Genomic DNA, 103,804 nt, shown 5'->3' with positions numbered 1-103,804 from the left:
CTGAAACTCAGTATGTTGTTTAAGAACTGAACAACATGGGGCTACCATGTCTTCTCATCGAATTAAGCAACAAAGCCCTGGGGCACTAAGTCTGAAGCCATGTTGGCGGGGGCATTTGGTGCGGCAGTTAACAATCGGTATGGTGAGTTCTTAGAACAGTACGCCGATGATTTTAAACAGGAAGCATACGGCGAAGGGCAGAGAATGGGATTGACACCGATTCAAAGCCAAGTGTTCGCTCAAGCTTTCAATGAAGGTTTGGCGGGACGCGTATTCAACTCTGAAGACTCATCGAGTTGGTCGCCTGAAATGCTTGGCATAAGGGAGCAAATGCTAAATGAGTATCGTCAAAAGGATGAGAGTGGTGCTTACATCCCTGACAGTGTGTCCGAAGAAGATAAAGCATTTGTGGATAAGCAGATAGCGGTGATCTCAAATGCATCCCTTGCGGGAGATTATGCTCAGAACAACTTGATCGATATTAGGGCCTATAACCAGGCATCAGGAAGGAACTAGAAATAGAAGGTAGCCAGCGTGGTAGGCTGGCTACTTTTTTGGTTTTTTGGGGAGAATAGATGAGCGACCATCTGCAAATTCGTTTACCCAGTACCAATATTTTTTTTCGCTCAGGCTTAGTTCTCGACCGGTATCTTTCAGTTGCCTTTGAAACAAACGGATTAGACCGCTTAAGCCCAAGAAAGCTAAACCGACACATAACATTGTCCAACTCGCTTGCCAATATGCGATTGCTACAAACACTAAGGTGACAGTTATAAGGCCGATAGGACTAGCAGTTGCTTTGAACCCCAAGTAACTGAAAAAAACGATGGTGCAAATCAGAAATGGCAAAGCCGCTAACTTGGCAGATGCTGTTAATATTTCTGAGGGAAAAAAATGAGCCACAGCCAAAGTCGCCAGAAAAAGCCCCAGTGAAATAACCCAGCAGCGTGCTGGTAAAGATTTAAGTAAGTTTGTCATCTTCTTAGTACTCTCAAAGTGCACGGGCGGTGCACAATCAAATCATGTATCAGCATGTTAGTTCTCAAAAAGTGCTCTAGTGGTTTGCTCGGCCATAATCTCGCACACAGGACATTTAAGCTGAATGCGCTGTTGAGATACCGTCAAATACAGACTGCCGCATCGACACCGGTGTAAGGATGCAAGCTGTGATCTTAAATCACGAGCTAGAACCCAACCTTCATTGATGGTCAGTTTTTTCCAGGGGATCTCAGCTGGAAGATCTGCCTCTTCTCTTGCAACCAAGTACGCATCGTAAGCCTTCATCAAAGCATCGATATTTAATTGCTTGTAGACATTATCACCACCAATATTGACATAAAGCGCCATCAGCAGGGAGCCTTCAACTAGGGCTCTTCTGCTTTTAACGATGGCATCAGATTCTGGCAATTGACCAGGACAAGGTGACTTGCCAGTCACTTCTTTGTGCAGCCTTCTGATAATGTGGATTGGCAAACCTGTATCGAGCGCGATAATGGTCGTTCGAAATCCGTATTTAATAAGCAGCGAGGCTCGGGTAAACAGCTCACTTTTGGACAGGTTATCAATCATGCATCCCCCTTGTTGTTTAGGGTTGATAATAGGTAAGCGATTCTTGGGATACCTGTACCTTTACTCTTCACCATCTCAATCAGTTGGCTTTGGTTACCCCTTGGTTGAAACAGCATGAATGATGAGGTCGCCACTCGTTGCAGGTCATCAACACCAGCATTAATCAGAGCATCAACCACGTCGCGTGTAAGTCCAAAGCGCAAGACGGCCTCTTGCGGATCAATTCGCGCTAATTCTCGTGCTGCGTGTAGGTACGCCAAATTTAATTGATAGAAGTCTTGTTGATTGGTTGTCATTGACGGACCTCCAGTTCATGTAAAATATTGCGATAGATAGAAAGCACTCTTTGCCCATACCAGCGTGCACGCTCTTCGTTCCAACTGTGATAGCGGCCTATGCCAAGCTCTAAATCATTTGGTGAAGACTTGATTGCTTCGGCCAAAATACTTGAGCCGACCGTAAGGTTGGTGATGGGGTCTAGCAGTTCCGCTGCTGAGCTCACCCGATGCCCATGCCAATGCAAATTGATTTGCATAAGGCCAATATCGAGCTGATATTTTTCAGTCTCTTGCAGTGCCTGGTTTAACAGTTGCTCTGCTTCTGTCTTAGATTTGGCGTAGGTTGCGTTTGAACCATTGCGAATTGCGTATGGCCATGGACTGGTCATGTTGAGACCACGATGTGAGGCCGACTCAGCCAAGGCAACGGCGTAGAGCATGACTGGATCAATACCAACGCTTTGTGCTGCTTTTTCCCACTGATAGCCCGGAAACGCATAGACTGAAGTGCTTGCGGACATGGCTATCACTAGGGCAATGGTTTTTGCTTTAATCGTTTTCATTTTTGTCCTCTAATTGATTTCCGAGAAGCGCCTGAATGGCTTTCGGGCTTATTCTTTTCAAAGGCACTGCGCTAAAGTCAGCGATGCCTCTTGTATAAACTTGTGCTGCTTTTGACCAGTCGCCCACGGTAACCGGCGCTTGCATATCAAATCCTTTTTGCTGGTTCTGATGGTCTGCAATACCCTGTAATAGCCTTGGGTATTCACCCACTTCGCCCCGCAGCAAGTAAGCCTGGTAGCGTGTTAAAAACTCTTTTTGCTTAAAGGGGTATTCCCTGTCATCAACCTTGCAGAGTTCAACCCATCCACCCATATCTGAAATCACGCGGTGGATAAGCGCATCGTCAAACATCACTGATGTCCAAGCGCCAACCTGACGAACAGCCTTGTCAACTTTGTTCCAAGCAACCATGGCTCTTGAACCCGAGTTGCCGTCGATATGCTTGATGACGTCAGCGGGCTTTGGAAAAAATTGCCCTGTATCCGGTGATTGAATATGCCGAGTTAGACCGATTCGCACATCTTCAATGCTATAAGCACGAAGGGCTTCAAATGCGATGGATAGCAATTGTGGTGATACGCTTTTGCCATACATGGCCCAAGCGGCTCCCCAAACTTCAGCAAACTCGCGTTTATCAACCTCCTGCACTTGAACGAACCTCCCGAATACCTGGTCCGGCCCAGCTTTCAGCAATGCGGCGATTGCTTTCTTCAATATTCAATTGGTGATTGCTGCCCTTTAGGCTCGTCGATGATTGCTGTACTTCATCAATGCGAACGTACTCGTCTTCCCATTGCCGGTTTAAAAGCCAGTTATGTGGCATAGGGGTCTTAGTCCGATCTTGATACTGCAATCGGTTATCTCGTTGCTCTTTCCAGCGTGTTAGCACTTCCAAGGCGAGTTCATGGTCTTCATTGAGGCCCATGCGTAGCCATTCTTCTTTGGCTTTCGCTTTTTTTTCTTTGCGTATTTGTACATCCCAGAAGTCTTCAAACTGTATGTGGTTAACAGTTTTAACTGTTGGTTTATTGCTTCTCTCAGAGTCATCCGACCGTTGAGAGTCCCTTACCGGGTTGCCATCAGGCATAAACAATGATGAAAATTCTTCTGGAAGCCGAGCTTGAAAAGCGGCAAGAGATTTCAAAAGTGATGCCATACCAATGAAGTCGGCAGGTACATCTTTAAGCAACCGAAAGGCTGCTTTACCTTGGTTTGGGTTTTCGATTGGGTTGTGCTTCAGAAAGCTCCGAATCAAAGTCCAACCGGATTCCTCGCAACGAATGAGGAACTGATCTTGTTCTAACTCATTTAGAGCCTTGGCAACCTGTTGCTCATCCCAGTTCAAGTCAGAAGCAACGTAACCAATCGGCAATCGAAAGCAGCCAAGCAAATTACAATGTGGGCATGTAAGCAAATACAGTCCTAGCAACTTCGCTGAGTCACTCCAGGACAAAACATTTTGCTTTAGCCAAAAGCGGGTATAGACCTTGCCATAATCACGCATGGAGGTACTCGCTTCTGTGTTTACGTAATATGCTGACCATTACTTGCCCTTAATCCTACTGGTTACTGGCTTTCAGCTCGCTTGGGCATTCGGGGTAGATGTCCGGTCTTAACTGAGATCGGGTTACCTGTCCTTGCGTAGCTTGTTCGATGGGTAAAACGAATTCAGCGGGAACACGCCCTGATTTATTCAACCAAAACCAGACGTTTTGCTGCTTTGAGTTGATGGCTCGTGCTAATGCTGATTGCCCGCCGACCAAGTCAATGGCACGGCGGAGATGTTTTTGTGTCGTGTTGAACACTTCCATACCGTCTCCTGTTACAATAATAACTGTTACAAGATTGAATGTTACAGTTTAAACTGTAGTTAAGTCAACAGTTAAAATTGTTGAAAGGCTACAGTTTTATTTGTAGAATACGGGCTTATGAAAACTTTATCCGAACGACTAAACCATGCCTTGCAGCTTACTGGGGTGACTCAGTCTGAGTTGGCTCGTCGCATTGGTATCAAACAGCAGTCGATCAGCCAGATTTGCTCTGGTAAATCGGCTAGGTCTCGTTACACCATGCAGATCGCGGAGGCGCTTCGCGTGAATGCTCATTGGCTCGCCACAGGTGATGGCGAGATTGGCTTGGGGGTCGGTAATGTAGAAGTCGGGCCTGATATTAAGGGAAGAATTCCTCTTATTAACTGGGTTCAGGCCGGTGATTGGACTGAAATAGCGGAAGGATTTGCTCATGAAGATGCTGAGGAGTGGCGTGAAGTCACTGGGAAAGCACATGAGGGTTGTTTCGCACTTCGCGTAAAAGGCGACAGTATGGAAAATCCAAGCGGAAAAAAATCCATACCTGAGGGAGCAGTGATCGTTGTTGATCCTGAGTTACCTTACTCTTCAGGTTCATTGGTTGTTGCGCGTTTGGATGATTCGAAAGAAGCAACCTTTAAGCAGTTGGTCATTGACGGTGAACAGAAGTTCCTAAAACCTTTGAACCCCCAATACCCTGCAATACCGATCAACGGCAACTGCACCATCATCGGTGTAGTACGACAAGCTATCATCGATTTCTGGTAGCGAAGGAATTTGTGGTTTAGCCACAGTTGTTCATGAGCTGAAGAAGCAACGATTGCAAACAGCTACAACTGAGCATTGGCGCACGCTGAGAGTAAATGGTAACCGATTAGATAACCATTGATTGTTTATAAAGTCAAGATCAGCGAAAATAGCGGCCAATTACGATTAACACGACGGATTTGACAAGCGAAGAACTGAAAAGAGAGTACTTCCAAAAGTGTGTACAAATCCGTGTACAAACTAAAAGAATTTATACATGGCAAACCAAGATTTTCTCAATGAAATCAATAAGCGAAGGACCTTTGCTATCATCTCTCACCCGGATGCGGGTAAAACCACCATTACTGAAAAAGTACTGTTATTCGGAAACGCGATCCAAAAAGCAGGTACGGTTAAAGGTCGTGGTAACGCACAGCACGCAAAATCAGACTGGATGGAAATGGAAAAGGAACGTGGTATCTCGGTTACTACTTCTGTAATGCAGTTCCCTTACAACGATTGTCTGGTAAACCTACTTGATACGCCTGGACACGAAGACTTCTCGGAAGATACTTACCGTACTCTAACGGCAGTTGACTCATGTCTGATGGTTATCGATGCAGCGAAAGGTGTTGAGGACCGTACTCGTAAACTAATGGAAGTTACACGTCTACGTGACACGCCAATCGTAACCTTCATGAACAAACTTGACCGTGACGTTCGTGATCCAATGGAAGTATTGGATGAAGTAGAAAACGAATTGGGCATGATGTGTGCGCCAATCACATGGCCAATCGGCTGTGGTAAAGAGTTTAAAGGTGTTTACCACATTCACCGTGATGAAACGATTTTATACGAATCAGGTCACGGTCATGAGATTCAAGAAGTTCGAATCATCAAAGGTCTCGATAACCCAGAGCTTGATGAAAAAGTTGGTGCAGGCCTTGCGGAAAGTGTTCGAGAAGAGCTTGAGCTTGTCATGGGTGCTTGCCCTGAGTTTGATTTGGAAATGTTCTTAACAGGTGACCTGACGCCAGTTTACTTCGGTACTGCATTAGGTAACTTTGGTGTGGATCATATGCTAGACGGTCTAACTGAATGGGCTCCAGCGCCGAAAACTCGTCAAGCGGTTGAACGTGAAGTTGAAGCGACTGAAGAGAAGTTCTCTGGTTTCGTATTTAAGATCCAAGCGAATATGGACCCAAAACACCGCGACCGTATCGCATTCATGCGTATTGTATCGGGCACTTACACGCAAGGTATGAAGATGAACCATGTTCGTCTTGGCAAGCAAGTGAGTATCTCTGATGCAGTAACCTTTATGGCTGGTGACCGTGCACGTGCAGAACACGCTTACGCCGGTGACATCATTGGTCTACACAACCACGGCACTATTCAGATTGGTGATACCTTTACGCAAGGTGAATCACTGAAGTTCTCTGGTATTCCGAACTTCGCTCCGGAACTATTCCGTCGTATTCGCCTGAAAGATCCATTAAAGCAGAAGCAGCTTCTCAAAGGTTTGGTTCAGCTATCAGAAGAAGGTGCGGTACAGGTATTCCGTCCTCTACAGAACAACGATCTGATCGTTGGTGCCGTTGGTGTACTTCAGTTCGATGTTGTTGTGGCTCGTTTGAAATCTGAGTATAACGTTGAAGCGATTTATGAAGGCATTAACGTTGCAACTGCTCGTTGGGTTGAGTGTGGTGATGCGAAGAAACTGGATGAGTTCCAACGCAAGAATCAAGCGAACTTAGCATTGGATGGTGGTGATAACCTAACGTATATCGCCCCAACAATGGTTAACTTAAACTTGGCGAAAGAGCGTTTCCCTGACGTTGATTTCCGTGCGACGCGTGAGCACTAATTTGCGCGGTTAGGGTAAGCCTTAACGCAAACTAGATTTTAAAACGCCCTTGGCTATAAACTTAGCCAAGGGCGTTTTTATATAAGGATAAGATATGAATTGGTTTAAACGTGGGCTAAAGCGTTACGACAACTGGTGTAAAGAGATGGGGTTAACTCCCGATCAGAAACGCAGTTGTGTCCCATATCGAAAAGACCCAGCCCATCAAACTGAAGAGAAGAGTGAAGCCCAACCATCCTCTGATTTTCTGCCCGCAGATACAGATAAAAAGCGTCAAGATGAAGCTCTTTGATACGCACTGCCACTTTGATTTTGATGTGTTTCAAGATGACTTTGCACATCAACTTGAGCTTGCTCAAACGCAAGGCGTCGCAAGAATTTTGATTCCTTCCGTCGGTCCGCAAAACTGGGCTCGTATTCAAACTTTGGCAGAGCAACATGCCAATTTGTATTATGCGCTCGGCTTTCATCCGTATTTTCTTGAAGATAACGTTGAGCAGCACCTTACAGAGCTAGAAGGCTATCTAAATCAAAAAGGGCAGCAGTGCGTGGCAATAGGAGAGTGTGGTTTAGATTTTGCCATTGATGTTGATCCACAGTTGCAAGAAAAGATACTTGAAGTTCAATTTGAGCTGGCTAGACGCTTCGAACTCCCAGTTATTTTACATAGCCGAAAAGCGCACAATCGCCTCATTCAAATGGTGAAAGCGGCGAATCTCCCTAGAGGTGGTGTGCTACACGCTTTTTCTGGGAGTTATCAGCAAGCCATGGAGTGGGTCAAATTAGGTTTTTTTATCGGTGTAGGAGGAACGATTACCTACCCAAGAGCCAAGAAAACACGCGACGCAATTCAAAAATTACCACTCGAAAACCTAGTAATCGAAACAGACGCACCAGATATGCCTATACTTGGATATCAAGGGGAGTCAAATCACCCAGCCAAACTCATTCACGTCTTTAATGAGCTCGTAGAGTTGCATAACGGCCGAAAGCAATCGATTGCCTCTCAACTGTGGAAAAATAGCAATTTTGCTTTCTCGATATGTGAATAAAATCTAAAGATGTGGTTTGAAATCGAAAACGTTTTCCTGCTTATTGTGAATTAACTCACAAAGCTGGTTGAATCAATCATGAATCTTATAGGAAAGTGTGAGGCTGGCATTACTTTAATTGATTCTGCATGAGTATAATTGCCCCCGCTTTATAGCTCCATTTTGTAACACGCCAATAAATAACTTATAAGGAAGTCATAAACTATGAGCCTGTTTATGAGCCTAATCGGTATGGTAGTGCTTCTTGCGATTGCAGTGGCATTTTCTAACAACCGAAAAGCTATCAACTTTAGAACTGTGGGTGGCGCATTCGCTATCCAATTCGCATTAGGTGCATTTGTTCTGTATGTACCTTGGGGCCGTGATCTACTAAACGGTTTCTCTTCAGGTGTTTCTAACGTTATCAACTACGGTAACGATGGTTCATCATTCCTGTTCGGTGGTCTTGTTTCTGACAAGATGTTCGAAGTATTCGGCGGCGGCGGTTTCATCTTCGCATTCCGTGTTCTTCCTACACTGATCTTCTTCTCTGCACTGATTTCAGTTCTTTACTACATTGGCGTTATGCAATGGGTTATCAAGATTCTTGGTGGCGCACTACAAAAAGCGCTAGGCACTTCTCGTGCGGAATCAATGTCAGCGGCAGCTAACATTTTCGTAGGTCAAACTGAGGCACCTCTAGTTGTTCGCCCATTCGTTCCAAAAATGACTCAATCAGAGCTATTCGCGGTAATGTGTGGTGGTCTAGCTTCTGTTGCTGGTGGTGTACTAGCTGGTTACGCATCTATGGGTGTTCCACTAGAGTACCTAGTTGCGGCATCATTCATGGCAGCACCAGGTGGTCTACTGTTCGCTAAAATCCTTCACCCAGAGACTGACCAGCCTCACGAAAGTATCGAAGAAGCGATGGACGGCGGTGACGACAAACCAGTTAACGTAATCGACGCAGCTGCGGGCGGTGCGGCTTCTGGTCTACAACTTGCGCTTAACGTAGGTGCAATGCTAATCGCATTCGTTGGTCTAATCGCGCTAATCAACGGTATGCTAGGTGGCATCGGTGGTTGGTTCGGCATGCCAGAACTAACACTAGAGCTAATCCTAGGTTACGCGTTTTCTCCACTAGCATTCCTAATCGGTGTTCCATGGGCAGAAGCTGTAACAGCTGGTTCATTCATCGGTCAGAAAATCGTAGTGAACGAATTCGTTGCTTACTTGAACTTCACACCATATCTAGGTGAAAACGCTCAAGTAATCGCGGCAACTGGTGAAGTAATGTCTGAGAAGACAACAGCTATCATCTCATTCGCACTATGTGGTTTCGCGAACCTTTCTTCTATCGCGATTCTACTTGGTGGTCTAGGTAGCCTTGCACCAAACCGTCGTAGTGACATCGCTCGCATGGGTGTTAAAGCAGTTCTTGCAGGTACGTTGTCTAACCTTATGGCAGCGACAATTGCAGGCTTCTGCTTAAGCCTTGCAGCACTATAATTAGAATCGGTTCTTAATATATAGACGCCGTTTTACATCATGCCCTGTAGCAAGAGATTGCTGCGGGGCATTTTTCGTTTTTCGGGCTCCAAAATTTCATCGGGTGTTTGCCTTAGTCGAGGTATTACGCAGTCAATGGAATAGGGGCTAGGAAATTTTGAGATACAAACCGTTTGCGCTCTATTTGGTGCTACAGTTTTGCGGTGAAACTCTATAATGTATTAATCACAGGATAGTGGTTAAGCTTGATTCTTAATCACGTAATGAATATTACATAATCGATGGGCAAATGAATTGCCCTGCAATATCAGATCTAATAGGCGTTTTGCTTTGTGATGTGATATTAAAGACACCGCAATCATAGATTGTTGTGCCATAGGCCAAACTGGTACTGTGCGGTGACAAGGATAGCAATTGGCATATGATAAATTTTCGCTGTATATGCCGAGTCTTCAGGGAACCAAGTCCGTTCATTAATAGACTGTTTAGCCATTTACTCACATTGTCTCGACTTGTTGATTATAGTTAAAGACGTGATGTAAGGCTGAGTAGTGAATTTTTTGAATATTGATCGGAGATAGAAATGAGCGATTTAAAAGCAGCAGCGCTACGTGCACTTAAACTTATGGACCTAACTACGTTGAATGACGATGACACTGATGCAAAAGTGATCTCACTATGTCATGACGCGAAAACAGCAGTAGGCAACACAGCTGCAATTTGTATTTACCCTCGCTTTATTCCTATTGCTAAGAAGACACTTCGTGAGCAAGGTACGCCAGAGGTTCGTATTGCAACAGTAACGAACTTCCCACATGGTAACGACGACATTGAAATCGCAGTTGCTGAAACAAAAGCGGCGGTTGCTTACGGTGCAGACGAAGTTGACGTAGTTTTTCCTTACCGAGCGCTAATGGCGGGTGATGAGAAAGTAGGCTTCGAACTAGTTAAGCAATGTAAAGAAGCTTGTGGTGACATTCTTCTTAAAGTGATCATCGAAACAGGTGAACTAAAAGAAGAAGCACTAATCAAGAAAGCATCTCAAATCTGTATTGAAGCAGGTGCTGACTTCATTAAAACTTCAACTGGTAAAGTGCCAGTAAACGCAACACCAGAATACGCTCGCATGATGCTTGAAGTTATTCGCGACATGGGTGTTGCAGAAACTGTTGGTTTCAAACCAGCAGGTGGTGTGCGCACTGCTGAAGACGCAGCAGCATACCTAGCAATGGCTGACGAAATCCTAGGTGACAACTGGGTTGATGCTCGTCACTACCGTTTTGGTGCGTCTAGCCTGCTAACCAACCTACTAAATACATTAGAAGTATCGGACGACGTCGCTGATCCAACAGCGTACTAATTCCAATAATACGTCTGAACGGTAGCACCTAAACGGGTGCTACCAAACCTCTTCTATCCTACTACAACCATGGCTCAAAAGAGCTTGGGAGGCACTAATGTATTTACCACAAGAAATCATTCGTAAAAAACGTGACGGCGAAGTCCTAACCGCCGACGAAATCAACTTCTTTATTCAAGGCGTAGCGAACAACACGGTATCTGAAGGTCAGATTGCGGCGTTTGCTATGACGATTTTCTTTAATGAAATGACCATGGATGAGCGCATCGCCTTAACGTGTGCGATGCGTGATTCGGGCATGGTTATCGACTGGAGCCACATGAACTTCGGTGGTCCAATTGTCGACAAACACTCAACCGGTGGTGTGGGTGACGTAACTTCTTTAATGCTTGGCCCAATGGTGGCAGCGTGTGGCGGTTTCGTACCTATGATCTCTGGCCGCGGTCTTGGTCATACAGGCGGTACGCTGGATAAACTTGAATCTATCCCTGGTTACAACATTACGCCGAGCAACGATGTTTTTGGTCAAGTAACCAAAGACGCTGGTGTGGCGATCATCGGTCAAACTGGTGACCTTGCTCCTGCGGATAAGCGTGTTTACGCGACTCGTGATATTACCGCAACGGTAGACAATATCTCCCTGATTACGGCGTCGATCCTTTCTAAGAAACTGGCGGCGGGTCTGGAATCGCTAGTGATGGACGTAAAAGTGGGTTCAGGTGCATTTATGCCAACTTACGAAGCGTCTGAAGAGCTAGCAAAATCAATCGTTGCGGTAGCAAACGGTGCTGGCACTAAGACTACGGCAATTCTTACGGACATGAACCAAGTATTGGCGTCTTCAGCGGGTAACGCAGTAGAAGTTCGTGAAGCGGTTCGTTTCTTAAAGGGTGAATACCGTAATCCTCGTCTACTTGAAGTGACCATGGCTTCATGTGCTGAAATGTTAGTACTTGGCAAGCTTGCTGAGAACACAGAAGACGCACGCGCAAAACTGATGGAAGTGCTGGATAACGGCAAAGCGGCTGAGTGCTTCGGCAAGATGGTTGCCGGTTTAGGCGGCCCTGCGGACTTCGTAGAAAACTACGACAACTACTTAGAAAAAGCAGCAATCATTAAGCCAGTTTACGCAACAGAAACGGGCATTGTCTCTGCAATGGATACACGTGCTATCGGCATGGCTGTGGTTGCTATGGGTGGTGGTCGTCGTGTTGCTACTGATGAAATCGACTACGCAGTTGGTTTCGACGAGTTCATCCGCCTAGGTGAGGTCGCAGACAGTGATAAACCTCTTGCGGTCATCCACGCTCGCACTGAAGAGCAATGGGAAGAAGCGGCAAAAGCACTGCGCAGTGCAATCAAAGTAGGTGGTGAATACACACCAACTCCAGAGGTTTACCGCCAAATTCGTGCAGAAGATATCTAATAGAACAAGTAATTACACAAGGCCTACTCAACCATAATAAAAAGCCGAGTGGGCCTAAGGAACGAGCAATGAAAAGAGCATTTATTTTAGTACTAGACTCATTCGGTATCGGTGCAACTGCCGATGCTAAAGAATTTGGTGATGTAGGTTCAGACACACTAGGTCACATCGCTGACCAATGTGACAAAGGCTTAGCAGATAACGACAATCGCCAAGGTGCACTTCGCCTTCCAAATCTATCGAAACTTGGTTTGGCAATGGCGCATAAAGAATCGACAGGTCGCTTCGCACCTGGACTAGACGCAGACGCTGAAATCATTGGTGCATACGGTCATGCAGCAGAGCTTTCTTCAGGTAAAGACACGCCGTCTGGTCACTGGGAAATCGCAGGTGTGCCTGTTCTGTTTGACTGGGGTTACTTCACTGACAAAGCAAACAGCTTCCCGAAAGAATTGACTGACCGCATTCTTGAGCGTGCAGGTCTTGACGGTTTCCTAGGTAACTGTCACGCGTCTGGTACTCAAGTTCTTGACGATCTTGGTGAAGAGCACATGAAGACTGGCAAACCAATCTTCTACACGTCTGCTGACTCTGTATTCCAAATCGCATGTCACGAAGAGACTTTCGGTCTAGACCGTCTACTAGAGCTTTGCCAAATCGCACGTGAAGAGCTAGAAGATTACAACATTGGTCGTGTTATCGCGCGCCCATTCGTTGGTGCTGGTAAAGGTCAATTTGAGCGTACAGGTAACCGTCGTGATCTTTCTGTAGAGCCACCATCAGCAACGGTTCTTCAGAAGCTCGTTGATGAGAAGCAAGGCAACGTGGTTTCTATTGGTAAGATTGCTGATATCTACGCAAACTGCGGCATCACTAAGAAAGTGAAAGCGACAGGTATCCCTGCATTGTTCGAAGCAACGCTAGAGCAAATCAAAGAAGCGGGCGACAACACGATCGTATTCACTAACTTTGTAGACTTCGACTCAGCTTACGGTCACCGTCGTGACGTAGCGGGTTACGCAGCGGCACTTGAGTACTTCGATGATCGTATCAACGAAGTGCTAGAGATTATGGAAGAAGACGATGTGCTTATCCTAACGGCAGACCACGGCTGTGACCCAACATGGCCAGGCACTGACCATACTCGTGAGCACATCCCAGTATTGGTTTATGGTCAAAAAGTACCAGCTGGTTCTCTTGGCCGCCGCGAAACATTCGCAGATATCGGTCAAACATTGGCAAGTTACTTCGGTACTTCTCCAATGGATTACGGTAAGAACTTCCTATAATTAGTTAGGTTTTTGAAAACTAGGAGCTTGATTGCTCCTAGTTTTATGTTTGCAGTATGTAAATGCTGCTTGTCGGAAATGAGAATACTCTGGCTTATATCGCCTTAAGCGCGGAGCGCTAGAGAAAGGTTAAGGAAAAGAAAATGGCAACTCCACATATCAATGCTGAAATGGGTGCATTTGCAGACGTCGTACTGATGCCTGGTGATCCACTACGTGCAAAATACATCGCAGAGACTTTCCTTGAAGATGTCGTTCAAGTGTGTGACGTTCGTAATATGTTTGGTTACACAGGTACATACAAAGGCCGTAAGATCTCGGTAATGGGCCACGGTATGGGTATCCCATCATGCTCGATTTACGCGACTGAACTAATCAAAGACTTCGGCGTGAAGAAAATCATCCGTGTTGGCAGCTGTGGCGCAGTGAATGAAGACATCAAAGTGCGTGATGTTGTGATCGGCATGGGTGCATGTACTGACTCTAAAGTGAACCGTATCCGCTTTAAAGGTCATGACTTCGCGGCAATCGCAGACTACAACATGGTTCGTGCGGCAGAAGACGCTGCAAAAGCTCGCGGTATTGACGTTAAAGTTGGTAACCTATTCTCAGCAGAGCTTTTCTACACGCCAGATCCAGAAATGTTCGATGTAATGGACAAGTACGGCATTGTTGGTGTTGAAATGGAAGCGGCTGGTATTTACGGTGTTGCGGCAGAATACGGTGCAAAAGCTCTGACAATCTGTACGGTTTCTGATCATATCAAGACTGGCGAACAGACTACATCTGACGAGCGTCAAACGACATTCAACGACATGATGCTAATCGCACTAGATTCAGTATTGCTTGGTGACGAAGAGTAAGCGACGAAGAGTCATTCTATTTTTCGCTCTCAAGAGCTAAAAAAACAGCCCGCACATTACGGGCTGTTTTTATATGAGTTGTTAGCGCTACCTAGTTACTTGGTTAGCAGCAGGTTTGGCGCTTTTTTACGACGTATCGGTTGTCGACGTAAAATCAAGATGAACAACATACCACAGACAAAGCTCATTAAGACCATCATGTACATATAACGATCGCTCTTGCGATAGTGGTGGTCAGAAATAGCCGTCACCCGGCCCGTCTCAAAGGTCACGCGAACAAAACCGATAAGCGCACCATCTGCAAAAACTGGTTCAACCAACTGCTGGCGACCAATGGAAGCTGTTGCCAAAGGCGTATCCAGGCCAAGAACTTCGCGTACCGATAATGCCTCTTCACTAGACGCTAAACGTACACCCTGTGCATCGTAGATTGTTGCATCAAACACTAAACGGTCTTGTGCTAGCTGGTTTGTTAGCTGAAGTAATCGTTCTTGATCTTTAGTTAAAATCATCTCACTGGCAGAAAGAGACGCCTGTGAAATCAAAACTTTGGTGAGTGTTTCAAGCTGTTGTGCTTGAATTTTCTCATTACCCTTACTGATCACAACACTGTTTTTTATTGTGATAAACAACATCACACACAGTAGGATTAGTGCCAGAATTCTTAGGGCATTCCTTACTGAGAACAAAGATTCACTCATGCTCTTTACTCATCCATTTAAAATAAAACAAAGACTTGCCTTTTTAGTTTGTTGAGGTAACGTTTTAGCAAAGTCATAAGGGATTATATACATGGACGCGTCAAAAAGCTTGCCTATCAGAAAACATACGACACTTTTAAAACGATTACCCGAGACTCGATTTGCCTCCCAATTAGATAAAGCAAAAGCAAACTGGATCGTATTTGCTGAGTACCTTTCGCCAAGTCACTTCGAAGACATTGATTTCTTCACCGGCTTTTACAACCCGATACTAGAAACGTGGAAAGTTGGCCAATATGAAGTAGCCCTGATGGCCGGAGAGTTGACTCCTCAACATGAAACGATCTTACAAAGTCTCAACCTAGATTACGCCTCGCTTAATGAAGTGCCCGATCTATCAACCCAAGGGTTGATTGTATTTGATATGGATTCAACGGCGATCCAGATAGAGTGTATTGATGAAATCGCGAAACTGGCAGGAGTAGGGGATGAGGTCGCTGAAGTCACTGAACGTGCCATGCAAGGTGAGCTGGATTTTGAGCAAAGTTTACGTCAGCGAGTTGGTAAGCTCAAAGGTGCCGATGAATCAATTCTTGAACAAGTTCGTTCCCAGTTACCATTCATGCCGGACTTTGAAGCGCTAATTGCGACGTTGAAAGCCTTGGGCTGGAAAACAGCGATTGCTTCCGGTGGTTTTACTTACTTCTCTGATTACATCAAAGATAAAGTCGACTTAGATTTTGCTCGCTCCAATCAATTAGAAATTATTGACGGCAAACTCACGGGTAACGTACTTGGTGATGTGGTAACGGCGCAGATGAAGTCTGACATTCTAGTGGAACTGGCGGATGAATATGAAATTGAGCAGCACAACACGGTTGCTGTCGGTGATGGCGCTAATGATCTTGTGATGATGTCGGTGGCAGGATTAGGGATTGCGTATCACGCAAAACCAAAAGTGGAAGCTCAAGCGCAATCTGCGATTCGCTTTGCTGGGTTGGGCGGTGTGCTCTGTATTTTATCTGGCGCATTGGTGAAGCAGCAAAAGGTTAGCTGGAAAGCTAAACCTTAACCATCTATTCAAAAACACCGCCAGAAAGGCGGTGTTTTTTTTCAATTTGGTATGACTTTGAATTTACTCGGTTAACTCCAATCTAATTACAACCTCTTCAGTAATGTCTTCAAATTCACTGTAACCAACGAGCGCCGTCAACTCTTTTTCTAACTTGCTCGCTTGATGTACACCAAATTGGGTTAAGTCACTTAAATCTTGTTGCAGTAATGATGTCATCGGATCGAAAATTGGTGCAGTAGAAAGGCGAAGCACGTAAAAGTCACCCATCATTCGCGCTTTCTTTATAAATTGAATCCGCTCTTTTACGCTGTTGAACTCTTGATGAAGCTTTGACTCAATGCCTGTAATTTTATTGCCTACTTTTGCGGCGCTTATGTAGATATCCTGATGTCTGGCTTGAGCACCTTCTACACGTTTTATTGGCTCTGCGATTAATGTGCTTGTCCGGCCTTTAAAGATAGGTTCAAGTGACAACAGTTGGTCATGCCCAAGACGGGCAAAAAGCTCAATGTGTTTAGGTAGCGGCAAGTTCACCCCGATAACGGGGGTTTTGATTGAAGATGACGTACTCTTACTGATAAAAATGGGCGTGCTCAGCGTACGCGAGAGCAACATGCAGTGTAGCCTTTCAAGTAGAGCATTACTTGGTAGCGTCTCTTTTTGCGGGATTAGCTTGTCTTGATTGTGCTCGATAATGCTGTTGAAAAAAGCGATTACCTTCATGGTTTGGCTGCTTTCATCAATAACTAGCTGCACGCTACAACCGTCTGGGCTTACACGAATTACTCGGTATGGCACCGACATTAACGGCAATTTTTTATCGTAGAGTTGTAATTCTCGAAAGTTGATTCTTACCTCTTGCCCAGAACGTAACATCGTGGGCTCACTTAGCCTAATTCCGAGTCCTCGTTTGGAAAGGTCAACAGTACTGCCGCCTGTTTTAGTCTGTCCTGAGTACAACTCTAAAGGTGTTTTAAAACGATAACGAGGCTCTTTTCGACGAGACTTTGCATCAAAATAAATGCCCTTTGGATTGCCGATAACTCTTCTCGGATGGCGAAACGCGTTTAATGTATTAGCGGGTAAGCGCGGCTTTTCAGTTAGCAGGTAATCCTGCCCTGACTTTTCGTCAGCAATTTCTTGCAAAATACCAATATGAGTCAGTGATTGAGACGTTTCTGCCAACTCTGGAGAGAATGCTGCTAGGTCTTCCTGTTCTTGCTCTGATAGTTCAAAGATTGAAATTCTAAAGGCGCGCCAACTCTCTCGTTTGCCACCTAAATGCCAAAATAGCTGGCGCTGTTCGCGAGTTGCTTCTGGACGAAACATCGAATAGAAATAGGTTCGATTCTCGTGCTCGTGAGTAAATGAATAAAGGACATTGGTTGTTCCTTTAACACCAGGCTTAATGAGTGACGCGATGCGTTGCTCGTTGAATAAGGAACCAAACATTTGCTGGTTTCTCTCATCGTGCCAGTATTGCCAAAGCTTTTGATTGTTTGGCGTTAACATTGCTAATTTTAGGTCACTACCATCAAAGAATAGAGGCAAGCTGCTGGTGTGCTTTAGTGCGATGTGCTCATAACCGCGAGTTCGAGCTCGAATAATCTTGTCTTGATTGTCGTGACGAGCCCTTTTAGCAGCACTGTTGAGCGCTTCATCTATCACTCTGGTGACGACATTGGTGTCAGTTAAGCGTATGGTTCTGAGGTATCGAACTGAGTCATTTTCGTAACAGTCATCAACCGCGAGTATGCGGTATGCAAGCGGTTTCTCTATACCTGCAACGTTAGATTTGCTGGCAAATTCAGTAAACGTGACCTGAATAATTTCCCCAAGGTTATATTTAAATGCGCTCGGGACTTTGAACTTTGCGCCAGAGCTAGATAAATCAATGCTTAATCCATGAAGAAGCTGTCCTTTAGAACGGCAAATTTCAACTTGAGATTGGACTTTCAAGCGTTTTTCTTGGCGCTTTAAATCGTAGCCTAGGTGAACGGGTTCTGCTAAGAACGGGCTTTTAGGATCCGTTAACGATTGCGTTTTTTGCTGAGTAAGGCGCTTGCTCATTACGCGAAAGTTATTTCGCGTGTTGACCAATGCTTCCCACATTCCTTCCGTGTAGCAGCCAAACTTTTTGATGTTTTTATGGTAAGCGTTGAAAGCAACATCATCCAACCAATGTGGAATACCATCCAAAATATACTCGCGACATTCGCCTTGAACGCGACCTCGCAAATCAATGCTTTTTTTGCATGGAGCCATTAAGCGGTTAAGTTCCATTTTAACCAAAATTTTGGCCGAAGGCGGCTCTTCCTCGGTCAGTTGGCCAAGGACAAAGTCAAAGTCATTCGTACCGTAAACGGGAATGAGTCGTTCTGCGAGCGAGAGAATTTCAGATTGCTGCATTATTTCTGTTAGAGTATGTAGTTACTTTAAATTGTATCGGCTAAGCGAAGTAATACTTAAGTATATCAATAGTTCATTTCAGTTCAGGTCTGACTTGGCTGTGCTTAGTCACATTTGTAGAAAAAATTGAGGCATCATGGCGAAAGCAAAACGAGCGTATGTTTGTAATGATTGTGGCGCGGACTTTCCCCGTTGGCAGGGGCAGTGTAACGCATGTGGTGCATGGAATACGATAACAGAAGTACGTATCGCAGCATCGCCAACCGTTGCTCGCAATGAACGCTTAAGCGGCTACGCTGGTTCCGCAACAGAAGCTACGGTTCAAACGCTATCCGAAATTGATCTGCAAGAAGTACCTCGCTTCACCAGTGGGTTTAAAGAGCTTGACCGCGTGTTGGGTGGTGGTGTTGTGCCAGGTGCCGCAATTTTGATTGGTGGTAACCCTGGTGCAGGTAAATCAACCCTTCTGTTGCAAACCATGTGTAGTTTATCTGCGCAAATGCCAACGCTTTACGTAACCGGTGAAGAGTCATTACAGCAGGTGGCAATGCGTGCTTCCCGATTGGGCTTGCCGAAAGATCATTTAAAAATGCTATCGGAAACGAACGTCGACAAAATTTGCCAAATCGCCGAAAAAGAGCAGCCTCGTATAATGGTAATAGACTCGATTCAGGTGATGCACGTTTCTGATGTTCAATCGTCGCCTGGCAGTGTTGCTCAGGTACGTGAATCTGCGACGGCTCTGACACGATACGCAAAACAGAATAATGTTGCGGTATTTATTGTTGGTCACGTAACAAAAGATGGTACCCTTGCGGGCCCCAAAGTTCTTGAACACATTATCGACTGTTCGGTACTACTCGATGGTGGAACGGATAGCCGATTCCGCACTTTGCGTAGTCATAAAAACCGTTTTGGCGCTGTGAATGAGCTTGGTGTCTTTGCAATGACAGGCCAAGGATTGAAAGAAGTGAGTAACCCATCAGCGATCTTCCTTTCTCGTGGTGAAGAAGAAACATCAGGCTCTTCCGTCATGGTGGTTTGGGAAGGTACGCGTCCTCTGCTAGTAGAGATTCAAGCGCTGGTGGATTACTCGCAGTTAGCCAACCCTCGTCGTGTTGCGGTCGGCTTGGAGCAGAACCGCCTATCACTTTTGCTCGCTGTGTTGCATAAGCATGGTGGCTTACAAATGGCAGACCAAGATGTCTTTGTTAATGTGGTTGGCGGTGTTAAGGTGACGGAGACGAGCGCTGATCTTGCTTTAGTTATGGCGCTTTTATCGAGTTTTCGTGACCGTCCACTCCCTAAAGATGTGGTGATTTTTGGTGAGGTAGGGCTTGCGGGCGAAATCCGTCCAGTGCCAAGTGGGCAAGAGCGTTTGAATGAAGCGTTCAAACATGGTTTCAAGAAAGCCATTGTGCCAGCAGCCAACATGCCGAAAGGTGGCATTCCTGGCATGCAAATTCACGGCGTTAAGAAATTGTCGGAAGCTATAGAGGCTTTTGACGAGCTGTAATGCTCATAAGAATGGTAATTGTGCAATCACAAACTGTTCAATCCGTCCTCAATAAAATGCGAATAAAGTACATAAATTGCTGTGTTTGACTATGCTTTGGGGACGGAAATTTCACGTTAAAATTTTTTTTCTTCCATCCGCACGCAAGGGTATCAGTATTGACAGAATGTGATATACTCTGCGCGCACTTTATACCTTATTAACAGAGTAAGACAATGACTGATTTATCAAAATACAGAAACATTGGTATTTTTGCTCACGTAGACGCGGGTAAAACTACCTCTACAGAGCGTATCCTAAAGCTAACTGGTAAGATCCATAAGATCGGTGACACTCACGACGGTTCAACTACTACTGACTTCATGGAGCAGGAAGCTGAGCGTGGTATCACAATCCAGTCTGCAGCAACAACTTGTTTCTGGAACGATCACCGTCTAAACATCATCGATACTCCTGGACACGTTGACTTCACTATCGAAGTTTACCGTTCTCTAAAAGTACTTGACGGTGGTATCGGTGTATTCTGTGGTTCTGGTGGTGTTGAGCCTCAGTCAGAAACTAACTGGCGTTACGCTGACGAATCACACGTATCACGTCTGATCTTCGTTAACAAACTAGACCGTATGGGCGCAGATTTCTACAAAGTTGTAGATCAAGTACAGAACGTACTAGGTGCTACACCTCTAGTTATGACTCTACCTATCGGTATCGAAGAAGATTTCGTAGGTGTTGTAGACGTACTAAGCCAACAAGCTTACGTATGGGATGAGTCTGGCCAACCAGAGAACTACGAAGTTCAAGATATTCCAGCAGACATGGTAGAAAAAGCTGCTGAATACCGTGAAATGCTAATCGAAACTGCTCTAGAGCAAGACGAAGATCTAATGATGGCTTACCTAGAAGAAGGCGAAGAGCCATCTCTAGAAGACATCAAACGTTGTATCCGTAAAGGTACTCGTGATCTAGCATTCTTCCCAACTTACTGTGGTTCAGCGTACAAGAACAAAGGTATCCAACTTATTCTTGACGCGGTAATTGATTACCTACCATCTCCAACAGAAGTTGATCCACAGCCTCTAACTGATTCAGAGACTGGTGAGCCAACTGGTGAAGTTGCGACTGTATCTGCAGACGAGCCACTACGTGCTCTTGCATTTAAGATCATGGATGACCGCTTCGGTGCTCTAACCTTTATCCGCATCTACTCTGGTAAGATGAAGAAAGGTGACACAATCCTTAACTCTGCAACTGGTAAAACAGAGCGTATCGGCCGTATGGTTGAGATGCACGCGGACGAGCGTAACGAGATCGATTCAGCACAAGCTGGTGACATCATCGCTGTAGTTGGTATGAAGAACGTTCAAACTGGTCACACTCTATGTGATCCTAAGCACGAATGTACTCTTGAGCCAATGATCTTCCCAGATCCAGTAATCTCTATCGCAGTTAAGCCTAAAGATAAAGGCGGTTCTGAGAAGATGGGTATCGCGATCGGTAAAATGGTTGCAGAAGATCCATCATTCCAAGTTGAGACTGATGAAGATTCAGGCGAAACTATCCTGAAAGGTATGGGTGAACTTCACCTAGACATCAAGGTAGATATCCTTAAGCGTACTTACGGCGTTGAGCTAGAAGTTGGTGCTCCACAGGTTGCTTACCGTGAAACTATCACTCAAGCAATCGAAGATAGCTACACGCACAAGAAACAGTCTGGTGGTTCTGGTCAGTTCGGTAAGATCGATTACCGTATCAAACCAGGTGAGCCAAACTCTGGCTTCACGTTCAAATCAACAGTTGTTGGTGGTAACGTACCTAAAGAATTCTGGCCTGCAGTTGAGAAAGGCTTTGCGTCAATGATGGAGCACGGTGTTCTAGCTGGCTTCCCTACTCTAGACGTTGAAGTTGAACTATTCGACGGTGGTTTCCACGCAGTTGACTCTTCAGCTATCGCTTACGAAATCGCAGCGAAAGGTGCATTCCGTCAGTCTATGCCTAAAGCTGGCGCGCAACTTCTTGAGCCAATCATGAAAGTTGACGTGTTCACTCCAGAAGATCACGTTGGTGACGTAATCGGTGACCTTAACCGTCGTCGTGGTATGATCAAAGACCAACAAGCAGCTTCTACTGGCGTACGTATCAAGGGTGATGTACCTCTATCAGAAATGTTTGGTTACATCGGTACTCTACGTACTATGACTTCTGGTCGTGGTCAGTTCTCTATGGAGTTCTCACACTACGCACCATGTCCAACAAACGTTGCAGAGCAAGTAATTGCTGACGTTAAAGAGCGTAACGCTAAGAAGTAATTCTTAAGTTAACTCTATAACTTGAAAGCCCCGCTTAGTGCGGGGCTTTTTGTATTTAGCAGTCTTATAAGCAGAGCGTGTTTGTTTTATTCCTATTTAGCGTTTGTTTTGACGATTGTTATGATGCCGTTCTAGTACTATTGCCTTTTAGGTCAATGGTCTTAAAGTCTGGTACCACTGACTTTTCAAATATTTCTATTTCTTCCTTCAACCATTGCGCAAACAATTGAGCTTTAGGTCTTTTTAAGTAGCCTTTTGGCGCACACAAGTAATACGCAAAGTTGGGCTTGATAGCGATATCTCCAATTCGGACCAATTTGCCAGAACGAAAATATTGATGGGCTAAACTGTGTTTTACTAATGCCACGCCTTGAAGTGATAGTGCAGCCTCAAGCACGAGATGTGATCCACTGTATTTTAAGGTAGGCTTTGCTGCGCAGTGACCCAAGGTTGCTAACCACATATTCCAATCAAGATCAGGCCAAACATCTTCAATCAGCTCAGCTTTGCTTAAATCCTCGATGTTATAGATCCCGTGCTCTTTCTGGTACACCGGATGACAAGCAGGATAAAAAGCTTCGTCCATCAGCCATTGTGATTCTAAATTGGGATATTTTCCTAAACCGTAACGAACACATAAATCTATCTGACTATCTTGAAAAGACACCAAATCATTGGTTGGTTCTAATAGCAAGGCGATATCAGGGTGACGCTGGCGAAAAGCCGTAATTTTCGGGACTAACCAATGATGAGCGAAAGAGGGGAGTGTTGATATCGAAAGGTGGTTCGGGTTTGGATCTTGATTGACTAATCTAACCCCTTGCTGCAAATGAGCAAACCCTCTTTCTGCCTGACTAAACAGTAGCTCTCCCTCTGGTGTGAGCACGATTTTTCTGTGCTGACGAACAAATAGGTCCGTGCCTAAGAACTCTTCTAAATGACGAATTTGCTGACTAATGGCCGCTGGCGTAACAAACAGTTCTTTTGCTGCCGTTTTAAAGCTTCCTTCCTTTGCTGCAACGAAAAAGTAATACAAGCCCTGTAAGGGAGGCATTCGATCTTTCACATTAGTTTTCCTTAACTCTATGGCAGATTCTATCGTTTGAGGATATCAGCGTAGTCGCTGATTATTAAGTGGTCAACATTGTATAGGAATCTTTGAAATGGAAAACATGACACACACTTGTGAGCGTACTATACCTACTGCCCATCAGAGCGGGTTACAGTTAATTTATTCTAAACTGGCGGCTTGGAGAAGGAACTATAAGACACGTCGTCACTTGAGAGAGTTACCAAAGCACCTTTGGGACGATATTGGATTAGGTGAAAGGGAGATTAGTTGTGAAGTGAGTAAGCCATTCTGGAGAGAGTAGTCTATGAGTTTGATTCAAGCTCAAAGTTAAGTTGCACTCCCCAATGGTGTTGAGGAGTGCAAGCAAAATTACAAGTCTTCTTCCCACACGACCAATTCATCTTTTGGCCAATTGTGGCCTATCTCATGATACTTTTGTTCGAGCACATGACGTTTAATTTTAAGCGTTGGCGTCAGTACGCCATTTTCTATACTCCAAGGTTCTTTAATCATTAACACACCTTTGATTTGCTCATGAGAGGCGAGTTCTTGATTCATCCTGGCAATAACTTTACGTGTGGTACGTGCGTATCGCTCTCGATCAAAGTTAGGGAAGTCATGTGGCACAACCAAAAGAATCGGAGCGGGTAGCCCTAAACCGATGAGACACATCATCTCTACGCGACTGTACTCGAAAAGCTTTTTCTCGATAGGAACCGGAGAGACAAATTTACCTTTGGCGGTTTTGAAGTTATCTTTTTTACGGCCTTGAATCGTTAGATAACCATCTGAGTCGATAGCGCCGATATCGCCTGTGTGTAGCCAGCCCTCTGAATCAAAAGACTCTTGGGTGGCAATATCATTTTTGTAGTAGCCAGAAAATAGCCCTTTGCCACGCACCATGATTTCATCATCGGCTGCGATTTTTAACTCAATGCCTGGCCCTGCATTACCGACACTACCAATTTTGTCAGCTCTAAATGGGTAGTTGAGCGTGCTGTAGGCAAATGATTCCGTCATCCCCCAAGCCTCTGTGATATCAAGGCCCACTGAGTGGTACCATTCCAACAACGCTGGCGAGACAGGTGCAGAGCCACAGCCTAATACTCGAGCCTGATCTAAACCTAGACCATCTGCTAGCTTTTTCTTGATCAAAGAATTGACGAATGGGATTTTCAACAGAATATTGAGCTTCTTTTGTGGAAGTTTGTCTTGAATACGTTGCTGGAATAGCGTCCATAATCGTGGGACGGAGATAAACAGAGTTGGTCGGTGCATCTTCACATCTTCGATAAAAGTGTCCAGTGACTCTGGAAATGCTGTTGGCACGCCACCCATAATCGATGAACCGAAGATATAAACACGCTCTGTAATATGAGCGAGCGGTAAATAAGAGAACAATCGGTCGTTTTCTTGGATACCAATATGATTGATCAGTTGCTGAACAGACCAACTGAATGCGCCGTAAGTTAGCATCGCGCCTTTCGGTAACCCTGATGTGCCTGAGGTATACACCAACGACATTAGCTTGTCATCGTAATGCTGCGGACGCTCTTCACTTGGCACTGCATCAGCAATGAGCGCTTGGTATTCGTGCTTACACTTAGGTGCCGTGTCATAAGGTAGAGCGATGCTAATGAGTTCAGGCATAGCATCAATGACTTGCTGAGTTGCTTTGGGATCATCGAGTTTTCCGCCAATGATCGCTTTACTTTCACTATGAGTCACACAGTATTCGATGGTGTCTGCACCGGCGGTAGGAAAGATTGGCACACTGACATAGTCACCAAGCATCATAGCAAGATCGCAAATAAACCATTCTGCACAGTTTTTAGATACTAATGCGACTTTGTCGCCAGGCTTTACACCAAGTGAGCGTAGTGCGCTGACAAGTTTTAAGGCTTGATCTGCAACATCAGAGAATGTGTACTCAACAAATTGTCGGTTAATAATTTGTTTTAGGTAGACCTCATTTGGACGCTCTTGAGCCCATTTGAGGATCATTTCATTTGGTGGTGGGAGAGCGCAACCAGCAGCGCTATTTAGATTCGGCTGATTCATTTTAAGTGACTCCATGTCTTCTCATTGTATTTATAATTGTTAACGCATTGTTAACTTTAGCATGTTAAATCGCGACACGGGAATGCATTTTGATGAAATATGTGGGGAAGATAGCGTTAGTTATGGTTGAAGTCGGAGCGACTCGATCTAAAAAAGCAATGTGATTGATGCTACGCAAAAGAGAACAGGCTTTTCAGCTGTTATGTCATATCGACTTCATACTAAGAGCACAGGTAAGCAATTTATTTTATTAATAATATTGCGAAAACATAGAATCTATCCTAATTATTTATTAACTAGTGGCTTAGTGTTGAAGATAAATATAAATGTCTCCTAATTTCTTCAAAGCGCCAAACTTAAAGGTATGTCGTGGTTTTGAAGTAGCTATACTAATCTTACTTTGGAAAGTTAGGAGCTTCACCTCAAGCTATTGCCTGAGATTACTTGGGTACGATCATCAGCAAAAGGAAAGATGTGATGTTACGGAAGACTTTACTGGGTACCTATCTTTGTAGTTTATTCATTGCGGGGAATGCATATGGTGCTGAAGGAGATGATATTCCTCAGCGCGCCCAAACGGTTGGTGATGTTATTGAGCGCCCAGGCGTTCTCACACCTAAAGGTAAATGGTCATTTGATTCGTCTTTAAGCTATACACAAAACTCTTCAAACAAAGTATCTGTTGTTGGGTATACAGTCTTACCAACTCTGATTGTTGGGCGAATTGAAGTGAGTGATTCGGATAGGACTACAGTAACCGTTGGATTAACTGCTCGGTACGGTTTAACAAACGCCACAGAGTTAGAAGTTAGAGTGCCGTATGTGTATCGTAATGACCAAGTTTCTACGCGCCCCATTCAAGATGGTTCAAACAGTGAAGTAGTAAACACAACGGTGGATGGCGGAGGGCTTGGTGATGTAGAGTTCGCATTGAGGCACCAGTTTAACTTTGAGTCTGCGCCATACTGGGTAGGTGGCCTTAGAGTAAAGTCGGATACAGGACGATCGCCTTATGATGTTTCTATTGAAGATGGAAGCAACTCATTTAGTGATGTCCCTACAGGTTCGGGTTTTTGGAGTTTTGAGCCTAATTTATCTCTTATTCACCCTGTTGATCCTGCGGTCTTGTTCGCTAGTCTAAGTTATATTTATAACTTAGAGGATACTGTTACAGTTGGCGACACAAAAGCTGATGTTGAACTTGGAGACACTATTTCTCTTTCAGGGGGAATGGGGTTTGCGGTGAATCCTGATCTTTCATTCTCTTTAGGACTTAGCCATAAAACTATTTTAAAAAGCAAAGTAAATGGCAGATCGGCAGATGATGCTAAGTTGCTTCAATTAGATGCATTAACTTTTGGTATAAACTATGCCTTTAGTGAACGCTCATCTATCAATGTTAGTGCTCAAGCTGGTCTTACAGAAGATACTCCCGACTTTCAATTAACAGTACGAGTACCTTTTAATTTGTAAAATGGATATTAGGCCCTTGAGTCTTGGGCCTAATTTATCGTTAGCGCCTAGTGTTCGCATTATAAATTGATTGGATTATATTGGATAAAGTAGGTATATATTCTTAAAATGATGGTGGCCGATTGATATATCGAACTTTCTTTTGGTATGTAATCATAGATATCAGTCGTTTCTAATATCAAAGAAGCTTAACGTGACAATTTTTCAGATAAAAATGGAAATGCTCATTGAAGGTGGTTCAATAAGGCGTCTTCTAATTGTTGGTTTGCTTTGATTTCCCGTATTACCCCATTTACTTGAGCATCAATGTCTACGAGCGTGCTAAGTCCAATAATACTGTTATCTTTCGTGTTTTGAATAATATTGATAATACTTGAATTTATAAAGTCTGAACTTATTATATTAGGATTTTGAGACGAAGGCATTTTGGGTGAATCTATAGAATTATCTCCAATAATATTGCCTTCACCAAATTGTATGATGTTAACAATACCCTGGTTGAAAACATCTCCACTTTGATTTTCACTATTTGCGCTAATGTTTTTTAAATTACCATTTTCAATTACTAAGTTGGCAATATTTGTGTTCAAAATATCATCGCCATTTATAGTCGTAGTAATGCTTAATCCAATATTAATAATATACTCGTCCGTAATTTGGAAACCACCTCGATATTCTTCTAAAGATAAATTTGAAAGAGGAGTAAGTTCTTGCAGGCCAACATCTTTAGCATTCACATTAAAATGAGGTATTAGCATACAAAGCACTAACAAAAATTTATTGTAGTTCATAATGTAGGCCTTTCAGGTTGTTAAGTTCTTAAAGTTATTTAAAACAATGTTATATTAATTTTCACCGGAAACTGGGAGAGTAATGCTAAATACCCCTAAGGAATCTCTAGACACTCCTGTTTTTAATGGTGATCTTTGATATACGGTGAAATTATCATTGGTTATAAAGCTAGACCGTCCCATTTCCGCTTCGTTACGGACCAGTAACACAATTCCTTGGTAATATTTTTCAAACTCATCCAGTTTCATTATCATGGTTCCTCTAGAAGGGTCTCCTAGAATAACTGAGTGATTGTTTATACCTCTGATGACAACAAAATGCATATACCCGTCGAAATTAACGAGAGTAATCCCAGGGACGCCGACTTCTTTAATTTTCTCCAGTCCTACTTGAAAGCCGTCAGAACGTAACCCTATGGAATCCAAGTAAAACTTCATATCCAACAAAGAAAAACCTTTCTCTTTGATTTTTTCTTTATCACCTTTTTCAAACATGCTTTTGAAGATATCTTGTTCAGATGACTCTGTTGCATAATGAAAAGTGAGAAGAGAAGCCAGGGCGGCAGAGCCACAGCTGAAGTCATACTGTTGGCGAAAAACATCACCGAACACTATTTCTTTGTAGCTTTTAACAGGAACAGAGTAATGTGCTCGGTAAGGTAGCAGTTCTAATGAAATGGCTGATGCTGAATAAACGAGCATCAGCCAAATTAAGTTATTTAATACTTTCATATTGTTTACTTGAGTGTCAGGTTAACGACGGTAGAGTTCTGGATTAAAACGTTGTTTCCGCTGTTCTGAATTACGTTGGATATACCCGAACTGTCTGCGAACGCTCCACTTGATAGTATATTGTTACCACTCACGGTGTTTGACGCGACATTATCTGACGAAATACCATTGATATCTGATTCTGCATAAACCAAGTCGAGTTCAACATTTTGTCCACCTCTTGATTCATTCATGATATCCAAGCTAACTTCTCCGCCAGATAATGCAATGTCATCAGCGAGTGCAGTGCAGGCAACTATCATACTCAAAGTACAGATTGCCAAACGCATCGCTTTCTCCTACTAGTCGGTTACTCACCCCCAGTAAACACACTTGCATTAGTTGTAACAGATTGTTGTACAAGTGAATTTGAACCAGCATTCTGACCAACGGTAGTAATACCAGCTGCACCACCAAGACCACCAAGGGTGTTCATGTTTTCAACTCGAACTCGAGTATCATCCGCGTTAGTTGCATAAATAACTGATGCACCTGTAACACCACCCATTAGGCTCGAGCTCGCAACAACCATATCTGTATCCATATGGACTTGATTGAAGCTATCAACATTTGTTGAGCTCGAGTCACTTTGATAGTTACTATTGTCGTTAAAGCTGTTCGAGTTTGTTGTGCTTGAATCAGCGTAGCTACGGTTATCACTCTGGTTACGGTTGTCGCTTTGATTACGATTATCGCTGTTATCGTTAAAGCTACTGTTGATACTAGAGTCACTGTTGTCGTTGTTGCTACGTCTTACAGTAGTACTAGAGTCGCTGTTGTCGTTGTGGCTTCTATTTGTGTTAGTACTTGAATCACTACTATCACTATTTAGGCTCACATCAAGATCAGCACTGGTACTGTTGTCGTTAGCGTTAGACGTACTATTGTCGTTGTGGCTTTGAGCTGTGTTAGTGCTCGAGTTTGAGTTGTCGCTGTTGTTATTAAAGCTGTCATCAACACCAAGAGTTGCACTGTTGTCAGTGTCGCTGTTGTCGTTGAAGCTATGACCAATACCTAGTGACGCACTATTATCGCTGTTGTCGTTGAAGCTATCACCAACACCGAGAGATGCGCTATTGTCACTGTTATCATTGAAGCTGCCAGATAAACCGATATCGGTATTAGCGCTGTCAGTCCATTGCATGTTGTCGTCTCCATCATCGATCTCATTCGCGATTAGAGAGCCACTAAATAAAATTGCTGACATTGCTAAAGCAAGCCCTGTTTTGTTTAGAGTCATAACGATTACTCCATTTCCTGTTATTCCTGATTAAAAATGACTGCACTTAACTTCTTGCTGCTTCCTTCAAATGTTGTGGGAAGCGATGAAATTATAAGAAAGGATCAGTGAAAGCTGTTCTCATTATTGAGAATGATTCAGGCTGGAAGGGAGTATTTAGGTGCGTCTCTTTAAGGTGTTAAAGAAAAAAATAACATAATCATAATGTTATTTTTTGTATTTACTTTAAGTACTCATCAAGTATGAAATGAAGCCAATATAAAGAAGTAATTCGTTCTATTGCACTGAGCGGAGCAGTCATCCATTTTTTATAAATGGTATTTTATCCAATTATTATCTTTATTATTTAATATTATAAATCATATCCTTATGCTAACACAGGTTGAAAAGTATGGATAAAAATATAACATGTTCATACTTTTTAAGTCTTTTTCGGTGCTGAAAAGCAATGCGATATCATTCTGAAGTGCTATATTTTCTACTTAAAATGAAGATAAATTCTCTTTGCTATCCCCAATTAATTTTCTAACGGGGGTTGGTGAAACAGGTAAGTTAATGTGGTGGGACTATGGAAAAGAAGCACTTGATACTGCTAGCTGAGAGTAATTTACAAAGTAACTTAATAAAAAAACAGCTGTCTTCCATTCATGATGTCGATGTAAAGATAATGCAACCAGATGAAGTGGTGTTCAGAAGTCACTCACTCAGTATCGATTTGATGTTTATTGATTACGATTTTATGCGTCAGCTTGAAGTACAAGGAAAGTTACCAGATTTTGATCTATTTGGGTGGTCCTTTATGCTTCACAACGTCCCTTGTGAAAAAGTACAAACGGACTTACTGCATTGGAAGTTGTTAAAAGGAATTTTGCTCCGAAGTGCATCAGTGACACATATATGTGATGGCGCGGAATACGTACTGAAAGGTGGGTTGTGGCTACCAAGAATGTACCTAGAGAAGTTAGTCCTCAATTATCGGCATGCAAATTTGTCCGAAGAACAGCAGCATGATGAGTTAACATGCAGAGAAAAACAGATTCTAGAGCTACTTGTGTACGGCATTTCAAATCAACAAATTGCTTCAAGACTTTTTTTATCTGAAAGTACAGTGAAAAGCCATATATACAAGTTGTACAAAAAACTCGATGTCCATTCTCGTCATGATGCGGTTAAGTTGGTAAGAATGAACAATGGCTTAACCGAGAGAAGTTAAGTCACAATTTGTGATGCTCTTTTTATCGGGGTCTGTTCCGTTTTCACTATCTAATCTAAGCAAGGGCACTCGTATTTGAGTGCCCGTGGTTTATCTAGATTCAATAGTTGGCGTATCAGCAGGCTACATCATGCCCGTGACAAGGCCTGCTGCCACAAAAAACACGATCATCCATAGTACCGAAAGGTTGAGCTTTTTGTGTAGATAGAAACCCGCAATCACTAACGCCATGTCGATGGGAGCAACAACTGCGCTGCTAAATACTGGCTGGTAAAGTGCCGCGAGTAGTAACCCTACTACCGAGGCATTTACACCGTTGATGGCGCCGGAGACCAGCGGTTTGCCTGCCAGTGCTTGCCAGTTTTTAAGAACGCCAAGCAGTAAAAGAAACCCTGGGAGGAATACGCCAAGCGTTGCGATCAGAGCGCCTAAAATTGGCGTATCCGAAAGCTCATAACCGATAAAAGTCGCAAAGGTGAACATTGGCCCTGGTACAGCTTGTGCAGCGGCGTAGCCTGTTAAAAATGCATCTTGGCTGAGCTGGTCGCCAACAATGTTTTGCAGAAGCGGCAGAACCACATGACCGCCACCAAACACTAAACTACCAGCTTGGAAAAAATCACTAAACAGCCCAAGCAAAGGTAACGTATGAGCCACTAACGGTAAGCCGAGTAAAAGCATCGCAAATAGAGCCAATGGCGCGATAGACGGTTTAAACGGCTCGGCTGATGACGCGGAGTCTTTCTTCAGATATCGCGTACCGACAAAACCTGCTGCGATCAACACGAACATTTGCGTCATGATGCTTGGTGCCACCAGCAACGCAATCGCAGTCGCGACGCACAAACCCGCGGTCAGTTTACTTTGGCAGAAGTTTTTGTACATGCCCCAAGTCGCATCCGCCACGACGACGACTGCGAGCAGTTTTAGGCCGTGAACGATGTTTTGGAACACTGCGGTGTCGGTGATTTGGCTGCTCACCATCGCCAGCGCCAACATGATGATCACCGAAGGAAGAGTGAATCCGACAAATGCTGCGCATGCGCCACCTAAACCGCCGCGTTTATAACCTAAAGCAAAGCCAACTTGGCTTGAGCCCGGTCCCGGCAAAAACTGACTGAGTGCGACAATTTGCGCGTACTCGCTGTCATCAAGCCATTTCAGTTTCTCAACAAAGGTTTGGCGAAAATAACCAATATGAGCCGCCGGGCCGCCGAAGCTGAACCAACCCAGCCAGAAAAAAGTTTTGAATATGGTGAACATGTCGAGCCTGTTTATCTAAAAAGCATTGTTGCTAATTTATCGAATGCTCTAAAATGACTCAAATTGATGATTTTAATTTCATCTATGAATAAAATGGGATGAGGATGTTGGAGTGAAAGAGGACATTCAGTGGCGCAACATTGACTTGAACTTATTGGTTACGTTTTCCTACTTGTATCGCTATCGAAGCGTTAGCGTCGCGGCAGAGAAAAGTTACGTTAGCCAGTCGGCGATGAGTCATAGTTTGTCTCGTTTAAGGTTGTTGTTTGACGACCCGCTTTTTGAGCGAAAAGGGCACAATATGGAGCCCACCGAGCACGCTCACCACATCGCGCCAACTGTGCATCACTTGTTGGATTCTATCGCCAAAGACTTGCTCACTAAGTCTGCCTTCCAACCTGAAAATTACGCGGGTGTATGTCGCATCGGGTTAACGGATTATGCCGAGTTTATCTTTGCTCCTCGGCTTTATGACGAAATACGCCAGCGCGCCCCAGAGGCGCAGATCAGTTTTATTAACGTCAATCGTAGCAACTACGTGGCATTAACTGAGCACGAAAAGCTCGATGTCATTATTGGCAGCATGCCGGTGTTGGATGACAACTTTGAGAGCTTGTACTTGTACACCGAAAAACACGTGTGCATGTGTGATAAACAGGTGTTGAAAGGGGAAACACAGCTGTCTCTGGAAGCGTTCGCGAACATAGAGCAAGCTCTGGTAAGTCCCGATGGGAGCTTAAAGACACAAGTAGACCAAAAGCTTGCAGAACATGGCTTGAGCCGCAAAGTCACCGTGGCGTCGCGCAACTTTCTCACTATTCGGCATCTGTTGAAAAAGCGCGATCTCATTGCCATCGTGCCAGAAAAAATGGCGTTGGCGGAGGGCTTTTCGGACGATCTCACTACTGTTAAGCCGCCGATCGCCGTTGCGGATTTTGATATTGCCATGCTGTGGCATTCCAGCCGAAACAATGAAGACAAAGGCATTTGGCTACGCGAGTTGGTTTTTTCGACCATCATCTCTAAATGATAAACATTTGGGGCACTCATGGTGCTTAGAGTTATTTGTTGTTGGACTTCTTACTACCCGCTGAGTTATCGGCGTTACACCGAAACAGTACTGATTGTGCAAAATGAATGTCTTGGGTTAGGGGGGGATGTTCAAGATTTAATTCATAAAAGAGATTAATGGAAAAGGTATCATTGAGTTGTACCACGTAGTTTAAGCTCTGTTTGAACGTATACATGAAGAGGGAGTAAGCGTCCATCTCGGTATTTTTCCACCAGTAAGTTCACTCCCTGAGTTCCCATCAACTCAGAGTGAATACGAATTGTAGACAACGGCGGAAAGGTAAAGCGAGCAGTAGGAATATCATTCATACTAATCAACGTAATATCCTCTGGTATCTTTAAGCCAAATTCATGGATTGCACGTACTATGCCAATCGCGATGGAGTCTGAATCAATGAATACTGCTTTCGGGAAGTCACCTTTGGCTAGCATCTCTTTCGCTAAGTTATAACCGGACAAACTAGAGCAGGCACAATAGTGTATATCTTGTTCTGCGACCACGCCTTTTAGACAGCCATAGTCCAAAAACACATTTTTACGAGTGTCAGCTGCGTCGTGCTTGTCTTGACCGCTAATATAACCGATGCGGCGGTGGCCTCGTTGTACAAAGAAATCAACCACTTGCCTACTGATTCGAATAAGGTCGACATCAACGCAATCATAAGGGCAGGTTGGATCTGAAAAGTTTATGTAGCAGATGCTATCGGCTAGACGTTTAGGTAATTTATCTACTACCTTTTGGTCGACATTTCCGACTAAAAGGACACCTGTTATCTTTTTCGTTTCAACATCAATTTCACTGTTATAGCAATTGGTTAGCGTAATACCTAATTTGTCGCATTGCGTTTCAATCCCATGACGAATTGATAAGTAGTAAGGGTCATTCACCTCTGTTTCTTGTTTGTAGTTATATAAGGCTAAAAAGTGATGTTTTTGCTTAACTTCTTTGATGCCTTTCTTCGAGCTACTGGTGCGGTACTCCAGTTTTTCTGCAATTTCCAAAATGCGGTATTTGGTTTCTTCTTTAACGCTCAACGTTGGGTCGTTGTTCAAAACCCGCGATACGGTTGCAAGTGAGACGCCTGCTTCAATGGCGATATCTTTTAGCTTTGCCATGTAAATTTCCCGTTGTCACTGCCCAAGTGTGAGCTCAATAATCTGACTATTTTAAACAGCTACTTAGATATGCACAAACCTTTAGTAAGACAGTCCTAAACACTTTAAATCATCATATCAAGCCAACTTGTTTTCATGAAATAGACTCTATTGAGTAATAAATAAAGCCGTAAACGTAAGGATTATATTGCTGTAAAAATACTGAAAAACGCGACAGGTTTGGAAACTTGCTACTTGTGGTAACTCTAGTACTTAATAGGAGTCGAGCTGTTTAGAGTTTAATCAAGCAAACGTTTTATTGTTCATGTTTATGTTTTGTGTCTCATTTTATAAACAAATCAATAGGAAAGTATTCAACTCTATTTATAATCTCCGCGCTTTTAAAAGCTGTCTAACAGTATGAAAAATTGGGAAATTATAATGAAAAAAGTATTGCCATTATTGGCTTTAGGTGCAGTGGTTGCTTCAGCATCAGTTCAAGCAAAAGGTAACTGGTATGTTGGTGCTGATTTGGTAAATTCAGATCTTAAAGTTAAAAGCTTGTCAAAAGATTTTTCTGCGACAGGTCTTAGCCTTGCTGTAGGTAAAGAGCTGCAATATTCAGAAAACTTCAAACTAGCTTTTGAAGGTGAGTACATATACTTTGGCGACTTTGAAGAAACATTTTCTTACATGGGGTGGCCGGTTAAATTTAGTGTTGATGCTTCTGCGTTCAATTTCAATGCGAAGCCTAAATACCAATTTGCAGGTACAGGCTTCTATGTTGGTGCGATTGCTGGCCTTGGTGTAATGAGTGTTTCTTATGAAGTGAAATCATCTAGCACTGTTACCGATGATGGTCGTGATGTAGGCTTTAACTACGGTGTTGAGGCTGGTTATGAGTTCGCTTCAGGTTTGGTTGTATCTGGTGGCTACCGTGCTTCTTCGGTAAGTATTGATGCCGAAAACGGTGGCAGCGAAGATTTTGATTTTGACAGCCTGTACGTTGGTGTTGATTACAAGTTTTAAGCTCGCGTAAGCAAAACATAGATACTAAAAAGGAGCCGTTAGGCTCCTTTTTTTATTAGATTATCAATCAACTCGTAATGATGCTCTTGCACGCCTGCAAGGTTGCCATATTTGGGTTGATGGCGGTCATTTTCTTTCGCGTGTTGCCAGCCAATGGTGTGACGCACAAAATGCTCTGCAAACGCGTGGGAAACTTCCAAGCAACCTGCCAGCACGGTATCAACATAACTTTGCATGATTGGGCTCTTTGCGCATGGTGGTAGTGGCTCGTCTTTTACGTAAACCCAAATGTCATGTTCTTGGTTAAAACTCGCATCTGTTTCGATTTGATCTGGCTGAAGTTGAATACGATGATAACCTCGCTCACGGCGGTCGAATTCTGCGAGCGCTTCTTCATTTACTTCGAGTAAAACGCCATTAACCTGTCCATCGCCTTGGTTCACCACTAGTGGAGAGAGGCTGTAGCTGTCGTCAATCTTCCCCCAGTAGCGAACCAACCCATGTGCTATGACGGGAATGGCTTCTCCCGTTTGTCCGGTTAACTTACGCGACGCAGAATTAATCAAACTGCCATAGCCAAATATGTACATTGTCGTTGCATCCCTTAACTGATAGTTGTGCCTCTCATGTTTATACCTAACCCGCATCTGAAGCACAACTTTACCTCTTAAGTATAATCTTAATTATAAACATGTATTTTCTATACATGTTTATGGTAGCATCAATATGTAGTTGAGTTAACCAGCATCGAGAGACGCTTGAGGGCAAGATAATGCTGAATATCACCGATAAAAAAGTAGAAGAAAAAATCCCCGCATGGCTGCGATTAGGCTTTCGGCCGTTTTTTCTGTTTGGGTCGATTTACGCCATTGATGCGATTGCGTTATGGGTGTGGATGTTCCAAAGTGGGCCGCCAAGCGCATTGGCCGTGCCTGCATTGTGGTGGCACGTACATGAAATGTTGTTCGGTTTTTCAATGGCCATTGTAGTTGGCTTTGTACTGACCGCGGTACAAAACTGGACTGGCATTAATGGTACCAAGCATTACATGCTTCTGGCTTTATTTGGCTTGTGGTTAGTGCCCCGCATATTGCTTTGGACACCAGCACCGTTATGGTTAACCAGCAGTATCGAAGCGGTATTTTTACTGTTTGTCGCCTATGAGGTGGGCATTCGTGTGTATCGAGCCAAAGGTTGGCGTAATTTGTTTTTCGTTCCACTGTTTCTTTTGGCCATCTTTGCGAACTTTGCAAGCTACGCAACGATAAAAGGTATGCCGCCCTTTAGCTCTTCAGCGGTGTGGCAAGCAATGCTGTGGTGGTTTACCTTGCTGTTGTCAGTGATGGGCGGACGTGTGATTCCATTTTTTACTGCGCGTCGATTTAATTTCGAAAAAGCGCAACCATTGGCTTGGTTAGAGTGGCTCGCGAATTTGCCGTTGGTAATGCTATTTGTGCTGAGCTTTTTCCCTGTGACGTTTGCAGAACTAGGTAGTCCTTTGATGTTGTTTGCAGGTGTTGCTCAGTTGGTGCGTTTTGTTCGCTGGAAACCTCGGTTAACCCTGAGCGAGCCTTTAGTGTGGTCGCTGCATGCTGCGTATTTGTGTTTACCACTAAGCTTAATTTTGCGAGGCGTCTGGGGAGATGCATTTGCCAGCCATAACCTCATTCACCTGTTTGCGATAGGTGCGTTAGGCGGTTTGATTTTAGCGATGATTGCACGGGTGACGATGGGACATACTGGTCGCATGATCTACAAAGGACCAAACATGAGCCTTGCGTTTGCAGCGATTACCGCGGCAGCTTTGGTTCGCAGTTTCGCCGTGATCTTTGACCCAGCGAACATGATGCTGTGGATTGATATCAGCGGCGGATTATGGATTGTTGCGTTTGGGCTATTTGTGTGGCGCTTTGGTGTGATGCTTGTGACCCCTCGTGTGGATGGTCACCCCGGATAAGATTCTAATGTGAGTAGAGAAAAGAGGAGCCGCGTGCTCCTCTTTTGGTTTTTGTTCTTTATAGGTTTAGTGTTTACTCGTCTTCGTCGTCCGCTTTATTCGTGAGCCCCAAGCGTTTAAATAGCCACCACTCTAGACCAAAAATGACAATTAAGGCGATACAGAACCAGGTGAATGCCATGGTGGATTCCACACCTGGCATTCCACCAACATTGATACCGAGTAAACCTGTTAAGAAGCTGGTTGGTAGAAAAATCGTTGCTACCAAAGTAAACAGGTAACTGTTTTTATTGGTTTTCTCATCACGATGATGTTTGATCTCTTCTTGGAAAAGCGCCACTTCTCCAAGATAAAACTCAAGTGTTTCATTTATGCGCGTAATATTATTGTGTGCGAAGCGATATTGATGAGGTCTCAAAGCAATCAATTCTGATTCTGACTCCACAAGATCACGGATAGCGTACTGCTGAGGGCGAATAAAACGCTTGATAGAAATCAGTGCTTTTTGAGTCGCCATATGTTTGTACGTCGATTCATCATTCACGTCGAACTGGTTTAGTGTTTCTTCAATTGTATCAAGGTAAATGTCTATTTTACTGTTTAATCCTTCAATGATCTGATGAAGTAAACTAGCAAGACTTTTTGGGCCTTTGTGTTCCGCTAATGCTTGGCGTATCTCCATGATCGCGCGTGATGGAATTTTACGAGTTGAAATGAGTGCGCCTTGAAAGTAGAGAATTCGAATACTAAGCATATCTTCTGGTGATGCATTGCCGTTCATATTGACGCCTCGTAAAATCAACATGAAGTTCTCGTCATCTAAAGGATGGAAAGATGGTCGGCTTTCGTCGGCTAATAGATGATCAACCGTAGCTCGAGGTACTTGGTTTTGCTCCAGCCAACCACGAATATCAGGATGCAGCCGTTCGCAATGGTACCAATGCTTAGCTTGAATTTGCTCTGCCGTGGTGGATTGTTGAGTTGCTTCTGGGGTTGAGAAGTCCCAATGTTCAATCATAAAACCCATTTTCTTTTCCTTGTTTGAGCCGATACCAAAATAACCTCAAGATACTTCTTTCGCGAGAATTGCATTGCCATACAGAGGCAATGCTCTGAGTACGGTACTCTGAAGTCATTGATGCATTATTTTTCAAATGAGTATGATTGTATTTAACGCCAAATGTCTATGAATAGTTGTTCTTATTTGCAATCGAGTGGAGCGCACCAAGGTGTTGTGCTTAAACAACAAAACAAAAAGCCTGCAACTAAGCAGGCTTTATTGTGGGGGGAGGGAGGGGAGCTGTTAGCCAACTTGAGAAAGATTAACCACTTTCTGTTGTAGCTTTTTCTTTAAATAGTCCGTTAAGGCCTGTTTTTCTTCCTCGTTCATGTAAAGACCAAGCTTAGTACGGCGCCATAAAATGTCTTCATCGGTCATTGCCATTTCATGGTTCATTAAGTAATCGATCTCACGTTGGTAAACACCACCGGCTTGTGTCGAGAACGTTTGTCCTAAGTCAGCTTCACTTGTTGTACCTTCCATTAAGTTCCACGTTTGGGTACCAAACTGAGTGACATAACGAAGAATCAATGCTTCTGGCGCCCAAGTGTATTTAGCATGAATTTGTTTCGCTAATTGTTCACGACTACAGCTGAAGTTACCACCAGGAAGGGTTTGGTTGGCCGTCCAGTCTTTACCCATTTCAGGTAGGAACGGAGCAAGTTTCTTCATTGCTGCTTCACCTAACTTACGGTAGGTCGTTAACTTACCACCAAAAACAGAAAGCAGAGGTGCATGGTCGTATTCCGCATCGAGCTCTAGCGTGTAGTCTCGTGTGATTGCTTGCGGAGAGTCAGATTCATCGTCACATAAAGGACGAACACCGCTGTATGTCCAAACTACATCTTCGCGAGTCAACTGGTGGACAAAGTGTTGGTTTACGATATCAATGAGGTAATCGACTTCGTCATCTGAGATCGACACTTCACGTGGGTCACCTTTGTATTCCACATCTGTTGTACCAATGATTGAGAACTTATCTAAGTAAGGAATCATAAATACGATGCGATTGTCTTTGTTTTGAAGAATGTAGGCTTGCGGTTCGTTGTGGATACGAGGAACAACGATGTGCGAGCCTTTGATTAAGCGAATGTTACGAGGAGAGGCTTGCTCTAATCCATCATCAAAGAACTGTTTTACCCAAGGCCCCGCAGCATTGACTAACGCTTTCGCTTTACGTTCGAAACGTTGGTCTGTCATCACATCGTGAATAGTAACATGCCAGATACCACCTTCACGGTGTGCTTTTTCCACGCGGCAGTAGTTACGCACTTCAGCATGGTTTTCGCGAGCCGCAAGAACGTTCAGTAATACTAAACGTGCATCATCAACCCAACAGTCAGAGTATTCGAAACCCGTTTTCATTTCTGGTTTTAGCAAGCCAGATTTCGCAAGGTTGACGGTTTTACTGCCTTGCAGCGTCGTACGTTTACCCAAGTTATCGTAAAGGAAAAGGCCACAACGAATCATCCAAGCTGGGCGTAGGAATGGGCGATGCGGTAAACGGAAACGCATTGGTAGTGCGACGTGTGGTGCTTTACGAAGAATAACCTCACGCTCTGCGAGCGCTTCCGAAACTAAACGAAACTCGTAGTGTTCAAGGTAGCGTAAACCGCCGTGTATCAGTTTAGAACTTGCTGAAGAAGTCGCAGATGCGAAGTCATTTGCTTCGTATAAGCCAACACTCAAACCTCGGCCAGCTGCGTCTGCTGCAATACCAGCTCCGTTAATGCCGCCACCGATTACGATCAAGTCTAAGGTAGTGGATGAGCTAGTAGTGGAAGCATTATTTTGTATACTCATAAATTTGACCTCTTGGTGAGCGAACGAGCATTTTAGAACATAATGTAATCCTAGCTCAGGTTTCGTTTGTGATCATCTATTATTTTCGTTTGTGAGCGTTTTGTGTGATTTAGACACAAAAAAAACCTCTGTCTAATTAAGACAGAGGTCATTTGAGGGGGAGTTATACGATTGACGTTACTCGTTTTCGGAGTTTGATTCGTTAGCTTCAACCACTTCAAGTGGGATAGAAGCTTCCTTCAAAATTGACAAGATTTCTTCTGGTGGCTGCTTATTGGTAAAGATCATGTTGAGCTGTGCAATATTGCCTAGTTTCACCATAGCATTGCGCCCGAACTTGGTGTGGTCTACGGCAAGAAATACACTACGGCTATTGTCAATGATCGCTTGTTTGACCCGGACTTCGTGGTAATCAAAGTCTAATAGCGAGCCATCGAAGTCGATACCGCTAATGCCGAGAATACCAAAGTCGAGACGGAACTGTTTAACGAAATCGAGGGTAGCCTCGCCAACAATACCGCCGTCTCTGCTGCGGACTTCTCCACCCGCTAAGATGACTTTGATTTCAGGGTTAGGGAAAAGAATGGTCGCAACATTGATGTTGTTGGTGACAACACGCAACTGTTTATGGTTTTTATTGAGCGCTCGCGCAACTGCTTCTGGTGTGGTGCCGATATCGATGAATAGTGTGGCACCATCTGGAATGTGTTTGACTACCTCGTCTGCAATGACATCTTTTTCATTGAAGTTGAGCGCTTTACGCGTGTTGTAAGATGTGTTTTCAGAACTGAGAGGAATAGTGGCTCCACCGTGATAACGACGAATTTTGTTGTCATCGGAGAGTTCATTGAGATCGCGTCGGATGGTTTGTGGGCTGACATTGAATCTTTCTACTAACTCATCCGTGCTGACATAGCCTTGTTTTTTCACCAGCTCAACAATCTGCTGGTGTCGAGGTATTTGCTTCACTTACCACTCCCTTGTGCATTGGTAACGGCCAATGCTTCAAATTCGAAGCTCTATTGTGCTCGAATTTGCTCGTTGTGAGAAGTAAGCGAGTTCAGGAATCGGGGATAAAGCGCAAAAAGAGCGCACAAATGGCGCTCTTTTTTTCTTATGGAGATGAGATTAATCTTCTTCGTCGTGAAGTTCAGACCAGGTTTGTGCACATTTCACTGCACGTTTCCAGCCCTTGTAACGACGATTGCGTTTTTCTTCATCATCGTGTGGCTCAAAGGTGCGATCAAGTACCGCTTTATTCTGCAACTCATCAATGCTATCCCAGTAACCAACTGCAAGGCCGGCAAGGTAGGCTGCACCAAGAGCGGTAACCTCAGTTACTTGAGGGCGGTGTACTTCTGTGTTCAATACATCGGATTGGAATTGCATTAGGAAGTTGTTCGCTACTGCACCACCATCGACGCGAAGGTTCGCAAGCTTAATGCCTGAGTCAGCTTGCATCGCATCCAGTACGTCACGAGTTTGATAAGCGATGCCTTCCAATGTTGCACGGATGATATGGTTTGAATTCACACCGCGAGTAAGGCCGACAATCGTGCCACGTGCGTAGGCATCCCAGTATGGAGCGCCTAAACCAGTAAATGCAGGCACGACATAAACGCCGTTTGATGTATCCACTTTTGTCGCGAAGTATTCAGAGTCTTCTGCACCGTTTAGGATTTTTAATTCATCACGTAGCCATTGGATAGAAGCTCCACCCATGAATACGGCACCTTCAAGTGCATAAGCTGGTTCGCCTGCAGGACCACAAGCCAAAGTTGTTAGAAGACCATGTGTCGAAGTGACTTTTTCTTGGCCCGTATTCATTAGCAAGAAACAACCCGTACCGTAAGTGTTTTTCGCTTGACCCGCTTCAACACACATTTGGCCGTAAAGCGCCGCTTGTTGGTCACCTGCGATTCCAGAAATAGGAATACGAGTACCGCCTTTACCACCGATGTTGGTTTTACCGTAAATTTCCGATGAGCGCTTCACTTCTGGCATCATAGATGCTGGGATGCCAAGCTCATCTAACATTTTTTGATCCCAACATAGATCGTTGATGTTAAACAGCATGGTACGCGATGCGTTAGTGTAGTCGGTTACGTGAACGCGACCTTGAGTCATCTTCCAAACTAACCAAGTATCGACAGTACCAAACAACAGCTTACCTGCTTCTGCGTCTTCTCGTGCGCCTTCAACATTGTCCAGAATCCATTTAACTTTGGTACCGGAGAAGTAAGGGTCAAGCACCAAACCAGTGTTGTCACGTACATAGTTTTCGAGACCGCGTGCTTTTAAATCTTCACAGATATCAGCAGTACGGCGACATTGCCATACAATCGCATTGTAAACGGGTTTACCTGTTTCTTTGTTCCAGACGATAGTCGTTTCACGCTGGTTAGTAATACCGATAGCCGCTAATTGGTCGCTACGGATGCCAGACTTAGCTAGAGCTTCTACTAAGGTAGAGCTTTGTGTTGCCCAGATCTCCATTGGATCATGTTCAACCCAACCAGCTTCTGGATAAATCTGAGTAAATTCGCGTTGCGCGACGCTTACGATGTTCGCATCATGATCAAGAATCACTGCGCGAGAGCTTGTTGTACCTTGGTCTAGGGCAACAATGTATTTTTGCTCAGTCATGGTAAGAATCCTTTTGTTTCGTTATTTATATTTTAGTAAATGTTCGAGTTACGTCAGTTTTAAGCTCTAGCTTCTTCTGTTTCTTCTTCCGTCTCACATTGGTTTGGAATCGTGCAACCGTGACCTTGTTGTGGAAGGTAAGCGGCAATCGCTTTTGGATACAACCAACCACCAAAACACGCACCTGCAATCGGAGCAAGTAAAGGCACGATAAAGTAAGGAATGTCTTTAGCACCTGTCAGAGCGTAATCCCAACCAGCGAAGTAAGCGAACAGCTTTGGTCCAAAGTCACGAGCAGGGTTCATCGCAAAGCCTGTTAGTGGGCCAAGTGAACCACCGATGACGGCAATCAAAATACCGATCAATAGAGGGTTCATTGCGCCACGTGCCGCGCCGTTATTTTCATCGCCCAGAGCCAGAATCGCAAACATCAGCACAGCAGTGATAACGAATTCCACAGCAAAAGCACCAAAGAAAGAGAGGGAGGCATGCGGATAGGTTGAGAAGATACCAGCAGTTGCTAGTGCATCTTGGCTGCTGCGAACGAAGTTATGAGCGATTTCGTAGTCGGTGAAAAGGTTGCTGTATAAGCTGTATACCAATGCAGCAGAACAGAATGCCCCAAGCATTTGAGCGATAATGTATGGCACCACTTTCGCCTTATCAAAACCATGGAACATAGCAAGTGCGATGGTAACGGCAGGGTTGATGTGTGCACCAGAGACGCCAGCCGTACAGTAAATAGCGATGGCGACACCGAAGCCCCATACAATACTGATTTCCCATTGTCCAAATGATGCGCCTGTTAGAACTAAGGCTGCAACACAGCCTACGCCGAAGAAAATAAGTAGTCCTGTACCGATAAACTCGGCCAAACATTCTCCAAGCAGAGAGGGGTGTTTGTTCGTTGTCATGTTAAAAGTCCTTTGATCATTTTTGCCTGTCTAGCACGATACTATTGTGCATATATAAACGTTTACGAAAACAAACGAGCGTTAAAAGTGAGCGTTTGAGCATAAATTTGTTAATCAAAGTCTTCGTTTTTGTTAAATGGCGCATCTTTTAACCGGAAAAGAACACAACGAAAATAATTTATTTGTCACGAGGCCAGTGTTGAGAGCGCTCAAATTACCGATGTGAAAAAGAATGCACAACTGGTAAGAGGAGTTTTGTGAAGCTGCTACGTGCTTGGAGACTTATTGCACAGAACTTGTGTAGCAATTAACCCTAAAGGAGTAGCGGAATGTCAAATGTATCAAGGGATAGCAGTGATATAAAAAATACGCTGTCATGTTTGGACTTTTAGAAAAAATCGTCATCCCATTGGTACCAATAGGATGAGTTGAGAAGAGAATAAACGCTGTTAATGTCTTGTGTTTGTGAATCATTGCTTCGGCTTGTATTCAAATAAAAATTGTTTTTTTTTATTTCGTTTGATGCTAAACGTGATCGTTTTTCAGCTTTTTAGTTATTAGTTGGTTCGGAGCGAGTAGGGCAGGCGTAAATCGCCCTTTTTACGGTTAGTTTATGTTCTAATTCGAGCCTTTGTTTCAAAGGTTTCGAATTGGAATGCTCAAGTGAGAGGTTTGAATATCAGTTTTATATTAACGAATCTTGAGTAAAGTTGAACGATGATCTAATTAATGCTCATATAATTTACTGTATTTACTTATATTTAATCCATGTGCAACATTTGTCACAGAAATAAAATCCTAACTCCATACAATTCATGAACTTTCGAACGAAGATTTATTTTGTTTCGTTCGCTCCTTTTGTGTTTTTACCATCGCATACAAAATAATGAGGTTCCTATGTTTGGAATATTCAAACCTAAGGCGCACATTGATCGTCTGTCCCCTGGCAGCATCGATAGCACCTACTCTCGCCTCCGTTGGCAACTCTTTATCGGTATCTTTGTTGGCTACGCCGGTTACTATCTAGTTCGTAAAAACTTCAGTTTGGCGATGCCTTATCTTATCGAGCAAGGCTTTAGCCGCGGAGACTTAGGTGTCGCCTTGGCAGCTGTTTCCATTGCATATGGTCTCTCTAAGTTTCTAATGGGCAGCGTTTCAGACCGCTCCAACCCTCGCTATTTCCTTAGTGGCGGCCTATTGATGTCTGCATTAGTGATGTTTTGCTTTGGCTTTATGCCATGGGCGACTGGTAGCGTCACTGCGATGTTCATTTTGCTTTTCTTAAACGGTTGGTTCCAAGGGATGGGGTGGCCTGCTTGTGGCCGAACCATGGTGCACTGGTGGTCACGTAAAGAGCGTGGTGAGATCGTTTCGGTTTGGAACGTGGCGCACAACGTGGGTGGTGGCTTGATTGGTCCACTATTTATTCTTGGCCTGTGGGCATTTAACGATGATTGGCGCACTGCATTTTATGTTCCTGCATTTTTCGCCACGTTGGTTGCTGTGTTTGTTTGGATGACGGTTCGCGATACCCCTCAGTCTTGTGGTCTGCCTCCTATTGAAGAATACAAAGACGATTACCCAGATGACTATGACAAGTCCCATGAACAAGAAATGACAGCGAAGGAAATCTTCTTCAAATACGTCTTCAACAACAAACTTCTTTGGTCGATTGCAATTGCAAACGCATTTGTTTACCTAATTCGTTACGGCGTACTGGACTGGGCACCTGTTTACCTAAAAGAAGCGAAGGATTTCTCGGTAGATAAATCGTCATGGGCTTATTTCTTATACGAATGGGCTGGCATTCCAGGAACACTATTGTGTGGTTGGATCTCTGACAAATTGTTCAAAGGTCGTCGTGCACCTGCTGGTATCTTATTTATGGTGCTAGTGACAGTTGCAGTGATGGTTTATTGGTTTAACCCTGCGGGCAACCCAACAGTAGATATGATGGCGCTTATTGCAATTGGCTTCCTAATCTATGGTCCGGTTATGCTGATCGGTTTGTACGCACTTGAACTCGCTCCGAAGAAAGCCGCAGGTACTGCCGCTGGTCTTACTGGTTTGTTTGGATACCTGGGTGGGGCAGTTGCCGCAAACGCGATTTTGGGCTACACCGTAGACCACTTTGGCTGGGATGGTGGCTTTATCATCTTAGTGGGTTCTTGTATTACTTCTATCGTGTGTTTGATGTACGCCTTCTTAGGTGAACGTGCGCACCACGAGCAAAAAGAGCGCGAGAAGGAAGCGCTAGCGTAATATTTATTTAAAGAGGCAGTGGAATACTGCCTCTTCGCTTTATCAAGGAAATAACAATGAAAACAAAGTCAGTATGTCTTACTTTTTTAGCACTTAGCCTCTCTGCTGGTGCGATTGCGAAGCCGCTTGTCATTGCGCACCGTGGCGCATCGGGCTACTTGCCTGAGCACACGCTAGAAGCCAAAGCACTTGCTTACGCAATGAAACCTGATTACATAGAGCAAGATGTGGTAATGACGAAAGACGACCAGTTGGTCGTGTTGCATGACCATTATCTCGATCGCGTAACGGATGTTGCGGAGCGTTTTCCTGATCGTGCACGTAAAGATGGTCGTTATTACGCGATTGATTTCACTCTGGCGGAAATCAAATCCTTGCGAGTTACCGAAGGGTTCAACATCGATGAGAAAGGCAACAAAGTAGCGGGCTATCCAACCCGATTCCCTATGTGGAAATCTGACTTCACCGTGCCGACGTTTGCTGAAGAGATTGAGCTGATCCAAGGCTTAAACAAAACGCTGGGTTATGACATCGGTATTTACCCAGAAATTAAAGCGCCTTGGTTCCATCGTCATGAAGGTAAGGACATTTCTAAAGCAGTACTTAAAGTCTTGAAGCAGTACGGTTACGGCTCTCAAGACGACAAAGTCTACCTTCAGTGTTTTGATGCGAATGAACTTCAACGCATCAACAGTGAACTCATGCCTGCAATGGACATGGACTTAAAGCTCGTTCAGCTTATGGCTTACACGGACTGGAACGAAACTATGGTGTACAAAGGCGACAAGGCAACACCATACAGTTATGACTGGATGTTCGAAGCCGACGGAATGAAGAAAGTAGCGAGTTACGCGGAAGGAATTGGACCTTGGAAGCCGATGCTGGTGGATGATAAGTCAACCAAAGACAATATCATCATCAAGCCGTTGATGAAGGCTGCAAAAGACGCTGGCTTGCAAGTGCATCCATACACGTTCCGCGCCGATCCAGGACGCATTCCAGCGTACACTGACAGCTTTGAAGGCATGATGGATGTGTACTACAACCAAGTAAAAGTGGATGGTTTGTTTACTGATTTCCCAGATAAAGCGGTCAGCTTTTTAAATCAGTAATCACGCATTTTGCTGTAAGCTAAAAAATCCCCCAACAGTTTCCTGCTGGGGGATTTTTCGTAGGGCTAATTCACGAATGAATTAGTTGTTTTTATGCAGTTCGCTGTTCAGTTCAACCGCGCTCTTGTTTGCAAGACACTCGATTTGACCTGTTACAGAGTTACGACGGAACAGTAGGTCAGAAACACCAGCAAGATCGCGGGCTTTCACAACTTCTACTTCTTGGCCTGCAGAATCTAGCATGCGCACTTTAGAACCAGCAGTTACGTACAGACCTGATTCGATAGTACAACGGTCACCCATTGGGAAGCCAAGACCTGCGTTCGCGCCTAGTAGAGAGTTTTCACCGATAGAAACCACAACTTTACCGCCGCCAGATAGCGTACCCATGATAGATGCGCCGCCGCCGATGTCAGAGCCGTTACCAACCACTACGCCAGCAGAGATACGACCTTCAACCATGCTCACGCCTGTTGTACCCGCGTTGAAGTTGATGAAGCCTTCGTGCATTACCGTTGTGCCTTCGCCAACGTGTGCGCCAAGACGTACGCGAGAAGTGTCAGCGATACGAACGCCAGTTGGTACCACGTAGTCCACCATTTTAGGGAACTTGTCTACGCAATCTACGCTTAGTGCACGACCCGCTAGGCGAGCTTCGATTTGACGCTCTGCTAGTTCAGGTAGGTCGATTGGACCTTCATTAGTCCATGCGATGTTGTGTAGTAGACCGAAGATACCGTCTAGTACCGTACCGTGTGGTTGAACTAGGCGATTAGAGATAAGTTGAAGTTTTAGGAAACCTTCAGCAACGCTTTGTGGCTGCTCGTCAGTTGCAAGGATAACCAGTACAAGTGGTTGTGCTGATTCTGCTGCTTTTGCTGCGAAAGAAGCGTTTGCCGCATCGCCGTTTGCTTCAAATGCTGCTGCCAGTTCTGCGCTTTGTGCTGCAGAGATCTCGATAGCTTGGTTGCCTTGCTCATAACCTGCTACTGCTGCTAGTGCGTTAACAAGCGCTTCGCTTGGGTTAAGAACTGGGTTTGGGAAAAACGCTTCGATGATTTTGCCGTCGCGGTTTTTAGTTGCCGTACCAAAGGCTAGAGAGAAGAAAGCCATAGTTGATCTCCATGTGTTGAGTCTTGTGTCTCGTCTGTTCACTGACAAGAAATAATTAAGTTGTCGGTCATCATAAAGAGAGTGTTGGGGAGTTTAAAGAGGGGAAATGGAGAAAGTCCGTAGATGGATACCTTTTGTCTTTTTAGAGATATGTTTGTCTGATGAGAAATGTGTCGCAAAAGCCTTATCAGGCCGATTTTGGGCAGAGACACAGTGAAGTGGGAGAAGGGAGCATCGCAAAAAAATAAGGGGAGGACCGAAGTCACTCCCCCTACACTGGGTTTGTTGGATTTACTGACTTTGGATAGTAAAGCGATAAATCGACTTAGAGGCTTAGCTCACCGACCTCTACTGCAAGTGCAACCGTTGCCCCTACCATTGGATTGTTGCCCATACCGATGAAGCCCATCATCGCTACGTGTGCTGGTACTGAAGAGCTACCCGCGAATTGCGCATCGGCGTGCATGCGACCCAAGGTATCTGTCATGCCGTAAGAGGCAGGACCTGCCGCCACGTTGTCTGGGTGTAGAGTACGACCAGTACCACCACCTGATGCCACAGAGAAGTAAGGCATGCCTTCACGGTTACGTTCTGCTTTGTAGATGCCTGCTACAGGGTGTTGGAAGCGAGTCGGGTTGGTTGAGTTACCAGTGATGCTCACATCCACTTGTTCTTTATGCATGATAGCCACGCCTTCACGCACATCGTCTGCACCGTAGCAAAGGATCTCACCACGTGGACCTTGGGAGAAACGGCGACGTTCTACTTCCACTAACTCACCAGTTTGGTAGTTGTACTGAGTGCGTACGTAAGTGAAACCATTGATGCGTGAGATTAGGTAAGCGGCGTCTTTACCCAAGCCATTTAGGATAACTTTCAACGGATTTTTTCGTGACTTGTTCACGTTCAATGCGATTTTGATAGCGCCTTCTGCCGCTGCGAATGACTCATGGCCCGCAAGGAAAGCGAAACAGCCACTTTCTTCATTCAATAGACGAGCCGCCAATGCACCGTGACCGATACCCACTCGGCGTTGTTCTGCGACGCTGCCTGGTTTTGTGCAGGCTTGAAGGCCTTCACCGATGATGTTTGCAGCTTCTTCAGCTGTTTTTGCTACGCGGAAAATCGCCAAAGCAGTGCCTAGCGTGTAGGCATCGGCAGCGCTTTCAAACGCGATAGGTTGAGTGTCCATCACTAGTGCTTTAGGGTCGATACCACGATCCATACAGTATTGGTAAGCCTCTTCCAGAGAAGAAAGTTGCATTTCGTCTAATGTGCGACGTACAGATTCAGTAATTGGAGTGTTCATAATCTCTTTCCTCTTGGTGGCAATTATTGTTGGCGTGGGTTGATGGTAGTTACGGCTTCGTCAAAACGACCGTAAGTCCCCGTCGCTTTGTCTGCGGCTTCTGCAGCAGATACGCCTTCGTTGATGGCTTTCATCATCTTGCCGAGGTTGAGATATTGGTAACCAATCACTTCTTTGTTTTCGTCTAGCGCGAGTTTTGTTACATAGCCTTCAGCCAACTCCATGTAACGCACGCCTTTTGCTTTGGTTGAGTAGCTAGTACCCACTTGGCTGCGTTGAGTTTGACCAAGATCTTCCAATGCCGCACCAATTTCTAAGCCGCCTTCAGAGAAAGCAGATTGCGTACGACCGTAAACAAATTGAAGGAAGATTTCGCGCATCGCGACGTTAATAGCATCACATACCAAGTCGGTATTCAGTGCTTCAAGAATGGTTTTGCCTGTTAGGATTTCTGCGGCCATCGCTGCTGATTGAGTCATGCCTGAACAGCCGATCGTTTCGATCAAAGCTTCTTCGATGATGCCGTTTTTGACGTTAAGGGTCAGTTTTGCTGCGCCTTGTTGAGGAGCACAAGCGCCAACTCCGTGGCTAAGACCAGAAATCGCGATAACGTCTTTTGGATTGATCATTGCGCCTTCAACAGGGATCGGTGCAGATGCATGAAGCTCGCCGCGTTGAATCGGGCACATTGATTGGATTTCGTGTGAATATTGCATAATGTTTTCCCAGTGTACGATATCCAGCCTATTTGTCAGTCTCAACGGCGTTGACTGCTCTTATTCGCTCCATCAAATAGAAAACTATGTTCAGGAGGTTCATGCGTTTGTCGCCTTGTTGAGTTAACAACTATTTTGGATATCTTTTTAATTTTTGAGAAAACAGGAGCGGGGTTGGAGAAGAGTTGAATTGCTCACTACAGAACTCTTGCTTTCACAACATAAGCGAAAGCACTTCCAACAGGGCTGACCTGTTTTCGTTTCTGTAGGAGTCATTAGCTTTAACAGCGGTTCGAATCTTTCGATTCCGGTGGCACCCCATCACCGGACCCATTTAGACTAGATCTAAGTCACACTAATCCGCAACATGAAATTTAGAGCAATTTGGGATATTAAATCGGTTCTTTATATTCTCAGAGATATATGGAGATAAACGGAAGGAATAAAAAAACGCCGCATAATGCGACGTTTTTTCTAAACAAATAAGAGGCTTATGCAGCGTCTTCTTGCTCGCTATCTTCTTCAACAGCTTCAAGCTTCTTTGCTTTTTTTGGTGCAGGTTTACGTTTTGCACCAAGAGCGTAAAGCACTTCTTCTTTGTTTTGCGCAAGGAACATTGCAAGATCTTCTTGCTTACCTTCGTCTTCTAGAAGTTCACTTTTACCCAGCAGTGAGAATAACTCGTCTGCCATATCCAGCATTTTGTCGTATGCGTCAGCTTCCGCTTTAGAGGTAAAAGTCATTTTCTCTTCTCCATTGCGTTCTACCACGTACTTGACGATTACAGCCATGGTTGGTCCCCTAATTTGGTGTATTGATACTGGCTTTTTATACAGTTTTTGACCAATCAAGTCTAGCGACAAGCCTCAGAATGAGAGACACGTACAACTAACTGACTAGCATTTAAACTATCTTGGTTTCACTTTGCGGATTTGTCCGCCAAAGGAAGGTTTGTTGGTCGCTCCCAATCTTGGCAAAATTCGATAAACGTTTTGAGCAATGGGCTTTGATATTTCTCTTTATGAACCAGTAACCAGAAGCGACGTTTCATATCTAAAGGCATGTCGAGCAGTTTTACGCGGCCGTCACGAATAGCAGGTTCTGCAGACAAACGTGACAAACAGCCCAAGCCTAACCCTGCCGATACTGAGTTGATCAACGCTTCGGTGGTATTGAGCTGAAAAGTTTCATGCCAATGTTCCAAGCGCGGCGCGACAACGCGCATAAAAAATTCGCGTGAACCAGAGCCTGCCTCTCGCAATATCCATTCACTGTTTTCTAGCTCGGTTAAGTTTACTGGCCCTTCGTGCGCGGCTGGGGAATTGGGCGCGCAAATCACGCACATTTCATCTTCGCTAAACTGGGTAGACTGCAATTCAGGGTGAAGTGTTTTGCCTTCAATGAGGGCTATGTCTAACTCGTAATCGGTCAGCATGTCGCAGATTTGTGCGGAGTTAGAAATGAACAGACTTTGAGAACGATGGTTCGTTTGCTGACGAAATTCGCTAAGCAAATAGGGCGCGACTTGGTTGCCAATGGTGTCGCTGGCACCAATGCGAAGTTGGCCCGATAGCGCTTGGTCACCATCGAAAATGCTCTCGATGTCCTTGGCTCGGTTGAGTAATTCATCCGCCAGTGGCAGTAGCTTTTGACCTTCTTGGTTCAAAATCAGTCGGTTATTAACACGATCAAACAAGTGATGGCCGATCTGTTTTTCTAATTCTGAGAGTGCCATGCTCACTGCGGCTTTCGATAAAAAGAGACTATCAGAAGCCGCTGTGAGCGTTTTGTGCTGCGTGATCGTCGTAAACACTTTCAGTTGTTTAAGAGAAATGTGACTTGCCATACCCCACCGTTAAGTAATTCTGAACGTTTGTTTTAAATAATTAGATATATCGGAACGAAGTGCAAGCGTATTATACGTCCCATCAAGAGTGAGTCTGGTTGAGGTCATCATGATTCAAAGAACAAAAGCAAAAGTAATGGGAGCGCCAACTCCAATGGCGGGTTTGGCTCTTGGTATTGCAAGCTTGGGCTGGAGTTGGGAAAACTTCGCCGAATTACATGGCTACGGACAGTGGATTAGTGCGGGTATCGCGAGCATATTGTTGGCTATATTGGCAACCAAGTTTTTGCTACATAATCATCTGTTGAGACAAGATCTTGCTCATCCGGTTGTGGGCAGCGTGGTTCCGACATTTGCGATGGGCACTATGGTGGTATCGAACTCTCTCGGCCATTTTTACCCATTAGCTGGCGATGCGCTTTGGCTGATTGCGGTGGTTTTGCACATCGTATTCTTGGTGAGCTTTGTTTACCATCGCGCCAAAGATTTTGAATTGCACCACATGGTTCCTAGTTGGTTTATACCGCCTGTGGGTATCATCGTTGCGGATGTGTCTTTCTCTGGCAACCCGATGTTAGCACCAGTGGCACAAGGTGCATTGATGTTCGGTATGGTGGCGTACGCGATCATGTTGCCGATGATGATTTACCGTTTCATGTTTACCCATGAAATTCCGGATGCAGCGAAACCAACAATGGCAATCATGGCAGCACCAGCAAGTCTATCATTGGCAGGGTACTTAACGGTCACTGCGACACCATCACCAGTGATCATCGCTATGCTATTTGGTATCGCGGTATTGATGACAGCCATCATTTACCTCGCATTCTTTAAATTGCTTAGACTGCCATTTAGCCCTGGCTATGCAGCGTTTACCTTCCCGATGGTGATCGGTGCGACGGCGCTGTTTAAAATGGCGAATTGGATGGAGTTGCAAGGATTGGGTGCGCACTATGTTCAACAAGTGCGAGGCTTAGCTGGTCTTGAGTTGATTGTGGCAACATTTGTTGTCTCTTATGTGGCCTTACAATACATCAACAACTTATTGATTCAGCCACGCTTGATGCACGCTCATCACGCTTAAATAGCAGATAGGAAAAAGCCTCTTGGTCTTACAACCAAGAGGCTTTTTTATTTCAATCGGCGTCGATGTTGGACACTAGCCTTTTTTGTAAAATCGCGACATCTCATCCAGAGAATGACGAATGATATCGACAGGAACTTTCTGTTCTTTCTCGACTTTTAACTGGCGATTCAGTTGCTGAGAGTGCCCGCCAGGATTGACCACAAGCATCAGTTCTTTGCCGACCAATGCATAGTTGTAGTAGCTGCCTGCAATATACCAATCGCGAGAGGCAGAGCTATCAAACAAGTTATGACCAACGCTGTATGAACTCGTTGTGCCTTGAACGTCAAACAGCGTATTCATCATGGTTGGCACGACGTCAAAATGGGTCGTGCGGTAATCAACTTGCTCTGGCTGACGATTTGGCATGTACACGTAAAGAGGCACATGTACTTGAACGTCACTGTAGTTACCCGTGTGGCCCCAATAGTTCATCTTATGGTCATTAAACTCTTCACCATGATCTGATGAAATCACCACAATGGTATTGTCTAAGTCGACGTTTTTCAGCACATCACCAATCAAGCTATCGATGTAGTACAACGAGTTCTTGTATCGATTGTGGTAAAGCGAAGCGTCAAAATCGTTGTTGAGCAAAATGTGGTCAACGCGTTCCCAGTATGGTTTGAATTTCGCAAATTCAGGTTCAGGAAACACCGTGCCGTGGGCGGCATCGTAGAACAGAAAACCAAAGTACGGCTTGTCGCTATCCTGCTTTTGGAACTCGATGAACTTGTCTGTGATCTGCTGATCGCGCTCTACTGCTGTTTCCCCAGTTTGTTTCAAGGTCAAGTCCGACACTTTTTTGAATACCGTGCGAGAAAGTGGTGGGCTGGTGAGCGGTGCCGAGCCAAAAATGCCCATGCGGTAGCCTTCTGCTTGCAGCGTATCCATAAAAACAGGAGAGCGTTGACTTGCGTAAAAGCTTTCCCAGTAGGTCGCTGGCAAGCTGTAAAACAGGCTGAAAATACCCGCTTGAGTTGAGTTGCCACCGCTCATATGTTGTGTGAAATTCACCGTTTTTTCGGCGAACTTGCTGACATTTGGCATGACTTCCGGCGTCGCATCACTGTAGCGCCACGCATCAACCAAGATAAACAAGACATTGGGCTGTTTCTCTTTGCTTTGCACTTGAATCGGCGCAAGCGGATAGTTGAGTGAGCTACGTTCAATGTTGGTTAACTCTACGCGGTTCTTCGATGCAATGCTCTCATCCACTAGGTCGTGTTTGTAAATAAATTTACGAGCCGTCAGCGGGTAGTAAAGTGGCCAGTTATTCGAAAACTGACTGACTTCATCGTCGTAAAGTGCGTTTTTGTACGCATGAATCATCTGCGTGCTAAGCAATACAGCAAACCAAACGCTGATCAAAACGAACTTAGCTCGGCTTTCTGACAGTTGATTACTTACCCAAACGGTACAAGCGAGCCCGATCACCAGAATGGCAATTTCACTGATGAAGATTAGCCAACTCATCCAAGAAATATCGAAGACATCACCGCCACCTTCGAAAAACATACGGATTAATAGGGCGTTGATGTGAAGTTTGTATTGCTGAAAAACGAGGATATCGACTTTAAACATGATCAATAGACAGATCGCGATAGCGATCACGATACCTTTGAATGCTCGAGTAGGTAGAAAAGAGAGCAATAAACTCAACAACATAAATGGAAGAGCGATCAAGCCCAGCCAGCCATATTGAGTCGAAACCAAATAGTAACCTTGCAACAAGGTTAGCGGTTCATTCTGATTGTTAGACAACACAAAAGGATAACAAGCGATCGACAGGTACACTGCAAAGCAAGCAAAAAAAGCAATCAGCCAAGCGCTGTTGGAAGACAGTTTGCGAAACATACTTTTTGTTTGTTTATAAATTATGGGTAGAGGGAGTATAAAACAGTGTTTTTTATTATGGAATAGTTGCGACGAATGTCACATTTTGTATGGAAGTGTCAGACTTGATTGACATGTGAAAATTCAGAAGATTCATACTCTATTTGAGTGACATATAACCTTTTGTTTTTTCCGAACGCGAGATCACTGCGGGTTTAAATGAGGCTGTGCTAAGCTAGCTAACAGTTTCAATCGGCGCTCGGTATTCCCAATTTGTTTACTGTTTATCACTCCAACCAAGTTGACGTTCTTAAATCACTCCTTGTCGAACTGATTCGAATCAGTCCGCTGGAAAACCCGTTCGAAAAAGAACAAATTCTGGTTCAAAGTCCGGGCATGTCCCAGTGGCTAAAAATGGAATTGGCCAAAGAGTTTGGTGTTGCCGCGAACATTGATTTTCCGCTTCCTGCTACCTTCATTTGGGAAATGTTTACGCAGGTGTTGCCAGACGTGCCCAAGCGCAGTGCGTTTAACAAAGAAGCGATGACGTGGAAGCTGATGCATCTGCTACCGGGGCTTCTCAACCAAGAGGTGTTTTCGCCGTTAGCGCAGTACCTCAAAGATGACGGTGACCACTCTAAGCTGTATCAGCTGGCTGAGAAAATTGCCGATATTTTCGATGGTTACTTGGTGTATCGTCCGGAATGGATCGCCAGTTGGGAAGCTGGGCAGAGTGTGCCAGAGCTGGAAGATGAGCATCCGTGGCAGCCGATCTTATGGCAAGCGTTGTATGATCACACTGTGTCGTTAGGGCAGTCTCCATATCACCGTGCCAACCTTTATGAGCACTTTATCGACACGTTAGCGAGTTTTAACGGCAATTTTGACCATTTACCCAAGCGTTTGTTTGTTTTTGGTATTTCTTCGTTGCCGCCTCGCTATATGGATGCGCTAAAAGCAATTGGTGAGCATATCGACGTGCATCTGATGTTCACCAACCCTTGTCGTTATTACTGGGGTGAAGTTCGAGATCGCAAATATCTGGCTCGTTTGGCGGCGAGACATCGTCAGCACGTTGTGTGGCAGGACGATCACTCGGAAGTGCAAGGTGAAACTGAGCAACTGAAAGGATCACTGGAAGATAATGTGATCGATGAGCTGCACACCGATGTGGTCGGAAACAGTCTGTTGGCGTCCATGGGTAAACTCGGGCGCGACAATATGTATCTGTTGTCTCAGCTGGAATCTCATGAAATTGAAGCGTTTGTTGATGTTGAGCGCGATAGTCTGCTCCATCAATTGCAAGCGGATATTCTCAATCTTGAAGAACATCAAGATGACCAACAGATTGAAAACAGTCATCACAAACAAGTGGTTAGCTTGGGTGATAAATCGCTGAGCCTACACGCTTGTCACAGCCCGATGCGTGAAGTGGAAGTGCTGCATGATCAACTATTGGCGATGTTCGATGCTGACCCAACGTTAAAACCGCGCGATATTATCGTGATGGTCGCGGACATCAACGCTTACAGCCCTGCGATTCAGGCGGTCTTTGGTAACGCACCGGGTGAGCGTTTTATTCCCTATTCGATTTCTGACCGAACCGCCGATCAAGAGAGCCCAATTCTCGCCGCATTTATGCAGTTGGTGAACTTACCCAATACGCGCTGTTTGGCATCAGAACTACTCGAACTTCTGGAAACTCCGGCGATATTAAAGCGTTTTGAACTCAGCGAAGATGATTTCTTACAAGCCAAACAATGGGTTGAGGAATCGGGGATTCGCTGGGGATTGGATGCCAATACCGGACGCGAATTTGAACTGCCGGAAACACGTCAAAACACGTGGCAATTTGGTATTCAACGCATGTTGCTCGGCTATGCGATGCCAGAATCCGCAGGCTTGTTTGAAACCGAGCAAGGTAGTTTATCTCCGTACAACGAAGTGCAAGGCATGGGTGCAGAGCTTGCGGGCAAGTTGGCACACTTTATCCAACAAATTAGCACTTATCGAAGCAAACTTTCTCATGTTCAGACTATTGATGGTTGGCGAGAGACTTTGGTTTCACTGCTGGATGACTTCTTCTCAGTTGAGTTAGAAGGCGAAATGGCGCTCAAATCCATTCGCGATACGCTCAGTCAACTCAAAGAGCAATTAGCTGATGCCGCATTTGATGATGCGTTGTCGCCGTCGATCATCAGCCAATACCTTCAAAACAAATTATCTGGCACACGAGTCAGCCAGCGCTTCCTGGCTGGTCAAGTGAACTTTTGTACCCTGATGCCGATGCGCTCTATTCCGTTTAGAACCGTTTGTCTACTGGGGATGAATGACGGCGTGTACCCACGCTCCATGCCGCCAGAAGGCTTTGACTTGATGACGGGAAGAACCAAGCCGGGCGACCGTTCGCGCCGAGATGATGACCGTTACCTATTCCTCGAAGCGATGTTGTCTGCACAGCAAACGCTCTACATCAGTTATGTTGGCCGTTCAATCCAAGACAACACCGAGCGAGTGCCTTCGGTTCTGGTTTCTGAGCTGATGGAATACTGTCACCAAAACTATTGTCTAAGTGGTGATGAAGCGTTGCCCGTTGATGAGTCTGGCGACAACTTATTAAATGCGTTGGTGAATACCCACGCCATGGTGCCGTTTAGCCCAAGTGCGTTCCAAGGCATGCACGCCAGCTACGCGAAAGAGTGGATTCCAGCGGCATTGACTCAAAGTAGTCAATCGCAAGGCTATGTTCGTCGTGATTTTAATCGGGCATTAGACGACTATCTGTTAGGAGCGACGTTCCCACTTGAGCTCGACTTAGTCGAGTTGCAACGTTTCTGGCGCTTACCTGTGCAGTATTTTTTCAATCGTCGTTTAAAAGTAATCTTTGAACCGCCGCTACCGGTGATGGAAGACGACGAACCCTTTGTTTTAGGTGGTTTGGAAAGCTATCAAATGCGTGATGAGCTGTTAGAAACCTTGCTTGAAACGACATTGATGCAGCCAGAGAAAAAAACAGAGGTGCTTAAACACTTTATGAGTCAACAGCGCGCGCAAGGCAAACTGCCGGTGGGGGCGTTTGGTGATATCGAGTTTGAAACCAACCGAGTTCAGGCGGAAGAGCTGGTGGATAAACTGGCGTTTTTATCTGGTGCGCCTCAAGACGATTTGGAAATCGACCTGACGTTTGATTCCTTGTTTGAGCGAAATGAAGGCGAAGAGAAAAACGTTCGCCTAACAGGTTGGCTAACTCAATGCTACCAATCCGGTTTGATTCGCTATCGAAGCGGTAAGATTCGATCGCAGGATTACCTTGCAGCGTGGATCGATCACCTTGCCATGTCGGCGTCGGGTCATGCTAAGAAAACCCACATCATTGGTTACGATCGTAAAGAAGGCGCACTGCATTTGATCTACCCAGAAATTGCCGATGCGCAGTATGCCAAACAGCTACTGACTGAATTAGTTCGCTTATTTTTCGAAGGCATGACTAAGCCTTTGCCTTATTTCCCGAAAACGGCGTTGGCTTGTGTTGAAGCGGGCTTTAGCCGCGGTCAGTGGGTCGATGACGAAGAGAAATCTTTGAAGAAAATGGCTGACGCATTCAATGATGGCTTCATTAGCCCGGGCGAAGGCAGTAATGCGTACATCTCTCGAATTTGGCCTGCTTGGAATGATGAGTTGGCCTCAGAAGTTCGTTTGCTGACAGCATTAGTACTGCAAGGTGCGCGCTTAGCGGTTCAAGACGCTGATGACGTAAAAGCGTAATAAAGACAGTTGGATAAAGAGAAGGAAGAGTAGGGTGGCCGCCAGAAAATCATTATTTTTTGTAGGGCGTTCGCTGTACGGCCACAAGGTCAGAGGGACCATGATACTTTTGTTTAATTCATTTGAGTTGTGCCGCCAAAAAGGTTTGGCTTATCTCGTGGGGCGCATACTAACGGTACGTCTTATGGATAACCGTGAGAAAGATCTCACAAAGCTCTAAATTATCCAACTTGTTAAACATATTAATAGAATTTTTAACTATAGATCACATTTATTAGGTGATACGTCCTAGTAAATAATCCGGAGAGATTCAGCGTTATGGATCAAATGTCAGGTGCAGAGTGTCCTCTACATACGTTAGACCGCACAGAGCAGCCTCAACCAACGCCACTAGAACCGATGACGTTCCCTCTGCACGGTGCGAGGTTAATCGAGGCATCAGCAGGTACAGGTAAAACCTTCACTATTGCAGGTTTATATCTGCGTCTTTTGCTTGGTCATGGTAGCGCGGAAACTCGACATCGCGTACCGCTTACGGTCGACCAAATTCTGGTCGTAACCTTTACCGAAGCGGCAACTGCGGAATTACGCGATCGTATCAGGGCAAGAATCCATGATGCGCGAATCGCGTTTGCGCGTGGACAGAGTTCCGATCCGGTGATCCAACCTTTGCTTAATGAGTTTGACGATCACAAGCAAGCCGCAGAAATTTTATTGCAGGCAGAGCGTCAGATGGACGAGGCGGCGGTCTACACCATTCACGGTTTTTGCCAACGTATGCTAACGCAAAATGCGTTTGAATCTGGCAGCCGATTTAATAACGAGTTTGTGACCGATGAAAGCCACCTAAAAGCGCAAGTTGTAGCCGATTACTGGCGCCGCAATTTCTACCCATTGCCATTTACTTTGGCGGGAGAAATCCGCCAGCTATGGGGCTCTCCATCTGCGTTGTTGTCTGACATCAGCAATTACTTAACCGGTGCGCCGTTAAGCCTTTCTGTTCCTGCAATGAAAGGCAGTTTGGCTGATCTTCATACTGAAAATTTGAAAAAAATTGATGTATTAAAAGCACAGTGGCGAGAAAGCCAAGATGACTTCTTCACGCTGATTTCAGATTCAGATATTAACAAACGCAGCTACACCAAAAAGTCTCTGCCGACGTGGTTGGAGGCGGTAAACGCTTGGGCTGCAACGGAAACCACAGGTTACGATTATCCAGACAAGCTGGAGAAATTCGCGCAAAACATCTTGTTGGAAAAAACACCGAAAGGCAGTGCGCCGCAGCATGCGGTATTTGAAGCCATTGAAACATTTCTTGCTAACCCAATCAGCTTAAAAGCGCCACTGCTTGCTCATGCGATTGAGCATTGTCGTGCAATGCTGGCCAACGCGAAAAATCAAAAACAGTGGCTCTCTTTCGATGATTTGCTGACGCAACTTTCTGCTTCTATCGATACGGACGAAAGCGAGCTTTTAGCGGCGCGTATTCGTACTTTGTACCCGGTCGCAATGATTGACGAGTTCCAAGATACCGACCCGCTTCAATACAGTATTTTCAGCCGTATTTATCTGAACAACCCGGAATGTGGTTTGTTTATGATCGGTGACCCCAAGCAGGCGATTTATGGCTTTCGTGGCGCAGACATTTTCACTTATATCAAAGCGCGTAACCAAGTAAGTGCCCACTACACGTTAGGAACCAACTGGCGTTCTAGCGCAGATATGGTGCAGGCGGTAAACCAAGTATTTGCTTTGCCAGACAGTCCATTTATCTATGATTCGGACATCCCGTTCTTACCCGTTAAGTACAGTCCCTATGCCGAAAAACGCATTTGGACTATGGGTGGCCAAAAGCAACCGGCGCTGACTTATTGGTTGCAAGAAGCGGACGATAAACCGCTACCAAAAGGCGAGTATTTGACTCGAATGGCAGAGGCGACCGCAAGCCAAATCCAAACTATTTTGACGCAGGCTCAACAGGGGCAAGCGTGTCTGGTGAATGGCGAAAAACAGAAAGCGGTTCAAGCGGGCGATATCGCGGTATTGGTTCGAACAGGTAGCGAAGGTCGAATGATCAAACAAGCGTTGGCTGATCAAGGCATTGCCAGCGTGTACCTGTCTAACCGAGACAGTGTGTTTACCAGTTCGGTGGCGCAGGATTTACAGCGTTTGCTGCAAGCGGTGCTGACTCCAGAAAATGACCGTGCGCTGCGTGCAAGTCTTGCTTCTGAGCTGTTTGCCCTCGACGCAGCAAGTTTGGATGCACTTAATAACGATGAAATTGTGTGGGAAAACGCCGTAAACGAATTCAAAGAATATCGCAAACTTTGGGTTCAACGTGGTGTGCTGCCGATGTTGCGCGCTGTGATCAGCAAACGCCATATTGCCGAGCGATTACTAGAAGAAGGTGCGAGTTCACAGGGTGAGAATGGTGAGCGAGTACTTACCGATTTAATGCACATCGGTGAACTGCTTCAACAAGCCAGTAATGAACTGGATAGCGACCACGGTCTGCTGCGTTGGCTCGCTCAGTCTATCAGTGATGCGGAAAACGGTTTGGGTGGCAGTGATGACCAAATCCAACGTTTAGAATCGGAACGTAACTTAGTGCAGATCGTAACTATTCACAAATCAAAAGGCTTGGAGTATGACCTCGTGTTTCTGCCGTTTGTGTTCAGCTATCGAGAAGCCAGTGAAGCCAAATATTACGATGCAGCCAATGACCGCACGGTACTGGATATCACTGGCAACGATGCGTCCATGAAGCAAGCGGATAAAGAGCGTTTGGCGGAAGACTTACGCTTGATATACGTGGCACTAACGCGTGCTGTGTATGCGTGTTTTATTGGAGCCTCGCCTTTGCGCAATGGTCGTTCGACCAAAGAGCCAACTGGCGTACACCGCAGTGCGATTGGCTATTTGATTCAGAATGGTCAAGAAGGTGGCATTAACGATTTGCACCAAGGTTTAACAAAGCAACAAGACGAGCTTGATTGTGTCGTCGTGGCCGATCCGCCGCAGAAACTCGAAGAGAAGTACGTAGCGCCACAAGAAGAAGTACACGATCTTAGTGCGAAAGAACTGCAAAACCCTATCGACAGAAACTGGCGCATCACCAGTTACTCTGGCTTGGTCAAGCAAGGCTCTCATCACGCCGAGCATGATGCCACGATTGAGATTACAGGTTTTGATATCGACTCATCTGAAGAACAAGACGAAGCGGATTTGGTGGAGCCAGAGCGTTCGATTTTTACCTTCCCTCGTGGTGCGCGTCCGGGTACGTTCCTGCACAGCCTGTTTGAGGAAATTGAATTTACTCAGCCAGCCACGACGGAAGAGAATACACAAATCATCCTTGGCTTGATGGAAAGCGAACAGCTAGATGAAGAGTGGTTGCCCATTTTACAGCAATTGATTGATACCGTACTCGCAACGCCGTTGGATGGTAAGTCTTTGCTGCTGAATCAAAAAGCACCGTCGCAACGTTTGGTGGAGATGGAATTTTTGCTGCCGATTGAAGTTTTGTCTGCACCGGCGTTAAACCGAGTCATTCAACGTCACGATCCGTTGTCGGCGAAAGCGGGGGATTTAGGTTTCCAAACCGTGCAAGGCATACTCAAAGGTTTTATCGACTTGGTGTTTGAACATCAAGGTAAATACTACGTGCTTGACTGGAAATCGAATCATCTTGGCGACGATGTGACGCACTACCATGGTGAGGCTCTGAAATCGGCGATGGCAGATCACCGCTACGATTTGCAGTACCAGATTTATGCGTTAGCACTGCATCGTTTCCTACGCAGCCGATTGGCGAATTATCAATATGAGCAGCACTTCGGTGGTGTGTATTACTTGTTCTTGCGCGGTATGGATGGGCAGAGTGACCACGGCATTTTTGTCGCGAAACCAACCTTAGACTTCTTACAAGAGATGGATCGTTTGATTGATGGTCAAGCACTTGAAACGCGCTCAACTCAAGCCGGGCAGATGGAGCTACTTTAATGACGACAAATCACAATCTTCATTCTGGCCAAGATAGTCTATTGTTAGTGCTGGAACGCTTGGCGCACAAAGGCGCTATTCGTCAGCTCGACTACCAATTCGCCTGTTTTATTGATTCTCAAACGCATGATGAACAGTCGGACAGCCAAGCACTGGCGTTTATCGCTGGTGTTGTCAGTAGTGAGCTTGGTAAAGGACATATCTGTCTGTCTCTGTGCGATGCACAAGGGCAATCTACGGATTTAGCCAGTAAGCTAGGGCTGTTTGGTGAGTCGGCATTGGCCCTCAACACACAGTTGCAAGGCATAGACTGGATTCAAGTATTAAAAAATTCCACAGTGGTCGGCGCGCAAGGAGAAGCCTTACCGCTGATGTTCGATGGCGAGCGTCTGTATCTGCACCGCTATTGGCATTATGAAGTGACACTGGCGGAAAAGCTCAATCAGTTGGGCGCCGCAGTTAACTTGCAAGCGCAAGAGTTTTCGCGATTATCCGAGTTACTCAACCATTTGTTTGCACGTCAATACCATTTTCTGTTTAACGCGTTAGGCAAAGCAGTAGAAGCGGGAAGCAGCAACCAAGTGTTGCGTCAACAATTGGTGTGTGATCACCTTGATGTGGTCGCAAGCGAATCGTTGGATTGGCACGCCATTGATTCCGTGCTTAGCAATGCGCGCAAGGTTCAGGATTTGCAGCAACTGGATGAGCTGGTGCCACTTTCAGCTTGTGTGAACTGGCAAAAAGTCGCGGCGGCGGTTGCGTTAACTCGTCGATTTGCTGTGATTTCTGGTGGCCCTGGTACGGGTAAAACGACGACAGTAACCAAATTGCTTGCTGCTTTGATTGAACAGGCGACGCACGAGAAAAATCTAACCATCAAGCTGGTGGCCCCGACGGGGAAAGCGGCGGCGCGATTAACCGAGTCCATTGGTAAAGCAGTGCAAGAGCTGCCAGTTTCTCCGGAGCTAAAAGCCAAAATTCCGACTGAATCGAGTACCTTACATCGGTTGCTGGGCGCGATTCCTAATAGCGCAGAATTTCGTCACAACAAGCAAAATCCACTGCATTTGGATATTTTGGTTATCGACGAAGCGTCGATGGTCGATTTGCCAATGATGTACAAAGTGGTCGATGCCTTACCGAAACATGCGCGGCTGATTTTGCTAGGTGATAAAGACCAACTTGCCTCAGTTGAAGCAGGGGCAGTGTTGGGTGATATCTGTTCGTTCCATGCATTGGGTTATGGCAAAGAGCAGGCGTCAGCCATCGCAAAACTGACGGGTTTCGATACTTTAGCCCATACGGGGAACAGTGCCTCCAGCATTGCCGATAGCTTATGTATGCTGCAAAAGAGCTACCGATTTGATGCTCGCTCAGGCATTGGTCAGTTGGCAAAAGCGGTTAACTCAGGTTCTGCTGCGAGCGTAGATAACGTCTGGGCGCGTGACTTTTCCGATATCGAACATTTCGCACTAAGTAGTCAACATTACAACCAAATGATGCAGACGTTGGTGCAGGAATACGGTCGTTACCTCAAACGCATTGGACAACAGGAAACTGATCCTAAAACCGGAGAGCCAGAGTCGCCAACGCACAAAGCCAAAGCGGTGTTAGATACCTTCAACCAATGCCGACTGCTGTGCGCGATCCGTGAAGGTGACTTCGGTGTGACTGGGCTAAACCAACGCATTGAGAAAGCGCTCGCGGCGCGCAAGTTCATTCAGGTTCAGGATGAAATTTGGTATCACGGCAGACCTGTGATGGTTACGCGTAATGATCATGGTTTAGGTTTGTATAACGGTGATATTGGTATTTGCATGCGAGATGACAGTGAAGAAGAACCGCGTTTGAAAGTCTTTTTTGAGTTACCTGACGGCAGTGTGAAATCGGTCTTACCGAGCCGAGTACCTGAACATGAAACGGCTTACGCCATGACCATCCATAAATCGCAAGGCAGTGAATTTGATTACACCCTGATGATTTTGCCACCAGACTTTAGCCCGATATTAACCCGTGAGTTGATTTACACAGGCATTACCCGCGCGAAAAAGCGTTTAGCTCTTTACGCCGAACTTAATGTTCTGAAGCGAGGCATTAAAGTGAAAACCACTCGCGCGAGTGGGTTAGTACAGCGGCTTACCAACTGATTATGGACTTAGTTTATAGTCAGTTTTACCTTTGTTACATGTCAAACTTGGTGATGAGTTGTGTTTTAACAATTCTCTTTCTGAAAGAAAAGTCATTTCAATTGATGTTTTTGAATCTGAAACGTTAACATTATGCGCAATTATGGGCATAAGGATCTGAATGAAATGAATACAACTTACTTTAACAGCGTTAATAGGTATAGCTACATATATAGTGTTAAGCCTGGTGATACTCTTACGAGAATTATATGGAAGTTTTATCATTTTAAGTTTGGAACAGATGGCTATAATTTTGCTCTTGCTCAAATAAAAAAAGACAACCCTAAAATTTCAGACCCTAATTCGATTAAATCTGGTCAATCTATTTACTTGAGAAAGTTGAACGTTTCAAATACCAAGCAATCTGAGTTTTCTTCTAAAATTGCCATTTCAGATCATGATCAAGCGCAATTTGAATCAACGATGAAATCTATGTCGCAAAACGAAAAGGAAGCATTTTGGGCTCTTTCTTGGCTTGATGATAATTGGGGGCCTGCGAGCGCAGGTATCGGTGCTAATTTTGCGTCCATGGGGGCTTTATTAGGAGATAGTGAAAAAGGAAATGTTGCAGAGCTAAAAAAGCTTGATGGTTTATATAGAGATTATAAATCAGGAACGTTTTCGAAAGGGCAGTATGATTATCGCAGGAAAAAACTATTAGAGAATGTAGCAAAAAATCTTGGACCAACTGAGAAGCTTCTCTTTAATGGTAAGAAAGCTCGAGAGGCTATGAGGATATCTAGAAACGGCGGGGTTATGACTACTGCGGCGCTTAAGAAGAATACAGATAGGTTAGCAAAGTTATCAAAAGTAGCAGCTAAAGGCGGCACTGTATTAACTGCAGTTAATATTGGTATTGCCTGCGATCAGATAGCTAGAGCAGACTCTAACGCAAAGAAAAACGAAATATTGGTGGAAACTGCAGCAAGTACAGTAGTTGGTTTAGCTGGCGGGGCCGTTATATCTCTGGTAGTTATGGCTACTCCTGTTGGTTGGATAGGCGCTATCGCTTTAGGGGTTGTCTCTGCCAGTGCTAGTTATGCGTCTGGTAAAGTTGTTGCTGATAAATACAAAGAGTTATATAGCAATATAGACTTAGTTGGTAAGACCAAGGTCGGTGAAGTTTGCAGTTATTAGAAGTTTCTTTTATTACATTTTTTGTTGCAGGTGCTTTGTTAGTTTTTTGGTACCTGATAGTAGGTATTTTGCTTATTGTTATCACGCCGCAAAAAGTAAAGCACTATGCGTATACTAGTGAGCACTATACAGATATTGAGCTTGCTTTAGTTTCTGGATTTCACTTTGGGGCCTTAATACATGGATTAGCTCTTGTTGCCGCAGTTGCATTTCCTAAGTTGGCCAAAAAAAGAAAGCTAACAGATATTCGTAGAGTTTGCCCAAAGTGGTTCATAAGTATTGGGCTAGTGTACTGGACTATTTTAATCTTTATCGTAGTCACTATTTTTGCATCTTTGTTAGCTATGATTTTGTTTTGAATTGATTACGTACGTAAAAGAAGACCGAGCTTATGGCTCGGTCTTCTTTTATGCATGTTTTGCAAACGCATTGGTAAAAGACACGCTGCGTATTTTGTATTGCTGTTGATAAGCAAGAATAAAATCTCGGATAGCGTCATTTACGGGGAAAACACAGTGGACGTCTAGGCCTTCTAAAAACTGATTGTCAGCCATATCCCAGAAGCTTTGAAGCGAATTACAAATGATTGTTCTCATAACAGTGCTCGTCTCGGCTTATTTAAAGTCAGATTAACAACTGTCCTTGGTGTGCAATACGGAGCTAACTAGTTTTTCAATTGCCCAGTATTTTAGGGTGAAGGCTACATTACATCACCTAGATCCATTTCGTATTGGTTAAAAACCAATCACTAGCGAGCAGAGTATAGCCAACCAAATGTATATTTAAAAGATAAAATTGGAACAAAAATCAAGCAATGGTTTGCGCATTTCTAAGTTGGGTTTACATGATGACCCGCTAGTCCGGAGTAGGATTTATGTGTGGCCTTACTCCTAAACAAACTCGTTCCTAAACAAGCTCGATGTGCAGGGTTGAGCGTTAATGAACTGAATCCTGCCCTTTGAGGTTAGTTGGTATAGTGGAACGTTAAGTTTCGCTCCCTGATTTAAGGTTAAGCTATAAATCTAACGCTAAGATTTTGGACTTACGCTGGAAGTTATATAACCCTTGTTTGGCTCCAGGCAAATAGTCGACACTGACTTCGTAAAAACCTTGCTCTCTAAACCAATGCAAACTGTGTGTCGTGAGGACAAAAATCTGATCAATGGTTTCGGATTTAGAACGATGTTTCATGTAGTTGAGCAGTAACAAACCTCGGTTTCCATCACGATAGTCAGGGTGAATCGCTACGCAAGCCATCTCAGCTTTACGTTCCTCTGGGTATGGATAAAGGGCAGCACAGCCAATAATCAAGCCGTCTTTTTCGATGATGGTAAATTTTCCAATCTCTTGCTCTAGCTGTTCTCGAGAGCGCCTAACGAGTACACCTTGTTCTTCTAAAGGGCGAATGAGGTCTAAGATACCGCCAATATCGTCAATATTAGCTTGCCTCACTTGTTCAGCACTCGCCATAACAACTTGGGTACCGATACCGTCGAAAGAGAACAACTCCTGAATTAAGGCGCCATCTACTTTATAACTGATCAAGTGGCTACGAGGTACTCCGGCACGGCAAGCGGCAATAGAGCCTTTAAGAAAGCGCAGTGTCCCAGTGTTGTAATCTAGGTCAGGAGACGTATTTTCAGAAAGCGTTTTGATGACATGCTCCGCCTCAATTGGTAGTAACTCGGCGACAGCATTGCCGTTGTCATCAATGACACCTTGTTCGGAGCAAAAACCAATCAGCTTATCCGCACCCAGCTTTATCGCTAGTTGGGTGGCGACTTCTTCCGATAATAAATTGAAGCACTCGCCAGTCACAGAGCTAGCAATGGGGCCAAGTAGCACAATAGAGCCTTGGTCTAGCGTGCGGTTGATAGCATCGGTGTCAATGCGGCGAATACGTCCACTATGGCAATAGTCCACACCATCATCAACGCCGAGTGGTTGGGCAATGATGTAGTTTCCGCTAACGACATTGAGCTGGGTACCTGCCATCGGAGTATTGTTGAGGCTCATTGATAGGCGCGCAGTAATTGCAAGCTGAAGTTGTCCGGCAGCTTGCATAACAACAGATAAAGCCGATTCATCCGTAATGCGGATATTTTTGTGGTAAGGCGTAGTGAGGTCTTGTTTTTCTAGCAGCTGATTAATTTGAGGACGTGCACCATACACCACAACGACTTTGATTCCGAGGCTGTGCATGAGTGCGATATCATTTATAATATTGCCAAAATTTTTGTGTGCGACGGCTTCTCCGCCCAGCATGATCACCATGGTTTTTCCGCGGTGAGCATTGACATAAGGTGTTGATTGACGGAATCCTTTTACGAGAGCAGTACTACGAATTTTCACTACAGCCATTCCTTTGTTTAATTATGTCAAAATAATGCCTTTTTATTCACTTGGTGGCAAGGTGAAATTTTGGAATAAAGCACAAACATATTGAGGTAGGTTCTTGGTCCCGTTAAGAGGGAAGGTTACAATGGTGGCGTCTTTCCTCAATACGTGAACCTCATGTCTTCTGCTGTTAATAAGAATGCTGCGATCACTGCTTCAAATCTGTCAAAAACGTCATCTAAATCAATGCTTCGTAAGTGGCTAGAGCGTTCTCTCATGCTTATAGCGATAGTTGGAACCGTTGTCGTGTGCATGCTGTATAGTGATTTGATTACTCGAACCATTAATCCGCCCATTCCCAAATCGACAATTTATGGTCGCTGGGTTGAGCAAGATGTTGCGCCTTATGCTCGTGAAGAATTTGTGTTGAGTGAGCGCGGTGTTACCGTAAATGGTTCTACAGTGGCGACCAGTTTTGAATTCGATGGGGATTCGTTTTCGTATCGAGTGGGTTCAAATGAGCGGCACTTCAATTTTGTGGGTAAGCAGCATGCAGAAATGAAGCTGGATGCCAATGCTCATTATCTACCTGTATTCCGTTTAGAGGGGCGTGCAAGGATAGCGGTAAGATAGTCGTTTTTATTATTGTCTTTTAAGCAGAGCTCTCTTGCGTCTGTGAGCCATATGGATGATCACAATTTCATCTCTCAATCAGTAAATTTTACTTCCAAACATAATCCGGACAATTCCGTAATTCTTCCGCTGTTATCATGTTGCATTAACTGAATGAATTTACAACGAGTAAACGGATTGGCTTAGCGTTGAAACATTTTGTCGTTGCTTTTCAATTGCACCGTAAGCATTTGTTTACCATCCTTTTGCTATTCTCTTTTACGGAAAAGACACGTGTTAAAAAAACTCCTTCCTATTATCTCTTTGAGCCTACTCTTTGGCTGTGCTCAACAAAATGATCGTGCTCAGCAATATCTTGATGGTGAGTTTCCTCAGATCCTCAATCAAGTGGATGTGGTTGAGTCTAACAAACCACGCGATTTTACTGAATTTAACAAGCAAGCTGAGCAAGTGGTGATAAAGTCACCATCCATGGCGAAGATGTACCAACCGCTATATCAACGATTAAGTGAGTGGGCGCAACAGAGCGGAGATACCAGTGCGTTGAGTGCGTTTGGCATTCAAGCCGCGCAATTGGGTGGTGGTGATAAAAAAGGTAATGTGCTGTTTACCGGATACTTTTCTCCCGTGATGGAGCTGCGTCATACACCAAACGACATTTTTAAGTACCCAGTTTATGGCAAGCCAAACTGCTCATCAGATTGTCCGACTCGTGCGGAGATCTACAACGGGGCATTAGATGGCCAAGGTTTAGTGCTAGGTTATGCGCCTAACCGTATTGACCCGTTTATGATGGAAGTGCAGGGCAGTGGCTATGTGCATTTTGAAGATGATGATACGTTGGAGTACTTCGCGTACGCAGGGAAAAATAATAAAGCTTACGTTAGTATTGGCCGCATTTTGATTGAACGTGGTGAAGTGCCGCGTGAAAAAATGTCTCTCAAAGCGATTAAAGAATGGGTAATGGACAACGACGACGCAACAGTACGCGAGTTGTTGGAGCAAAACCCTTCTTACGTCTTCTTTGCGCCAAAAGCGGAAGCGCCAGTAACGGGGTCGGCTGGTATTCCTTTGTTGCCAATGGCCGCGGTCGCGGGTGACCGTTCTATCTTACCAATGGGCACACCAATCTTGGCGGAAGTACCATTGCTGAATGCGGATGGTACGTGGAGCGGTGCGCATCAACTGCGAATGCTGATCGTTTTAGACACTGGTGGTGCGGTAAAACAGAACCATTTGGATCTGTATCATGGTATTGGTGCGAGAGCGGGAACGGAAGCAGGGCACTACAAGCATTTTGGTCGAGTGTGGAAACTTGGGCTGGAAAACTCACCAACTCAAGCGCCTTGGGCTTTACCGCCAGAAAAGCTACAATAGCGACCCAAGAAAGAGGAACCGCCTCTTATCTAGACATTTCATCAAAGAGTGCGTATAAATCGCACTCTTTGTTTTTCTATCGATCATCTGGACTTCAATATGCGTGAACTCGATACCCCAGCATCTGACAGCTACAATCAACGCTTTGGCGGCACTCGTCGTCTTTATGGCAACAGTGAAGTGGACATTCTTCGCGCTGCACACGTTTGTGTTATTGGTATTGGTGGCGTGGGTTCATGGGCGGTCGAAGCGCTGGCCCGTACTGGGATCGGTGAGTTGACTCTGATTGATATGGATGATGTTTGTGTCACGAATATTAACCGCCAAATTCATGCGATGACGGGCACCGTTGGCCAAAGCAAAATTGAAGTGATGGCCGAGCGTGTCAAATTGATCAACCCAGAGTGTAAAGTCAATCTGATTGATGATTTCATCACGCCAGACAATCAACATGAGTACTTAAGCAAAGAGTTTGATTACGTGCTAGATGCGATTGACAGCGTAAAAGCGAAGGCGTCTTTGTTGGCGTATTGCCGCAGCAACAAGATCAAAGTGATCACTACGGGGGGCGCTGGTGGTCAGGTTGACCCAACGCAGATCATGGTCGCTGATTTAACGAAAACGATCCAAGATCCTCTAGCGAAGAAAATCAAAGACACTTTGCGTCGTCATCATAACTTCCCTAAGAATCCGGCTCGTAAGTTTGGTATTGATTGCGTGTTTTCAACCGAGCAGCTGAAGTATCCTCAAGCAGACGGTTCAGTGTGTGGTGTGAAGTCGACAGCGGAAGGCCCAAAACGTATGGATTGTGCTAGCGGTTTTGGTGCGGCGACTGTTGTAACTGCAACGTTTGGCTTTGTCGCGGTATCGCGAATCGTTGAGAAGTTGATTTCAAAATATAAGAAGTAAACTAGAAGAAGAGCGCATCATGACAGATTTTCCCGTTTCTCCATTTGGTACAGATATCACCAGCGAAGATATTGTAGCGACTATGCAACAATTTCAAGGCTGGGAAGATCGCTACCGTCAGGTTATTCAGTGGGGTAAAAAGCTGCCACAAATGCCAGAAGAGCTGAAATCAGAACAAGTTACCGTTTCGGGTTGTGAAAGCTTGGTGTGGTTAGTGAGCCAAGAGCAAGATGGCGTTTGGCATTTTTGTGCGGACTCCGATGCGCGTATCGTCCGTGGATTGATTGCCTTGGTGATGGCGGCTTATGACGGAAAAACGGCCGATCAAATTCAAGCATTTGATATTGATGCTTATTTTGGTCAACTGGGGCTTGTCTCCCATTTAAGCCCGTCACGTGGTAATGGCTTGAAAGCTATTGTAGAGCAGATTAAGCAAACCGCCGTGTAATGAGTCATTTTCCCAATTCTTAAAAACGCCGAATAGCCTAGCTGTTTGGCGTTTTTTGTATCTGAGTTGAGATATTTTTTGCATATGGATAAAAAATATGCAAATGGTCGACTATTTTAGCGTTAATTAACCATTCTATTGATCCTGGTTCATTATATTGCCCACTTGGTTTTTATAAACTCAATTGTATTTAAAATTTGTCTATATTAGATAATAGACATATGCCCCATTCGCTCCTATTCCCCAATGTGGAAACACACTTGGAAGCGATTGGGTTACTTAGATACAAATGCTAGGAACCTCCCTATATGCAATTCACCTTGGAACATGCGCAAGACGTGTTATCCGGAATGCCAGACCCCACTTTTATTCTGAGTGAAGATGGTATCTATATTGATGTTTTTGGAGGAACAGATAAAAAAGCCTATCACGATGGAAGTAATTTGATAGGTGAGACGCTGCACAGCGTACTCGAGAAAGATAAAGCCGACTGGTTTATCGAGCAGATCAGTCGATCACTGAAACAAGACAGTATTGTGACGATCGAGTACAAGATGTGCGCCGACAGCATTCAGGGAATAGATGCTAACAGTGGGCCAAGAGGCGACCTATACTACGAAGGCAAGATCTGCCCACTCGCTATAAAATACCGAGGTCGTCGCGTTGTCCTTATTCTTACACGCAACATCTCCAATCGCCACCGAGTTGAAACCCTTCTTCGCCATCAAAGCCAAATTGATGCTCTTACCAACATCTACAATCGACGTGTCTTTTTCGAAAAGCTCACAGAAGAGGTCATTAAAGCTCAAGAGCCGAACTATCACTCCGCGTTGTTATTGTTTGATTTGGACTTTTTTAAAGTCATCAATGATAAACGTGGTCATGATGCGGGGGATTATGTCTTAGAGACCTTAGCTGATTTGGTTTCTCACTTACTCGTCAAAGACGAAATTTTTGCAAGAGTCGGAGGGGAGGAGTTTGCGATTATTTTGCCAGAAACTTCTCTGTCGGCGGCGAAAGAGGTAGGAGAGGAAGTACGTTCCCACATTCAAAATTGTCAGTTCGAATTTGAAAAGGTTGAAATTCCGGTCACGGTGAGTGTAGGCGTGGTGGAAATAGGCAGAAATGAAACCACCAAACGTTTGTATGCGCATGCAGATAAAGCGCTTTATGCTGCGAAAAGAAATGGCAGAAATTGCGTGGCGACTCTGGATAGGCAGATGGAGTAACCTTGTTGGTTACTCCAAATCAAACCGTTGGCGTTATAGCATGTCGACGGCTTTTTCTACGGCGGCGATGAGTCTTTCCACATCGCTCGTCGTGTTATAAATACCAAAAGAGACGCGTACCGTGCCTTTCACATTTAGCGCATCCATCAATGGGTGAGCGCAGTGGTGTCCTGCTCGTACCGCAATGCCTTGTTGATCGAGCAGCGTCGCAATATCTTGGTGATGAACGCCGTCCATGACGAACGTCAGTACAGAGGCATTCGGTTGATAGCCTAGAATATGAATGTCATCCAAAGCGCTTAGTGCTTGGTAGGCCTTATCCTGAAGCGCATGGAGATGAGTCTCTACTTCATGATGGTCAAAACCTTGGTACCACTCAATGGCTTTCGCTAGAGCAATCGCGCCCGCAACGTTTGGTGTGCCCGCTTCAAATTTACCAGGAAGTGCAGAAAACGTCGTTTTTTCGAAAGAAACGCGTTCAACCATTTTACCGCCGCCGTGCCATGGTGGCATGGCTTCCAAAAGTTCAAGCTTGCCGTATAAAACCCCAATGCCTGCTGGTGCATAAAGTTTGTGACCTGAGAAAACGTAGAAATCGATATCTGATGCCGATAAATCAAGTTGCTCATGTACGATGCCTTGCGCGCCATCAACTACAACAACCGCGCCAACGTTGTGCGCCAGTTCAGTGATTTTTTCGATAGGTTGGCGTGTGCCTGTTACGTTGGTTATTTGTGCGCAAGCAACAATTTTACAGCGGTCAGACAGAAGCGCCTCAAATGCACTGATGTCGAACTGGCAATCTGATGTCATCGGAACTTTAATGACTTTAGCACCCGTTTGCTCTGCCACGATTTGCCAGGGCACGATGTTGGCGTGGTGCTCCATCTCGCTAATTAAGATCTCATCACCTGGTTGTAACGTGCTACGGGCGTAGGTTTGAGCAATTAAGTTCAGTGCTTCGGTTGCGCCCCGTGTCCAAATGATTTCCTTAGAGCTGTTTGCACTAATAAAGCTTGCCACTCGTTCTCGTGCCGCTTCAAATTGGCTGGTGGCATTAGCCGTTAAACTATGGCTGCCGCGGTGAACATTGGCATTTTGCGCACTGTAGTAATGACTGATGACATCAATCACACATTGCGGTTTTTGCGTTGTCGCTGCGCTATCTAGATACACTAAGGGCGTATCGTTGACGGATTGGTTTAGAGCAGGAAATTGCTCGCGTACAGCATTTACGTCAAACATTATTCTTCACCAAGCTTGTGGTAGTGCAGAGTAGGCAGAGGGATCATTGGTTCAGCAACTGACCATGCGTGTTTTTTACCTGAGAGTTGAATGATTACTTCCATTGCGAACTCTAAAGCTGTACCCGGACCTTGACTAGTGATCAGGTTGTGGTTGATATCAAAGGTCACGCGTTTGCTGCGCCACTTCTCTTCCGGGATATGTGACTGAAAGCTCGGGTGACAGGTCATCAGTGATTGTGGGAAAAGATCATGGTGTTGCAATACCAACGCTGGTGCTGCGCAGATAGCAGCAACCAATTTTCCCTCGTAGATGTGCTGCTTAAGGATTTCTATCATCACCGTACTATCACGGAAAATTTCTGCACCACCAACACCACCAGACAGTGCTATGGCATCAAACTCATCATCAGCGATATCGACTAGCTTACAATCTGCCGTTAATGTGACTCCGCGAGAAGCTTTCATCGTCAATGATCCATCAAAAGCAGCACTCGCTACCGTAACGTCATAACCCGCGCGAACCATCATGTCGATGACGGTGACGGCTTCCATTTCTTCGGTGCCTGGAGCGATTGGCACTAAGATTTTCTTACTCATTGTTCTGTCCAGCTTTGTTCTATTTGTTTGATGCGTTGGTAAAGTTTTAAATTATCAGGCGTATTGATGCGATGTTTCTCGGCAGCTTTTAACAAGTATCCGGTTATAAAATCAATTTCTGTTCGACGCTGATGGAATACGTCTTGTCTCATTGAAGAATAGTTCTCAGCTGTGGCGTTCACCACTTGCATTACCGTATCGAAAAGAGAGCGAAACTCGATAGCAATACCTTCTTTACTCATTACTTCAACCAGTTCTTGAGTGATGCTTTCAAGTTGTATCTTAAACTCGGGCTTCGCAAGTTCACCATTCTTGCACTGGTGAATCGCAGTCAGTGGGTTAATCGCGCAGTTAATTGCTAACTTAGTCCATAACGCAGATTGTATGTGTGGATTCCAAATGGCCTCTGGAAGGGCATGATGCATAACATCTTGCAGAAAAGCGCACTGCATTCCTTTGTCATTATAACCACCCACTTGCGTTGTTCCGTGACCGGTATGCAATACGTGTTGGTTATCTGGTTTGTATGCGCCGTGCGTCGTTGTTGCGAGCACTATCGGATTGTTTGGCACAACCTTCTCCAAGGCAGAGGCAGTACCCATACCATTGTGCATCAGCATGATAATCGTGTCTGTATTGATATGAGGGAGTAAAGGCTGAATGGCGTCTTCCACTTGCCAAGCTTTTACCGTGATCAAAATGAGGTCCGCTTGATTTACGGAGGAAAAATCTTGATTACTGAATGCGATTGCGGGTGTGTGATCCAACTGAAGTGATTGTTGGCTTTCAGAACTTCTTCCCCACAATGAAACATTGTGCCCGGCAAGCTTAAATTTTGTTGCCCAGAGTGAGCCCACCGCACCTGGACCGAGGATAAGGATATTCACCAAACGCTCTCATTAAAAAGGTTTGCTGCAAGGATAATGAGGGAAAAAAGGAAAGCAAATAAAAATGGCGCCGAAAGGCGCCATTTTTGAGCAAACTTAGTGGTTCAATTAGAACTTGTAAGTTACAGCTAGGTAGTGGCTTACACCAGTCGATTCTAGCTCAACACCTGGAGCAACTTGTAGACCGTCTTTTACGCCATATACTTCTTTGTATGCTTTCAGGCCGTAACCAACCGCGAAGCGATCTGAGTGCCAGTAAATGCCGTTGAACATTGCACCACCGTTTGACGCGGTAGTACCAAATTTGTTACCAGCATCATCATCCATACCGAATTGGTAATCAATGTAACCTTGGTAAGAAATGAATGAACCATTGTCGAAGAAGTAGAATGGTTTGAACCAGTTAGTCGAGATTTGGAAACCGTTCCAACCTTTGTTGTTGCCATCGTAAGTGCTGTATAGGTTTAGGCCGATTTTACCTAACCAAGGAACCATTACATCAGAACCTAAACCGATTTTCTGGTTGTTTACACCACCGTTGTTACCGCCCCATTCCATTAGAGATGCAATGTATAGCTCTTGAACTGGACCGAAAGATAGGTCTTTACCAGTTACTGCATCTAGAGACATACGTGGTGCAAATTTCATGAACATCTTGTCAGGAGCGCCGTTCTCAATTGACTTATCTTGGTTATCTTTAGTCGCTAGGTTAAATACGTCTACGTAACCGTATAGGTCGAAAATACCAGAGCGACCGCCAAATTCCATTTCTAGGTAATCGTGAGCGTTGTCGTCAGCGCCTTTAACTCGTGGCATTTCATCAATTGAGTACATGTAGTTGAACTGCATCCACTTGTAATCGTTTTTGTGGATATCGCCGTCAGAGTAATCTGCCGCCATAACTGGAGCTGAAGTAGCCGCTAGAAGGCTAAGAGCTAAAAGTGATTTACGCATAAGGGGACTCTCTATGTTTGTAATGATTCAGAACACGCAATCTATGCTGCGCTTTCCAATTGGCGGGAATAATAGCGATAAAAATCCCAAATGAAAGTGATAAAGGGTGCAAAATTGAACGTTTTTGGTGAGTTGTGTCACGAAATTATCTTTATTTACGGAACTTTTTGTTTGTTGCATTTGATTGCAATAAATGTGTGATTTGGATCGTTTGCGTAAGCGATTTTATGACTTTTTAAGCCAGTCGATTAACCAACATAAATCGTTAGTGATCGGAGTGATAAGGGATTCGTATGTATCCGTGAATCAAAGAGGACGTTTGAATGAAAGAAGTCATGTTATTCCCACTCACTTCAGTTGTACTCCCTGAAGGTAAAATGAATCTGCGCATTTTTGAGCCACGATATAAGCGAATGGTAAAGGAGTGCAGCCTACAAAATGTGGGCTTTGGAGTTTGCCTAGTAGGAAGTGAAGGTGACCCTAAAGACGTGGGTAACGTTTCATCTATCGGAACTTTGGTCAGGATCGTTGATTTTGAAACACTCAGTGATGGCCTTCTTGGTATTACAGTTGCTGGTGAGCAACGCTTTGTTGTCAAACGCGTCCGTGCAGATGCGGATGGCTTACGTCATGCAGAGGTTGAATGGTTAGACAATTGGCAACATCTAGACAACTCACCAGATTTCTTCTTTTTGAGCCAGCAGTTATCCCATGTTTATGAAGAGTTTCCTCAACTTGGAAGCCTCTACCAGCATCGTTTTTACGATGACTCTGCTTGGGTTACTCAGCGTTGGCTTGAGTTACTACCCCTAGACTGCAATCTGTTCGAACAGCTAGTCGGCGCAGAGGACTGTATTCCTGCGTTGCAATTTCTGACAGAAGCCATAGAAGCCCCGACTAACAAAGAGGCAAGGATATGAAAGGATTTAATAAAGCTGCGCTAACTATTGTTGCGACATTAGGACTGGCGGCGTGTGGCTCCGACAGTGACACTATCGAGTATTCCAATTTACAAGCAGTGCACGCGTCTTCTGATGCGCCGCTTGCAAATGTGTGGATCAACGATAAACCATCATTAACGAATGTTGATTATGGTGTGGGATCTGGCTACGTTAAATTGCGAGAGGGGATGAATTCGATTCAGGTCGATGTTCAGCTCCCAGATAATGAAACCGCGACCGTAATACCTAAAACAGAACTAGACCTTGATTCCGACCTCAATTATAACGTGTTCGTTGTTGGCGATGCCGATGGTTCGCCAAACCCAGTTGAGCCTTTAGTTGTGACTCGCAGCTCCGATTCAATGGCTGATGCCAATAGTCTAGATGTTCAAGTTGTTCATGCAGCTTCAGGCGTTCCTGCTGTTGATCTTTATGTCACTGAGCCAGGTGCTGCTCTTGCTAGCGCGACTCCAATAACTAACCTTGCTTACAAAGCTTCTACCGACGTATTGAACATCCCAGCTGGTGAGTATCAAGTTCGACTTGCCGTAGGAGACAGCGTTGCTTTTGACTCGGGCACAGTATCTCTTGCGGCTAACTCCAACTTGACGATTGCCGCTATCGGCACAGGAGATTCGAATAGCACGTCACCTGTCAAACTCTTGGTGTTGGACGGTTCTGGCTCTTCTATAATTGAAGATATGGGCAGCCAAGCTGAAGTAAGAGTCGGACACCTTGTCGATGGAGCGCCAGTCGTCGATGTTAACGTTAACGGGGCGGCCTTCGCTCCTCTTGCCGACTTAGCGTTCAAAGAGATTCGTGGTTATTTGGATCTTGCTGCTGGCGCTTACGATATTGACGTTTACGTGGATGGCACAACAACCAATCCGATCATAGATGTTGACGGGTTAATGGTTGCAGGTGGAATGGATTACAGTGTTTATGCAGTCGGTGTTGTTAGCCCAGCGATTGATATCGAAGCTCTGGTTGTTGAAGATATGAGACGCGCTGTGGCGACTAGCGCGACATTGAATGTGACACACGCGGCGGCTAATCCTATAGCGGAAATGGTGGATATTTACCTCACTACGAGTGCAGGAATAGATGGAAGTGATCCAACTATTGCTAATTTTGCGTATAAAAATAGCGTACAAGGATTATATGTCGCTGAAGGTACCTATTATGTAACGGTAACAGTGGCTGGTAACCCAAGTATTGTTGCGGTTGACTCAGCACCAGTCAATGTAATGAACGGTGTTGTGTACCAAGTCGTTGCCATTGATGATGGGAACAACGGTGGTTTCAACTTGTTGGTCGATGACGTGACCGATTAGGACGAATGGGAGGAGGAGACTCCTCCCACAAATTAAGGCCGATTATGATGAGTGATAGCCCGAAAAAACTGGGGCGCAGTGATTGGAACGATTACATGGATAAAGTGAAGGCTCGAGACAAAGATGCGTTCGCTTTTGTATTCCGTTTTTACGCACCCAAGCTGAAGCAATTCGCTTACAAACATGTTGGTAATGAGCAAGTTGCTATGGAGATGGTGCAAGAGACCATGGCGACAGTTTGGCAGAAAGCGCACCTCTATGATGGTGAAAAGAGCGCGTTATCGACTTGGATATATACCATAATCCGAAACCTTTGTTTTGATTTGCTGAGAAAACAGAAAGGTAAGGAATTACACATTCATTCTGATGACATTTGGCCGTCAGAGTATTATCCACCTGATCTTGTTGATCACTATTCACCAGAACAAGATATGTTGAAAGAACAGGTGGTTAAGTTTTTAGATATTTTACCGAAAAACCAGAGAGATGTTTTACAAGCGGTATATCTTGAAGAGCTACCTCATCAACAGGTCGCGGAATTATTTGATATACCTCTCGGTACTGTAAAATCCAGGCTGAGGCTTGCAGTAGAAAAGCTAAGGCATTCAATGCATACGGAGCAACTATGAACAAACACCCAGATAACAGCTTGTTAGAAGCATACGCTTCGGGAAGCATTGATGCGGTTTCTGGTCTTGTGGTCGCAACCCATTTAGAAACATGCACCAAGTGCCGAGCTTATGTGAACCAAGTCGAAGCAAGTCAAGCGAACATCGTAAGTGACATACCTTCTGAGTATGTTTCTGAATTTGACGACATGTTTAATGACATCATCAATGCGGAGCCAGCGACTGATAATATCGTGATCCGCGACTCTGCTGCTGTTAATGTCGCAGGAAAAAGTTTCGCTCTTCCTAAAACCTTAGCGCGTTTCTCTGACCTCGTAGGGTCATGGAGAAGTTACGGAGGCAAGGTTTTTAGTGCTCAGATTGACCTAGGGGAAGACGCTCGTGTCAGCTTAATGTACATCGGGGAAGATGTGCAAATTCCTCAACATACGCACAAAGGCCTGGAGTCTACATTGATCCTGCATGGCGGATTTAGTGACGAGGATGGCCAATATGAAGAGGGCGATTTGATGATTAGAGACGCATCAGTGAAGCACAGCCCTTACACTAAGGCCGGAGAAGACTGCTTGTGTTTAACCGTATTGACTGAGCCGATGATCTTTACTCAAGGCGTGGCACGTATATTTAATATGTTTGGTAAAGGGTTATACCCATAGACCTCTTATCTTATATCTCGCAAAACAAAAACCACCGAATTCGGTGGTTTTTTATATGTTTCGTTAATGCTTGTGACGTGCTTTTTCCAATAGAGCATCAAAGTAATGTCGTAGCGAGTACAACATAATCAAGCTTGGCACGACCATGACAGCGGTAAGCACGAAGAATGTGCTCCAATCATTAAGATAATCCACTAGCTCGCCACTGAAAGAAGCAAGAGTCGTCCGTCCGAAGTTTCCTAGAGAAGCAAGCAACGCATACTGAGTTGCCGAAAATGCTTGTCCGGTTAGAATCGTCAAAAATGAAACAAAAGCGACAGTTGAGAAAGCAGTCGTAAAGTTATCGACAATAATCGTGGCTAAGTACAAGTGCTCGCTTGGGCCTACCGAAGCAATCCAAGCAAACATCAAGTTACTGGCAGACATAGCAATACCACCGATCATTAATCCACGTACAATACCAAACCTAACGTTGAACATGCTTCCGACAAAAGTAAAGAAGATGGTGGCTCCCCAACCAATCAGTTTGGAGTAATAGCCAATTTGTTCATTGCTAAAACCAATATCTTTGTAGAACGCGATCGACATCCTGCCCAAAAACGCTTCGCCAATTTTAAATAGGAAAACGAACAGCAACAGAGTAATCGCGACACGGACACCATTGCGATTAAAGAAATCAAGGAAAGGTTCCACAACAGTCACGGTAAACCAAGCTACGACTTTCGAACCAACCACTTCTTTGTGGCGTTGTTCAGCGGCAGACTGAAGTTGTTCGCGTTGAGTCTTAGGTTCACCGACTAAAATCGTAAAGACCATTAGAATGCCGACTATCACCGCCATCCCGTAATACACACCATTCCAACCGACACTGTCAGCATTAACAAACGCTAAATAACCCGGTAGTGAATAACCTGTCCACCAGCCAATGACCGCCATTGCAGAAGCTTGAGGCAGTTTAGACTCTTCTGACTTTGGGAAAGTATCAATACGAAAAGCATCAATTGCGATGTCTTGTGTCGCTGAAGCCGTTGCAATACACAAGGCGAGTAGTGACGCAAACACCAAGTTTTCCGCTGGATTAACACCGGCAATAAATAGGGTAGCGACGAGTACGATACTTTGACAAAAGAAAATCCAGCTACGTCTTTGCCCCAGCAGTCTAAAGAGGACTGGCAGCTTCACGCGGTCAACCAGAGGTGCCCACAGAAAGTTGATCGCATAGACCGCAAAAACGCTACCAAAATAGCCAATTGCGGAGAGGGTCAAGCCGGCATCTTTTAGCCAACCTGACATGTTTGAACCGATAAGAACCCACGGAAAGCCGCTAGAGCAGCCCAGCATGAAAACCCACATGAGTCGTTTATCGAGGTAACTTTTTACCGTTTCCAACCAAGTGATGGAAGGTAATGAAGACATAAATCAATCCAATAAAATGAAGCCGTTGAAAGAGAAAGCCCTTCGATTATTCAAAGGGCTTATCGTTTTGGCTATTTAAGTAGTGTAGCTTTGGTGATGACGATTTGCGTCTCTGGCACATCACGCATTCGGCCTACTGTCGTGGTCGGCTGCTGAGCCATTTTCTGGATAACGTCGAACCCCTCAGTAACCTCACCAAATACAGCATAACCTGGTGGTCGAGCGCCATAGTTGAGAAAGTCATTGTCGACTAAGTTGACGAAAAACTGACGAGTTGCAGAGTTTGGTGCATTGGTTCGTGCCATGGCGATGGTAGCACGGTCATTGTTTAGACCATTATTTCCTTCGTTTTTGATTGGCGCGTATGTTTTCACCATCTGCATATCTTGGTTAAAGCCGCCACCTTGTGCCATGAAGCCTGGGATAATACGATGAAAAATAGTACCCTCGTAGCTCCCATCTTCTACATATTTTAGAAAATTAGCGACAGTGATAGGTGCTTTCTCTTCGTTTAACTCAACCGTAAATGAACCAAGTGTCGTTTCAAACGCTACTTTTGGTCCAGCCCAAACGCTGCAGCTGAGTAGTGCTAAGGACAGAATCGCTTTGCGTAACATTAGAAACGCTCCTGCATGTATTGACGAAGCTCAGGGTCATTGGCAATCTCTTTAAGCGTCAATGTCACCACATCATTCAATGTCTCTTCAATATCGGCATCAGAAGCACTCAATGTGCCAGATCGCTTTGCTGTACCTGTATAAGTTTTGACTAGCTTGCCCTCAGGTGTCTCTGCTGTGATTTCCAGCACAACTTTAGCATCCATCTCATTTTCCATCACCGAATGCTTCACGTTGACCAACGCTTCTTGAACGCTCAATTCAATCGCGTTGTTGCTGTTTAGATCCGCATGGAAACCTTGAGATGAGAATTGCTTCTCTAATGCTTCTTCTAACGCAATACGTAAATTCTGTTTAGCATGAAGAGGAAGAATGTTCGAACGGCCGTTATCCACCAACGCCACGTACTGCGCTGCACGTACATCTTTGCTGGTCAAACTGTAAGTCTTGCCTTGAACAATTGGATTGGTGCTCAATGTGCTTTCTGGCATCAGGTTCAGCTGAGGTTGTTGAGGGGCTGAACACGCAGCAAGCAACGCAACCGAAGCCGCAAGTACCAATTTTCTCATTTTATTATTCCTTTTAACTATTTTGCTAAAGCTTATTTTGCGCTTAATTTAGCAGGATTTTTTGTAGCCTGTAAAATCACAAACTTATTGTTGGAAGCGATAAGTTTCACACTTTTATCGCCAAACAGACGTTTGAGTTTTGCGTCGTACCCGAGGTGACGATTTCCGATAACCAGTAAACGGCCATTTTCACTTAATACTTGTTTAGCATCGCAGAACATTTGCCAAGCAATATGATCGGTGATTGCCTGTTGTTGATGAAACGGTGGATTACACATAACCATAGAGCTGCTGCTGTGTTTAAAACCGTCCAAGCAATTGTTCGCTATGCACTGTATGTCTCTATTTTCACCAAGGTTGTCGCGTAGGTTCTGTTTTGCCGACTCAAGCGCCATAAAGCTTTCATCAACACATGTTAGCCGAGCATTTGGATTCAACTGACCAAATTTAACAGACAGAACACCATTGCCGCAGCCGAGGTCGATGACATTGTCTATTGAAGGGTCTTGAGGCAGGTGCTGCAGCATAAAGCGTGTACCTAAATCTAAACTTTCTCCTGAATAGACATTTGGCATGTTCTTGAGTTCGATATCTTCGCCATCAACGCGCCAAGTCGTGAAAGGCATTACTTCAATCGTAGGCTCAACTGTTGCTTGAGAAAACACCAATCTGTGCTTTTTCCAGGCCAAAGATGTTTTTGTTTCGCCTAAGTATTTTTCAAACAGTTTTAGCGTCGAAGTATGAATGTCTTTCGCTTTATTGACTGCAATGACGGGGCAGGAAGCCGGTAGCGCCTTTCTTAATTGGCTTAGTATCCACACTAGATGGCGGTTACTTTTGGGCAGTTGCAGCAAGACGAGATCAATATTGGCAGGAACGAGGTCCATCGTGGTGGCAAACGCTACTTTATTGCACTGGTTTTGCTCGAGATTTTGCTGTGCACCTTTATGTGAGATGAATGAATCACTCATTAGCGTTACATGGTGCTTTTCCGAAAACCAGCAGGAGAGGGCACCAAAGCTGTCATTAATCACGAGGATGTTTTGATTGTCTGGCAAAGCAAGCTCTTCAACATGATTAATAAGATACTCATCACCGGCATCCCACGCTTGTAGCGTTTCGTTACTACGTTTTGGGAAACGATGAAGTGTTAAGCTTCGCTCGTGAAGGTTCAGTTCGGTTTTCATAGCTAAATGTAAGTTGATTTAGAAATTAAGTGTTATTGTCGCAAATGATGACGTGTCGAGATACAAAAAGCTGTCAAATTTTACGAGTTCAGTGATGGCTGCTCTTTAGACATGTTCATGGAGTTAAGCGCCTTGAGACAATATGTCTACAAAGTGCGTCAATAATGAGAGTGACGTTTGAGTGATGCATGTCTGCTTTACTTAGGTATATACTTATGGAATTCGCATCAATGAGGAACGAATATGATCCAAGAAATCATAGAGAAGAAACTACACAGTGAGCTGCAACCCAGCTATCTCAAAGTCATTAATGAGAGCTACATGCATAATGTGCCACCAGGCTCAGAGAGTCATTTCAAAGTGATTGTTGTGAGTGATTCGTTCGCGGGACAGCGTTTGATTGGGCGCCATCGTCAAGTTCATCAAATTTTGGCAGATGAACTGGATAACCACATTCATGCATTAGCTATTCATACATACACTGATGAAGAGTGGAAGCGTGAACAAGATGGCGCCCCTGATAGCCCGATGTGTATGGGTGGCGGTCACTAAAAACGCAAGATATAAAGGTGCAGAGAAAGGTGGCTTAAGGCCATCTTTTTTCGTTTTACATTCTTTAGGGACGTTAACGTGGCACAAATTCTGGTTAAAAAATGTGTTAACAGTGTTTCAACAAATGAATGGAAATTGCAGAATATTTCAGGCGATGAATATCACTTTTCCATAAGATATGTATGGAATATGGCATTTGTGCGATGGGTCAAAGTTATGACTATTCTTTGACCTTTTAGACCTGATTCTACCGAAATAACCCCTCTATTCTAATGATTGATCATGGCATCAAGTTCCTAAAAAATGCTAGACTACGGCACCTGATAAATCTCGCGTATTCCTTGTGACGAGATTTTTAATAGGATGTTGCGATTTTGATGTTTAAAACAACATCAAAACCGGACACTGATGTCGTGTCTAAAAGTTACGCAATCAAAAGAATCTTTTTCCCGATAAAAGTAGTGCAAGTGCGTATGATTACAATAAAGAAGGGCTTGGATCTTCCTATCGCAGGAACTCCATCCCAGGTGATTAATGATGGTAAGACCATCAAAAAAGTCGCCTTGCTTGGCGAAGAGTACGTTGGCATGCGACCTACCATGCATGTCCGCGTTGGTGATGAAGTGAAAAAAGCGCAAGTTCTTTTTGAAGATAAAAAGAACCCAGGCGTGAAATTTACTGCACCAGCAGCCGGTAAAGTGATCGAAGTTAACCGTGGCGCTAAACGTGTCCTTCAATCTGTAGTGATTGAAGTGGCAGGTGAAGAGCAGGTGACATTTGATAAGTTCGAAGCCGCTCAACTTTCAGGTCTAGATCGTGAAGTGATCAAGACTCAGTTGGTTGACTCTGGCTTATGGACCGCTTTACGTACTCGTCCGTTTAGCAAGGTTCCTGCAATCGAGTCTTCTACTAAGGCTATTTTCGTAACTGCAATGGATACTAATCCACTAGCAGCTAAGCCTGAGTTGATCATTAATGAGCAACAAGAAGCATTCATTGCTGGTCTAGACATTCTTTCAGCCCTGACAGAAGGCAAGGTTTACGTATGTAAATCTGGCACTAGCTTGCCACGTTCTTCACAGTCTAACGTAGAAGAACACGTCTTCGATGGCCCTCACCCAGCAGGTCTTGCTGGCACCCACATGCATTTCCTATACCCAGTAAATGCAGAGAATGTGGCATGGAGCATCAACTACCAAGACGTTATCGCGTTCGGTAAGCTGTTCCTAACTGGTGAGCTATGCACAGATCGTGTTGTGTCTCTAGCTGGCCCAGTTGTGAATAACCCTCGTCTAGTTCGTACCGTAATGGGTGCAAGCTTAGATGACCTAACAGATAACGAGCTGATGCCTGGCGAAGTTCGTGTGATCTCTGGTTCAGTACTAACAGGTACACATGCAACTGGTCCACACGCATACCTTGGCCGTTACCATCAACAGGTTTCTGTATTACGTGAAGGCCGTGAAAAAGAACTATTTGGCTGGGCAATGCCTGGTAAGAATAAGTTCTCGGTAACTCGCTCTTTCCTTGGTCACGTATTCAAAGGTCAGTTGTTCAATATGACAACGACGACCAATGGTAGTGATCGTTCAATGGTTCCAATTGGCAACTACGAACGCGTAATGCCTCTAGATATGGAGCCTACTTTGCTGCTTCGTGATCTATGTGCCGGCGACACAGACAGTGCTCAAGCACTGGGTGCGCTTGAACTGGATGAAGAAGATCTAGCATTGTGTACCTTTGTATGTCCAGGTAAGTACGAGTACGGTACGTTACTTCGTGAATGCCTAGATACTATCGAGAAGGAAGGGTAATTTTCATGGCTCTTAAAAAGTTTCTTGAAGACATCGAGCATCATTTTGAGCCTGGTGGCAAACACGAAAAATGGTTTGCCCTGTACGAAGCTGTAGCAACAGTTTTTTACACACCAGGTATCGTAACAAATAAAAGCTCGCACGTTCGTGATAGCGTTGACCTAAAACGTATCATGATCATGGTTTGGTTTGCGGTATTCCCAGCAATGTTCTGGGGTATGTACAACGCAGGTGGCCAAGCTATTGCAGCACTTAACCACATGTACGCTGGTGACCAACTAGCGACAGTTATCGCAGGTAACTGGCACTACTGGCTAACAGAAATGCTTGGCGGCACTATCGGTGCGGAAGCGGGTGTTGGCAGTAAGATGCTACTAGGTGCGACTTACTTCCTGCCAATCTACGCAACAGTATTTATTGTTGGTGGTTTCTGGGAAGTGTTGTTCTGTATGGTGCGTAAGCACGAAGTTAACGAAGGTTTCTTTGTAACTTCTATCTTATTCGCACTTATCGTTCCACCAACGCTACCTCTATGGCAAGCGGCGCTAGGTATCACATTTGGTGTTGTTGTAGCAAAAGAGATCTTCGGTGGTACAGGTCGTAACTTCCTTAACCCTGCACTTGCAGGTCGTGCATTTCTATTCTTCGCTTACCCAGCGCAAATTTCGGGTGACGTAGTATGGACTGCAGCTGACGGCTTCTCTGGTGCTACTGCTCTTAGCCAATGGGCTCAAGGTGGTAACGGTGCTCTAGTTAACACAGTAACTGGCGCTCCTATCACTTGGATGGACGCGTTCATCGGTAACATCCCTGGTTCAATTGGTGAAGTATCGACTCTAGCTCTAATGATCGGTGCAGCGATGATCGTTTACATGCGAATCGCTTCATGGCGCATCATTGCGGGTGTGATGATCGGTATGATCGCAGTATCGACTCTGTTTAACGTGATCGGTTCTGACACTAATCCAATGTTTAATATGCCATGGCACTGGCACCTAGTTCTAGGTGGTTTTGCATTCGGTATGTTCTTCATGGCAACGGACCCAGTATCAGCGTCATTTACTAGCAAAGGTAAATGGTGGTACGGCATCCTGATTGGTGCAATGTGTGTGATGATCCGTGTAGTTAACCCAGCGTACCCAGAAGGTATGATGCTGGCGATTCTATTCGCGAACCTATTCGCACCTCTGTTCGACCATGCAGTGATTGAGAAGAACATCAAGCGGAGACTAGCACGCTATGGCAAGTAATAACGACAGCATTAAAAAGACGCTGGGTGTTGTTATCGGGTTGAGCCTTGTTTGTTCAATCATCGTATCAACAGCGGCAGTAGGTCTGCGTGATAAGCAAAAAGCTAACGCTGTCCTAGATAAGCAATCAAAGATCGTTGAAGTTGCAGGCATTGACGCAAACGGTAAGAAAGTACCAGAGCTATTTGCTGAGTACATCGAACCTCGTCTAGTAGACCTTGAAACAGGTAACTTTACTGAGGGTAATGCATCTACGTACGATCAACGTGAAGCATCAAAAGATGCAGAACGTTCAATCGCATTGACACCAGAAGAAGACGTCGCTGATATCCGTCGTCGCGCGAATACAGCAGTGGTGTACCTTGTAAAAGATCAAGATGAAGTCCAAAAAGTTATCCTGCCTATGCACGGTAAAGGACTATGGTCGATGATGTATGCCTTTGTAGCCGTTGAAACTGATGGTAACACTGTGTCTGCTATTACTTACTACGAGCAAGGTGAAACTCCTGGACTTGGTGGTGAAGTAGAGAACCCTTCATGGCGCGATCAATTCATTGGCAAGAAATTGTACAATGAAGATCACCAGCCAGCGATTAAGGTCGTGAAAGGCGGCGCACCGCAAGGTTCTGAGCACGGTGTTGATGGCCTATCAGGAGCGACGCTCACTAGTAATGGTGTTCAACACACATTTGACTTCTGGTTAGGTGATATGGGCTTTGGTCCTTTCCTAGCAAAAGTTCGTGACGGAGAACTTAACTAATGTCTAGTGCACAAAACGTTAAAAAGAGCATCCTAGCGCCAGTGTTGGATAACAACCCAATCGCGCTACAAGTTCTTGGTGTATGTTCTGCTCTTGCAGTAACAACTAAACTAGAAACAGCTTTTGTAATGACACTAGCGGTAACATTTGTAACTGCGTTGTCTAACTTCTCTGTTTCATTGATCCGTAACCACATTCCTAACAGTGTGCGTATCATCGTTCAGATGGCAATCATCGCATCGTTAGTAATCGTGGTAGACCAAGTGCTAAAAGCTTACCTATACGATATCTCTAAACAGCTATCTGTATTCGTTGGTCTGATTATCACTAACTGTATCGTAATGGGTCGTGCTGAAGCATTCGCAATGAAGTCTGCGCCAGTACCATCTCTTATTGACGGTATTGGTAACGGTCTAGGTTACGGCTTCGTTCTTATCACTGTAGGTTTCTTCCGTGAGCTATTTGGCTCAGGCAAACTATTTGGTCTAGAAGTTCTACCTCTAGTGAGCAACGGTGGTTGGTACCAGCCTAACGGCCTAATGCTACTAGCACCATCAGCATTCTTCCTAATCGGCTTCCTTATCTGGGTAATCCGTATTCTGAAACCAGAACAAGTAGAAGCGAAGGAGTAAGGACGTCATGGAACATTACATTAGTCTGTTAGTTAAATCGATTTTCATCGAAAACATGGCTCTGTCTTTCTTCCTAGGTATGTGTACTTTCCTTGCCGTATCTAAGAAGGTTAAGACCTCTTTCGGCCTAGGTGTTGCAGTTGTGGTAGTTCTGACTATCGCTGTTCCTGTGAACAACCTGGTATACAACCTAGTTCTGAGAGAGAACGCGTTAGTTGAGGGCGTGGACCTTAGCTTCCTAAACTTCATCACCTTTATCGGTGTAATTGCAGCACTTGTACAGATTCTAGAGATGGTCCTAGACCGTTTCTTCCCACCTTTGTACAACGCGCTAGGCATCTTCCTACCGCTGATCACAGTAAACTGTGCAATCTTCGGTGGTGTATCTTTCATGGTACAACGTGACTACAACTTTGCTGAATCGATCGTTTACGGTTTCGGCTCTGGTGTGGGCTGGATGCTAGCAATCGTTGCTCTTGCAGGTATCCGTGAGAAGATGAAGTACTCTGACGTACCTCCAGGTCTACGTGGTCTTGGTATCACATTTATCACTGTAGGTCTTATGGCGTTAGGCTTTATGTCTTTCTCTGGTGTTCAACTGTAAGTCGGGTAAACCGCAACAATTAAGGAATAGTCAATGGACATTATTCTTGGTGTAGTGATGTTTACTCTGATCGTACTAGCACTAGTACTAGTGATTCTTTTCGCTAAGTCTAAGCTTGTACCAACAGGTGACATTACAATTTCTGTGAACGATGACCCTTCTCTGGCGATCGTTACACAACCAGGTGGTAAGCTACTGAGTGCTCTAGCAGGTGCTGGCGTATTCGTATCTTCTGCTTGTGGTGGCGGTGGCTCATGTGGTCAGTGTCGCGTAAAAGTTAAATCAGGTGGTGGCGACATCCTACCAACCGAGCTTGACCATATTACTAAAGGTGAAGCGCGTGAAGGTGAGCGTCTAGCGTGTCAGGTTGCAATGAAAACTGACATGGATATCGAGCTTCCTGAAGAAATCTTCGGCGTTAAGAAGTGGGAATGTACTGTTATCTCTAACGATAACAAAGCGACATTCATCAAAGAGCTTAAGCTGCAAATTCCAGATGGCGAATCAGTACCTTTCCGTGCTGGTGGTTACATCCAGATTGAAGCTCCTGCTCACCACGTGAAATACGCAGACTACGATATTCCTGAGGAATACCGTGAAGACTGGGAGAAGTTCAACCTTTTCCGTTACGAGTCTAAAGTTAATGAAGAGACCATTCGTGCATACTCTATGGCTAACTACCCAGAAGAGCACGGTATCATCATGCTTAACGTTCGTATCGCAACTCCGCCGCCGAACAACCCAGACGTACCACCAGGCATCATGTCTTCGTACATCTGGTCTCTAAAAGAAGGCGACAAGTGTACTATTTCTGGTCCATTTGGTGAGTTCTTTGCGAAAGATACAGATGCAGAAATGGTATTCGTTGGTGGTGGTGCTGGTATGGCTCCAATGCGCTCACACATCTTCGACCAACTTAAGCGTCTGCACTCTAAGCGTAAGATGTCTTTCTGGTACGGCGCACGTTCTAAGCGTGAAATGTTCTACGTAGAAGACTTCGATATGCTACAAGCTGAGAATGACAACTTCGTATGGCACTGTGCACTGTCTGATCCACTTCCAGAAGATAACTGGGATGGTTACACTGGCTTTATTCACAACGTTCTTTACGAGAACTACCTACGTGATCACGAAGCGCCAGAAGACTGTGAATACTACATGTGTGGTCCACCTATGATGAACGCTGCTGTAATCGGCATGCTAAAAGATCTAGGTGTAGAGGATGAAAACATCCTACTAGATGACTTCGGTGGTTAATTCCTCCAAGTGATTGAATCTATGGCTAGCTCTCCAAGAGAGCTAGCCATTATTTTTTATAGACATAAAACTGATACTCAACAGTTGATATAGGTAATCGGATTGAAAGGATTGATCCTATTTCCCATATCAATTCAACAACATTGGGAGTTAACAAGTGAAAAAGTGGCTTGTTGCATTTGCTTCTCTATTGATTTTGGCTGGCTGTGAGCAGCCTGCCGATCAAATTCATTTAAGTGGCCCTACCATGGGGACTTCTTACAACATCAAGTATATCGAGCAAGATGGTATTCCAACGCCAAAAGCGATGCAGACAGAAATTGATCGCTTATTGGAAGAGGTTAATGACCAAATGTCGACCTATCGTGACGACTCAGAGTTAAGTCGTTTTAATCAGCATCAAACGAGCGAGCCATTTACAGTTTCGACACAAACTGCAACGGTAGTGAAAGAAGCAATTCGCCTTAACGGTCTTACTTTAGGTGCATTGGATGTGACGGTCGGCCCTCTAGTTAACCTGTGGGGGTTTGGTCCAGAAGCTCGTCCAGATGTAGTTCCAACCGATGAAGAACTCGCTGCTCGCAAAGCAAATACCGGTATTCACCACCTATCTGTTGATGGTAATACACTGTCCAAAGACCTTCCTAACTTGTACGTCGACCTATCGACGATTGCGAAAGGTTGGGGGGTTGACGTGGTTGCTGACTACCTTCAATCTGAAGGGGTACAGAACTTTATGGTCGAAGTTGGCGGTGAAATGCGTCTCAAAGGTGTCAATCGTGAAGGTGTGCCTTGGCGTATCGCAATTGAAAAACCGACCGTTGATGAACGTTCAATTCAAGAAATTATTGAACCAGGCGACATGGCAATTGCAACAAGTGGTGACTATCGTAATTACTTTGAGAGTAATGGTGTGAGATACTCTCATATTATTAATCCACGAACAGGCAAACCAATTCATCATAAAGTGGTGTCTGTAACGGTATTAGATAAATCGTCGATGACTGCTGATGGTCTTGCAACTGGTCTTATGGTGCTAGGTGAAGACAAAGGCATGGCAATTGCGAACGAAAATAATATTCCTGTTTTCATGATTGTGAAAACGGAAGATGGTTTTAAAGAGTTGGCTTCGGAAGCATACAAGCCATTCATGAAGAAATAACAACAGAAGTGAGCATGTTTTTATGAATACATTTCTAATTACCTTTGCTGTGTTTGTCGCGGTAATCACTGCAATGGCTGTCGGATACATTTTCCAAAAGAAAATCGTGAAAGGTAGCTGTGGTGGCTTAGGGGCAGTTGGCATCGAAAAAGTGTGTAATTGTCCAGAACCCTGCGATGCGCGTAAAAAACGTGAAGCGCGCGAGGCTGCGCGTGCTGAGAAATTGGCGGCGTGGGAAAAAGATAGAATTGCTTAGTATTGGTTAATCGTACTAAGAAAGTGATAAAGCTCAGCGTTCTGCTGAGCTTTATTTTTAGGCAGCTAACCAAAGCTCAGATGTCCGAGAAAGAGCCCAATACCGTGTTTTGTTGTTTCTTTCTCTCATGTTACAGAGCAAGACCACACTGATAGTCATTAGGACGAAGAAATGATTTGGTTACGTCCGTTCTCTTTGGCCATGTAAAGTCGCTCATCCGCCACTTTTATTTGTTGTTCCAGCTCCCCCTCGATGTTGCTTACACCAATACTCGCGGTCACAAGAATGTTTTTGTCCAAATAAGTTATTGGCGTTTTTTCTATGCGCTGTCTCATTTGTTCTAAGCGTGTTAGAAAGCCGTCATAGTCGCCACTGGCTTGAATACAAAACTCCTCGCCACCAAGCCTAGCGACAATATCATTTGGAAAATAGATTTTTAGAATATTCGCTATCATGACTAACACTGCATCGCCGCCCTCATGTCCGTGTGTATCATTTACTTGCTTAAAGAAATCGATATCAAGCATCGCGATGTTTCTTTGAGCGTTTTCTACATGGGGTTGCTCAAACAGAAAGCGGCGGTTCCATAAGCCCGTTAGCGCATCTTGATTTGCCATTTTAAACAGTTCAGATGTTGCGTCCTTGATATCTAACAGTTGGTGAATACGGCAAAAAAATTCTTCTTGATTAAATGGCTTGTATAAAAAGTCATTGGCCCCTGCTTTTAGAAACCTAGCCGTCATGGTCTTAGAGTTACTACCCGACAAGCCGAGAATGGCTAATTGATTTTTACCCCACTTCCGACGTAATTCACGCACCATAGTAATGCCATCTTTAACGGGCATATCATGGTCGGTTAAAACGAGAGTGATATCTGGATTTTGCTCGACAAGCTCTAGGGCTTTTTGCCCATTGTCAGCTTCCAACGTCTGAATATATTGATGCTCCAAAAGTTGGGCAATGTGTCTTCTTACGGTGTGTGAATCATCAACGACTAAACATTTGTGTTGTTGATTGTTGGTTAGTCGCTTGAGGAGTGGTAATAGATAGGAAACGGACGCCATGCTGTCTTTCAAAATATAGTCGAGGACACCTTTTGCAAGCATCTTTTCGCGAGTGTCTTCTTGAAATCGAGCCGTTAAAACAATGACACGATGACCATGTTCCAAAACGAGGTCAATAATCTCGCCATCTTGAGCATCCGGTAAACAATAGTCTAAAACCGCACAGAAGAGGTCCTGTGCTGAAGATAACAAGCTCTTTGCCTCCGCGTAGCTTTCCGCTGCGATGACCTCATAACCAGCTTGGCTTATTGTTTGGCAAAGAAAGTTTTTAAATGCACGACTATCTTCAACAACCAGAATCTTATTACTCAAGCGCAGTCCCCAAAATTAATTGTTTAAAATCAATGATAACTAAAATTAAACTTATCGCCATCAAAAAACACATGTCAACCAAAAGTAGAACAACTACTCAAATGTTTGACACGCATCCGTTAACATCACATCATTATTCCTGTCTTAGTTATATAATTATGTTTAGCTAACGTAGGGAGAAAGTAGTATGGAAATGCATCAACATGGTATGGCTGAGCTATTTCAACAACTGGGCCTCGGTAGCTCTCCTCAAGAAATGAAAGATTTTATTAATCAACATCGACACAAAAGAGATTCTGCGCCTTTACATGAAGCTAGCTTTTGGACGATGTCACAGGCGAACTTTCTAAAACAAGCCATCGAAGAAGATGCAGATTGGGCCGAATTAGTCGATCAATTGGACGTAATGCTTCGAGATTGACGTTCGCTTAAACACGCCCATTTCTCTTCAGGTAGATTTGATTTATACTGTTTTTTTGAACAGTGCTTTGATGGCTATGTCAGATCGAATTAGAAAAATTATTCATGTCGATATGGATTGTTTTTATGCTGCCGTAGAGATGAGAGATAACCCCAGTTACCGTGGCATTGCACTCGCTGTTGGCGGACATGAAAAGCAGCGTGGAGTGATTAGCACCTGTAATTATGATGCGCGTAAATATGGTGTTCGCAGTGCAATGTCAACGGCGCGCGCGCTGCAACTCTGTCCTCATTTGTTGGTTGTGCCCGGTAGAATGCATGTATATAAGCAAGTCTCTCAGCAGATTCGTGCTATTTTTGAGCGTTATACGCCTATCATTGAACCTCTCTCATTGGATGAAGCATACCTCGATGTCACGGACTCGACAGCTTGCCGTGGCTCCGCTACGTTGATCGCAGAGTCAATTCGCCGCGATATCTGGAGTGAACTTGGGTTGACGGCATCGGCGGGCATTGCTCCGATAAAGTTTCTTGCCAAGGTCGCGTCAGACATGAACAAGCCCAACGGTCAGTTTGTGATTCCGCCAGAGAAAGTCCAAGAGGTTATCGATAGTCTTCCGCTAGAGAACATTCCTGGTGTGGGGAAGGTGAGTCTTGAGAAGCTCCACCAAGCCGGTTTTTATCGATGTGAGGACATTAAAAACAGTGACTATCGAGAGTTGTTGAGGCAGTTTGGTCGTCAGGGTGCCTCCTTATGGCAGCGAAGCCATGGAATTGATAATCGAGAAGTCGTTGTTGAGCGCGAGAGAAAGTCCGTCGGTGTGGAAAGGACATTCAGCCAGAACATCGCAACCTATGATGAATGTTGGCAAGTGATTGAGGAGAAACTTTATCCTGAACTCGAGAAACGTTTAGAGCGTGCAAGCCCAGATAAGTCGATTATTAAACAAGGTATTAAAGTCAAATTTGCCGACTTTCAACTGACAACAATTGAGCACATCCATCCGCAATTAGAGCTTGAGGACTTCAAGATCTTGCTAAGAGATATTCTTAAACGCCAAAATGGACGGGAAATTCGCCTTTTAGGCTTGAACGTGATGCTCAAGCCCGAAGACCAAGCGCGTCAATTGAGCTTTTTTTAGGCCCTTACCGTTTCTACCTGCGTTAATACCTGCTCAAAACTTACATTTGCCATTGCACCATAACCTGCTAGCTTTGAGGCTTTTAGCTGGCTAATCAAAGGAGTGCTGATTCCGCACAAGAAGCGAGCAACGGCATCATTACTGATGGCCGATGGGGAAAGCTGAATAAACTCCCGCGCCCATATCGATACTTGAGATTGTTCAATATCTTCAGGTTCTGGTGCTGTGAATGTGGCGACGTGACCACGACACACGGAGCAGTGACCACATTGCTTTGGTGCATCGTGATCCGCAAAGTAGTTCGCCAATTGTGAGCTCAAACAGTGCTCGGACTGGAACAAGTGCAGCATGGTGTGGATTCTTTCGATATCTTTGCTTTCTTTGGATTGGAACAGTTCATACAGTTGTTGGATTAAAACATCCGAGCTCTGTTTGGTTGGCATAACTGAGTACACGTCCGTCAGTTGTTTGCTCTCTAGTTCTATCCAGCCGTTCTGGTGAAAATAGTCGAGCGCTGCGACAACTCGGCTGCGTTCCGATTGATAGTTCATCCATAGCGCTTCTAGATCAACTTGGCACCACACTTTGGCTTTTTGTGAGCAGGAAAAAATAGCCTCCACAAATTGACGTCGCTCGCCTTGAAATTGATTCACAATAAATTGCTGATCGTGCAAAAACTTAAACCGATATTCCGCAAAGTAACTGTACTTTGCTTCAATGACGTTATGTAGCTCCAAATAAACCAACAAGGTTTTGAGTGGCAATTGGCGGATATTACTTTCACGCGACAAACGCAGTGGCACTACCTCCCATTGTGGAGCATGTTCTTTCGCTTGCTCGACTACATAGTTAATTGACGTAAATTCTGGTGTGTCACCATAGACAAAATTCTCCAACACCGTTAGGCCGGACGTATTGCCTAGCAGAATGCACTCCGAGCGTTGCCCGTCCCTGCCTGCACGTCCAATCTCTTGTGCGTAGTTCTCGATTGATTTGGGTAAGTCGAAGTGAATGACGCGTCGAATATCAGATTTATCGACCCCCATACCAAATGCAATCGTTGCAACAATACAGTCAATTTGGCCATCCATGAACTGCTGTTGGATTTGTTCACGAACGTCGCTTTTCATGCCAGCGTGGTATGCGTGAGCGTTAATGCCAATATGGATTAATGACTTTGCTACTCGTTCTGCTGTTTGCTGCTGCGTCACGTATACGATGGTCGGAAGCTTAGGTGAAGAGGCGATGATCTCACTGAGCTGTTCTTGTTTCTTTGTTTCCTCACACGGGATCACCGAGATATCCAGATTAGAGCGGTAGAAGCCTGTAACGGTAATATGTTCACTGGAAATATCGAACTTTTTTTGCATGTCTTCAATAACTGCAGGCGTTGCCGTTGCGGTGAGAAGTAAAGACTGTGGGATGTTCAGTTCACGTTGATATTGCGGTAGTTTGAGATAATCTGGACGAAAGTTATGCCCCCATTCGGAAATACAGTGCGCTTCATCAATGACCATCAAAGAAATCGGTACTTGGCGAATGAATTCACGAAAACGCTCATTTTTTAGTCGCTCAACAGAAATCATCAAGATTTTGATTTGTCCATTCTTCACGCCAGCCATGACCTGTTGTGCTTCTTCTCTACTTTGACTGCTATCGATAGAAGCGGCCGCGATTCCTTTACTTTGTAAAAAGCTCAGTTGATCCTTCATTAACGCCAACAACGGAGAGATCACCAACGTAAGGTTGGGTAATATGGTTGCAGGTAGTTGATAACAGAGTGACTTCCCCGAGCCTGTAGGAAAGATTGCCGCAGCAGAGTAACCATTCATAACGGCTTCAATAACGGGTTGCTGACCTTGGCGTAATGAGTCAAAACCAAATACAGATTGAAGTGTTTGATGCAGCGAGTCACTTTGCATAATAGGGAAACCTTTCTTTGATGGTAAACTTGGCTACATTAACACACCCCGAATACTAAACGCGCGTCCTAAAAGTATGAACAAAGCTGACTTAGTCCAAATTATCATCCAACATCTGGAAGAAAAACTTCAAGTTGCCCATTCATCGGCTCAGCGAGCTATCGATGCCGCCACAGATGAAGAAACTGTTCCCGAGCACAAGTACGATACATTGGCACTTGAAGCCGCGTATCTTGCTCATGGACAAGCCATGCGAATTCAAGATAGTGAAGAGGAGTTGCGTCAATATCGTTCTTTAGTGACTCGTAACTTTAAGAATGCGCCTGTTGGTGTTGGTGCTTACGTTGTTCTCGCAGATGAGAATTTGATCGAAAAGCACTTCTTTGTAGGCCCTTGCTCTGGTGGTTTGACTGTTCAATATCAGACTCTGGAAGTCTTTGTCTTAACAGCCAAATCTCCTCTGGGTCGAGCGTTGTTCGGGAAAGAAGAGGGTGATGAGGTTGACGTGAAAATAGGAGATAAAACAACTTGTTACGAAGTCGTGACGATTTGCTGACATCTCATGTATCACTCAGTGTTATGTTTAACACGAGTAATGTTAAATAAAAGAGAATGACATGAAAAAGCTTTTTACACTCTCATTGCTGATGGTCAGTGCTACTGGTTATGCAGCGCAGTGTCGTGTGGACATCAATAATGAAGTCCGTATGGATGGGCAAAGCTTGGAAATTCGCCAAACGACAGGTGATAAAGCTGTCGTGGATGAGGATAACAACCTCTTCATCAAAGGTGAGCTAATTGAACTCAATGCCGACCAAAAAGCGGCAATTGAAGACTATCGCGAAAAAATGAACGCGTATATTCCACAAGCAAAGCAATTGGCGAGTGATGGTTTAGCGCTTGCGAATGATATTATTGATGATGTTGCGGAAAGCCTCGATGCACCTGGTGCGTTTGATAATGTAAAAGTCGCAGTAAAGGACTTTTTCGCTGATGTTGAATCACGTTACTACAAAGATGGTGATTTCATCCTGCCTGCGGAGAGTTTTGAGTCTATGACACAAGGGTGGACTGAAGACTTTGCAAAAGCACAAGAGATCTTCAATAAAGAGTTTTTAGCCAGTTCGTTGGATGCTTTATCGAAAAAAATGAAGGAAGAGGGAGGGATAAACCTCACTGCATTATCAGAGAGTATGGCTGAACTCAGCGCGAAAGTAGAAGAGCGTTTAGCCGAGCATTCGAAAGAGGTAGAACAACAAGCAGAAGACTTGTGCGATTCGCTGGATGACATGGCAGGGCAAGAAAACGATCTGTTGAAGAAAATCCCTGAGCTAAAAGATTACCGAGTATTTACGATTTAATTACTCATTAAAAAGCAAAAACTCGATGAGATAAAGAAAGAGAGCACTATTGTGCTCTCTTTGCGTTTTACTCGCTTATTCTTTGATAGCTTATTGCGCATTCATCTCGGTGAGTTTATCGCCGACAGGTTTTGAGAAGTTAAAGCCATCATGCTGATCCCAGTTGATAGACCATGTCATTACTCCTGCATAATTCGGGTAATGGTACGCTGGTTTAACGGTGCCACATGAAGTGCCTTTGGTTAAACAATCTAGTGCGTTGATAATATTCTGTGTTGGAGCCTGCCCTGAATTTGCCGAGCTAGGACCTGAAGGTAAACCGATTGCGACTTGATCATCGCGCAATGGTGCAAATTGAGTGCCGTCGGCCAACTCAAAACCTTCGATAAGCATTTTAGATTGCGCTACCATCATATCCACAGAGCCTTCTGGTGCACTGCCTGGCAGGTATGGGTTTGGCAAACCGCCGTTGTTATATAACTGGACGTGAAGCAAGTCGAGCGTGCTGCGTGTCTCGTTTATCACAGGAATGTAAGCTCCCCAAATACCGCTGTAAGCTACATAGCCGCCTTGAACATAAGGGTGCTCAGGCGCCATGGTTAGGTACATATCTCCACCCATGTTTTGCTCTATTTGAAGCAAAGCACGACCAAGGCGAGCTTGAATTTGCGAGCCATGAACTAAGTTAGAACCACTCTCTAAATCCACATCTAGACCATCAAAGCCCCACTCAGCGATAAGACCTGTTAGGCTAGAGACAAAGTTGGCTTCATCTTGGTCGGTATTCAGCGTAATCGTGCCTTCTGCGCCGCCAAGAGAGAGAACAAACTTCTTACCTTTAGCTTGAAGCGCTGCCATGTCCTGCTTGAATTGTGTTGGATCGAGTGCTGGACAATCGCTGTAAATATCGCCTGAATATAGATTAAAGTGCACAGTGCCATCACTGTTGCGATCATTTTCAGCAAAGGCAATATCAATCACATCCCAAGCATCTGCCATATCTGCTAGACGAATTGGACAGCCCGCACCATTTACAAAATTGTGCCAGTAACCGATGAGTTTATGGCGTTTCTCTACTTGCTCAACCACCGTTATTGCAGCGGCGTCAGACAGTGCATTGCTTCCCGACAAATCCACAGCTTGGGCGCTAACTGTAAAGTTACTAAGTGCAGTTGGTGTCCAGTTGGCTGTGTAAGGTGCTGTGGTATCGGTTGCAACAATAGAGCCGTTGATCATGAAATCAACGTGTTTAATGCCTGAAGTTAAAGACGTTGCATCGGCGCTTAATGCGAGACTTTCGCCTAATCCGACGGTTTGACCGCTGCTTGGTGAAGTCAGAGAGACGACCAAATCTTTATCGCTGACTTCCACACCAACCAGGGACTCTGACGTGTTGTTATCATTATCGGTTGCGACGGCTTTAAGCTGGTTAGCGCCAATAAGTGTGGCGTTCCAAGTAACGGAATATGGCGCTTGAGTGGTGACCCCTAAGCTGGTGTTGTTCGCAAAAAACTCAACTTGCGTGACTGTGCCATCAGCATCGCTTGCGTTTGCCGTGATTTCGTTATTGCTGCCAGCGAGCACGACTTGTCCATCCGTTGGTGCCGTAATGGTAACTTGCGGTGGTGTCGAACAAGCACCTAGGCCACTCCAAGCATCTTGCCAGTATAGCCCTTCACCAGGCTCGTAAGCCCATGTCGCATCCGAGGAGCACCAACCAGCAACATCACAACGATATTTTTGGTTGAAGTGAGAAATCAGGTCGCCAGCTTGATAACTTGTGCCTGCCACATAAGGTACTGCATCTGCACATCCGCCCGTTCCGGTTTCTGAATTACTAATAACCAGCGCTACTTCTTGGCTCATCGTTGCGAGGTTTGTATCATCAGTCGCTTGTGCTTTGAACGAGTATGTACCTGGACTAGCGGTCCATTGATATTCGTAAGGTGCGCTAGTATCAATGGCGACAGATTGATTGTTTACGAAGAACTCAACTTGTGTGACCACACCATCAATATCGTCAGCTTGAGCGGCTACGGTTAGGTTATCGCCTACATTAAGCACTTCTGTGCCTACTGGGCTTGTCAATGAAATGCTTGGTGGCGGTAATTCGACTTGTGGTTGAACTTGGATAGAAATCGTCGTGGTGCTAACGGCTCCCTCATTATCGGTCGCAATTGCGGTCAATTGCGAGATCCCTTCAATAGCTGTCCAAGAAGCTTCGAATGGTGCTTGAGTTACCACAGCAACGGTTTGGTTGCCTGCAACAAACTCAATTTGTGTGATTTGGCCATCTTCGTCAGTTGCGTTGGCTAACAAAGTGATCGCACTGCCTTCGGGAATTTGTGCGTTGTTTATTGGAGAGGAGAACGACACCGTTGGTGATAAATTGTTGCTTCCACCATCACATTGCCCTAACGCTTTCCATGCTTCCCAAGATCCTGAGTTGGTCACGGGATCATTGCCTTGCGTCCAATATGCAGCCTCATAAGCGGCTCCTTGCGTTTTTACTAAAGCGCCCGATGTATAAGTCGCAGTGCTGTCCCAGTCGGGTAAACTTTGACAGTTATAGGCTTGAGCTTGGTAGCTGGCGCTGAGTGCTACAACCATCGCTCCGTGAAGTAGGGTGACCTTCATTTTCCTCTCCTTGAATCATGGGTATAAATGAGAACAGAGTAATAACTAGCTGATAAATAGACATTAGGGGGAAAAAGCGAAGCACAATATTCTGCTTTTCGACACAGTATCACGAGGAACAGTTCGTCCCTTACACCAGAGCTCATTATTTTTCGGCTCACTTCACGGCAGAAGGATTGGTAAAATTCAGCCACGTAAAACGAACAACAGTCGCGAGGCTTTTGAGCGATGAATATGAGATGTACGTTAAAATTTACAAGCTGAATGACTACAAATTGTTTCAACTGTCGAGGATTTAACCGAGGTGCTCTTGTTGAATAGTGAATATTGCTATAGTGTACTAGTTAGCTAGTTCAATGATATTTTTGTGTGAGTAGTATGACACAGCAAACCTCTTCTCAGCCTCGCGAGCATTTTGGCTCTCGTCTCGGGTTCATCTTAGCTGCCGCAGGTGCCGCAGTTGGCCTTGGCAATATTTGGGGCTTCCCAACTCAAGCAGCCAGTAATGGTGGCGGTGCTTTCCTATTAGTTTATTTGGTGATGATTCTTATCGTCGCATTTCCGATGCTGGTGGTTGAAATGGCGATTGGTCGTCATGGTCAAGCCAACCCAGTAGACAGCATGCGTGCATTAACCAACCACCCGACTGGCAAAAAGCTTGGCGGTATTGTGGGCTGGATTGGTTTGAGTGTACCAAGTGCAGTCTTAGCGTTTTATTCCATTGTTGGCGGTTGGTTGATCTGCTTTTTGCTAGGTGCGGTTACCGACATCATGGGAATGGAAGCGGTGACTCAATGGTTAAAAGGTTTTAGTGTAGAGCGCAACTTGTTCGGAACCATTACATTTTATGTACTTACCATTTTGATCGTGCAAGGTGGCGTTAAACAAGGCATCGAGAAATGGTCAACACGTCTAATGCCTGCGTTGTTCGTGTTATTCGGTTTGTTGTTTGCTTACATCATGACGCAAAACGGTGCGATGGAAGGGCTAAAGCATTACTTGGTACCGGATTTCGAAAAGGTATGGGACCGCAAGTTGATTCTTGCCGCAATGGGGCAGGGCTTCTTCTCGCTTACGATCGGTGGCTGTTCAATGCTGATTTATGGCTCTTACTTGAGTAAGAAAGAGAACCTACCAAAGATGGCGATGAACGTGACCATGGTAGATACTGCCGTTGCTTTCATTGCAGGATTAGTGGTGATGCCAGCGATGTTTGTGGCAATGCAAAAGGGCGTTCAGATCTATGCAGAAGATGGCTCTCTATTAAGCTCTGATACGTTGGTATTTACCGTATTGCCATTGATGTTTGATAGCTTAGGTTTGCTTGGTCAATTGTTCTCTATTGTGTTCTTCTTATTGCTGACGATTGCGGCGCTAACGTCCTCCATTTCAATGTTAGAGTGTCCAGTGGCTTTAGTGAGTGAGCGTTTCAACACCAAGCGTAGCGCAACGAGCTGGGTTTTAGGTGGTCTCATTGCCTTGTTCAGTGTGGTGATTGTTTATAACTTTGGCGCTCTGTTTGGTATGGTCGCGACGGTTGCTACTCAGTATCTACAACCAACCGCTGCGCTCTTATTCTGCTTATTTGGTGGTTGGGTATGGAATCGCAACTCAAAAATCAAAGAGCTTGAGCAAGGTTGCCCGGAGTTTACGCAAGGTTGGTTTGGTAAGTTATGGCCTGCGTATGTGAAGTTTGTATGTCCAATTCTTGTGGCGACAGTCATCTGGGCTTCATTTGGCTAACCGAGACGCCTATCGAATAAAAGAAAAGGGCTTGATGGTAACTCATCAAGCCCTTTTTGATATTGGTTATTCTCGTTTCGGTTATCCGCCAAGAATGGTGTTGATTAACGGAATTGTCCTGCTTCTGGAAGAAAGTCAAAACCAGCAGAAGCCAGTTTTGTCTCCAGTGCTGTGCGTTCGATATCGAAGAAAGCCACCAGTTTATCTAAGTCACCACCGAAGTCGTCGCGTAGCTTCATATTCACAATGCTCATCAGCATGACAGGATCCATGGATTCAAAGTTCGCTAGATTCATTACTTATCCTCAAAATCTGAAATCAGTAGGTTTGCCGCAGCAAATGCCGCTTTTTCACGCACTTCTTTAGGCAGGGATTCATCCGCTGCTACATCGTTCAGTGCTTTAACTGCACATGAAATTGCTTGGGGGATATAAGCTTGATCGCCACTACCAATCTGAGCATAAAGCTCACGAACCAGTTCACAACAGCCGTATACTTGCATGTTTTCTTTCCACTAAATGATAACTTATCTCAATATACACACAGCGGATTTGAAACTCAAAGTACAGAGTTGTTTTGGCTCAAGTTGAAGGTTTGCTTGAGCGAGATTTAATCACTGCATTTGTGCTTCTAACTGCTGAGTGACTTCTGGTGAAAGTTGAAGTTGTATTGCTAGTTCTTGCAGATACGCTTTTTCCATAAAGTTTTGTTCATCAGCGACGATCAAAGACGCTAGGTAAATTTCTGACGCTTGTTGAGGAG

Annotated in this window: 95 protein-coding genes, 1 pseudogene and 1 riboswitch (1 of these 97 running past the window's edge); of the genes and pseudogenes, 50 read left to right on the top strand and 46 right to left on the bottom strand. The window is 44.8% G+C overall.

The annotated features are described in order from the left end of the window. Nucleotides 1–78: 78 nt before the first annotated feature. A pseudogene (locus R7E78_RS02085) lies at nucleotides 79–516 on the top strand (conjugal transfer protein TraG); the annotation flags it as partial. A 30-nt stretch (nucleotides 517–546) separates the two neighbouring features. Here the strand turns inward: R7E78_RS02085 and eexR are convergent. From eexR to R7E78_RS02050, 7 genes are read right to left on the bottom strand one after another with little or no spacing between them, the layout of a single operon-like run. Further along, nucleotides 547–978 carry an entry exclusion protein EexR gene (gene eexR / locus R7E78_RS02080; protein ID WP_055064014.1) on the bottom strand — a complete coding sequence of 144 codons (432 nt, stop codon included), beginning with the start codon at nucleotides 976–978 and terminating at the stop codon, nucleotides 547–549. Nucleotides 979–1,035: 57 nt separating this feature from the next. Next, a complete protein-coding gene (locus R7E78_RS02075; protein WP_000566753.1) occupies nucleotides 1,036–1,569 on the bottom strand; it encodes a FlhC family transcriptional regulator in 534 nt (177 codons plus the stop codon). Beyond that, nucleotides 1,566–1,865, bottom strand: a complete 300-nt coding sequence (locus tag R7E78_RS02070; RefSeq protein WP_000210563.1) for a flagellar transcriptional regulator FlhD — start codon at nucleotides 1,863–1,865, stop codon at nucleotides 1,566–1,568. Before R7E78_RS02070 ends, R7E78_RS02075 begins: the two co-directional genes overlap by 4 nt. Continuing rightward, nucleotides 1,862–2,410, bottom strand: a complete 549-nt coding sequence (locus R7E78_RS02065; protein ID WP_008843242.1) for a lytic transglycosylase domain-containing protein — start codon at nucleotides 2,408–2,410, stop codon at nucleotides 1,862–1,864. Before R7E78_RS02065 ends, R7E78_RS02070 begins: the two co-directional genes overlap by 4 nt. Further along, nucleotides 2,397–3,059: a DUF6475 domain-containing protein gene (locus R7E78_RS02060; RefSeq protein WP_262640721.1), complete on the bottom strand. Its 663-nt coding sequence runs from the start codon at nucleotides 3,057–3,059 to the stop codon at nucleotides 2,397–2,399. Before R7E78_RS02060 ends, R7E78_RS02065 begins: the two co-directional genes overlap by 14 nt. Continuing rightward, nucleotides 3,046–3,915, bottom strand: a complete 870-nt coding sequence (locus R7E78_RS02055; protein WP_025441475.1) for a hypothetical protein — start codon at nucleotides 3,913–3,915, stop codon at nucleotides 3,046–3,048. The genes R7E78_RS02060 and R7E78_RS02055 overlap by 14 nt, the downstream gene beginning before the upstream one ends. Before the next feature lie 55 nt (nucleotides 3,916–3,970). Then, nucleotides 3,971–4,222, bottom strand: a complete 252-nt coding sequence (locus R7E78_RS02050) for a helix-turn-helix domain-containing protein (RefSeq protein WP_000451746.1) — start codon at nucleotides 4,220–4,222, stop codon at nucleotides 3,971–3,973. 117 nt (nucleotides 4,223–4,339) lie between these two features. On the opposite strand from R7E78_RS02050, the gene R7E78_RS02045 reads away from it, so the two are divergent. The 5 genes from R7E78_RS02045 to R7E78_RS02025 all read left to right on the top strand — a co-directional run bounded on the left by R7E78_RS02045 (nucleotide 4,340) and on the right by R7E78_RS02025 (nucleotide 9,373). Next, nucleotides 4,340–4,987, top strand: coding sequence for a LexA family protein (locus R7E78_RS02045; RefSeq protein ID WP_025441476.1), 648 nt, complete (start codon nucleotides 4,340–4,342; stop codon nucleotides 4,985–4,987). 256 nt (nucleotides 4,988–5,243) lie between these two features. Continuing rightward, entirely contained in the window at nucleotides 5,244–6,833 is a 1,590-nt protein-coding gene (gene prfC / locus R7E78_RS02040; protein ID WP_005391671.1) for a peptide chain release factor 3, read from the top strand. Nucleotides 6,834–6,927: 94 nt separating this feature from the next. Then, entirely contained in the window at nucleotides 6,928–7,125 is a 198-nt protein-coding gene (locus R7E78_RS02035; RefSeq protein ID WP_005380125.1) for a DUF5363 family protein, read from the top strand. Further along, entirely contained in the window at nucleotides 7,112–7,885 is a 774-nt protein-coding gene (locus R7E78_RS02030) for a TatD family hydrolase (RefSeq protein WP_005380129.1), read from the top strand. The genes R7E78_RS02035 and R7E78_RS02030 overlap by 14 nt, the downstream gene beginning before the upstream one ends. A 204-nt stretch (nucleotides 7,886–8,089) precedes the next feature. Then, the gene (locus tag R7E78_RS02025) at nucleotides 8,090–9,373 is read left to right on the top strand and encodes a NupC/NupG family nucleoside CNT transporter (protein ID WP_005380131.1); all 1,284 of its coding nucleotides are present in this window, start codon (nucleotides 8,090–8,092) and stop codon (nucleotides 9,371–9,373) included. Nucleotides 9,374–9,731: 358 nt separating this feature from the next. Here the strand turns inward: R7E78_RS02025 and R7E78_RS02020 are convergent, their stop codons facing one another. Further along, complete coding sequence (locus tag R7E78_RS02020) at nucleotides 9,732–9,866, bottom strand: hypothetical protein (protein WP_005391675.1); 135 nt, start codon at nucleotides 9,864–9,866, stop codon at nucleotides 9,732–9,734. A 90-nt stretch (nucleotides 9,867–9,956) separates the two neighbouring features. Between R7E78_RS02020 and deoC the strand changes: the two genes are divergently transcribed. The 4 genes from deoC to deoD all read left to right on the top strand — a co-directional run bounded on the left by deoC (nucleotide 9,957) and on the right by deoD (nucleotide 14,311). After that, the gene (gene deoC / locus R7E78_RS02015; protein ID WP_005380133.1) at nucleotides 9,957–10,733 is read left to right on the top strand and encodes a deoxyribose-phosphate aldolase; all 777 of its coding nucleotides are present in this window, start codon (nucleotides 9,957–9,959) and stop codon (nucleotides 10,731–10,733) included. 97 nt (nucleotides 10,734–10,830) lie between these two features. Next, nucleotides 10,831–12,159 (top strand): thymidine phosphorylase, encoded by a 1,329-nt coding sequence (gene deoA, locus R7E78_RS02010; protein ID WP_104975558.1) that lies wholly within the window; start codon nucleotides 10,831–10,833, stop codon nucleotides 12,157–12,159. Between the two features lie 68 nt (nucleotides 12,160–12,227). Then, nucleotides 12,228–13,448 carry a phosphopentomutase gene (locus tag R7E78_RS02005; protein WP_054700480.1) on the top strand — a complete coding sequence of 407 codons (1,221 nt, stop codon included), beginning with the start codon at nucleotides 12,228–12,230 and terminating at the stop codon, nucleotides 13,446–13,448. Between the two features lie 143 nt (nucleotides 13,449–13,591). Then, a complete protein-coding gene (deoD, locus tag R7E78_RS02000; protein WP_005380140.1) occupies nucleotides 13,592–14,311 on the top strand; it encodes a purine-nucleoside phosphorylase in 720 nt (239 codons plus the stop codon). 95 nt (nucleotides 14,312–14,406) lie between these two features. Here the strand turns inward: deoD and R7E78_RS01995 are convergent, their stop codons facing one another. Further along, on the bottom strand, nucleotides 14,407–15,012 hold the full coding sequence (locus R7E78_RS01995; protein ID WP_005391677.1) for a YtjB family periplasmic protein: 606 nt from the start codon (nucleotides 15,010–15,012) through the stop codon (nucleotides 14,407–14,409). Nucleotides 15,013–15,103: 91 nt separating this feature from the next. Here R7E78_RS01995 and serB point away from each other — a divergent pair, with 91 nt between their 5' ends. After that, entirely contained in the window at nucleotides 15,104–16,084 is a 981-nt protein-coding gene (serB, locus tag R7E78_RS01990; RefSeq protein ID WP_005386439.1) for a phosphoserine phosphatase, read from the top strand. 63 nt (nucleotides 16,085–16,147) lie between these two features. On the opposite strand, the gene R7E78_RS01985 is transcribed toward serB, so the two are convergent. Continuing rightward, a complete protein-coding gene (locus R7E78_RS01985; RefSeq protein WP_017635880.1) occupies nucleotides 16,148–18,496 on the bottom strand; it encodes a PilZ domain-containing protein in 2,349 nt (782 codons plus the stop codon). A gap of 136 nt (nucleotides 18,497–18,632) precedes the next feature. Between R7E78_RS01985 and radA the strand changes: the two genes are divergently transcribed. Next, nucleotides 18,633–20,012, top strand: a complete 1,380-nt coding sequence (gene radA / locus R7E78_RS01980; RefSeq protein ID WP_005386443.1) for a DNA repair protein RadA — start codon at nucleotides 18,633–18,635, stop codon at nucleotides 20,010–20,012. Nucleotides 20,013–20,227: 215 nt separating this feature from the next. Further along, nucleotides 20,228–22,318 (top strand): elongation factor G, encoded by a 2,091-nt coding sequence (fusA, locus tag R7E78_RS01975; protein ID WP_005386444.1) that lies wholly within the window; start codon nucleotides 20,228–20,230, stop codon nucleotides 22,316–22,318. Nucleotides 22,319–22,436: 118 nt separating this feature from the next. On the opposite strand, the gene R7E78_RS01970 is transcribed toward fusA, so the two are convergent. Continuing rightward, nucleotides 22,437–23,384, bottom strand: a complete 948-nt coding sequence (locus R7E78_RS01970) for a LysR substrate-binding domain-containing protein (protein ID WP_017820432.1) — start codon at nucleotides 23,382–23,384, stop codon at nucleotides 22,437–22,439. Between the two features lie 97 nt (nucleotides 23,385–23,481). Here R7E78_RS01970 and R7E78_RS01965 point away from each other — a divergent pair, with 97 nt between their 5' ends. Further along, nucleotides 23,482–23,691 (top strand): DUF1127 domain-containing protein, encoded by a 210-nt coding sequence (locus R7E78_RS01965; RefSeq protein ID WP_005380156.1) that lies wholly within the window; start codon nucleotides 23,482–23,484, stop codon nucleotides 23,689–23,691. Between the two features lie 68 nt (nucleotides 23,692–23,759). Here R7E78_RS01965 and R7E78_RS01960 read toward each other — a convergent pair whose 3' ends face one another. Next, complete coding sequence (locus R7E78_RS01960; protein ID WP_031779037.1) at nucleotides 23,760–25,451, bottom strand: AMP-binding protein; 1,692 nt, start codon at nucleotides 25,449–25,451, stop codon at nucleotides 23,760–23,762. 477 nt (nucleotides 25,452–25,928) lie between these two features. Between R7E78_RS01960 and R7E78_RS01955 the strand changes: the two genes are divergently transcribed. After that, nucleotides 25,929–26,924 (top strand): transporter, encoded by a 996-nt coding sequence (locus tag R7E78_RS01955; RefSeq protein WP_005380160.1) that lies wholly within the window; start codon nucleotides 25,929–25,931, stop codon nucleotides 26,922–26,924. A 224-nt stretch (nucleotides 26,925–27,148) separates the two neighbouring features. On the opposite strand, the gene R7E78_RS01950 is transcribed toward R7E78_RS01955, so the two are convergent. From R7E78_RS01950 to R7E78_RS01935, 4 genes are read right to left on the bottom strand one after another with little or no spacing between them, the layout of a single operon-like run. Continuing rightward, nucleotides 27,149–27,715, bottom strand: coding sequence for a hypothetical protein (locus R7E78_RS01950; protein ID WP_054728362.1), 567 nt, complete (start codon nucleotides 27,713–27,715; stop codon nucleotides 27,149–27,151). A gap of 54 nt (nucleotides 27,716–27,769) precedes the next feature. Continuing rightward, nucleotides 27,770–28,447, bottom strand: coding sequence for a C39 family peptidase (locus R7E78_RS01945; protein ID WP_005380165.1), 678 nt, complete (start codon nucleotides 28,445–28,447; stop codon nucleotides 27,770–27,772). A 5-nt stretch (nucleotides 28,448–28,452) separates the two neighbouring features. Next, nucleotides 28,453–28,776 carry a hypothetical protein gene (locus tag R7E78_RS01940; protein ID WP_005380167.1) on the bottom strand — a complete coding sequence of 108 codons (324 nt, stop codon included), beginning with the start codon at nucleotides 28,774–28,776 and terminating at the stop codon, nucleotides 28,453–28,455. 20 nt (nucleotides 28,777–28,796) lie between these two features. After that, nucleotides 28,797–29,726 carry a hypothetical protein gene (locus tag R7E78_RS01935; protein ID WP_005391691.1) on the bottom strand — a complete coding sequence of 310 codons (930 nt, stop codon included), beginning with the start codon at nucleotides 29,724–29,726 and terminating at the stop codon, nucleotides 28,797–28,799. Nucleotides 29,727–30,294: 568 nt separating this feature from the next. Between R7E78_RS01935 and R7E78_RS01930 the strand changes: the two genes are divergently transcribed. Beyond that, nucleotides 30,295–30,939: a helix-turn-helix transcriptional regulator gene (locus R7E78_RS01930; protein ID WP_005380169.1), complete on the top strand. Its 645-nt coding sequence runs from the start codon at nucleotides 30,295–30,297 to the stop codon at nucleotides 30,937–30,939. A 123-nt stretch (nucleotides 30,940–31,062) separates the two neighbouring features. Here R7E78_RS01930 and chrA read toward each other — a convergent pair whose 3' ends face one another. Further along, entirely contained in the window at nucleotides 31,063–32,202 is a 1,140-nt protein-coding gene (gene chrA / locus R7E78_RS01925) for a chromate efflux transporter (RefSeq protein ID WP_262640722.1), read from the bottom strand. A 112-nt stretch (nucleotides 32,203–32,314) separates the two neighbouring features. Between chrA and R7E78_RS01920 the strand changes: the two genes are divergently transcribed. Next, a complete protein-coding gene (locus tag R7E78_RS01920) occupies nucleotides 32,315–33,232 on the top strand; it encodes a LysR family transcriptional regulator (RefSeq protein ID WP_411913747.1) in 918 nt (305 codons plus the stop codon). Between the two features lie 170 nt (nucleotides 33,233–33,402). On the opposite strand, the gene ebgR is transcribed toward R7E78_RS01920, so the two are convergent. After that, nucleotides 33,403–34,389, bottom strand: coding sequence for a transcriptional regulator EbgR (ebgR, locus tag R7E78_RS01915; RefSeq protein ID WP_191115855.1), 987 nt, complete (start codon nucleotides 34,387–34,389; stop codon nucleotides 33,403–33,405). 420 nt (nucleotides 34,390–34,809) lie between these two features. Here ebgR and R7E78_RS01910 point away from each other — a divergent pair, with 420 nt between their 5' ends. Then, entirely contained in the window at nucleotides 34,810–35,397 is a 588-nt protein-coding gene (locus R7E78_RS01910; protein WP_017636001.1) for an outer membrane beta-barrel protein, read from the top strand. Between the two features lie 38 nt (nucleotides 35,398–35,435). Here the strand turns inward: R7E78_RS01910 and R7E78_RS01905 are convergent, their stop codons facing one another. Continuing rightward, nucleotides 35,436–35,987 carry a gamma-glutamylcyclotransferase family protein gene (locus R7E78_RS01905; protein WP_005380184.1) on the bottom strand — a complete coding sequence of 184 codons (552 nt, stop codon included), beginning with the start codon at nucleotides 35,985–35,987 and terminating at the stop codon, nucleotides 35,436–35,438. A gap of 182 nt (nucleotides 35,988–36,169) precedes the next feature. Here R7E78_RS01905 and R7E78_RS01900 point away from each other — a divergent pair, with 182 nt between their 5' ends. After that, entirely contained in the window at nucleotides 36,170–37,354 is a 1,185-nt protein-coding gene (locus R7E78_RS01900) for an NnrS family protein (RefSeq protein ID WP_262640723.1), read from the top strand. Between the two features lie 73 nt (nucleotides 37,355–37,427). Here the strand turns inward: R7E78_RS01900 and R7E78_RS01895 are convergent, their stop codons facing one another. The 5 genes from R7E78_RS01895 to R7E78_RS01875 all read right to left on the bottom strand — a co-directional run bounded on the left by R7E78_RS01895 (nucleotide 37,428) and on the right by R7E78_RS01875 (nucleotide 43,777). Beyond that, nucleotides 37,428–38,381, bottom strand: a complete 954-nt coding sequence (locus R7E78_RS01895; RefSeq protein ID WP_005391702.1) for a CorA family divalent cation transporter — start codon at nucleotides 38,379–38,381, stop codon at nucleotides 37,428–37,430. 276 nt (nucleotides 38,382–38,657) lie between these two features. Further along, on the bottom strand, nucleotides 38,658–40,217 hold the full coding sequence (gene glpD / locus R7E78_RS01890) for a glycerol-3-phosphate dehydrogenase (RefSeq protein WP_033905559.1): 1,560 nt from the start codon (nucleotides 40,215–40,217) through the stop codon (nucleotides 38,658–38,660). A gap of 177 nt (nucleotides 40,218–40,394) precedes the next feature. Then, nucleotides 40,395–41,186, bottom strand: coding sequence for a DeoR/GlpR family transcriptional regulator (locus R7E78_RS01885; RefSeq protein WP_318057588.1), 792 nt, complete (start codon nucleotides 41,184–41,186; stop codon nucleotides 40,395–40,397). 159 nt (nucleotides 41,187–41,345) lie between these two features. After that, nucleotides 41,346–42,863 carry a glycerol kinase GlpK gene (gene glpK, locus R7E78_RS01880; RefSeq protein ID WP_005380193.1) on the bottom strand — a complete coding sequence of 506 codons (1,518 nt, stop codon included), beginning with the start codon at nucleotides 42,861–42,863 and terminating at the stop codon, nucleotides 41,346–41,348. A gap of 59 nt (nucleotides 42,864–42,922) precedes the next feature. Further along, the gene (locus R7E78_RS01875; protein WP_005380195.1) at nucleotides 42,923–43,777 is read right to left on the bottom strand and encodes an MIP/aquaporin family protein; all 855 of its coding nucleotides are present in this window, start codon (nucleotides 43,775–43,777) and stop codon (nucleotides 42,923–42,925) included. 897 nt (nucleotides 43,778–44,674) lie between these two features. On the opposite strand from R7E78_RS01875, the gene glpT reads away from it, so the two are divergent. Further along, nucleotides 44,675–46,039 carry a glycerol-3-phosphate transporter gene (gene glpT, locus R7E78_RS01870; protein ID WP_005380199.1) on the top strand — a complete coding sequence of 455 codons (1,365 nt, stop codon included), beginning with the start codon at nucleotides 44,675–44,677 and terminating at the stop codon, nucleotides 46,037–46,039. Nucleotides 46,040–46,095: 56 nt separating this feature from the next. Continuing rightward, nucleotides 46,096–47,151, top strand: a complete 1,056-nt coding sequence (gene glpQ / locus R7E78_RS01865) for a glycerophosphodiester phosphodiesterase (RefSeq protein ID WP_005380201.1) — start codon at nucleotides 46,096–46,098, stop codon at nucleotides 47,149–47,151. 81 nt (nucleotides 47,152–47,232) lie between these two features. Here the strand turns inward: glpQ and dapD are convergent, their stop codons facing one another. From dapD to R7E78_RS01840, 5 genes are all read right to left on the bottom strand, one after another. Further along, the gene (dapD, locus tag R7E78_RS01860; protein ID WP_005391708.1) at nucleotides 47,233–48,264 is read right to left on the bottom strand and encodes a 2,3,4,5-tetrahydropyridine-2,6-dicarboxylate N-succinyltransferase; all 1,032 of its coding nucleotides are present in this window, start codon (nucleotides 48,262–48,264) and stop codon (nucleotides 47,233–47,235) included. Nucleotides 48,265–48,589: 325 nt separating this feature from the next. Then, on the bottom strand, nucleotides 48,590–49,573 hold the full coding sequence (locus R7E78_RS01855) for a GGGtGRT protein (protein ID WP_005391709.1): 984 nt from the start codon (nucleotides 49,571–49,573) through the stop codon (nucleotides 48,590–48,592). A 23-nt stretch (nucleotides 49,574–49,596) separates the two neighbouring features. Beyond that, nucleotides 49,597–50,289 (bottom strand): iron-sulfur cluster assembly scaffold protein, encoded by a 693-nt coding sequence (locus R7E78_RS01850; RefSeq protein WP_005391710.1) that lies wholly within the window; start codon nucleotides 50,287–50,289, stop codon nucleotides 49,597–49,599. A 259-nt stretch (nucleotides 50,290–50,548) separates the two neighbouring features. Further along, a riboswitch (Fluoride riboswitch) is annotated at nucleotides 50,549–50,624 on the bottom strand. A gap of 156 nt (nucleotides 50,625–50,780) precedes the next feature. Further along, on the bottom strand, nucleotides 50,781–51,080 hold the full coding sequence (locus R7E78_RS01845) for a YebG family protein (RefSeq protein ID WP_005380208.1): 300 nt from the start codon (nucleotides 51,078–51,080) through the stop codon (nucleotides 50,781–50,783). 128 nt (nucleotides 51,081–51,208) lie between these two features. Continuing rightward, on the bottom strand, nucleotides 51,209–52,135 hold the full coding sequence (locus tag R7E78_RS01840) for a LysR substrate-binding domain-containing protein (RefSeq protein ID WP_262640591.1): 927 nt from the start codon (nucleotides 52,133–52,135) through the stop codon (nucleotides 51,209–51,211). 109 nt (nucleotides 52,136–52,244) lie between these two features. Here R7E78_RS01840 and R7E78_RS01835 point away from each other — a divergent pair, with 109 nt between their 5' ends. Then, on the top strand, nucleotides 52,245–53,219 hold the full coding sequence (locus tag R7E78_RS01835; protein WP_262640590.1) for a TDT family transporter: 975 nt from the start codon (nucleotides 52,245–52,247) through the stop codon (nucleotides 53,217–53,219). 75 nt (nucleotides 53,220–53,294) lie between these two features. Here the strand turns inward: R7E78_RS01835 and R7E78_RS01830 are convergent, their stop codons facing one another. After that, nucleotides 53,295–55,118, bottom strand: coding sequence for a DUF3413 domain-containing protein (locus tag R7E78_RS01830; protein WP_262640589.1), 1,824 nt, complete (start codon nucleotides 55,116–55,118; stop codon nucleotides 53,295–53,297). A gap of 252 nt (nucleotides 55,119–55,370) precedes the next feature. Here R7E78_RS01830 and recC point away from each other — a divergent pair, with 252 nt between their 5' ends. The 5 genes from recC to R7E78_RS01805 all read left to right on the top strand — a co-directional run bounded on the left by recC (nucleotide 55,371) and on the right by R7E78_RS01805 (nucleotide 66,546). Continuing rightward, on the top strand, nucleotides 55,371–58,862 hold the full coding sequence (gene recC, locus R7E78_RS01825) for an exodeoxyribonuclease V subunit gamma (RefSeq protein ID WP_262640588.1): 3,492 nt from the start codon (nucleotides 55,371–55,373) through the stop codon (nucleotides 58,860–58,862). A 327-nt stretch (nucleotides 58,863–59,189) separates the two neighbouring features. After that, nucleotides 59,190–62,864 carry an exodeoxyribonuclease V subunit beta gene (gene recB / locus R7E78_RS01820; protein WP_262640593.1) on the top strand — a complete coding sequence of 1,225 codons (3,675 nt, stop codon included), beginning with the start codon at nucleotides 59,190–59,192 and terminating at the stop codon, nucleotides 62,862–62,864. Next, entirely contained in the window at nucleotides 62,864–65,011 is a 2,148-nt protein-coding gene (gene recD, locus R7E78_RS01815; RefSeq protein WP_262640587.1) for an exodeoxyribonuclease V subunit alpha, read from the top strand. Before recB ends, recD begins: the two co-directional genes overlap by 1 nt. Before the next feature lie 165 nt (nucleotides 65,012–65,176). Beyond that, a complete protein-coding gene (locus R7E78_RS01810; RefSeq protein ID WP_262640586.1) occupies nucleotides 65,177–66,187 on the top strand; it encodes a LysM peptidoglycan-binding domain-containing protein in 1,011 nt (336 codons plus the stop codon). Beyond that, the gene (locus R7E78_RS01805) at nucleotides 66,175–66,546 is read left to right on the top strand and encodes a hypothetical protein (RefSeq protein ID WP_031780957.1); all 372 of its coding nucleotides are present in this window, start codon (nucleotides 66,175–66,177) and stop codon (nucleotides 66,544–66,546) included. The genes R7E78_RS01810 and R7E78_RS01805 overlap by 13 nt, the downstream gene beginning before the upstream one ends. Before the next feature lie 48 nt (nucleotides 66,547–66,594). Here the strand turns inward: R7E78_RS01805 and R7E78_RS01800 are convergent, their stop codons facing one another. Both R7E78_RS01800 and argA read right to left on the bottom strand, forming a co-directional pair. Next, a complete protein-coding gene (locus tag R7E78_RS01800; RefSeq protein ID WP_005380230.1) occupies nucleotides 66,595–66,783 on the bottom strand; it encodes a hypothetical protein in 189 nt (62 codons plus the stop codon). 418 nt (nucleotides 66,784–67,201) lie between these two features. Further along, nucleotides 67,202–68,539 (bottom strand): amino-acid N-acetyltransferase, encoded by a 1,338-nt coding sequence (gene argA, locus R7E78_RS01795; RefSeq protein WP_012841478.1) that lies wholly within the window; start codon nucleotides 68,537–68,539, stop codon nucleotides 67,202–67,204. Nucleotides 68,540–68,701: 162 nt separating this feature from the next. Between argA and R7E78_RS01790 the strand changes: the two genes are divergently transcribed. From R7E78_RS01790 to R7E78_RS01770, 5 genes are all read left to right on the top strand, one after another. Beyond that, nucleotides 68,702–69,157 carry a DUF2850 domain-containing protein gene (locus R7E78_RS01790; protein ID WP_005380234.1) on the top strand — a complete coding sequence of 152 codons (456 nt, stop codon included), beginning with the start codon at nucleotides 68,702–68,704 and terminating at the stop codon, nucleotides 69,155–69,157. 273 nt (nucleotides 69,158–69,430) lie between these two features. Further along, nucleotides 69,431–70,534, top strand: coding sequence for a murein transglycosylase A (gene mltA / locus R7E78_RS01785; RefSeq protein WP_012841480.1), 1,104 nt, complete (start codon nucleotides 69,431–69,433; stop codon nucleotides 70,532–70,534). A gap of 99 nt (nucleotides 70,535–70,633) precedes the next feature. Continuing rightward, nucleotides 70,634–71,443: a tRNA cyclic N6-threonylcarbamoyladenosine(37) synthase TcdA gene (gene tcdA / locus R7E78_RS01780; protein ID WP_005380241.1), complete on the top strand. Its 810-nt coding sequence runs from the start codon at nucleotides 70,634–70,636 to the stop codon at nucleotides 71,441–71,443. 19 nt (nucleotides 71,444–71,462) lie between these two features. Then, entirely contained in the window at nucleotides 71,463–71,891 is a 429-nt protein-coding gene (gene csdE / locus R7E78_RS01775) for a cysteine desulfurase sulfur acceptor subunit CsdE (RefSeq protein ID WP_064368728.1), read from the top strand. 308 nt (nucleotides 71,892–72,199) lie between these two features. Further along, on the top strand, nucleotides 72,200–73,120 hold the full coding sequence (locus tag R7E78_RS01770; protein ID WP_262640585.1) for a GGDEF domain-containing protein: 921 nt from the start codon (nucleotides 72,200–72,202) through the stop codon (nucleotides 73,118–73,120). A gap of 33 nt (nucleotides 73,121–73,153) precedes the next feature. On the opposite strand, the gene csdA is transcribed toward R7E78_RS01770, so the two are convergent. The 4 genes from csdA to R7E78_RS01750 form a co-directional block, all read right to left on the bottom strand. Continuing rightward, a complete protein-coding gene (csdA, locus tag R7E78_RS01765) occupies nucleotides 73,154–74,365 on the bottom strand; it encodes a cysteine desulfurase CsdA (protein WP_262640584.1) in 1,212 nt (403 codons plus the stop codon). Next, a complete protein-coding gene (locus tag R7E78_RS01760) occupies nucleotides 74,365–74,964 on the bottom strand; it encodes a DJ-1 family glyoxalase III (protein WP_006742560.1) in 600 nt (199 codons plus the stop codon). The genes csdA and R7E78_RS01760 overlap by 1 nt, the downstream gene beginning before the upstream one ends. After that, nucleotides 74,961–75,851 carry a 2-dehydropantoate 2-reductase gene (panE, locus tag R7E78_RS01755; RefSeq protein ID WP_262640583.1) on the bottom strand — a complete coding sequence of 297 codons (891 nt, stop codon included), beginning with the start codon at nucleotides 75,849–75,851 and terminating at the stop codon, nucleotides 74,961–74,963. The genes R7E78_RS01760 and panE overlap by 4 nt, the downstream gene beginning before the upstream one ends. 108 nt (nucleotides 75,852–75,959) lie before the next feature. Then, nucleotides 75,960–76,805, bottom strand: coding sequence for an outer membrane protein OmpK (locus R7E78_RS01750; protein WP_005391741.1), 846 nt, complete (start codon nucleotides 76,803–76,805; stop codon nucleotides 75,960–75,962). A gap of 323 nt (nucleotides 76,806–77,128) precedes the next feature. Between R7E78_RS01750 and R7E78_RS01745 the strand changes: the two genes are divergently transcribed. From R7E78_RS01745 to R7E78_RS01730, 4 genes are read left to right on the top strand one after another with little or no spacing between them, the layout of a single operon-like run. Further along, the gene (locus tag R7E78_RS01745; RefSeq protein WP_017636020.1) at nucleotides 77,129–77,725 is read left to right on the top strand and encodes an LON peptidase substrate-binding domain-containing protein; all 597 of its coding nucleotides are present in this window, start codon (nucleotides 77,129–77,131) and stop codon (nucleotides 77,723–77,725) included. Continuing rightward, the gene (locus R7E78_RS01740) at nucleotides 77,722–79,080 is read left to right on the top strand and encodes a DUF4397 domain-containing protein (protein ID WP_262640582.1); all 1,359 of its coding nucleotides are present in this window, start codon (nucleotides 77,722–77,724) and stop codon (nucleotides 79,078–79,080) included. The genes R7E78_RS01745 and R7E78_RS01740 overlap by 4 nt, the downstream gene beginning before the upstream one ends. Nucleotides 79,081–79,124: 44 nt before the next feature. After that, nucleotides 79,125–79,709, top strand: a complete 585-nt coding sequence (locus R7E78_RS01735; protein ID WP_005380255.1) for an RNA polymerase sigma factor — start codon at nucleotides 79,125–79,127, stop codon at nucleotides 79,707–79,709. Then, nucleotides 79,706–80,365 carry a ChrR family anti-sigma-E factor gene (locus tag R7E78_RS01730; RefSeq protein ID WP_005380256.1) on the top strand — a complete coding sequence of 220 codons (660 nt, stop codon included), beginning with the start codon at nucleotides 79,706–79,708 and terminating at the stop codon, nucleotides 80,363–80,365. The genes R7E78_RS01735 and R7E78_RS01730 overlap by 4 nt, the downstream gene beginning before the upstream one ends. 63 nt (nucleotides 80,366–80,428) lie before the next feature. On the opposite strand, the gene R7E78_RS01725 is transcribed toward R7E78_RS01730, so the two are convergent. The 4 genes from R7E78_RS01725 to R7E78_RS01710 form a co-directional block, all read right to left on the bottom strand. After that, nucleotides 80,429–81,781, bottom strand: coding sequence for an AmpG family muropeptide MFS transporter (locus R7E78_RS01725; protein ID WP_318057587.1), 1,353 nt, complete (start codon nucleotides 81,779–81,781; stop codon nucleotides 80,429–80,431). Between the two features lie 71 nt (nucleotides 81,782–81,852). After that, nucleotides 81,853–82,398 (bottom strand): peptidylprolyl isomerase, encoded by a 546-nt coding sequence (locus tag R7E78_RS01720; protein ID WP_005380258.1) that lies wholly within the window; start codon nucleotides 82,396–82,398, stop codon nucleotides 81,853–81,855. Further along, the gene (locus R7E78_RS01715; protein WP_005380259.1) at nucleotides 82,398–82,967 is read right to left on the bottom strand and encodes a YajG family lipoprotein; all 570 of its coding nucleotides are present in this window, start codon (nucleotides 82,965–82,967) and stop codon (nucleotides 82,398–82,400) included. Before R7E78_RS01715 ends, R7E78_RS01720 begins: the two co-directional genes overlap by 1 nt. A gap of 32 nt (nucleotides 82,968–82,999) precedes the next feature. Then, nucleotides 83,000–84,154: a class I SAM-dependent methyltransferase gene (locus R7E78_RS01710; protein ID WP_318057586.1), complete on the bottom strand. Its 1,155-nt coding sequence runs from the start codon at nucleotides 84,152–84,154 to the stop codon at nucleotides 83,000–83,002. A gap of 243 nt (nucleotides 84,155–84,397) precedes the next feature. Here R7E78_RS01710 and bolA point away from each other — a divergent pair, with 243 nt between their 5' ends. The 9 genes from bolA to nqrM all read left to right on the top strand — a co-directional run bounded on the left by bolA (nucleotide 84,398) and on the right by nqrM (nucleotide 92,441). Next, nucleotides 84,398–84,706 (top strand): transcriptional regulator BolA, encoded by a 309-nt coding sequence (bolA, locus tag R7E78_RS01705; protein WP_005380262.1) that lies wholly within the window; start codon nucleotides 84,398–84,400, stop codon nucleotides 84,704–84,706. A gap of 473 nt (nucleotides 84,707–85,179) precedes the next feature. Continuing rightward, nucleotides 85,180–86,520 (top strand): Na(+)-translocating NADH-quinone reductase subunit A, encoded by a 1,341-nt coding sequence (locus R7E78_RS01700; protein WP_005380264.1) that lies wholly within the window; start codon nucleotides 85,180–85,182, stop codon nucleotides 86,518–86,520. Nucleotides 86,521–86,525: 5 nt separating this feature from the next. Continuing rightward, nucleotides 86,526–87,770 carry an NADH:ubiquinone reductase (Na(+)-transporting) subunit B gene (locus R7E78_RS01695; protein ID WP_170897453.1) on the top strand — a complete coding sequence of 415 codons (1,245 nt, stop codon included), beginning with the start codon at nucleotides 86,526–86,528 and terminating at the stop codon, nucleotides 87,768–87,770. Further along, nucleotides 87,760–88,530 carry a Na(+)-translocating NADH-quinone reductase subunit C gene (locus tag R7E78_RS01690; RefSeq protein ID WP_005380267.1) on the top strand — a complete coding sequence of 257 codons (771 nt, stop codon included), beginning with the start codon at nucleotides 87,760–87,762 and terminating at the stop codon, nucleotides 88,528–88,530. Before R7E78_RS01695 ends, R7E78_RS01690 begins: the two co-directional genes overlap by 11 nt. Then, complete coding sequence (locus R7E78_RS01685) at nucleotides 88,530–89,162, top strand: NADH:ubiquinone reductase (Na(+)-transporting) subunit D (protein WP_005380269.1); 633 nt, start codon at nucleotides 88,530–88,532, stop codon at nucleotides 89,160–89,162. Before R7E78_RS01690 ends, R7E78_RS01685 begins: the two co-directional genes overlap by 1 nt. A gap of 7 nt (nucleotides 89,163–89,169) precedes the next feature. Then, nucleotides 89,170–89,766, top strand: coding sequence for an NADH:ubiquinone reductase (Na(+)-transporting) subunit E (gene nqrE, locus R7E78_RS01680; RefSeq protein ID WP_005380270.1), 597 nt, complete (start codon nucleotides 89,170–89,172; stop codon nucleotides 89,764–89,766). Nucleotides 89,767–89,799: 33 nt separating this feature from the next. Continuing rightward, entirely contained in the window at nucleotides 89,800–91,023 is a 1,224-nt protein-coding gene (nqrF, locus tag R7E78_RS01675; RefSeq protein WP_005380271.1) for an NADH:ubiquinone reductase (Na(+)-transporting) subunit F, read from the top strand. 157 nt (nucleotides 91,024–91,180) lie between these two features. Next, on the top strand, nucleotides 91,181–92,185 hold the full coding sequence (locus R7E78_RS01670) for an FAD:protein FMN transferase (RefSeq protein ID WP_005380272.1): 1,005 nt from the start codon (nucleotides 91,181–91,183) through the stop codon (nucleotides 92,183–92,185). A 22-nt stretch (nucleotides 92,186–92,207) separates the two neighbouring features. After that, on the top strand, nucleotides 92,208–92,441 hold the full coding sequence (nqrM, locus tag R7E78_RS01665) for a (Na+)-NQR maturation NqrM (RefSeq protein ID WP_258658663.1): 234 nt from the start codon (nucleotides 92,208–92,210) through the stop codon (nucleotides 92,439–92,441). 158 nt (nucleotides 92,442–92,599) lie between these two features. Here nqrM and R7E78_RS01660 read toward each other — a convergent pair whose 3' ends face one another. Further along, nucleotides 92,600–93,817, bottom strand: coding sequence for a response regulator (locus tag R7E78_RS01660; protein ID WP_262640581.1), 1,218 nt, complete (start codon nucleotides 93,815–93,817; stop codon nucleotides 92,600–92,602). 187 nt (nucleotides 93,818–94,004) lie between these two features. Between R7E78_RS01660 and R7E78_RS01655 the strand changes: the two genes are divergently transcribed. After that, nucleotides 94,005–94,238: a DUF2789 domain-containing protein gene (locus R7E78_RS01655; protein WP_005380277.1), complete on the top strand. Its 234-nt coding sequence runs from the start codon at nucleotides 94,005–94,007 to the stop codon at nucleotides 94,236–94,238. A gap of 76 nt (nucleotides 94,239–94,314) precedes the next feature. After that, entirely contained in the window at nucleotides 94,315–95,379 is a 1,065-nt protein-coding gene (gene dinB, locus R7E78_RS01650) for a DNA polymerase IV (protein ID WP_025768236.1), read from the top strand. Here the strand turns inward: dinB and R7E78_RS01645 are convergent. Beyond that, nucleotides 95,376–97,301 carry an ATP-dependent DNA helicase RecQ gene (locus R7E78_RS01645; RefSeq protein WP_005380279.1) on the bottom strand — a complete coding sequence of 642 codons (1,926 nt, stop codon included), beginning with the start codon at nucleotides 97,299–97,301 and terminating at the stop codon, nucleotides 95,376–95,378. The genes dinB and R7E78_RS01645 overlap by 4 nt on opposite strands. 76 nt (nucleotides 97,302–97,377) lie before the next feature. Here R7E78_RS01645 and R7E78_RS01640 point away from each other — a divergent pair, with 76 nt between their 5' ends. Next, complete coding sequence (locus R7E78_RS01640) at nucleotides 97,378–97,857, top strand: GreA/GreB family elongation factor (RefSeq protein ID WP_005380280.1); 480 nt, start codon at nucleotides 97,378–97,380, stop codon at nucleotides 97,855–97,857. Between the two features lie 61 nt (nucleotides 97,858–97,918). Next, nucleotides 97,919–98,662, top strand: a complete 744-nt coding sequence (locus tag R7E78_RS01635) for a YggN family protein (protein WP_005380283.1) — start codon at nucleotides 97,919–97,921, stop codon at nucleotides 98,660–98,662. Nucleotides 98,663–98,752: 90 nt separating this feature from the next. On the opposite strand, the gene R7E78_RS01630 is transcribed toward R7E78_RS01635, so the two are convergent. Then, nucleotides 98,753–101,299 (bottom strand): Ig-like domain-containing protein, encoded by a 2,547-nt coding sequence (locus R7E78_RS01630; protein WP_262640580.1) that lies wholly within the window; start codon nucleotides 101,297–101,299, stop codon nucleotides 98,753–98,755. Between the two features lie 378 nt (nucleotides 101,300–101,677). On the opposite strand from R7E78_RS01630, the gene R7E78_RS01625 reads away from it, so the two are divergent. Beyond that, the gene (locus R7E78_RS01625) at nucleotides 101,678–103,042 is read left to right on the top strand and encodes a sodium-dependent transporter (RefSeq protein ID WP_262591468.1); all 1,365 of its coding nucleotides are present in this window, start codon (nucleotides 101,678–101,680) and stop codon (nucleotides 103,040–103,042) included. A 104-nt stretch (nucleotides 103,043–103,146) separates the two neighbouring features. Here the strand turns inward: R7E78_RS01625 and R7E78_RS01620 are convergent, their stop codons facing one another. The 3 genes from R7E78_RS01620 to R7E78_RS01610 all read right to left on the bottom strand — a co-directional run. Then, nucleotides 103,147–103,338 carry a DUF4250 domain-containing protein gene (locus R7E78_RS01620; RefSeq protein WP_005380289.1) on the bottom strand — a complete coding sequence of 64 codons (192 nt, stop codon included), beginning with the start codon at nucleotides 103,336–103,338 and terminating at the stop codon, nucleotides 103,147–103,149. After that, entirely contained in the window at nucleotides 103,338–103,544 is a 207-nt protein-coding gene (locus R7E78_RS01615; RefSeq protein WP_005391765.1) for a YaeP family protein, read from the bottom strand. The genes R7E78_RS01620 and R7E78_RS01615 overlap by 1 nt, the downstream gene beginning before the upstream one ends. A gap of 111 nt (nucleotides 103,545–103,655) precedes the next feature. Continuing rightward, a protein-coding gene (locus R7E78_RS01610) for a tellurite resistance TerB family protein (RefSeq protein ID WP_262591466.1) crosses the window boundary here: on the bottom strand, nucleotides 103,656–103,804 show its final stretch. 520 nt of this gene lie beyond the right edge of the window; 149 of the gene's 669 nt are visible here — the last part of the coding sequence; the start codon falls outside the window, past its right edge; it ends in the stop codon at nucleotides 103,656–103,658.

The sequence above is a fragment of the Vibrio sp. YT-19(2023) genome (assembly GCF_033337395.1).
Note: the sequence above shows the minus strand (reverse complement) of the source record. Positions and strands in the feature narration are given on the sequence as shown.

Excerpts from the sequence above, each read along its gene's own strand:
- R7E78_RS01730 (WP_005380256.1), top strand. The coding sequence starts at position 79,706 with ATGAACAAACACCCAGATAACAGCTTGTTAGAAGCATACGCTTCGGGA.
- chrA (WP_262640722.1), bottom strand. The coding sequence starts at position 32,202 with ATGTTCACCATATTCAAAACTTTTTTCTGGCTGGGTTGGTTCAGCTTC.
- R7E78_RS01840 (WP_262640591.1), bottom strand. The coding sequence starts at position 52,135 with ATGGCAAGTCACATTTCTCTTAAACAACTGAAAGTGTTTACGACGATC.
- R7E78_RS01965 (WP_005380156.1), top strand. The coding sequence starts at position 23,482 with ATGGAAAACATGACACACACTTGTGAGCGTACTATACCTACTGCCCAT.
- R7E78_RS01945 (WP_005380165.1), bottom strand. The coding sequence starts at position 28,447 with ATGAAAGTATTAAATAACTTAATTTGGCTGATGCTCGTTTATTCAGCA.
- R7E78_RS01950 (WP_054728362.1), bottom strand. The coding sequence starts at position 27,715 with ATGAACTACAATAAATTTTTGTTAGTGCTTTGTATGCTAATACCTCAT.
- eexR (WP_055064014.1), bottom strand. The coding sequence starts at position 978 with ATGACAAACTTACTTAAATCTTTACCAGCACGCTGCTGGGTTATTTCA.
- dinB (WP_025768236.1), top strand. The coding sequence starts at position 94,315 with ATGTCAGATCGAATTAGAAAAATTATTCATGTCGATATGGATTGTTTT.
- R7E78_RS01940 (WP_005380167.1), bottom strand. The coding sequence starts at position 28,776 with ATGCGTTTGGCAATCTGTACTTTGAGTATGATAGTTGCCTGCACTGCA.
- R7E78_RS01910 (WP_017636001.1), top strand. The coding sequence starts at position 34,810 with ATGAAAAAAGTATTGCCATTATTGGCTTTAGGTGCAGTGGTTGCTTCA.
- R7E78_RS01835 (WP_262640590.1), top strand. The coding sequence starts at position 52,245 with ATGATTCAAAGAACAAAAGCAAAAGTAATGGGAGCGCCAACTCCAATG.
- R7E78_RS01930 (WP_005380169.1), top strand. The coding sequence starts at position 30,295 with ATGGAAAAGAAGCACTTGATACTGCTAGCTGAGAGTAATTTACAAAGT.
- R7E78_RS01960 (WP_031779037.1), bottom strand. The coding sequence starts at position 25,451 with ATGAATCAGCCGAATCTAAATAGCGCTGCTGGTTGCGCTCTCCCACCA.
- glpD (WP_033905559.1), bottom strand. The coding sequence starts at position 40,217 with ATGAGTATACAAAATAATGCTTCCACTACTAGCTCATCCACTACCTTA.
- recD (WP_262640587.1), top strand. The coding sequence starts at position 62,864 with ATGACGACAAATCACAATCTTCATTCTGGCCAAGATAGTCTATTGTTA.
- csdA (WP_262640584.1), bottom strand. The coding sequence starts at position 74,365 with ATGTTTGACGTAAATGCTGTACGCGAGCAATTTCCTGCTCTAAACCAA.
- R7E78_RS01955 (WP_005380160.1), top strand. The coding sequence starts at position 25,929 with ATGTTACGGAAGACTTTACTGGGTACCTATCTTTGTAGTTTATTCATT.
- ebgR (WP_191115855.1), bottom strand. The coding sequence starts at position 34,389 with ATGGCAAAGCTAAAAGATATCGCCATTGAAGCAGGCGTCTCACTTGCA.
- nqrM (WP_258658663.1), top strand. The coding sequence starts at position 92,208 with ATGAATACATTTCTAATTACCTTTGCTGTGTTTGTCGCGGTAATCACT.
- R7E78_RS02050 (WP_000451746.1), bottom strand. The coding sequence starts at position 4,222 with ATGGAAGTGTTCAACACGACACAAAAACATCTCCGCCGTGCCATTGAC.
- R7E78_RS01905 (WP_005380184.1), bottom strand. The coding sequence starts at position 35,987 with ATGTACATATTTGGCTATGGCAGTTTGATTAATTCTGCGTCGCGTAAG.
- R7E78_RS01995 (WP_005391677.1), bottom strand. The coding sequence starts at position 15,012 with ATGAGTGAATCTTTGTTCTCAGTAAGGAATGCCCTAAGAATTCTGGCA.
- R7E78_RS01620 (WP_005380289.1), bottom strand. The coding sequence starts at position 103,338 with ATGAATCTAGCGAACTTTGAATCCATGGATCCTGTCATGCTGATGAGC.
- dapD (WP_005391708.1), bottom strand. The coding sequence starts at position 48,264 with ATGGCTTTCTTCTCTCTAGCCTTTGGTACGGCAACTAAAAACCGCGAC.
- csdE (WP_064368728.1), top strand. The coding sequence starts at position 71,463 with ATGACAGATTTTCCCGTTTCTCCATTTGGTACAGATATCACCAGCGAA.
- radA (WP_005386443.1), top strand. The coding sequence starts at position 18,633 with ATGGCGAAAGCAAAACGAGCGTATGTTTGTAATGATTGTGGCGCGGAC.
- R7E78_RS02045 (WP_025441476.1), top strand. The coding sequence starts at position 4,340 with ATGAAAACTTTATCCGAACGACTAAACCATGCCTTGCAGCTTACTGGG.
- R7E78_RS02075 (WP_000566753.1), bottom strand. The coding sequence starts at position 1,569 with ATGATTGATAACCTGTCCAAAAGTGAGCTGTTTACCCGAGCCTCGCTG.
- R7E78_RS01800 (WP_005380230.1), bottom strand. The coding sequence starts at position 66,783 with ATGAGAACAATCATTTGTAATTCGCTTCAAAGCTTCTGGGATATGGCT.
- R7E78_RS01655 (WP_005380277.1), top strand. The coding sequence starts at position 94,005 with ATGGAAATGCATCAACATGGTATGGCTGAGCTATTTCAACAACTGGGC.
- R7E78_RS01875 (WP_005380195.1), bottom strand. The coding sequence starts at position 43,777 with ATGACAACGAACAAACACCCCTCTCTGCTTGGAGAATGTTTGGCCGAG.
- R7E78_RS01810 (WP_262640586.1), top strand. The coding sequence starts at position 65,177 with ATGAATACAACTTACTTTAACAGCGTTAATAGGTATAGCTACATATAT.
- R7E78_RS01900 (WP_262640723.1), top strand. The coding sequence starts at position 36,170 with ATGCTGAATATCACCGATAAAAAAGTAGAAGAAAAAATCCCCGCATGG.
- R7E78_RS02025 (WP_005380131.1), top strand. The coding sequence starts at position 8,090 with ATGAGCCTGTTTATGAGCCTAATCGGTATGGTAGTGCTTCTTGCGATT.
- R7E78_RS02030 (WP_005380129.1), top strand. The coding sequence starts at position 7,112 with ATGAAGCTCTTTGATACGCACTGCCACTTTGATTTTGATGTGTTTCAA.
- prfC (WP_005391671.1), top strand. The coding sequence starts at position 5,244 with ATGGCAAACCAAGATTTTCTCAATGAAATCAATAAGCGAAGGACCTTT.
- glpK (WP_005380193.1), bottom strand. The coding sequence starts at position 42,863 with ATGACTGAGCAAAAATACATTGTTGCCCTAGACCAAGGTACAACAAGC.
- R7E78_RS01615 (WP_005391765.1), bottom strand. The coding sequence starts at position 103,544 with ATGCAAGTATACGGCTGTTGTGAACTGGTTCGTGAGCTTTATGCTCAG.
- deoA (WP_104975558.1), top strand. The coding sequence starts at position 10,831 with ATGTATTTACCACAAGAAATCATTCGTAAAAAACGTGACGGCGAAGTC.
- R7E78_RS02070 (WP_000210563.1), bottom strand. The coding sequence starts at position 1,865 with ATGACAACCAATCAACAAGACTTCTATCAATTAAATTTGGCGTACCTA.
- R7E78_RS02035 (WP_005380125.1), top strand. The coding sequence starts at position 6,928 with ATGAATTGGTTTAAACGTGGGCTAAAGCGTTACGACAACTGGTGTAAA.
- R7E78_RS01895 (WP_005391702.1), bottom strand. The coding sequence starts at position 38,381 with ATGGGTTTTATGATTGAACATTGGGACTTCTCAACCCCAGAAGCAACT.
- R7E78_RS01635 (WP_005380283.1), top strand. The coding sequence starts at position 97,919 with ATGAAAAAGCTTTTTACACTCTCATTGCTGATGGTCAGTGCTACTGGT.
- nqrE (WP_005380270.1), top strand. The coding sequence starts at position 89,170 with ATGGAACATTACATTAGTCTGTTAGTTAAATCGATTTTCATCGAAAAC.
- R7E78_RS01715 (WP_005380259.1), bottom strand. The coding sequence starts at position 82,967 with ATGAGAAAATTGGTACTTGCGGCTTCGGTTGCGTTGCTTGCTGCGTGT.
- R7E78_RS01770 (WP_262640585.1), top strand. The coding sequence starts at position 72,200 with ATGCAATTCACCTTGGAACATGCGCAAGACGTGTTATCCGGAATGCCA.
- nqrF (WP_005380271.1), top strand. The coding sequence starts at position 89,800 with ATGGACATTATTCTTGGTGTAGTGATGTTTACTCTGATCGTACTAGCA.
- R7E78_RS02065 (WP_008843242.1), bottom strand. The coding sequence starts at position 2,410 with ATGAAAACGATTAAAGCAAAAACCATTGCCCTAGTGATAGCCATGTCC.
- R7E78_RS01690 (WP_005380267.1), top strand. The coding sequence starts at position 87,760 with ATGGCAAGTAATAACGACAGCATTAAAAAGACGCTGGGTGTTGTTATC.
- R7E78_RS01760 (WP_006742560.1), bottom strand. The coding sequence starts at position 74,964 with ATGAGTAAGAAAATCTTAGTGCCAATCGCTCCAGGCACCGAAGAAATG.
- R7E78_RS01740 (WP_262640582.1), top strand. The coding sequence starts at position 77,722 with ATGAAAGGATTTAATAAAGCTGCGCTAACTATTGTTGCGACATTAGGA.
- R7E78_RS01710 (WP_318057586.1), bottom strand. The coding sequence starts at position 84,154 with ATGAAAACCGAACTGAACCTTCACGAGCGAAGCTTAACACTTCATCGT.
- R7E78_RS02020 (WP_005391675.1), bottom strand. The coding sequence starts at position 9,866 with ATGGCTAAACAGTCTATTAATGAACGGACTTGGTTCCCTGAAGACTCG.
- R7E78_RS01700 (WP_005380264.1), top strand. The coding sequence starts at position 85,180 with ATGATTACAATAAAGAAGGGCTTGGATCTTCCTATCGCAGGAACTCCA.
- bolA (WP_005380262.1), top strand. The coding sequence starts at position 84,398 with ATGATCCAAGAAATCATAGAGAAGAAACTACACAGTGAGCTGCAACCC.
- glpQ (WP_005380201.1), top strand. The coding sequence starts at position 46,096 with ATGAAAACAAAGTCAGTATGTCTTACTTTTTTAGCACTTAGCCTCTCT.
- R7E78_RS01630 (WP_262640580.1), bottom strand. The coding sequence starts at position 101,299 with ATGAAGGTCACCCTACTTCACGGAGCGATGGTTGTAGCACTCAGCGCC.
- R7E78_RS01625 (WP_262591468.1), top strand. The coding sequence starts at position 101,678 with ATGACACAGCAAACCTCTTCTCAGCCTCGCGAGCATTTTGGCTCTCGT.
- R7E78_RS01935 (WP_005391691.1), bottom strand. The coding sequence starts at position 29,726 with ATGACTCTAAACAAAACAGGGCTTGCTTTAGCAATGTCAGCAATTTTA.
- recB (WP_262640593.1), top strand. The coding sequence starts at position 59,190 with ATGTCAGGTGCAGAGTGTCCTCTACATACGTTAGACCGCACAGAGCAG.
- tcdA (WP_005380241.1), top strand. The coding sequence starts at position 70,634 with ATGCGTGAACTCGATACCCCAGCATCTGACAGCTACAATCAACGCTTT.
- R7E78_RS01850 (WP_005391710.1), bottom strand. The coding sequence starts at position 50,289 with ATGCAATATTCACACGAAATCCAATCAATGTGCCCGATTCAACGCGGC.
- R7E78_RS02055 (WP_025441475.1), bottom strand. The coding sequence starts at position 3,915 with ATGCGTGATTATGGCAAGGTCTATACCCGCTTTTGGCTAAAGCAAAAT.
- R7E78_RS02005 (WP_054700480.1), top strand. The coding sequence starts at position 12,228 with ATGAAAAGAGCATTTATTTTAGTACTAGACTCATTCGGTATCGGTGCA.
- R7E78_RS01845 (WP_005380208.1), bottom strand. The coding sequence starts at position 51,080 with ATGGCTGTAATCGTCAAGTACGTGGTAGAACGCAATGGAGAAGAGAAA.
- R7E78_RS01855 (WP_005391709.1), bottom strand. The coding sequence starts at position 49,573 with ATGAACACTCCAATTACTGAATCTGTACGTCGCACATTAGACGAAATG.
- R7E78_RS01985 (WP_017635880.1), bottom strand. The coding sequence starts at position 18,496 with ATGCAGCAATCTGAAATTCTCTCGCTCGCAGAACGACTCATTCCCGTT.
- R7E78_RS01685 (WP_005380269.1), top strand. The coding sequence starts at position 88,530 with ATGTCTAGTGCACAAAACGTTAAAAAGAGCATCCTAGCGCCAGTGTTG.
- R7E78_RS01725 (WP_318057587.1), bottom strand. The coding sequence starts at position 81,781 with ATGTCTTCATTACCTTCCATCACTTGGTTGGAAACGGTAAAAAGTTAC.
- R7E78_RS01830 (WP_262640589.1), bottom strand. The coding sequence starts at position 55,118 with ATGTTTCGCAAACTGTCTTCCAACAGCGCTTGGCTGATTGCTTTTTTT.
- deoD (WP_005380140.1), top strand. The coding sequence starts at position 13,592 with ATGGCAACTCCACATATCAATGCTGAAATGGGTGCATTTGCAGACGTC.
- fusA (WP_005386444.1), top strand. The coding sequence starts at position 20,228 with ATGACTGATTTATCAAAATACAGAAACATTGGTATTTTTGCTCACGTA.
- glpT (WP_005380199.1), top strand. The coding sequence starts at position 44,675 with ATGTTTGGAATATTCAAACCTAAGGCGCACATTGATCGTCTGTCCCCT.
- R7E78_RS01735 (WP_005380255.1), top strand. The coding sequence starts at position 79,125 with ATGATGAGTGATAGCCCGAAAAAACTGGGGCGCAGTGATTGGAACGAT.
- serB (WP_005386439.1), top strand. The coding sequence starts at position 15,104 with ATGGACGCGTCAAAAAGCTTGCCTATCAGAAAACATACGACACTTTTA.
- deoC (WP_005380133.1), top strand. The coding sequence starts at position 9,957 with ATGAGCGATTTAAAAGCAGCAGCGCTACGTGCACTTAAACTTATGGAC.
- R7E78_RS01720 (WP_005380258.1), bottom strand. The coding sequence starts at position 82,398 with ATGTTACGCAAAGCGATTCTGTCCTTAGCACTACTCAGCTGCAGCGTT.
- R7E78_RS01645 (WP_005380279.1), bottom strand. The coding sequence starts at position 97,301 with ATGCAAAGTGACTCGCTGCATCAAACACTTCAATCTGTATTTGGTTTT.
- R7E78_RS01745 (WP_017636020.1), top strand. The coding sequence starts at position 77,129 with ATGAAAGAAGTCATGTTATTCCCACTCACTTCAGTTGTACTCCCTGAA.
- R7E78_RS01640 (WP_005380280.1), top strand. The coding sequence starts at position 97,378 with ATGAACAAAGCTGACTTAGTCCAAATTATCATCCAACATCTGGAAGAA.
- R7E78_RS01695 (WP_170897453.1), top strand. The coding sequence starts at position 86,526 with ATGGCTCTTAAAAAGTTTCTTGAAGACATCGAGCATCATTTTGAGCCT.
- R7E78_RS01790 (WP_005380234.1), top strand. The coding sequence starts at position 68,702 with ATGTCTTCTGCTGTTAATAAGAATGCTGCGATCACTGCTTCAAATCTG.
- R7E78_RS01750 (WP_005391741.1), bottom strand. The coding sequence starts at position 76,805 with ATGCGTAAATCACTTTTAGCTCTTAGCCTTCTAGCGGCTACTTCAGCT.